Source organism: Pseudoalteromonas luteoviolacea (genome assembly GCF_021654285.1).
GTDB lineage: Bacteria > Pseudomonadota > Gammaproteobacteria > Enterobacterales > Alteromonadaceae > Pseudoalteromonas > Pseudoalteromonas luteoviolacea_J.
This window is the reverse complement of the sequence record NZ_JAKFZS010000019.1, coordinates 1-115,343: the sequence shown is the minus strand read 5'-3', so window position 1 is coordinate 115,343 and position 115,343 is coordinate 1. Positions and strand designations below refer to the sequence as shown.

The following is a 115,343-nucleotide window of genomic DNA, read 5'->3' as shown; positions in this document are numbered from 1 at the left end:
AAGTGAACAAACTCAAACATGAAAAATAACCAGTGAATTAAGTTATTTACTACTCTCCTTTTTCACTCGCTTTATTTGCATATGATTGTGCACGATAAAGTATCCCGAGATAGTAGCTACCCTCTAGCTATTTGCTTTCCACCGCGATCTTAAATTATTGCAGTAGGCACAACTTAAAGTATTAGCATCACTGAAAATGCACATATTTCATACACACATTCAACAGGTGTTTATTTTGTTATTATGAATAATCTCATTTCTTAATAAAAATCGTGCAATTTTTCCTATTTTAGATGACAAACCCTAATGGATCTGAGAGAATCCGCCACCTAAACAGTAAAATAAGTCAGTATTCACTTACTGCAAAACAATCTATAAACATAAGTATATTAAAAATGCGCAACGCCCTACTATCATTCTTTTTGCTGTTTACATTTCTACCTCTAGTCTCAGAGGAAATCAGGGCTAGTAATGCTTACTATAAAGCAACATATCACTATAACATTGGTGATGTATTCACAATTAATGAAAATGGTACTTGGCGCACAGCTAAAATTTTAGATATTGATACCAATGAACAATCTTCTACAATCCATGCTCTGCTATACAGCAATACAAAACAAAAGCCGACGTTAACAAGCTTAGATGAATTATCAATATTGGCTTATCATTCGACTATTGCACATGCGCGGTTAGAGCAGAAGTGGCAATTTATTGGTAATGATACCCCTCTAAAGCACGAGCTGAAGGGCTACATAAACTACCTAAAGCATCATGACTTTAATAAGTACGCAGAAGCCACAAACCAAAAGGTAGATGATCTGATTTTTAGAGCCAATACCCTCTATACAAAAGGCTATGCATTAAATCAAGCGGCTCAGTACAAACAAGCCATTGAGGCATACAAACAAGCGGTAAACATTTATCCACTGTATTTTGAAGCTATCGATAACATTGGTTTTGCTTATATGGATATGGGTGACTTTCAAACTGCGATTAGTTACTTTGAGCAGTCATTAAAGATCCACCCAAAAGGGACGACAGCACAATATTATAAAGGCATGTGCTACATAAATTTGGAAGATTATGACAGCGCTCGCCATGCATTCAAACAAGGCATGGAGAACTTTCCTCAACAAAAGCATGTCTTTGAAGAGATCTACATTCAACTAGAGCAAAATTCATTTTAAATGCCCTTCTCAGCGTTAATAAAAAATAGAACGATTTTCAGCCATTAACGATTGACTCCGCCAACACATTCACGTAGTTTATTTTTAATATAATTACTATGAATAAAAAAGGAGTTCTCTATGGAAGGCAGTGTCGTGCTGCTTAGCGGCTTAATAGCCACAATCTGGATCTCGTTAGGGGTTTATATCGCCGCTCTTTACTACCCAAACTACAATCATAAAACCCAATTTTGTAGCGAACTGGGCGCTGCTGGTAGCCCAACAGAGAAACTATCTCCACTTATCAACAATTATCCCTTAGGCTTTTTATTTTGCTTATTTGGATGGGGTATCACCACACATGCACATGAGTCATTGCTGCTAATTTGCGTTGGTTGGTTAATCATCGTTCACGGTATTGGTACGTGGGTAGCGGGCTTTTTTCCAATGGATAAAGACCCTTATACCACAACACCGAGTTTTAATTGCCAAGTGCATTCCTATGCTGGCTTTATCATGCTTCTGTCTCTGCTTATTGCACCGACGCTGATGATATTCAGTCAATTTGAGCTTTGGTTTCGGATTTTTTCCGGCTTATGCGTCGTTATTGCCTGCTATTACCTTTATAAAATGGCACTTACCTTTAAACAAAAAGCCAACTTGGTCGGTTTATATCAGCGCTTATCTTACTGGGTCAAACTCATTTGGCTGGCTGCGCTATCTATTATGTTATGGGTAGCCAATTAATACATTACCTCTGCACTGCCTGTGCAGAGCTTTGATCAACTAGTTGAAAAACTGCTTGGTCATTGTTCCAATCTTAACTTGTTCGGCTTTATCAAACTCGATCTCACGCACTTTAGACATATTTTTCCACAATAATTTATATCCTCGCGTAAAACGGGTTTTACTCACTCGCCTTTGAAAACGCGCTTTTTCACTCTCCGTCGCATCCCGTAAGTCACCTAAAGTGCCATATAACCTAACGGCAGGTCGAGTGCCAAACTCACCTTTAATTAATGACTTGACCCAATACCACATGCTGCCATTCACCGCTAAAATACACACCCGCTCATGTGTACGAGCCGACTTAGGCAACTGAGAGGTGAATTTTTCAAAATAATAGCCCTTTCCTGGCTCTGTTAGGGTCAATGAGCCGATAGGGGTAATATGTGGACAGCCATCGTCTTTTACTGTCGCAATCGCATAGTGAAATGACGATTTAAATGAACACCTAAATAACTTTTTGATTTCGAGCCAATCTGTTTTTATATCCATATTAACATCCTGATTTTTTTAGTTTTCTCTTGTCCCATTTTTGACGTTTAGCAAATTCGCAGCACAAAAAAGCGTATCCATATAAGGATCTTTGATTTCATAGTATGCGTCTATATCATTCGGAAAACGCTTCGCAAGAGACCTTTTAATTTTTTCATAAGCCATAGCAACGGCATCATTTTTACGTAAGAAATCACGAAACAGTAACGCATATGCTTGGTTGAAGCGACCAACTTCCCTTACGTGTATGTGGGTTTGTCTAGACCCTTTAGGTTCACGAAAGTATAGCTTTTGCATTTCTATATCTTGATCCTTATAACCTATCAAATTGTCATTCGTAATATCACCACGATAGATATCCGCCTTTTTGAAATGCAGCAACCAGTAAGTGAGTGTCAAGGGCCTTTACACTCACTTGGATATCAATGATGTCTTTCGCTGCAAGACCAACGACCGCTGTCGAGCCAATGTGATCAATAGCAACCGCCAAATCACCCAATAAACGCTGTAAGTCTTCTTTAATTTCATGAAATTCATCTACCCACCTTGGTTGGTAGTCTAAGATGGTAATTGGGGTCATTCTTTACGCTCCTTGGGGTGACATACAACTAATAGTATTTTAAAAATCCTATCCTGCCATTACCAGCGACAATCTTGTACCTGCTTAAACCATAGAGCTGTAAACGGTGTTGATTTGCGTGTCGGCAAAGGTGGTAGTGCAATTTTCACAATAGGGGCCAAATGCATACCAACCAATAGTTTAACTTGGTGGCTTTCTAGCTGTGAATAAGCGGTTTGCAAGTTTTGACGTACTTGTTCTGATATATGGCCCCCTTGCTTAATTAAATACGCAGCATGGATCCATGTTAAAAATGCTTTTTTAGATTGATTAGGAAATCCATCCGTCAGCGCTTTTATGGGTGAATAAAGGCGCTGATAATTGAGTATCTCGTCTTTTAGAATAAATAAAAACAGCAGGTTGGTCCCCGCGGTAATATGCCCTGAACGCTTATCAATGCGCTGATAGCCAGTCAGTGCAGCACGAAAATATACATCAGCTTCATCATAGTTAGCTAAATCGAAAGCTATCGCCCCCAAATTGTTATCAATGGTTGCCATCATGGATATATGACGCTGTTTTTCCGCCAACAGAGCCGCCTCTTTGTATAGTGAAATTGCACCTGAGTACTTACCCATATGTCTTGCAACCAATGCTCTGCTATTAATTAACGTAAGCTGCTGTGATACATTTTTTGCGTACTTTAAAGCGCATTGCAAGCTGATATCAGCTTCTTTTAAATGCCCTTTACGGCGCAGCCAAATGCCCAAAGCACTGAGAACACTAGTCAGGTTATCTTCAAAATAAGGATGTGCACTTAACGCAAACAACCCCTGTAATGATTGCTCAAGTTGCATTAGCTGATTGGTCGGCACCGATGCTCTCACACGCAGAACGTGCCAGCGGATCTGAAGTCCTAAGGGTAACGCCTCAACATCAGAGATTGAGGCGAGGATGTGCAGCGACTGAGAGGGCTTAACCGTAAGATAATCTTGCGCTTCTTGAAGCATGTCCATCTGCTGCTCTATAGAAGGGCGTGCGCTAAGTATCGATGAAAACAACAACCCTGCGGCAATACATACTACCTGACCTATCAATTCAAGTTCCTATTTATTAATCATCTATTGAATATAGAGGAACAAAGTAGAGAGGCCAAATAATTCATTTTAGGCTGAGAACACTTGATTAAGAAGCAAACCCAGCAGGCATTTTTGTTTCATGATTATTGATCGCCAACCTATCACATACCGCAGCCATTTCTGGATAACTTTGTTTAAGCGCATCATGGTCAGCCGCTTCAAAGCAGTCCCCAGTAAAGCCCGGCGCCATGGTGCAGCCAAATAATGCATACTGCCCACCAGCTGCCAGTTCGCCTGCTTGCCATACTCCGGCAGGAATTCGACACTGTATTTTCTGACCTTTTGAAAAATCAGTGCCCATTACGATTGTTTGCGATGTTCCGTCTGGATAGAGCAAATAAAGATTAAATGCATCACCTTGATAAAAGTGCCAAACCTCATCATGTGTTAAACGATGAAAGCAAGACACACTTTTTAAGACATTAGAGTACATGCCTATCATCGCTGTACCGACTGGCGTACTATCACCTAATTCATTGTCAGCGCGCCAGGTACTTTTATATAAGGTGCCCTCGACAGGCAAGCGTTCGAAGCGATAATGGGCAAGTACATCGAGGATATTTGGTGTGATCTCTTGATGGGTAAATAATTGATAATCAATAATATCAACTACGGCATCAAGATTAAGTTCACCATAAATATGTGGAAACCCAGTATGTGTATCCATGGGCTCAGAGGGCGCTTCAAAAACAAGATTAGCTTTAACAAGCCGCGGGTCAATCACCGCCACTTTGACCGAGTCTAAGTTTGCATAAAAACGCTGATATACAGACTCGACTTGCGCAGCCGTGCACGCATGGATATATCCCTCAGATTGCAATGAGGGTGGCACATAATCTTCATCAGTTAATGTGATTTCATCATTACAAAAAAGAATAAAAATCGCATTTTGTGTTGTCATAAAGTTCCTTAAATAAGCATCTATATACAGGCTAGATAGGTGTTATAAACGTACCTCGCCTCACTCATAGAAAAACAAGAATAAATATTGGGATATGTTTATCACTAACCAATTTCAAATGAGGTGACACCATATGTTTGTGAAATTGGGAGCTTAGGCTCATCGGCAGTATACATTCTCGCGGTTTCAAAAACCTTAGTCATCCCCAATGACTCTGCTAACTGTACCGCATCCTGGTTCGGCTCTGGAGTATCTAAAAAAGCGATAACAGACTCGTTAGTGCCTGGGTTCACTTTTCCAAGCAAAGCATAAATGAGCGCCTTTGCCGTATCTGTATTATCAGCATAAAGAGGGCCTATTTTATAGCCTTCTTCACACGCTCTGATCACACCATAACCAGTAATAGTACCTTGGTTTACTATGCTCAATGCATCTGCATTAGGTTGTACTCGCCACTGATGGTTAAAGCTATCTCGACATACAGGGAAAAATGGTTTTTCATAAGCTTGGATATCATGATCTGCAACATCACAAACTATTCCATCAAAGGCTTCTGCCTTGTCCGCCAATAGCTCTGCTGTAAATGCACCTTGATATCGAATATTACGATATGCAAGCTCAAACCCTGATTTTCGGTAATTATCTTGCTGTTCTACCACCCCATCTAACCCGATATTGCAACCAGATAAATAAGCCATAGCAGCTTGCCAAATACGATAGCCAAAGCCCTGCCCTCTATATTCTGGCTTAACGATATAAAACCCTATGAACCCAAAACTGTTATCATATTTGATAGCCGAGATCACAGCAATTGGCTCATCATTGAGTAAGCCAATGAGAAAACCTTGCGGATCTGCTATGGCGTAGCTTTTTGCATCACATTTTCCTGGATTCCAGCCCTCTTGTGCAGCCCATGCAATGGCAATGTCTATTTCGTCATATCGCATTGCCCGGATCACAAACTCATCCTTTCCCATTTATCCACCTCAGCTAAATCATTTATTACAGTCAAATATTTCTACAGCTTAATCAAGGAAATGTGAAATTCAACCGCGGCTAATTCTGATTGATAAATATTCGCATAGAAATTGGCGACGCGTTGCCTTTTTTGAAACATTCAGTGTATGATAATTGGGTATTATGAGGAGAATAATTATATGGATATGGCCAACAAGCCGTCACAATCAGACGCAAGCACACCATCATTGGTGCGCTTTACTGGTAATGGAAAAGACTTTTTCGGTATTTGGATTGTTAACTTATTGCTGAGTATTGTGACACTGGGTGTCTATTCAGCCTGGGCAACCGTCAGGACAAAACAGTATTTTTTTAGCAATACCCATATCGATAACAACCGTTTCGAATACCTCGCGACACCAATGCAAATCTTAAAAGGTCGGATTATTGCGTCCATACTATTGGTGATATACCTGTTTTTTACACATTACTTTCCATTAGTTGGCGCGATATTAGCGCTCATGCTCACACTTTTGGCACCTTGGCTTATCAACCAAAGCTTTAGGTTTAATATGCGTATGACGCGCTTTAGAAATGTTCGCTTTAATTTTAAAGGCAGCTATGGCGGTGCGTTTAAGCTATTTTTACTCATGCCCCTGCTCTGCGTGTTTACCATGTATTTGCTGCTGCCATGGACATTGAAAAAAATGGATGAATACTTGCTCACTAATATTCAGTTTGGTGACAAACAATTCTCTGCAAAGCTGTCAACAAGTAAATATCTAAGTGCCTTATTAATTACATTATTAAGCTCTTTTGTGGCAATTCCCATTATTATTGCAGGGCTTTATGTTGCTGGCACCAGCTTTGAAGACTCCAGCCATGTACTGATGACCTTAATACCAGCCTATATCGCTTGCATGTATCTTTTAAAAGCAATTTATCAAGCGATTATTAGAAACCATGTCTTTAATAATGCCGAGATTAAGGATGTCGCACAGTTGCACTCAGATTTATCAGTATCGCGTTTTGCATTCGTTGAGGTGACCAATATCCTCGCTATTGGTATAACCTTAGGCTTGGCATACCCATGGGCGAAAATTCGTAAAACTAAGGTACTTGCAGATGCGACTGCGGTCACCATGATGCCCGCAGCTGACAGCATCATTGATACCTTGGATAACACTGAGTCATCTTTGGGTGATGAGGCATCAAACCTGTTTGATGTAGACGTATCACTGACTTAACTATGCGTGTTTGCGGCCAACTCTACCCATTTTCGAGCAGTGCATCCTACGAAGTAGAGGCCCTGATCGACAATGGGCAAATACATATTTCTTACGATCTAAATCGTGCGGTACGCTGCTCACTTGATAGCCTATCCTTATCGACGCCAATTCCCGGCGTCGCTACACAAGCATCATTTCCTTCCGGTGAGCGCTTTGTCCCCCACAGTTCAGACTTTGTGTGGCCAGCGCATAAAAAGCACAAGGGCATTGCAAAGTTAGAGCGTCATTACGTCATGATCTTCTCTGCACTGCTGCTGACACCTTTATTAATTTATGCTCTACTTTTTAAAGTTGTTCCTAGCACAGCCGTTTGGTTAGTAGATTACGTCCCTGAGTCTGTGGTCGATACCATGGGGCAGCAGTCTATGTATTTAATTGAAGAAAACTTCCTCTCGGAGAGTGAGCTACCACCAGAGACCCAAAGTCAAATCCACCTCATTTGGGATGAAGCCTTAGCCGCCGTTGCACTGTCAAAAGAACGATATCAATTAGATATCTATGCATCAGAGCACTTTGGCGCCAATGCCTTTGCACTACCCCATGGGCAAATAGTGATAACCGATGACTTAATAGAGGCCTTGGCGGATAATCCTAATGCCATTCGAGCTGTATTTTTACATGAAATTGGCCATGTTGAAGGCAAACATAGTATTCGATTAGCTGCACAAGCATTTGCCGGCACCATTGCTATGAGCTTTATATTTGGAGATATGGAAGGCATACTCGAACTTATTATCGGCTCAGGCAACCTCATCATGGGCGCCCAATTTTCCCAAAAAATGGAATGGGAAGCGGATGAATTTGCATTGCAGCGCCTAACCCATATTGGCCATTCCAGTGCTGATTTTGCCGACGCCTTAAAGCGCTTAAAAGCACTCTCGGAAGCGCAGGACAGCACAAGCGAAGAAGACGGAACTTGGCTTGAGTACCTCTCTACCCACCCAAGCTTAGATGAACGCATCAAACACGCGCAAACATATCAAACGAAATAAGGCGGAAGACACTTAGCCGCCCTACTCTATCAAAAAGATCCACTATCACTCACACAGTGCAGCAGGGTAATCGTCCACCTTTGTTTGTATATGTTGAAAGTAATTGTTAACCTCAATTGGTGTTGTACCATAATGACCCGCATCACGGCCAATGGTAAAGCTATTACTCGCGCCTAACCCAGCACGTATAAACGCTTCAGCATCTGTTTTTGCATTACCATAAGCACGAACAATATCTAACCCCTGCGCTTGTAATCGATTTATCTCCGCTATTTTATATTCAGCAGTGCGAAATAAGCTCGTTTCATTACTTAGCGATGTTCTCAAAAAACCTTGCGGTAGCCCCATCCAATTCAGCCAATCTCGTGTCCCTTTTGCATACCAGTAAACCCGTGCAGTGAGGTAAACAGGCTGATAGCCCAGCTCCAAATATCGACGCACCAACGAATATGCGCCCTCTTTTTCATCCGCTCGATCAATCCCCGTATAGTCCCCTATTTGCTCAGCATCCGACTCAGTCAACGTGCCGTCAATATCGAAAAGCACGGCTTGTGTACCAGCTTGAACCACTGTCACATAACCTTCAGCGCCAGAATTATCGGCAGGAACCCCTGCATAAATTCGGTATTGCCCCGCCTGTAAAGCTGGCAAGGAAATGCTGGCTTTGCCATCGCGGTTAGTCACTGCGTCTGCCAAGAAACGCCATTGAGTGTCTTGCTCGGAGCGAATATAAAACTTGACGGTTTCGTACTCTAAATCTTTATGTGCCACGGCCCCATAGTCAAACTTGGCCGTGACGGTGACAGCGTGTCCTTCTGCAGAGATTTCATCGTGTACCATATGAAACGCAGGTAACCAAGTGATCAACTTATTTAATCGGTTTCGATATTCTGTGGTCGGCATGTCAGGTTTGGTAAACTTGGCCTCAAGCCATGCTAAATTTGGACAAGTAGGAAGCGCATTTGCTGCGCAAGAAAAACCAGCAATCAATGCCATATAACCCAATTTTTTCATTTTCGTTTCCATCATATTTTTGTCACACGAAGAGTAAATACTCCATATTACAAAATTATTAACAAAAATTTTTCTTTTTCCAGTTATAGACGCAGAATTTCTTGTAAGGAAATAAACGAAGCATATAAGAGTATGAATAAATTGAAAATTTATTCATTGTTTAGTGGGGAAAAGCAGGCGTAAGAAAAATGTTTCGCAGAAAACAGCGGCTAAAAGTTACTTTTTAGCAATGACATCAACTGGCTGTGCAAACTCATCTGGATATTTAAGATACTGCTTTTTACCTTCATATTGCGCAGCAATCCAACCATATTGAGCATGCGATCGGAACAAGTATTCACCATTGGTAGTCTGCAAACTCCCCTCAACTGAACGCCCATCTAACTTCAGTTTTAGGACAATATGTTGCGTTTTATCCTCTGTAAAATACCCAGATGCAACAAAACCACCCAGCTTAGACTGCTCAATACTGTGTACAGTGATCATGTAACTGCGCGCTTGTTGAGGAACATAAAATGCAATTAAGTCAGACTCTTGCAAATTTTTAATGCGTCTAATGTCAAACTCTACATAGGCTTGGCTGATATATTCATGATTATCAAATAGTGCTTTTCTTGCATTCATTGATGCTTTGTTAATGACAAAATGCTCTTCGTCTTCATGAGATATGTCATGATCTAGATTGAACTTCACATGACCACTTGCAGTACTTAAAGCATGAGGCTTTATTCCATTTGCACATACATTGCTCAGACTTCCCCAAAGAAGACACGCAATAAACAGTGCGACTGCACAGGCTATTCCCTTATACATATCACTATATTAACAATTATAAGCTATTTAGGTACATTAAATGGTGCAAGTGAGTTAATCAAGCAATAAAAGCCTTTTATCAATCACAAAATTTTCACATTGATAAAAAGTCATACGCTTGACATATTAATTTCAATAACTTGCAAGCATTTATTTCTTTACACTCATTTACAATGAATACTTATTTGGCGTTTAAAGGCTGAAAAAAATTACCGTACAGGTTGCGTAAAATAATGCGTTTCATGGGGTTCATCAATTAATGTAAAGTGCCACCACTCTTCTGTAAGCCCTTTGAATCCAGCCGTTTGCATTACCTTCGACAACAACATACGATTAGCTCTTTGCTCAGCGCTGATACCTTGATAACTGGGCCAAGATACTTTTGAGAAAAAGTCCCAACCAGAGCCCATATCTAACTCTCGACCAGTTTTTAAGTCAACGACAGTCAAATCGATGGTACTACCACGAGAGTGCCCTGAACGCACTGCAATATAGCCACGCTCGAAAAGCTTATTTTTTGGCACTTCAGGATAATAGCGTGCCTTGTTTTTAGTATCATCCAGATCCTTTGCCCAGCGAACAAAATGATCAACGGCCATCTGTGGTCGATAGCAATCATATACTTTCAAACCTAGGCCAAACGCATTTAGATCGCGCTGTGCTTTGGCAACCCCAGCTGCGGCGTCTGTGCTTAGCAAACATTTTGGGGCTAAGTAACCATCGATTTTTTCACCGACAAAGTTGTCTTTCGTGAAATAACGGATCTCTGTATGGATATTTGGCACTTTAGTGGTGATGTCAACAAACTCTGCCGCGGATAGCTCTGTGGCGGAGAGTTTTGTAGCAGACAAAGCGAGCAAAATCAGCCCATAAACTGATGTTTTCATTTGGAACCTCTAAGTACCTTTACTAAAAACAAGTAACACAGTGTGGATTGAAATTATGGAAGAAGTATGGACTAAAGACTTGTAATTTCAACAGTTCAGTAAATTACGTTTCAGTGAACACAGTGACATGATGAAACATCCCAAGCTTAAAGTAGGTGCTTACTTACACTTTTTTACTTATTCATACACTCTATAACGGCATTCCAAACGTAATGTAATAAGCTATAAGTAAGCTACTTTTGGGATGGACAAATGCTATATGCATTATTTTTCAAGGACGATGACTTTTTCACGACGGTAGCCCATCGCTTACTGCGCCCCTTGACCAGTTGGCTTAACAAATTGCGAAAACAAATCACTCACATCAACTCTAGCGCGCAATCTCGCTGCGATTAAGTACAGCCCAGCTAATTTTCGATGTATAAAGAGTGCGTCAACGGGTGGTGTATGCCATTGCCTTTCTCGTGTACTAAGATCCATTCCTTTATCGCGGATCCGAGCTGCAATATCACTTGCAGAAAAGTCGAAAGGTTGTTTTGCTCTGAGCGGCTCTGTTGCCATAAAAAATAATTCCAACACAATGTCTCGATAGGCATCGTCGATATCATCGCTAAAATAACCAATTTCATAAATTGCGTCAGTCATGGCGTCTTTATCGTAAGTTTGGCCAGCACGCAATAATGACCAATAGCCTTGAGCAAGGCTCATATTGATTGTACGAGAAGCACCAAAGTCCAATAGTACGACCTGTTGCATCTTATCGTCATATAGGTAATTAGCTAGATTAGGATCACTTTGAATTGCGCCGAGCTCAAACATCTCAATAAAAAACAGTCGGATCAAGTCTGTGGCAATTTTATCTCTTTGTGTTTGAGATGCACTGTCATAGCACGTCAACTCTTTTCCAACCACATATTCCATGGCTAATATACTGCCTGTGGAGTACTGCGGGTAAAAATTTGGCACACGATACGCTGGGTAATTTTTTAACCCTTCCTTGAATTCTTGTAAGCGCTGGCCCTCTGCAAAGTAGTCTGTCTCAACCAAAAGCTGTTGCTTTGCTTCCTCAATAAGCGGGTCAATCACCACTTGCTTCGGGATCAATCCTGACATTTTTATAAGCATTGCCACATTGTCGACATCGCTATCTATACTATTTGCAACGCCTGGATATTGAATTTTTAAAGCAAGCTTTTCACCTGACTCTGTGGTGGCCTCATGCACTTGGCCAATCGACGCCCTTGCGAAGCTTCTTAATTCTAGATGGCTAAATTTATCTAACCAATCTGGGCCCCAATTCTGTTTAAGCAACTGTACTAGCTGTTTATGCGGCATTGGCTGAGCATCAGCACGTAGTTTTTCTAACAGTACAGCTAGCTCTTTGGGTAGCAGATCGCCTGCATCCATTGACACCAACTGACCAAGCTTCATCGCAGCCCCTCTCAGATGGGCTAGTTTATCTGCCACTGCATGCACATTTTTAGGTTGTAAAAGGAGCTCTTTTTTACTTACACTTTGCCCTGAGAGCACTTGTTTTGCGCCAGAAAGCACAACATTAGAGGCAACTTTAGAAGCCAATCCGCCCAAGTGGGCTAACCGAGAGATACGTGAAGATGGAACCCGCTTACTTTTATCTGTCATTTTGAAACCAATCAAGCCTATGTTGTGCGTGCGCAATAAAGGTACTTTGCTTTTTGCTATTTGGATCAATAATGTGACCGCAGTGATACAAAAAGCATAGAGAGATCACACCGAGTATATCAAAATCAATACGTTACCCCCAACGCCCATATACATCCTTTTATTAAATAGGCTCTGCGCTATACTTTGGGTAGTTTTATAAAGCACACTGTCGCCAATGAAGTATTTGATTGCAGCTTTTTTTTTACTATTCACCCAGCCTCTATATGGCCAAATCTACCATTTTGTTTCGATCAATTATCTCATTGAACAAGAAGTAGGGCGAATTGTATTAACTGAAGTCTATAAGCAATTAAATATTCAAATTACCATTACGCCATTACCCGGGAAGCGGGCACAATTTGAGGCTCAAACAGGGCTTAAACATGGTGAAATTATGCGTATTTTTAGTTACGGCGATGAAACACCTACAACAATTAGGGTACCTACACCATATTATTCCCTTGAAACAGCAGCATTTGTTCGAACAGGCAGTAACGTCAATATCAAAACAGCAGCTGATCTACATAAATATCATATCGTTAAAGTAAGAGGGGTTAAGCACACTAACAACATCACCCAAGGCATGAAACACGTTGAAGATATGGATACGACAGAACAAATACTAAAACTTGTTTCAAAAGGACTCGCAGATGTGGCACTCACCAATAAAATGGATGGCGTTATGTATTTAAAGAAGCTAGGAATAAACAATGTCGTGCACGGCCCAAGCTTGGCCGAGCTTGATTTATATCACTATATACACGAATCACAAAAACACCTTGTACCTTTAATAAACGGCAAACTCAGTGAAATGGAAAAGTCCGGAGAGCTAGAACAACTCATTAAAATGGCTGAAAAACAAGTGATGACAGCACAATAAGCATGATGCTTGTACAACATTAAACATTCTTAAAATAAGAACAAACACTTCTCTTTTTATCAATTTTATTCGACTAGTTTGAGAGCTATATTACACTTATTGGCACACATAAGTGAGACAGCTATGAAAGTTTTAAGGCTTACTAAAGCACAAGCAACGCAAGACGGGGCAAGTGTAAAAATACAGCGTATCGCAGGGTTTGATGGAAAAAGCATAGACCCATTTTTAATGATCGATGAACTCAAATCCGACAACACACAAGACTTTATTGGTGGCTTTCCAGCACACCCTCATCGCGGTATTGAAACATTTACCTACATTCGTAAGGGTGGTTTCGAGCATCAAGATCAAATGGGAAATAAAAAAGCCATCCGTGCAGGACAAGTACAATGGATGAGTACAGGTAAGGGCGTGATCCATTCTGAAATGCCATTAGCAGATGCAAAGCAGGGGATGCATGGCTTTCAAATATGGCTAAATATGCCAGCAAAAGACAAAATGAACCCTCCGAAATACCAAGACTCTAGTGCTCGTCCATTGCCGACGATCACCACTGATAGCAAAGCGACTTTAACCGCACTGGCCGGTGAGTGGCAAACAGCTGGAGAAACAGTTACCTCCGATTTGAATCAATTAGCAGGCGATGGCGCGATCAGTGATGTCTCTCTGCCAGTTAATAGTACCTTAAGTTTAGATTTATCTCATTTTGGTAAAGTCGTTGCCTATATCCACTCTGGCAAATTAAAAGACCCAGCTCATCAAGCTGGATATCTCCTTACCTTAGATCCAAATACCCCCATAGTTTTGGAAACAGCAGAGTACGAAGCAGGACTTTTGCTACTCGCAGGCCAACCGATTAACGAGCGCATTGCCCATATGGGACCATTTGTGATGAATACCCAAGCCGAGATTCAGCAAGCCGTTCGGGATTATCATGCTGGCTTATTTGGTAATATTTAGCAAATACTGTCAACCCCATTTACAGATGATAAGCTGAGACTTTTCAGATATTTACTATTAATTGAGTGCAGCCTATAATCGCTGCGCTTAAATCAACAAGGAAATTAAATCAGTGAAAAAGTCAGTCCTCGCGCTTATAACGATAATAACAACCTATGCCAATGCAAGTGGCAGCGAGATCAATGTATTGCACGACGAAGCTCGAAAAAGATCTATTCCCATTGAAATTAAACAACCAACCAATGCAGCTTTTTGTACAAAAGACAATCAGTGCCCAGTTGCTTTTATCAGCGCTGGCTATGGTGAGTCTCATCAAAATTATCAATTTCTCAGTGATACATTGGCGCATCAAGGCTACCTTTCGGTGTCTATTCGCCATGAACTAAAAACAGATCCCCCTCTATCTGTGACTGGCAATTTATACCAGACCCGACAAGAAAATTGGCAACGAGGGGCAAAAACATTGGACTTTGTGCGCTCAACTCTGGCAACAGACTATCCACAATATGACTTTGATAACCTCTTGCTCGTTGGTCACTCCAACGGCGGAGATATATCCGCACTATTAATCAACCAAGGCAAAACATATGTCTCTGGGCTGGTCACATTTGATCATCGACGTGTACCACTGCCACGCAATAAAACGGTCTCTGTGCTCTCCATTCGCGGCAGTGACTTTCCAGCAGACAAGGGCGTTTTGTACACGGAAAAAGAATTGCAAACTTACCCCGGGTGTGTGATTAAAATTCCCAACTCAAAGCACAATGATATGACAGATGAAGGGCCAATGTGGCTCAAAAAATCAATGTCAGCATTATTCAAAGGACATTTAAATGGCCAATCTTGTCAGCGGTTGCAGAGCAAAATAACAGAAAAATAGAAGGGCAGTATAGCTCCAATTGCCATAGGTTGCGATTCGCCGCACCCTATGGCAAATAATGCTATAAAAGCAAAGAAGATTCTATCGGGGTAAACTGAGTGGCGGCATTCATCAAACTCGCGGCGGTCAAGGAAGGTACACCATACACATGCGCCTCTGATTGATATTTATCACGTACCGTATTAAGTAAAATATCAAAGTCTCCATCTCCTGATGCCAAAATAATTAAGTCAGAATCCTTAGCTGACTCAAGCACATCAATGGTGATCCCAACATCCCAATCCCCTTTTGCAGTGCCATCCGAGCGCTGGATAAATGGCTTTAGTTTGACCTCAAACCCAATGGCCCTAAGAATATTTTGAAATTGGCGCTGCTTTTCATCGCCTCTGTCTATCGCATAGGCATATGCGTTGACTACTTGTCGGTTGTGCGTCACTTCAGCCCAAAAACGGTTGTAGTCAAAATTACGCTGATAAGCGCTCCGAGTGGTGTAATAAATATTTTGTACGTCCACAAAAATGCTCACAGTTTGCATTAAGCTCTCTCGACAATTCGCTGATGAATAAAAATCCTAGTCTAACATCAATGCAACGAATGGCCATGCACAAAGCAGCTATAGTGTATAAGGATAAACAAATGGCAAAGGAATAACGTATGAACAAAGAATTGCAAGGTAAGGTAGCATTAATCACTGGCGGCGCTAAAAACATGGGACAGGCATTCGCTATCGATTTAGCATCAAAAGGATGCGACATCGTCATACACTATCACAGTGACAATGCACTGCGTGAGGCAGAAAAAACAGCAGCACACATTCAAACGCTTGGACAAAAAGCGCTGATAGTCCAAGGCGACATTACCAAAACCTCCCATGTTACAAATCTCTTTTTACAAACATTAGAAGCATTTGGTCGCATTGATATCGTTATTAATAATGCCGGTAGTGTGCTCAAAAAAGCATTTGTTGACTATTGTGAACGCGATTTTGACAACTTATTTAACATCAACTGCAAAGGTGCTTTTTTTGTTATGCAAGAAGCAGCCAAAACCCTTGAAGACAATGGCAGGATCATCAACATTGGTACATCATTGTTAGGAGCATTTACTGGCGATTACTCGCTCTATGCAGGCTCTAAGGCACCACTTGAACAATTTACCAGAGCGCTTGCCAAAGAAATCGGCAATAGGGGGATCACAGTCAATTTAGTTTGCCCAGGTCCCATTGATACTGATTTTTTCCACCAACAAGAAACACCTGAATCTGTGGCTTATTTAAGTGCCGCCAGTGTTTCTCAGCGACTTGGCGCCATCGATGACATTGTACCAAGCGTCGCGTTTCTCGCTTCTCCTCAGTCTCAATGGACAACAGGCCAAACGCTGTTTGTAAATGGCGGCTTTATCACGCGATAAACACAAAGGGCTTTTCATCATGAAGAGCCCACAGAAGCCAGTACTTTCTCAATAAAGGGCCACTTTTGTTGTGTATAGGTCTCTCGGTTATGACGATGAGTTTGCGCTAGTGTTTGCTTTAAATGTGCGTACTGCCCGGCCACCTTATCGTTCGTGCGTAGAATATCTCTAAAATTAATGCGCTCAAACCAAAGCGGGCTTTGGTAGGGGATCAAATGCACATGATGCGTTCTAAACTCTGGCGAGGGGCGACAAAACCAATGCATTTGCTCAGGTTTGTATGGGTAATAACAATATCCATTGTTACTCAGCACGTCAATCGCGCCACGTGCACCTTTTAAGTTATTTACCCCGACCATAATATCAATAATGGGTTTTGCAATCATGCCAGGGACAGATGTGCTGCCAACATGTTCAATGTCACCTTCCATCCAAGGTGCAATCAATGCATGGAGTCTATCGCGCTCCTTTGCAAATTGACTGGGCCAAGTTTCATCATAGTTGACGAGCACTATATTCATCTTTTCTCCTAATTACTCTCACGTTAAGACGCTAAGCTCATCTTTATGTTTAGTACGCTCACACCCTCCAGCTAATTTAAAATCAAAATAGACCAGCAATCCAAGTTTTGTCACTTTTGTTTCGTAATGTGTTTATCTAAAGGTAATCATACTTTGCAAGACAATGCTTTCTTAGCACAGAGGTGAATATGAATATCATACTTCAGGTCGCCACAGAGTCAGACAAAGACTTTCTGCTGTCTTTACGCATGCAAACAATGACAGAACATTTAGAACGGCAAGGGATCTTCTTATCTCAAGAAGCTCATCTAAGTCGCCTAGAAGAGCACTACCAATATGCCAATATCGTTTACGTAAACAATGAAAAGATAGGCTGTCTTAGATACAAGGCCACTGTGCTCAGCCTTGAGGTTATGCAGATACACGTGTTACCGCAATTTCAAAATAAAGGTTTTGGCTGTGCCATACTCAAACAGCTTTTAAGTCAGTATCCACATCTTCCAACACACTTGAGTGTGCTTAAAAACAGCCCGGCTACACGCTTTTATCGCAAGCTCGGTTTTGTAGTACATGCTGAAGATGAGTTTGAGTACCACATGAGGTTATTACCGAAGTTTAACGGCTAGATAGAGACTGTCAGCCCCCTTTACACCAAGGGGGACTTTTCAATTTGATAATGAGATTGCACTAATTGTCCTATCAACACGGACGTCGCAAGCAAGCTTATTTTTCCCTTCAAGGGTTCATTTGGCAACCACCTTAGACCTTGTCCCAAAACCACAGGTACAGTGATCACAATTAACTCGTCGATCAGACCTTTGGTTAGAAAGCTTTGTACTAATTTTCCACCATCTATATAAAGCCGGTAATGGCCTAACTGATGCAGTTGAGATACGACTTCTTGCTCACTGGCACATACTAAATAAGCTTTGCCTTTACTTTGCTCTGGCAATTTTTCAAGAGACTGACTCAGCACAAATACAGGTTTGTCATAAGGCCACTGGCCATAGCGCATTACTTGCTCAAAGGTATTTCTGCCCATTACAATTGCATCTATATCTGCCATGAAGTTACCAAACCCCAAGTCGCTATGCTCGGGGTTGTCAATTTTCGAGAGCCAATCAATATTACCATGCTGATCTGCAATATAACCATCTAAGCTTTGTGCTAAATATACTGTGTTTTTTGTCTTCATTACCTTAACCGCTTGCCTTAGCCAATGATTATGTATCGGCTAAAAGTCTAGATTAATTAGCGGCTTTGATACAGTTTTTAGTAAAAAAGCGCTTAAGCAATTATAGTTCAGACCACAAATAATCCATTTGGTGAGCCGTTTTCCTCGCTACATCAAAACCGAACCTTTTTTTCACCATATCCAGGCTCATATCGATACCAGAAGCAACGCCCGCTGAGCTAGTAAAATTTTGATCTGTAATGAATCGCTTGTCATTGATCACAGATAGGTGAGGGTACTTTTGACTTAACTCTTCAATGCGTTGCCAGTGGGTTGTGACAGTTTTTCCCTCAATTAAACCTGCTTTTGCAAACAAAAAGACACCACTACATATTGAAGCACAGTGCCGTGTGTGCGTTGCAGTTTCAGCTAACCAATCTAATACGGCTTGATTGTCTATCACTCGGTCAAGCTTGCCGCCAGCGACAATCAATAAATCAAACCTTGGATGGCCATGTATGCAAAAGTGAGGATTAATCGACAAGTCGCCTCGTGCTCTGATCGGCAAGTTGCTCGGCGCAATTAAGCTGACATTAATGGGACGTTTTGAAATGCGAGAGGCAGTTGTAAATACTTCGAGCGGACCGCAAAAGTCCAAAGACTCCACGCCATTGTAAATAAAGATACCAATTTCCATGATGTCATCACGGGTTTGTAGTATGTGTCATTAAAGTGGATCAAATTTAACCAACAATCAAGGGAAAGTTTTATGAAAGCAATTAAAATTCATTAAAATAAATATTTAAAAATAAAAAATTTCATTAAATTTTCGATAAACAGTGTCTAATGAGCGATAGAATAACCACTTTATACCCCAAAACATTTTGCAATACTTTTACCTTTGATCAAATTTGCACTTTGCCGTTATTGCAGTAGTATGTCCCCGAAATAGCAAGCTTGTATCTCCAAGACATAAGATATAGCGACCAATAATTGGTCAAGGTTGCAACGGATAGACTCACAATTATCAATCGAACAAACTGAGAACACTATGAAATTAAAAATGTCATTTTTAAGCGCTGCGGTATGTTTAGCGCTAGCTGGGTGTGGCACGACCCCTAGCTCACAAGACTCAGCACCAGTTGAACAAGTAAAAAAACAATACTCAAACCCATTATTAAAAGAGTATACCGGGCCTTACCAAGGGGTTCCTCAGTTTGGCGAGATGAAACTAGAAGATTTAGTACCTGCGGCTGAAATTGCGCTTGCCGAGCAACTGGCTGAGCTTGATGCTATCGTCAACAACTCTGACGCACCTACATTTGAAAATACCATTGCTGCACTTGAGCGCTCGGGAAGCGCTGTAGACAACATGTACCCATATTTCGTTACCTATATTACGAACCTGTCTTCACCAGAAGTGCGCAAACAGCAAGCCATTGTGATGGCAAAGATGTCAGAGTTCGAATCAAAACGTAACCAAAACAAAGCGCTATTCCAGCGTGTAAAAGCGGTTTATGAAGGGGCTGAATTTAAAACATTGACGCCAGAGCAACAACGCGTCACTTGGAGTCAATACAATAGTTTTGCTCGTCATGGCGCAACCTTAGAAGGCGAAAATGCCGAGCGTTATGCTGAGATCAACCTGCAACTATCAAAACTGTACACTCAATTTGGTAATAACGTACTTGCTGATGAAGAAGGTTACACCACTTTCTTGACCAAAGATCAGCTATCTGGCTTGCCACAAGCATTTATTGATTCAGCAGCAAGTGCAGCAGAGAAAAAAGGCCAACCAGGTAAATATGCGATCACCAATACACGTTCATCCATGGATCCGTTTTTAACCTACTCAACTGAACGTGAACTGCGTAAAGCGGTTTGGCAAAACTATTACAGCCGCGGAAACAATGCAGGAGAGCACAACAACAAAGCGGTGATCTCAGAGATCCTAAAACTGCGTCGCGAGCGTGTTGAACTGCTTGGCTACGAAGACTATGCACAGTGGCGCTTAGAAGACCGCATGGCGAAAAACCCAGAAAATGCCATCGCTTTAATGGATAAAGTATGGCCTGCAGCCATTGCCCGCGTTAAAGAAGAAGTTGCAGATATGCAGGCTATCGCGGATAAAGACGGTGCAAATATTACAATTGAGCCTTGGGATTATCGTTTTTATGCAGAAAAAGTACGTAAAGCGAAATATGACCTAGACTCAAACGAAATCAAACAGTACTTGCAATTAGACAAGCTCACAGATGCCATGTTCTATGTTGCAGGCCGCCTGTTTAGCTATGAGTTTTCACCTATCCTAGATGGCTCTGTGCCAGTTTATCATGAAGATGTAAAGGTATGGGAAGTCACAGATAAAACAACTGGCAAGCATATTGGTTTATGGTATTTAGACCCGTTTGCTCGTCAAGGTAAGCGCTCTGGTGCATGGGCGGTATCATTCCGTAGTCATACTTCTATGGATGGCAAAACCAATGTACTTAGTACCAACAACTCTAACTTCGTTAAAGGCCCAGAAGGTAAAGCAACGCTTGTATCATGGAGCGATGCCGAAACTTACTTCCATGAGTTTGGTCACTCACTGCACGCGCTATCTTCAAACGTGAAATACCCAAGCTCAAACGCAGGTGTACGTGACTATACTGAGTTTCAGTCACAACTGCTTGAGCGCTGGTTGTCTACTGAAGAAGTTATCAATAAATTCTTAGTTCATCATGAGACTGGCAAGCCAATGCCACAATCTTTAGTCAAGAAGATCAAAGAGTCTGCAACTTTCAACCAAGGCTTTGCAACCACTGAATACTTGGCATCTGCCATTATGGATATGAAGTTCCATACAACTGATCCAGATAAAATTGGCGACCCTGTGGCGTTTGAGAAAGCACAACTTGAAGCGATTGGCATGCCAAGCGAAGTCGTTATGCGCCATAGAACAACACACTTTGGCCATGTTTTCTCAGGCGAAGGCTATGCTACTGCTTACTACGGTTACCTATGGGCTGAAGTACTGACTTCAGATGCTGCTGAAGCGTTTGCCAATGCACCAGGTGGTTTTTACGATAAAGACGTTGCTAAACGTCTGGTAGATTACTTATTTGCCGTTAGAAATGCGATGGACCCAGCTGAAGCTTATCGCAAGTTCCGTGGTCGTGACGCAGATGTCAGTGCATTAATGCGCGACAGAGGTTTCCCAGAGACCAAGTAATATTGGCTTTTAGACCAAAAAGGGCATATTCAATATGCCCTTTTTCTGCTTAGTTCACACCCAGACTACTAACTGCATAGTTGACCGTGCTCATCCAAGACATTAATGCGTTTGAGTTGCTGAATTAAGGTTGCCATATTAAATGGCTTCACCACAAATCCATCTACTTTTTTTAATAAAATTGCCTGCACCCGTTCTTTACTGCTTTCACACGTCACCATTAAGACAGGTACTTTTGACAGTTGTGGTGTCTCTCTAATTTTACTTAATAAAGTGAGTCCGTCGACATGTGGCATATTTAAATCTGAGATAACCAGATGATATTTACGCTTGCCTAAGAGCATTAATGCCTGCTTGCCATCTGTGGCCTCGTCAATATTATCAAAGCCCAGATTTCTCAACATATTAATCATGACATGGCGCATTGATGTCATATCATCTACCACTAAAATTCTCATTTTATGTCCTTATTACGTGCATAGAATAAGTGTCGAACTACAAAGCTAGTCAATTTTTATTTGCTTGTCTAACCCCTTTACAGCCACAAAAACAGCTTTCCTAAAAGGCCTTCAGCTATGGTATGGTTAAATTAAGAAGGTAAAAGCGTGAACTGGTAATGAAGTGTGAGCAAAGCGACTTAATTGAAATTGCATGTATGAAGTACTTCATACTGAGAGTTGAGACAGAAACTGAAGCCTTTGAGGGTAGGGCAAAAGACATTGTATACGACGAAAAGAGAATACAATGCCTAGTAATCGAACAGGGTTCAGAAGAAGTCATGATTGAGTTAGATGCCATAAAAGAGCTGACAGCTGTAACTCAAAATCCTTTTTTTGAAACCATTCGATTTTAGCTAAACAGCTTACTCAGATTTAAGAGATAAAGACATAAACACACTCAAAGGGTTATCTCGATATAGACCAAATCGCTCGCAGCGGTCAAAGCCTAAAGACTCATACAGTTTAATTGACTCTTCTTGCTTCACACCTGTCTCTAAACGGATCAGCGGTATTTGAGCATCACCCGCGTAATGCAATAAAATTTGCATGATACGCTTCGACAGCCCTTTACCACGATAACTTGGCTTAACATAAAGACGTTTAATTTCACCATACAAGGTTTTATCAAACTGCTTAACAATGGCACCACATGCCACAATCTCAGACTCATCCTTTAAACCAACCGCTCTCACATTTGGCTGATTCAATTCCTCTAAAGCAAGCGATTGATCACTGGCAATAGGGTAAAGGGTATTCATTAATCGATCTATTTCCGAGAATAAATCTTGTACATTAGGATCGTCAGGCTTTAGCTCTACTAGCTGCATAGGGTCCCTTTAACATTGTTATTTTATCGCTCGCACACTGCGAAAATACACCGACATCGGTTGTAGACGTACTCGCTTACAACAAGCCAAAAGTTAGCTTCCAAGTGCAAACATGCACATATAAACGCTAGAAGTTACTCAGGTAAACGATTCAGTGTAATCTAAATTGACGCAAGTATAACGGAAAATAGTTAAAATGTTATTAAAATGCGATTTCTAGCGTCAAATGGGTACAAAACACCCCACAAAGTGCATAAATCATTCAATTAAATTTAGCGCAAGTTAATAACGCTTAAGGCACGTGCATATTTCAGCCCTGCACGGTCAAAATGCACTCGATCAGACTCACTATGGTAATGGTATACACATAAACGACTCAACAAAGCGCTTGGGTACTCCCTGAACAAGTCATCTATTCCGCTGTGACTAAGGTTACCTGCCACCGCACAATCATGAAATATGATTTCGCTTTTAGCAGACACATGAGACAGCAGCTCGGGAATAGGGCGGGTATCTCCTGTATAAAACATCACACCGGGTAAGTGCAATGCAAATGCAGAATTAGGCGCATGGTGACGTACTGGGTATGTATAAACTTTCAAGTCTTGATGCCAAAAATACTCGCTAACAGGATGCAGTATGAATGTCTGCCATACATCTGTTTTTTCCTCAGCAAGCTTGGTATACCTGAGCATAGCGCACAACTGCGAGACCAAAGAAACGGGCACATATAATCTCACCGACTTGCCAGCGAGTGCCGCCTTAAAATACAATTGCTCAAGTCCACCAATGTGGTCGTAGTGCAAATGAGTGATAAAAATATGCTCAGGCAATCGATTTGAAAACACCTCAGCAAAGCGCCTTAACGTATCATGACCACAGTCAATTAACAGCCATGGTAGATTATTACGTATCAATAAACAGGCGGAGTTACCTAACTCCACAGAGCTTGCATCTCCCACTCCCAGAAATAGTGCAGAGTCTGGTGCTGCTGTGCATGGCGCTTCATACTGTTGTGCGAGTGCATCTGCAATTATCACATCTTGCAATACCTTCACCTTAGATCACTGAGAACTCTTAAAATAACTTACATGATTAAGTTGACTGCATCGTGACACTGAATTGACGATTTTATTACTTATAACACTATATTTTGGTCAAAAAAATCATACACCAACAGACAGAGTGGAAATAAAAACGTTAAATATCATTACCTTATTGTTTTATTCGAATGTGGCCTTATCTTTGCTGTAATATCAGAAACAAACTCGAATAAGACTAAAAAGATGAAAAGAATAATTACACCTATAATCGCCGGTTTACTACTAAGTGGCTGCGTAGTACACGTCAACGGACATGCTCAAGATGAACTAATAGAACAAACTAAAACGCTCTCTCTATCCACAGCAGATCTAACCGAACTAAAGATAGACAACAGTGCTGGCAATATTGTTGTCAAAGGCATAGAAGACGCCACATCTATCTCACTCACAGCACACATCACCACAGCGCCCGACAGAAGCTATACACTCACATTAGATAAGCAGGGCGACACAGCAAAACTCATTGCCAAACATGATGCATACATAGGTGTGGCTTGGTATTCAGGCAAAAGCCCGCAAATTAGTGTTGAGGTACAAATGCCACAACATATGCTACTTGAAATAGATGATGGCTCTGGAGATATTTCAGTCTCTAATGTCAAAGGCATTACCATAGACGATAACTCAGGTTACATCGAACTGGCCGATATCGATGGCGAAATCAATATTGAAGATGGCTCAGGTCATATTACTGTTACCAATGCAGCAAAAGATATCCGTATTCAAGATGGTTCGGGGCAGATCACGCTCACCAATGCTAAACAAGGCATTCATATTCAAGATGGGTCTGGAGATATAAATATCAACGCCGGCCAATCTGTCTTCATCGAAGATGACTCTGGTAATATCAAACTGCGAAATATTACTGGTAAGATCACCCTTGAAGATGGTTCTGGTGAGATTGATATTATTGGAGGCCAATCGGTCGCGCTCAAAGATGAGTCAGGTGATATAAAAATTTCGAACATAGAAAGTAATGTCACGATTGATGACGGCTCTGGTGACATCTGGGTAACGCAAGCAAAAGGCCAAGTATCTATTGAGGATGACTCCGGCGATATTGCGGTCAGTGATAGTCATAAGCTGGAAATTACAGAAGATGGTTCAGGTGACGTTAAAATCTCAAATGTTTCCCATGTCTCAAACCTCAATATAGATAGATAATCAAGCACTAAACCTAACCCCATATAAATCGCTGTGCACCTAAAATTAGGGCACAGCCTTAAAAAGTGATGGCTCTACAAGAAGAGGTCTCTACCCATTACGACATTTGCTTATACTCAAGCTGTCACTTATTTGAAAAAAATGCATAGCAATCTGGTATTGTTAATAATAATTACCTATATCCCATCCTGCTCAGTTCTCATAATATAGTTCTCTTGCTTGCTAAACCTATGGGAATTCTGTGTTTAAGGTCTTTATCTCGACGTGTTTATTGTCACTTGCGGCATACAGTCATCATGCGCACTCCTTGGAAGAGTTCGAACAGTACAAAGCACAGTCAGAAGCAAAAGGTAACAAAGACAGAATTGCCTTGTTAGAAGATGCACACGCTTTACTCGCAGATCCGGCTTTAACTGATGAGCAGCGCACCTATGTTTTACATCGAAGTGCATTGCATTTAGTGAGAACTAATCAATTCAGTAAAGCTGAAGATCGACTCGCAAAACTTGCAGCTCATTTAACACAATTTCCAAATGCTAACTTTTTGGGTAAATATCATTGGGTGGCAGGGGACTTAGCAACCTTACTTGGTAATAACACCGATTCAAAACACCACTTTGAGCACGCCGTTGCTCAGTTTGCCCAATCAAACGATATTAGAATGCAAAGCCACGCCCATCGCATGCTAGCTAATGTGCTATCGGAACAAAAAGATTACTTTCAAGCGCTCTCTCATGTGTTTCAAGCCAAAGATACGGCAAACAAAATTAATAATGCGCATTTATTCAGTGCCGCATTAAGTACGGAAGCCAAAATATATAGAGATTTCCACCAACTTGATAAAGCGCTCGATGTTTTAAATCAGCAATTAGAGTTTCAGCTCGGAGAGCCTGATATAAGTCTTGCCCATATTTCTTCAACTTACTTCAGCTTGGCACGCATTTATGAAAAACTTTCAGACCACCAAGCTGCAATTGACGCATTAAATAAATCTTACGAGATAGATACCAAACTAGACGATAAAAACTACATGGGAGTGACACAGCTTCATATTGCACAGCAGTATATTGAGCTTAAAGATCTCACAGCTGCGCATACTGCAATTGACAAGGCGAGTAACCTATTCACGATTGTTAAAAACGAGAAAAACTTAGCCAGAGCACAAGCTGTGCAAGGAAAAATAGCCTTGGCTAACGCTGAATACTCTAAAGCTATCAAGCTCATTACGCAGAGTCTAACACAGTTCAGCCCGCTGGATAATGAATCGCTGTTTAATGAATTTAGCGTCAATCTTGGTGAAGCACTGGCCCATGAAAAGCCCACTGAGGCCATTGCGCATCTCTCCAGCCTACTAGATAAAGTTAGTAAAGAAGATAACCTCATCGTATTGCAAAGCCTTGCTGTGGCGTTTAAAAACCTAGCAGACTTCGAACAAGCCTTACATTATCAAGAACGCGCCTTCGCCGCTAAAGAAGCAATTAACCAACAAGCCGTTACCACCCGCCTAGAAGCGAAAAAACTTAATAGTGAAATAGGCCTAAAGCGACTTGAGGTTAATGAGTTACAAGCAGGCCTTGCGAAATCTCAACAAGATACTAAAACACGCACAGTTATTCTAGCTGCAGCCATCATCGTGCTGACGAACTTTCTCTTGCTGTTTTATCTTTACCATTTAAAACGCCGCCGCGTGATGGAAAAAGAGACTGAGCTACTCAATCAAAGCTTAAGCCTGAAACAACAACTGCTTGCCGATGTATCTCATGAGTTACGTACGCCTTTAACCGTGCTCAAGCTGAATATTGAAGCCCTTGAATACAATTTAACAGAAGACCCAAAAACAACGTATAAAGTGCTGCAAAGAAGGCTAGATATGCTTAATACCCTGATTGCAGATATTTATGAGTTAGCCCAAGCGGATACAGACAACCTACGTCTTGAATTTGAACGGTGCCAAGCAAAAGCCTTGTTTGATGATCTTACAATCGCCATCGCGCCCATTATTGATACATCGGACTTAGAAGTTATCTACATCAACCAATTATCAGAACTTTTAGAAATTGAGTGTGATATCAGCCGACTCAATCAGGTATTTAATAACTTGGCAAGAAACAGCGTACATTACACAGACAAGCCGGGCCAAATCAAAATCACCGTTTTGCAGCAACAACGAGATATCATCTGTACTTTTGAAGACAGTGCCCCAGGTGTGAGCAACGAGGCATTAGGCCGACTCTTCGAGCGACTTTATCGCTGTGACAAATCCCGCAGTCGAGATTTGGGTGGCTCCGGACTCGGTTTATCAATCTGTGAGAAAATCATTGAGTTACATCAGGGCCATATTGAAGCAAAACACAGTGACTTAGGCGGAGTAGTGATCCAATTTACCTTACCAATCAAGTCCTAATACCATTTCAACACCATTCACTTATTCTCTGTTGCGGTCTTAATTCAGTGGCCGCTTTTCGTTTCTCCATATTAAAGGCGTACCTTAGTTGATACGCCCCTAATCAATTTGTCATTTAACGTCTATATTTTGATAAGAGCAAAATCAATCAATCAATTTTTTTGATTGGTTCGATTAATTCAATCAAATATACAAATTATCGTTCCGGCGACATAATAGCTCCATCAACTTTCGAGGAGAATATAAAATGCTAAACAATATTGAAGGCCAAAACGTACCATCAGTTACTTTCCCAGTTCGCGTAGGTGAAGAATTCCAACACATCACATCTGACGAATTATTCAAAGGCAAAACTGTTATCGTGTTTTCACTACCAGGTGCGTTTACACCAACATGCTCTTCAACACACTTACCTCGTTACAACGAGCTGGCAAATGTGTTCAAGCAAAATGGCGTAGATGACATTATTTGTATGTCTGTCAACGATACTTTTGTCATGAACGCTTGGGCAAAAGACCAAGAAGCAGAAAATGTAACGCTTATCCCAGATGGCAATGGCGAGTTCACAGATGGCATGGGCATGCTGGTAGACAAGAGTGACCTTGGCTTCGGCAAGCGCAGCTGGAGATACGCAATGTTAGTTAAAGATGGCGTTATCGAGAAAATGTTCATCGAACCAGATTTACCGGGCGACCCGTTTGAAGTATCAGATGCAGATACCATGCTTGAATACATCAACCCAAATCAGAAAAAGCCAGAACCGGTTTCAATTATTACTAAACCTGGCTGTCCTTTCTGTGCCAAAGCAAAAGCGCTACTTAGTGAAAAAGGCCTAGCTTATGAAGAGTTGGTACTGGGCCAGCAAGCAAGCTTAACCAGCTTAAAAGCACTATCCGGACGTGAAACTGTACCACAGGTATTCATTGGCGGCGCGCACATTGGCGGCTCAGATGATTTAACAACTTACTTTGAAAACAACTAAATAACAGCACTGTAAAGGGGCATGACAGCCCCTCTAAACCACATTTCCAATCTTTAGTGAGGTAATAATGAAACAGCTTGAAACAGATGTCGTTGTGATTGGTGCAGGTACTGCTGGCCTAAGTGCTTATCGTAATGCAAAACAATATACCCCCAACGTGCTTATGATTGAGTCCGGTAAATATGGTACAACTTGCGCACGTGTAGGCTGTATGCCAAGTAAACTGTTAATCGCCGCTGCAGAGGCAGCACATCATGTTGAACAAGCTCCTCAGTTTGGCGTCATGTCAGAACCTGCAAAGATTGATGGTAAAGCGGTGATGGCCCGTGTACGCAGTGAAAGAGATCGCTTTGTCGGATTTGTTGTTGAAGCTGTAGAAGAGTTGCCTGCTGAAGACCGTATCATTGGTCACGCTAAGTTTCTTGATGACCACCGCGTGCAAATTGATGATCACACCATTATTGCAGCTAAGCGCTTTGTTGTGGCAACCGGTTCTAGACCAAATATTCCCCCCCCATTTTTGGCATTTGGTGACAAGCTTATCATCAATGATGATGTTTTTGATTGGCAAGATTTACCTGAGTCTGTTGCTGTATTTGGCCCAGGTGTAATTGGCCTAGAGCTTGGTCAAGCACTGCATAGACTCGGTGTAAACGTTAAATTATTCGGTGTAGGTGGTAATATTGGGCCACTCACAGATCCTGTGATTAGAGACTATGCCAATACTGCTTTTGCTGAAGAGTTTTATGTCGATACGGATGCAAAAGTATCTGATATGAAGGTGGTAGACGGTAAAGCACAATTAACCTATGTAGACAAGCAAGGTCAGTCTCAAACTGAGCAGTTTGATTACGTGCTTGCTGCAACAGGTAGGGTACCGAATGTGGACCAACTTGGTCTGGAAAATACCTCTTTAGAACTGGAAGATCATGGCGTGCCGATTGCTGATCCACATACTATGCAATGCGGAAATAGCCACATATTTGTCGCCGGTGATGCCAGCGACCAAATTCCATTGCTGCATGAAGCCGCTGATCAAGGCACGATTGCTGGTGTGAATGCGGGACGCTTTCCTGATATCAGAAATGGTTTACGCCGCACACCTATCGCTGCTGTATTTAGCGATCCACAAATAGGCATGGTTGGCGATAATTATGCACAATTGACCGCTAACTACGGCGAGTGTGGTTGTTATGAAATCGGCGAAGTTAGCTTCGAAAACCAAGGTCGTAGCCGCGTGATGTTAAAAAACAAAGGCCACATGCGCGTGTATGCAGAGCAGGGGACCGGTTTATTTTTAGGCGCTGAGTTTATTGGACCAGCTGCAGAGCACATTGCACATTTACTTGCTTGGGCTGTGCAAAATAAGATGACGGTACCGCAAATGCTCGATATGCCATTCTACCACCCAGTCATTGAAGAAGGGGTTAGAACAGCGCTTCGTAACGTCAATGCAAAATTAAAGTTCGGCCCAGACATTATCAAACATTGCTTAGAGTGTGGTCCTGGCGCATAAGTCACAAACAATTTCGAGTGAGCACACAGCTCACTCAGTTTGGCTGTAAAAGTATTCTGGATCAAAAATTTCAGGCTGACGGCCTCTGATCACTTTCAACGCGTCATTCATTTTATCGATAATGCGCTTATCTATCGCTTTATTACACGCAAATCCCAAATAAGATGAGCGTAGCGGCATTACAATGCGATAGTGCTTAGGATTTATCCCTGCTCGTTTAAACTGATAACGCGCAATAACGTCACCATACGCGATAAGATCGATGCGTTTTAACTTTAACATTTGTACCAACTCAAAGCCAGATGCCAAAAATACCAAGCTCTCTTTATCAACTCCCAACTGACGTAACAACTGATGACCAATGTCATTTTTTACTACCCCAATTTTTAAGTCGCCAATGCTTCTTAGGTTCGGTAAATGATAATCTGTTTCTTTATGGCCAATGATGGCAACATGGTTATCCATCGTAGGACCAATAAATTGAAACAGCCTTGCGCGCTCTTCAGTGTAAGTCATTGAGAATATACAAGCGTTGTTATTGGATAATGTCATTTGATAAGCTCGAGGCCAAGGCAATAACATCACCTCGTTGTCATCGAATTTCCATCCTAAATCACGATAAACGAGCTTTAATGCTTGGATCGCAATACCTTCAACTTGGCCATTCACATGATAATTAAAAGGCGGGTAATCTTCTGTGAACCAAACAAGGTTAGGCCCTTTAGCAACAGCACACTGCGCTAACAACACCATCATTATGTAAAACGCGAACTTAGGCATCATATGTTTCCTCGCTTCACCTTAAAGTGTAGATGCTCACACGAGGTTTGTAAGGCCTATCTCCGCAAATTATCAATCAACTATGCAGCAATTTAATTAAATCATTGCACTGAGTGCAAGCTGTAAAAGATCATCCCTCACAGCTTAAATCAACGAGATTAAAGTGGCTGGTAAGTTATCTTGGTACACTTAATTCATCAGCAGATTCGCCTAAATAACAAACTAATTATTACCTCATATGGCCTTACAAGGCAGACTCGTTTTTACTGTGGAGTTGGTTTTAATGAGGATGTTTTCCAGCTAAGAAAAATTCGACTTTTGCACAGCGCTTGCAAGCAAACATATCAAGGTGCTCTTTATTGACAAAGAACTCGGCCAGATTACCTAACACGCCCCAACGCATCCCTTCATGGAACTCTTTGGTACCAATAAATGTGAGTGGAATATCACACCTTAAACAACATAAAGCGGCAGTGCTAGCTCTCACAGGCTTCTCCCCCCTGACACAACTGCAATTCCAACAGACCTCAAATGCATCATCATCAATGTGAGTATGGCAATTTTCGCAAGTTCAAGTCATTTCTAGGCCACTAGTTTAAAAATTATAAAATGCCAACATACCATCACATAATATGATTCTAAACAACAAAATATACTTATTGGGACAAGCGATCGTGCTTAACCGCAAACTAAAAGGGCAGCTTACGCTGCCCTTTGATTACTTTGCATGTGACTATGCTTTTTTAATCGCTTTTTTTAACTTTTTGATCTTTGCTTCGTGCTTTGCGATTTTTTTGATACGTTGCTTAACTTCTTTTTTAAGTTGTTTCACTTCTACTTTTTTCGCCATTTTGATCTCCTTTTAGCGCCTTTTGCTTCAGCTTGTGCTTATTTACAAACCGCTTGATAAACTTTCTGATCTCTTTGGATGAGCTGGTATCTAGCTCATTACATAAAGCAACAAACTCATCTCTTTGGGCCTTATTGATCCGCACAATAAGTTGCGCGTCTTTATTCTTTGCCATTTACAACCCCTATTTGTATATACAAACGTATATACATTAATCATCTATGTCAACGATTAATCTGCACAATATACACCCAACTATAGTGTGTCTTATTTTGTCCTATGATTGTCATGAATAGGTATCTACGCGCATTGCCTCACTCTTTAAACTGGTCACAACAACGTAACCGTAATAGGACAAACTCTATGAACAAAGCGCTTATCATTATTGATACACAAGATTCTTTTTTTGAAACTGATTATTGGCAGGAAAAATATTTCCTCGACTTCAAAAAAAACCTAGGGAGCCTAGTTGAACACTTTAACAGTGCTAACTTACCGATTATCAAAGTACTGCATAGCCGGGAAGATATGCCTGACAGTCCGTTTAACCCTGCTTCAGGCTTGGTTAAAGCGATGGACTTTTTACCAAGCTCATTTACAAAAGTGTTTTATAAATCAGTACATAATGCTTTTACAGATACCGGGTTAGCAACATGGCTGAAGCGCCACAATATCGATACAGTCGTGATCACAGGTATACGAACTGAACAATGCTGTGAAACCACAGCAAGGGTCGCTTCCGATCTCGGTTTTAATGTTGAGTTTGTCACCAAGGCTACATTGACCTTTGACATGAAATGTCCGATCACTAATAAACTCTACCCAGCGGAGGAGCTTAAAGCCAAAACCAATTTAGTGCTTGCTAAGCGCTTTGCTTCCATTCAAGATCCCAGTGATTACTAATACTGTGAAATAGTATACTTTTTAAAATTCATACGAATCATATTGCCTGATGAAAAACTATCTATGCATTTTCATCAGGCAAGTTATAGGTAGCACTCAATCGTGATCATATACTTTGTATTACTCGCAGATACACTGCCTTTGGATTTTGCAGGGCCATTGCAAGTATTTTTAGAAACCAAACGCTTAGGCATACAATTCGAAATAAAATACATCAGTGCGACGACACAGCTTAACTGTGATGGCGGACTGCAACTGCATAACCTAGCACCTTTGCCCACTGAACTAGCTTGCGATGATATCATTGTGCTTCCGGGCTGCCATGATGCATTTTCTGCATATACGACACAAGATGCTGATCAAACCATTCATTGGCTGAAAACTACTGTCACTAAACAGACAGTTTTAACAATTTGTTCAGGCTCTATACTGGCCGCAAAAGCAGGTTTATTAGCCACCAAATCGTGCACAACGCATTACCAACTCATCAATAAAATGCGTATCGCTTTTCCTAACTGCCAAGTACTAGACAATAGAATTTTTGTTGAAGATGGCAATATCATAAGCAGCGCAGGGATTAGCTCGGGGATCGACATGGCAATCTATTTTGTTAGTACTCGGTTTACAGAGCATATCGGTGCTCAAGTAGCGCAAGAAATGTTAGTCTATTTCCGTCGAACTGGCCAAGACCCTCAGCTCAGCAGCTGGCTTCAGTATCGTAATCATATGCACCGTGGCATTCATAAAGTACAAGATATGGTGTGCAGCAACGTCGACAAACACTACTCCTTGGCGCAACTTGCCCACACAGCATGTTTATCACAGCGACAATTGAGCCGCTTATTTTCCATTCATTTAGGAATAACCCCAAGAGAGTATCTTCAACACATCAAAGTGGGCCATGCTCAGCAACTGTTGAAACGCAGCAATCATAGTATTGAACTCGTCGCACAGCACTGCGGATATTCCAGCAGTCGTCAATTTAGGCGAGTCTTTACCCAAACGACGCATATGAGCCCTCAGCAATTTCGTCAGCTACACTGTGATGCTTAAACCGCTTTATGCGTCATATCAATACCTTTATCTGATAATAAATTTATATTATCTTTAGGAATGTCTAAACTCAAAGAAATCAATACTGCTGGAGTGTTTATGAGTGACCTATTACTCTATATACAATTGCGATTAGAACCAGGCTGCATGGGGCCGCAGGGTAAAGATCATATCGAAGCATTTTGCAAAAAAGAAAACGCTTCTCCTTGGCAGAACCAGTTCGCCACAGTGAGCGTTGTGCCCAGATATGATAAGACCCTACCAGAGTGGGAATATAGAGTAAAAAACAAACTGCTTAGCACCGAACAAGCTGATAAGTTTATTTCAATGCATGATATGACAAAGCCTGATTTAGAAGACGATATTGAATCACATATGGCAGAAGAAATTGACGCCTACATGCAGGGTAAACTCTAGTCTACTGACATCCCCATGCATATGCGTAAAAAACCGTGATATGAACCTGTCACCTTTTTATGTATTTTTCATACATATTAAACACCTCAGCGTTTATACGGCGACCAAATATCTCAAAAAATGAGATCTTCTTGATTGCGCTGATATAAACGCAAACCAATACTAACAACACAGTTATCAATTGATTTTGCCAAGCATTTAATTCCCATTGCCCAGACCAAATCAAAATAAAATCAGTGGAAAAAGGATATAGGTATTGAATAGGCCATTGAAAACCGTCAGGGCCTTTTGAACCGAGCACATCACATATAATATGTAAATGAAAACAAATAAATGACAGGCACCACATATTTACCTTATGCGACTTTGCTAAAAAAGCACATATCGATGCTATCAACAATGCAGCTAATAAATTATGTCCTAATACATGATGATATTTACCATACAGGTTAGTTTTGGCAAAGATGAGATCGACAACAACCCCGATTCCATCTAAATCAGGCGCTACCCCAGAGAGACTAGCGAGTACACGATTTCTCCGATTTTGTAAAACTGTGGCGGACAGTGCCCAGCTCAATAAAAAATGCGTTCCTGGCGCCATTTTATAATCCTAATCAAACGTAACACAGTCAGTGAGTGGAGCAAGAATATAAAGGGAACAGGATAAATTTACGCTGAATGTACGCGCAATATACGTGTTGAAAGTTTTCGTTGGTAAGACTTGTAGATAGTATAAAGTGTGCAGGCTAAATGCACACTTTATGAAACGATAAACGGCTTAGTTATGGGTGTAAAGCCCCTGTACAGCCTTTGCTAACTTCTGTGTTTTGCATGAAAATTGTCACCTCAGCCATCACCAAACCAAACTTTTTAATGTAGGAGCGATTCATCAAGGTACACTTATCAAAAGCCCACACCCAATCGTCAAACACAACTCGGTAAGTGGTATCATCGACAGGTAAATCCATCTCATATTGCCATCTCAAAGCGTTACCATATACAGTGCCAATAGCAGTCGTTGCAATATCCGGTGCGTTACCTGTAAACCCATTATTATCATTTTTGATTGTCCAGATACGCTGCTTAACACCATCACCATAGCCATAAGTGAAGGCTTCATCCAAGACCAGTTCACCAACATCATTAACTGAGCCATCAATACGCACTTTAAAACGCTGTACCAACTCACCACTGCGATTTTGCACAATACCCCATGCATTTACCTGCCCATCAAAAAAATCATACACATCGATGTTTGGCGTCATATTTTGATATTCATCGCTTTGTACTGAGCTACGACAAGCCGATAGCAATACTAAGGCGCAAAGTAATACAACCAGTTTCATTATTTTTCTCCTAGCAACTTCAAGCGCATTTTTGGCTCTGTGGTTTTTTCACTCAACCATATATCGAAAAACCACTTAGTAAAATTTTGATCTGAAATTTCCCCAAGTAACTTTTCAGAGTCATAAAAACGTGTTACACCGTTTTCATCTCGTACACCATAAAGTGAGTAGTTTTCTGTTACATCAGGAAAAATTTGTTTCATCTGCAAAAGCCATTTTGCACCAAGCGCTTCATCATCGAACCCTTGCTTCTGCATCTCTTCTAATGATCGCTTTGCTATCTCTTCACCATCTAAATCTCTTAAATAGGTGAGTTGAAGCACAAAAGGAGCGAGACTATTATAACTACCAGAAGGGGAATAGAGGCTAATATCGTACACATCCCAGAATAAATACGTCATACGGGCCGTTTGGCCTACTTGTGTCATGCCTTTTGTTAAGTCTAGTCCGTTATTATCTTGACTCACGGCCATTCCACTCACTAAAAGCAGCATTGCCAGCAGGCTATTTTTAAACTGTTTCATTTTTAATCCATCATTTATGTTCAACAGCTTATACGCAACGGCGGTCAGGATTGTTCACTTCACCTTAGACAATTTACCACCATTTCATTTTTACAAAATATACAAACGCATTTGCGACTAATTAGACCCTGTCTGCAACTCAAAAAATTGGCAAAACTGCGCTATAAACCAACATAACTTAGGATCTTTTTGACGCGTTTTATGCCAGTATAGCTTCACTCGATAATTCGGCACGTTAACAGGCGGCTGGTGAACTGATAAATGATGCATGTTGGCGGCGTGTTCAGCATATTTAGCTGGCAATGTCAGTAGCCAGTCTGTGCCGGATAAAAGTGCGGGCGTAGCGAGCATATGAGGCGTCGCCAATACAAGCTTGCGGGACTTTTTAGATTGCGCCAACGTTTGGTCAACAATGCCTCGCGTTTCGTTCCAAGGGGCAATCAGTACGTGGGGCTTAGATAAAAACAAGTGCAGCGGCAGCTGCTGGGGCAAGGCTTGACTTTTACAGCTTAGCGTAACATAAGAGCCTTCAAACCAATTAAGTTGCGCTAGGCTTTCAAGTGTCTCTTGTTGATGCTCAAAACCACACACCAGATCCAACTTACACTCTTTTAATGCCTGAACTGGGATCCGCTCTTCTAATTGAATAATCTGAACTGACAGGTTGCGATATCGGCTTAACAAATCACTTAAAAATGGTTTTAAACACCACGCGGTGTAGTCAGTTGCAGCAAGCGTTAAGCGCTCCACCTGCGAGGGGTCAAACGGCTTTGATTCTTGTAATCCAGATATAATAGCTTCAAATGCAGGTAACACGTCCGCCGCCAACTTATTCGCAAAGTCAGTGGCCAACATTTGATTTTTCTCTCTGACAAACAGTTCATCATTAAGACTTGTGCGAAGACGAGTCAATGCATGACTACATGCAGATTGACTCATATGTAAAATACTAGCCGTTTGTGTTACTGAGCCTGTTTGATACAAAACAGCAAATAGTTTGAGTAGATTTAAATCTATATTTGGTATGTTTTCCATGTAAATCATGCATGCAGTAAGTGCAAATTATGCACTTTATTCATGTGTAACTTAACAGTACACTGATGAGCAACTAAGTCAAACAGGGATTAACAACCATGAGTATTTCTATCCGTCCTGCAGAGATCCAAGATGCAGGCACTATTTTGCACTTCATCAATGAATTAGCGATTTATGAAAAAGAGCCTGACGCAGTTAAAAACACTGTGCAAGATATCGAACAGAAACTTTTTGGTGATGACGTAAGAGCACACGCGCTTATTTGCGAGCAAGATGGAGAAGCTATTGGATTCGCCGTCTACTTCTTCAACTATTCAACATGGTTAGGTAAATACGGCCTATATCTCGAAGATTTGTACGTTACACAAGATAAACGTGGCGCAGGTGCCGGCAAAGCCATCATGAAACACCTAGCTCAAACCGCGATACAAAAAGACTGTGGACGCTTTGAGTGGGTAGTTTTAGATTGGAACAAATCTGCCATCGATTTTTACCAAAGTATAGGCGCAGAACCGCAAGATGAGTGGATCATTTATCGATTAACAGGCCAAGCTCTTAAAGACTTTGCAGAGCAACCTTAAACATCCACATATTTATTTTGCATTGCTTTAAGCTCCGGCGGCAAAGCAATGCCTTCGCGCTCAGCGATAGTAAACATAGCTCGCTGAATAAATCCACCATAGATATTGCCATCACTGTCAGTGATCTGCCAATCCTCTATATCTTGTAGCTGGCATACATAGTTGTGCGCCATTTTACCTTCATGTGTAATAGGCGGAGTAACTAAGAAAACACTCACTTCATTTCCTTTGATCGCCTCTACATGTGCACCTAAATGCTCAACCACACCACCATCACTCTCAAAGCCAAGCTTAACGAAAGCATCATTTGGATACCTTAGAAACAGCGCTAAAAATTCATCCAATGTCGCTTTAGCAAGCTCTACCGCTTCTAGCACTAATGGATCATTTGGGTCAGTCTCAAGTGGCGGAAAATCTTGAGACTCGGAGCTATAGCGGTTGTGTAACCACAAACCAGCCAGAACGACCACAACGATTAACCCCCAATACATATTTCCCCCTAAGTCTCATATTCCAGATCAGCAAGACTCTATCAACATAAATGATAGCCTTACAATCCCAGTTTAGGACAAGTTTGATCTAAGGTAATGTTTGTGACACATAGACTGAGTAGACAGAATCAATGCAGGACCGTTTTGTAGTATCACTGCATCAATTGTCAAAAAAGTGCACATAAAAATTACAATTCAATGTAAACAAATGCAAAAAATAAAATTTTCACATCCCTTTACAATAAAAATATTAATGTCTGAACACAGCTTTAAGCCGTTCGTTTATGTGGTCTCTTAGACTCTTTTCTACGTATTGAATTGCCCAATAAGTCTTCTCTGCTCACTAAAAATCCACATATGGTGCTCACAACAATGTATATTCCATACATCGATCCAATATAGACCCAATCATTTTCACTGGTAAGTAAGGAGATATTCGTTCCATCATTGACAAATAACACATTCACGATGGATAACGAGAATACAGCGCGATAATAAAGCGAGTGGCCTAGGTGACTTGCAAATGCAGACACTAAGAGTGCAAATAAACACAAATAAAATCCAATGACGGAATGTGCACCCGGCTGGTAACTAGGGTAGATGGCAAAAATCGAAATCAATACCGAGATCCATCCCGATAGATGATAAATCATTATCAGTTCCTTTGAATTAAAATGTTATTTTTTGTAAACCAAAGTACTTGGCGATTATGGTAGATGTATAGCAAATTCGCAACTCCTTTGAGATGACTTACACTAGGTTTAACTCATTAAAATGTCTGAGACACGATTTTTTAATGCAGGAATTGCATTGATCTCAAACCATGGATTTCGTTTCAGCCAATGATGGTTTCGTGGGCTTGGATGCGGCAATGGGATCTGGGTTGGCATATAGCTTTGCCATTGCTGCACAGTATCAGTCACATTGGTAAAACTATCTAAATGATATGCCTGTGCATACTGGCCTATTAAGACCGTCAGTTGGATATGATTAAACTCACACAATACTTTTTCCCGCCATGTTTTAGCACAGAGCTTGGGTGGCGCCTTATCTCCACTTTTTCCCTTCCCGGGGTAACAAAATGCCATAGGCACAATGGCAAATAGCGCTGGATCATAAAACTGCAGTTCAGTCACACCTAACCAAGACCTTAACTTTTTTCCACTTGCATCGTTAAATGGTTTACCAGTTTTATGTACTGTCAAACTGGGAGCTTGACCCGCAATTAATATCTTCGCATTTTTGCTACCTTGAATAACCGGTGAAGGTGTATGGTCAAAGTGTGCTTGGCACAAACGACAAGCGGCAATGTCATCAAGTAATGTCATAATTCAACTTTCATGAACCAAAAAGGCTGACTAGTGATTGCTTTAATAGACCGGTTAAATCAGAAAGTAATTCAATCAGCTACACATTTTTTCAATTAAATTAAAAATACTCACCATTTTCAAGAATAAAATAATCCATTAAAAAAGAATAAACATTACCAATAAATTAATTTTTTCTCTTTCTTGTAGCTAAAGCTTTAACGCTTTTCTTTAAACCTGAATCATTGTGCATTTAGCGCATTTAATAATGATAATTACTGTTATTTACAAAACTATTCGTAGATAATCACTGATCTGATAAAAAAATTTAGGAACGTTATGTCACAAGCCGATAATGCTTTGACTTTTCAATACAGGTTGAGCGTTGCGTCCCGATTTTGTGCGGCAATTTTGGGCGGTTACTTCTTTACAGCCTACTGTATTTCGCTGTTAAGCCTCCTGCTTCCAACCAGTAAAGTAGATGCCGTTTTATACAGTGTTTGTCTTAGCATCTTAATTTATAGCTGTGTATTTATCGCTGCTTTTGCCGCTCGCTCCTTGATAAAGGTCTGGGTCGCTTTAATCATTAGCACCGGCGTCATTGCGCTAATCACCAATTTTGTTCAGGGAAGTATATGAAAGACACTTTTTTTCGCTCAATGACTTGGCTTCATACTTGGGTTGGTCTTTTGCTATGTTGGCTATTATTTTTAATTTTCTTTGCTGGCACGATTAGTTTTTTTCGACACGAAATTAGCTTATGGAATCAGCCTGCGGTACACAAAATTGAGCAACCCAAAGTTGAACAAGCCACGTTAATTAATACCGGTTTGGATTACTTACAAAACAAAGCACCTGATGCAAATAGGTGGTGGATAGGGCTTCCTTCACCAAGGCAGCCTGAAGTACATGTATCTCATCGACATAGCCAACCCGATGGACAAAGAGACAAGTGGATAGATGAGCAGCTAGATCCAAACACACTCAATCCAATTGAAGGGATGGTAGAGACTCGAGGCGGTAACTTTTTCTATCGATTACATTTCGATTTACACTATATGGACCGCAAACTCGCTCGCTGGTTAGTCTGTTTTGCATCGCTATTTATGCTCATCGCACTCATCTCCGGCATTGTGATCCATAAACGTATCTTCAAAGACTTATTCCAATTTAGACCACAAAAAGGCGTAAGAGCATGGCTTGATGCACACAACTTGTCATCAGTACTGGCGTTACCTTTTCACCTTATGATCACCTATACAGGATTGGTCACTTTGATATTTATGCTATTCCCAGATCCAGCAAATACACTATACGAAGATGGCGTAAAAGGGTTCAGAGCGGACTTTTATCCCGAACGTCAGCGTATAGAAAAGTCTGAGCAAGCACTTAACTCACCCGCTTTCGATGCCGCTTTTGCACACTTTCATCAAAACTGGCCGGATCAAAAAATAAAGCGCGTGATCGTTGACCACCCAAGTAGTATCAGTGCGACAATCAAAATTTATGGTGACAATGGCACTTTAATTCGTGATGAATATCCGTATTGGCAATACTCTGCGGCCTCAGGAGAACTGATAAAAACAGCGCGTCTTGATCCAAGCGGCGGTGAAGTACTATATGGAGGCATGATTGCAGTGCATAGCGGTAGGCTCGCTCACCCAGGCTTACGTTGGTTGTATTTTATTTGTGGTATTGCGGGCTGCATAATGATTGCCACGGGCTGTATTATGTGGGCTAAACGCATAAGAGAGCGCTTAAAACCAAATCAATCACCTAGCTTTGGGCTTAAATTAGTGGAGGCTTTAAACTTAGGCACGATAATGGGCTTGCCACTGGCAACTGCTGGTTTTTTCTACGCAAATAGGCTTTTACCAGCGGATATCGCGGGCCGAGCAGATAAAGAAATACTCGCTTTCTTTTTAATTTGGCTCGTTAGTGCAGTAGTAGCAGGGCTTTGGCGCGCTAAACGCGCATGGCAAGGTTTCGCTTATTTGAATGCGATAGTCTGGCTATTACTACCAATTTGCAATGCCCTTACAACAAATGGCAATCTAGTCACCTATTTGATGGATAGCAAATGGATTTTAGCAAGCTTTGACCTTGTATTTTTAGCGACTGCAGCGGTTTTTTTCTTCCAAGGAAACAAGCTCGGGCTTAAAGCAAATCAGGTCAAATCAACTAATCGCCAAAAACGTCCCGCAGGTAAGGAGCAAAAAGCATGATCTACAGCTTAGCCACCCTTCTGTGTTTCAGTGCGTTTTATGGATTTGCAATGGCTAAAACGGCTCACTATAAAAGTGTGTTTGGTGTTCGCCCAAATCAAACCATAACCCAGCGTTTTAGCTATGGTGCCTGGATCATTATTTTACTAAGCTTTATCGTGAACCTTTCACAAGCAATTGGATATGGTAGCTTAATATTTTGTGGGCAAATGGCGTTGTCTGTTTTAGTGATTTCACTGCTGATGACATATAAAACACACTGGTTAAGATCATTATTTTACTTACTTCCCGCGCTAACAAGCCTTCTAACCATACTGACTATCATTAGTTAGTACTATTTGGCGGCTGATATATCAATTATCAGCCGCTCAGATCATCATTTTACTAGCTTTGTTTGGACAACCTCGCCTTCGTTACCTATTTCGGCCTATTCACATCCGATTTAGTTAGTAAAAATATGATCTATGATTCAATGAAAGCATCACCAGCTAGTAAAAAACTGATCCCAACCATCAATCGCACATAAAAAGTTAGTAAAAATCTGATCTAAGAAAAGTTGACTTGATAAAAATGTGATCTCTAATTTCTAGAACGGCAGGTAAGTTAGTAAATTTGTGATCTATGAGACTATAAAGAGGGCAACAGTATACTGAAAACTGTTGGTTTTCTTCTACTTAATAGATAAATGAATAGATTAACTAGGATGAGTTAGTAAAAATCTGATCTCATTTATAATAAGTCAGATTTTTACCAAGTTACCTGCGGCTAAGTTAGTAAAAATATGATCTTTTCGACTTTACCTTAGTAAAATTGTGATCTCTAGGTACTAAAATCCCATAATTAAAGAAAATACACCTTGAAAAGTAAGTAAGAGAGCTCATTATTATGTATTCAACCCCAGCTTAACCATTCAGTAAGTAAAATCATGATCTCATGGTGAAATCGCCACTTGATACATCAAAGAAACGTCACTGATCCAAGTTCATATGACGCTCTTTGATAGCTTCAATCTAAAAGCCATTAATTTTTAGACCAATCTAGCTGCATATCCCATTTAAATTGCTTGTCTTGTTGCAGTGGAGCCTGTGAATCATCTACGTTTTCCAATACATTTTTCGCTTTTACTAGCGTTGCATCACGACCAAACAGATAACTTTGCTCTCTCACAATGGTTAAATACGCTTTATTTAAAGCCAGTGCACGTTCTTTTGAAGGCGTTATCAGCTCGTAAAGGCTAACTGCCTTTTGTACTTTTTGCATATCAACCTTGCCGCCGGTAAACCACTTTTTAAGCATCTCTTGGTTTTGACGAAACTCATCACCGCCGCCAACTCGGGACATATACGTCAAAAACTCACCGTGTTCTTCACCTACATTTGGCACATCTTTTTGCGTTTTTAGATTGATGTACCCCCAACCAGCGGCACCCTCAACCTTACGAGCAAACGAAAATGTTTGGTCATACGTTGCCCCCACAGTCTTGTGACAACCATTACAAAATGCCAATTCTTGAGCATGTTGAGGGCGCAGCTCGCCACGACTGTCCTCTATGTAACCATTAACCGTCCAGCCAAATGTATTATTTACGCCTTTATCACCCACATAAAGTGTCACAGGGAGCTTTTCAAATTCCTTTTCTTTTGCTTCTCGGTAATAAGAGCCTGCGATTTCTCTTTTTGATTTAAAGTTATGCTTTCTCATATAACGTAACTCTTTGAGCCGAGGTGCATTATAAATTTTACCGTGTTCATCAACGCCCACATAACGTACCGTATGCAAAAACTCAGTGCCTTCTGGGTAAAGCATATGCGCTAATTCCGTTTCTGCATCTCCGATATAATGTACTTGCTTCACTATGTGAGTAATATCACTGAGCTTGCCATCTCCATTCAAATCTTGACCAATAGCATGCTCTGAAATTCGCGGTACAGAAATGGCCTCCAAACCTTTCACAGCCAATTCGGTCAGACTCAAATTCGCTAGATAGATACCCCGATTGTAAAGGCCATCTTTGGTTTGAAATCCGCGTGGGAGCCTAATCATCACGTCCCCTGTTGAACCATTTGTTGGCCAAAATGTACTTGGAAAAGGCTTATAGTTAAATGCAACCCAACCGCTGCCGTCACGGGCAAATCCCAGCTCGTCAAACGCTTTTTCTGGAAACGCTAAATTCTTAAGTGGTGTTACTTCGCCACGCCAATCACTGCGCTTGCTCATTTTAGCTATAAAAGGTGTATAGTTGTCCTGTTCGATCCAGTTAGTAATTTCTTGATCTGAGATCCCTTTAATCAAATCCGTACGGTCGATAAACAGATTCTTCCAATGGTTTTTTAAGCCGAGATCTGAAAACGCATAATCACCTTGTAAATCACCGTCGTTCATCACATTAGGACGCGTTTTTTCATCATGATACGACTGGTGACAGGCATAACATGGGTTATTCACACCATCCGTCTTGGTATAGCACTGTGGTGGAATCACAGACTCGGGGTTGTACACTTCTTGATGTTCGATATACGCCATTGCAGGGATATCGTCACCTGGTTGATATGGCGTATGGTGACTAACTTGCTCAGTGTCGGTTGGTAAAATTTTGCTCTGTTCAAGTGTATCAGTACATCCGCTCAAAGCAATGACCAAAGCCAATGTCGAAATAAGTAATGGGTATTGCATTTGTATGACTTCCATTTTTAATGCCAAAAAAGCGATGCAATGCACCGCCTCAGTAATTAATTGTTATTTTGATTTAGGGTCATACATCCACAATGTGTTGTTGTATTTCCAATCCGTACTGTGATCTTCTCCGATAAGAATACGACCGTCACGCATAACAACTACATTGTCAGGCTGTGCTAACTGGCTTGCATCACAACGCTCTTTATCATTCAACGATGAACGATAAGTCGAGCCCATCACAACAGGTTCAATACGAGTTAAGCTATAGTTGCTATCAATGTGCGCGCGATAAACGCCACCACAATCTTTTACACGAGCAGATAGCTGAATGTCGCCTTGGCCATCAATCATGGTGTTGTCGATATCTGCAATACCTATATATAAGTAAGCTTTTTCTACGACTTCGCCTGCGATCACATCTTGGCCAGACACAGCTTCCAGCACACGGTCATGATTGATTGCTAAGCCTTCAAGCTTACGCCATTCAGCGGTTGCCCCTTTAAGGCGTGCCGCTTGGCGTGATTCTAAAAATGCCGCACGGTCATCCATAGGTTTGCCAGCAGTGACTGGTGAGCCGCCCTGTGCCTCAGTCGGATAGGTTGCGTCACCATTCGCCCAAGCCTGCACATCTTTTATGGAAATATAATTAGTTTTACCGTCTACATAGTTGTCAGGCGTAATACCATCATACTCAACTATCCAGTCTAAAATAGCCGCGTTGGTGCCCGTTGCAATCTCTTTCCACTCGATATCAAACCCAGTGACTGCAGGGTCTGATAAGCCTTTATCTTGAATAAGCTTTGCGCCGTATAACGTGCCCGAGCTAAGATCTTCAGCTGTATCGGCAACAAACTTGAACAGCACACCACCAGTGTCATCTTGCGAGGAGTAAACCGTGCGTCTATCTGGCATGACAACGGCGTTTTCATGCTCATATCGCCCAATCGTATAATGTTTTTCAACGACAGGCTTATCTGCCATCGGAGACTTTACTTCTGCAATGTAACCATAACGATATGGGTTTGGTGATTCAGGTGCTAAAAACTCTCTCAGTTGAGCCAAACGTGTACTAACAACTGGCGCATTCCACTCTGGATAAGTAGTTGAATTAACATCTGAATTTACAATCCACTCTTCTGAAGTCAATGGAGTTCCCCAAGGAGATACAGATCCAAAACAGTTTGCCGCCGTGCCCTTTACTAAATCAAAGTCTAACATCATGGCCTGCTCAATACTCCATTGGCCATTTTCGCTCTTGCTCATTTTTAAGCGGCTCATACCGCCAGGGTAATCTTCCCAGTTAGTGAACAAATAACCAGTATTTTCTGACTCATAGATAAAACCATTAAAATCTGGCATGTCATTTTTGATGATTTCGTTACCAGAAGTCATACCATAGATTACACCAAGCCCACCCGCTAAACCGTTTGTGCCAAGGTCATTAAATGTGTCTCCGGTTTGACCTAAGATTTGATACTGACCTATTGCAGTGACAATTGTTTGCGCTTCAAATTCGGTTGCATGAAGCGGGGCATCAACCAAATTACGAGGCAATTTATTGAAGTTGACACCAGTCAGTACACCAACTGTTCCTGTATCAAATGGGCGCTTGTTAAAATTATCTTCGGCTGTGTTTGCATCACTAGGGTGTTGTGCATTAAAAAAGAGGTCACCTTTCTCAGTTAAGAAAATCCCCGTTACTTCCGAGCCTCTTGGTACAGTCGCGATCCGAACTAAACCTGTACCGCCATTGATTCCGTCAGTGCCATTAACTCCGTCAATTCCATCTGCGCCATCTGCACCTTTATCTCCATCTGCACCTTTATCTCCATCTGCACCTTTATCTCCATCTGCACCTTTATCTCCATCTGCACCTTTATCTCCATCTGCACCTTTATCTCCATCTGACCCATCAGCACCATCTGACCCATTAGCACCATTTACGCCATTAATACCATCCTTACCATCTGCACCATTAGCTCCATTGATCCCGTCTGACCCATTTTCACCTGCAGGTCCAGCAGTCCCTTGCTCACCTTGAACACCTTGTTGGCCCTGAGTTCCAGGTGCACCATCATCTCCGCTACACGCAGTGAGTGCCAAAGTGACGGCAGAGGCAATTAACGAATAGGCTATGCGCTTCATTTTTTATTACTCCGATTTATTTGTTGCTACATTGGGTTTATAAGCGCAACTAGCCTGAACGGAAGTAATGACAAATAAGTTTATGAAATATTAATCTTTTTGGTCAAAAGAAAGACTTTATTAGTATGTCTGTAAAGGGGGCTTACAGTGAACTAATACTTTGATGTTCCATGTAAATTAGCGCACCGACGTCATAACCAAGCTTCGTTGCTGTTTCTTGAAAATCCTTCAAAACAGCATTTGACACTTGTGGAGTGCGAGACAATAGCCACAAATAGTCTTTGTCATAACTTGTCACATAAGCATATTGATAATCTGCTTCGTCTAATTTAAAAACAACATAACTGCCATAAAACGGACCGAAAAATGACACTTTTAAATGACCTATATCTTGCTCAGATACGAACTTGGCAACACCATCCGCCTGCTTCCATGTTTGCTCGGCAGTAACATAACCTCTGTTAACCACCCCAACACTGCCATCTTGATTTAAAGTATATGTTGCAGTCACATTTTGCATGCCACGCTCAAAACGGTGATCAAGGCGTGCAATTTCATACCAAGTGCCTTGATAACGCTGCAGGTCAAAGTTTTTTACTGGTGTGATCCCTTCTGGCAAACCGGTACATGCTGTTAAAGACAAAAAAGCCTCCAACACACATGCTTTTACAAAGTAATGTATTTTCAAAGCGAAACTCTCCTATCTTGGTAAGTAGACTGATACAATTGAATATTGTGGTCTATACGGCCACTGAGTGCCAAACGATCTATCTGCTGGCAGAATATTAAGTTGTTGAAACTACTTGGCAGTTCATGAAAATACTAACTCATGGTTTTGGCGCGCCAGCGGGCATTTTAGCTGTATACGTCGAAAATAAACCTAACCTCATAGAATACAAAAACCTTAATGAAGTCATACCATTACGTCATGGTGAGATCGATTATATTAATCAAGAATGCGGTAATGGATGGCGAAAGCTGTTTAATGTATACAGTAAATTTCTCTCTGAGTTAAGTCACCCAGATCATGATTTTACTAAGGAAGAAACAAACACGCTTACATGGCAAGCGTATAGAGATAAAAGCTTACTTCAAGCAGGCTCACAAGAAGCTCTGCTGTTTTCTCCACCAGATCTGGGCCAAAACAACTACCAGTGGCACATTATTGCAGGGCGAACATATGCTAAAAAGCTCATCAGAGATCACGATTTTACCCACTCAATGGTCTGGTTAGATGAAGAATTTGCCATTGATACGGTAAACAGGATCATCGTATGCCCGTATTTTGATTATCGCCAGCTCAGCAATATCAAGATCACCAAGCTGGTCGAATTAATTAGGGCACATACGCCTTAATCACTGTCCTTTTGCAATGGCATGGGCACTAAAACCAAGTGCCTTAAAATAAAGGGTAGGGGAGCAAAACCCAGTAAGACTTGTCAGTTCATGCAGTCTTGCACCACTGACAGGATAAAAGGCTTCTTGAAAATGATGACGCATCGTTTGCGCCCCCACGTCTGTCAGCCCGAGCTCCTTCTGGCAATAATGTAGCTGCGCCGCGCGTTCAAAGTCGGTATCAGGCTGCATCAAATCAGCTAAAAACAATTGCCCACCGGCGCGCAAATTCAGGCCAATTTGCTTTAATAGCTCAGCTTTATCGCCATTATCCTTTACAAAATGAAGTACTAGTAAGCATAAAGCCGCATCTGCTTGATAGGTTGCTTCTTTAATTGGACCAAGGTGAATAGTGACTCTGTCACTCAAACCCAAGTTAGTAAAATTTTGATCTGCGATAGTGAGCATATCCGCAGAAATATCTTGAGCAATAAACTGCCAGCCAGCATTATGCTTTGCCAACTCAATAATGTCCTTGCCTGTGCCTGCACCAATAACCAGTATGGTTGCGTCTTGATCTAACGTCACACTCAGCTGTGCAGTAGTCGTATGATGTAGCAGCTCATAGCCTGGTACCAACTTGCCAATGCGTTTATCGTAACTGAGTGCTTCATCACCTGTGAATGTAGGCATATCTTTCCTCTTTAACTTTCCTTTGTCGTCACGGTAGAGTATCCACCAGACTGCTTTTTAATCCTAATTTGTGTCGCAACACGTTCTGTCATTTGAGCCACATGAGAGATAACTCCTACCTTGCGACCCTGTGACTGTAAGGCATCTAGTGCATCCAATGCCACACTCAATGTCTCCGGGTCAAGCGTGCCAAACCCTTCATCGATAAATAAAGAATTAATTTTCACTTGATTTGATGACAGTGATGCTAGCCCTAGCGCCAACGCCAAAGACACCAAGAATGATTCTCCACCAGATAGGGTATTCACGCTACGTTGCTCATCGGCCATATCACGATCGACAATGGCAATTTCCAGAGATTGACCGATTACAGTCAGGCGATAACGCCGCGACAAGCTCATTAAATGATGATTGGCATAATGCAGTAGGATTTTTAGCGTTTGTGTTTGCGCTAAATTACGCATCGTTTTGCCGGTTGCATCGCCTAGTAAACGATTGAGTAAGTGCCAATGCTCATAGTCAGCTTGCATTTGTACTAGCTCACCTTGTTGAGACTGCAGCTTTTGTATATTGTTTTGATGAGTTTGCAGCGCAACTGAAACCGTTACCATTTCAGTTTGCAACTGATTATGCTGCGTATTGAGTGCGTCTAAAGCTGTGGCTATTTCCGGCTGTGCATGTTCAGGTTTGCCACTCTCTGTATGCTCCGCCAAATTCTGCTTTACATGCGCTAACTGTGACTTTGCGTTATCGCGCTGTTGTTCTAATAATTTTGCCTGTTCGATTAATGGCATCCATAACTCAGGCTGCCAAGCGAGTAACTCATCGACTAATGCTTCTGTCAGAGTAGGGTATTGACGTTGAGTTTGCGCCAACCAACCTGTAAAGCGAGTGTGGTTGTCAGCTAAGTTTGCCTCATATTCTTTTAACTGCTGGATAAGATGCGCTTGAGTTAAAGCCTGCTCATCACGCACCTTATTTAAACGAGTAAGCTCATCTTTATGCGTTTGGAGTTGTTGCTGCGCCAAAGAAACACCTTGGTGTAGTTGCTGACTCCATTGCTCAGGCGTTGTTTCAAGTGCCAACAATACACCGCGCTGAGTTTGCGCCTGATCGCGTAGCTGCTGATATTGACTAAGCTGTGCGTTAAAGTTGCCTAATTGCTGTAAAGCCTTATCAAGCAGTGCTTGAGTGGTGCTCTGCTGAGGTAAACATTGCTCGATATCTTTGACTATTTGCGCACGCTTATCTTGCAGCGCCATCACTGCGTTCACTTGCTCACACAAGTGCTGCACTGCGATATCAGCAGAGTGAGTCAGCTGAGATAACCACACCTCATTGTCATAGACTGCGGCAATTCGTAGCATCAACTTCTCACAAGTCTGCGCTAATTCATTGCTTCTTTGTGTTAATGTGGCTTGTGATTGCTCAATTGACTGAAGTTGCTGCTGATACTGTTGCAAAGCACTTCGCAGCTGCTGAAGCTGCTGCTGATTCTGCTGTAGTAATTGCCATTTATGCTGTTGAGATTTACTCAGTTCGCTGTAAAGGGCGAGGTTGCTATCAATCTGTACAAGCTGCTGCGCGTGTTGCTTAGCATCGCAAAGTGACTCAGGTAGTTCATCAAGCAAGGTTTGATTTACTTGCTGCTTGTTCAATATCTGCGCTTTTTGTTGCAGCGCGGCTTGCAGCTGCCCGTTTACTTGCTCTAGGTTAGACACCACCTCATGATAACGCGCTTGCGTTTGCTGACGCGCCTTTTCTGCACTGTGATACTGGCCTTCAAAGTCTCGGATCAATTGCTGCCAATGACTGTCGATATGATCTACACGATAAGGGTGCTCGGTCGCACCACACACCATACATTCTTTGCCATGCTCTAACTGTCCGCGCAACGCGCTTATATTGTCACTTGCACGCAATTTAACCTGATGTAAGTTTTCTTGAGTTAAATTCAATTGCTGACGAGTAAGCTCATCTTGATGTTCAGCATCTTTTCTTTGAGCCTCTGCACTGTGCTGTTGATGCCTCAAACCATCAAGGTGTGCCTGTAACTGCAATAGTTCATCACTCAATACTCTTTGCTGCTCTAATGCTTGCTGTGCCTTATTGAGTTGTGACTTCTGAAATTGCAATTTTTCGTAGTCTAATTCACTCAAACTGTACTGCAATTGATTCACTTCAGCCTGCATTGAATTAACATGTTGCTCAACCTGACTGCATTGTGGCTGCGCTTCCATAACGGCTTGTTTCGCAGCCTGATATTGCGAGCCCAATGCGGATTGCTCAGCCTGTAATTCATTTCTGTCATGGTGCGCACGTAAATACTGTTGCAGTACTTCGTAAGTTTGAGGCCACGATGCACACAGTGATACCAACTGTGGCGATTCTGACAATTGCTTATCCACCAGCGTTTTCTCAGCATCAAACGCTGTGAGTTGTGATTTCAGTGTTTGAAGTGTATGAGCATACTGTTGCTCCAACCGTTTTTGCTGAGCGACCTGTTCTTCAAATTGCTCACAAAGTGTCGCATTTTCATTGCGTACTTTATCAAGCTCTCTCACCTTAGCAATATCAGGCTCATGTTGTTTCAATGCAGCCTGTGCAAGAGATAATTGCTCATTGCTGGCTTTTAGGGCAGATTCTTGAACCGTGATCTCGCTGTGGAAATCCTGCGCAGCCAAAACACTCAGATCAGATTGGGCACGCACTATATTAGCCTGAAATTGCTTAGCCTGAGTACGGTTATCAGCGATATGCTGAGTCAGTTGTGCCAGCTGTGCACGTTTGAACTCATCACTGCGGCTAGCCAGTGCCGCGTCTTGTTCTTCGACACTACTCGACAAAGTAATCAATTGCTGCTCTAGCTTGGCTTTTGCCGTGTACCAACCTAGATGCTGTTCTAGGTTTTTTACTTGTGATTGTAACTGACTCTGCTGTTGCTGCAGGTCTGCTAAATATTGCTGCTTTTGGGCAAGCTCCTCTTCACTGAGTAGCTCAATATCACCAAGCTTTTGCTTAAACGAAGCAAGCGCTTCAGACTTTTGCTTGTGAAACTCAAAAATGGTTTTGCCAACTCGGCTAAACTGCTCTGTCGCGGTCAGACACTCCAGCAACTGAGCGCGCTCATCCGCATTTGCCTTTAAAAAAGCAGCAAAGTCGTGCTGAGCTAATAACACCGCTCGGGTAAACTGCTCAAAGTTCAACCCAATTAATTGTAATAGCTTTTGCTTTGCGTTGGATTTTTGCGCCAATACCTGCTCAGCAGAGGCATCCAGTAATACCAATTCAGCTTCTTTAATTCGCCCATCCACTTTATTGCGGGCTCGAGCCACTTGCCAACGCGCTGTATATTGCTCACCATCTTGGGCGACAAACCCAACTTGCGCATAACCTGAGACTGTCCCTCTTCGCAATAAATGCCTCGGGTCACTCAGCTTGATTTCATCGCCATTAAAAGCGACTTTGTTTTTTGAGTCTGATTTTAATCTCGCCGTTTTACCGTAAAACGCCAGACAGATGGCATCTAACAGGGTACTTTTACCAGCTCCGGTTTCACCTGTGATGGCAAACAAACCAGTATTTTTCAAAGGAGGGGCGTTAAAGTCGATACGCGCTTCTGGCAAAGAGGCTAAGTTTTTAACCTCAATAGTAAGGATCCTCATAGTTCTCCTTGCTCATTTAATGCAACTAATACCGTCTCTAAACATGCTTGTAACTCTTGTGGCAATGCAGATTCCTTATCTATTTGTTCTTTATATGCCAACTCTAATAAAGTAAGCGGTGCGAGGTTATTCACTTTGCTTAAGTCCTCAAACAGTGGCGTATTCTCATTACCTGTCGCCTGCGAGACACGCTCTATACCGCAAAAGTGGACGCATTTATCAGCCAATGCTTGCTCTATTTTATGACGGAATTGACTGTCAGTTTCGTTGGCGTTCAAACGCAGCCTTAAATAAGGTTTAGGTGCGGCTCCCTCTGCTGGTAACTCCAAGTCTTTAATAGCTTGGCATAGCGCTTCCAAAGTCGCGCCGCCTTTTTCTGGTAATAAAATGACTTCTTTGTGCCTTGGCACATATCTTGGAGTTATCTCAGTGATTTGCTTACCAGAAAATTCAACCAGCAATATCTGATGCTTATAGTTACGCTCAGAAAACGACATCGGAAAAGGTGTACCGCTGTAGCGTATCGCCTCATTGTTTGCGACTTTTTGCGCTTTGTGCAGGTGACCAAGGGCCACATAGTCAGGCGTATCTCCAAACACATCAGCATGAATGGAATCAAAACCACCAATGGTAATATTGCGCTCAGAGTCCGTTGAAATATCCCCCCCTTTGGCATGTAGGTGACCCAAAGTGATCACTGGAAGTGACTGGTCGCTTATCTGCTCATACGCAGACTGGTAAGCCTGCTGCACAGCTTGTGCGTAACCGGAATCGTCGACGTCAACTTGAGTCATATCGGCACTGCGCAAAAAAGGCATCGCGATAACTTGAACAGCACCGCAACGCGTGTTGATCAGTTTAACCACTTCTTCTGGCGCATGTTTGTCATATTTACCAACTACATGTGTATCAAACTGCTGTAGCAATGGCTTCGCTGTTTCAATGCGATTGGCAGAATCATGATTGCCCGCAATGATGACGATATGCAAATGAGGGGAGGCCGCTTTAACAAGCTTGATGAACGCATATAACTGTTGTTCAGCTGTCGCTGGAGGAGTTGCTGTATGATAAATATCGCCACTGACAACCAACAAGTCAGCATCAACTTCAACTAACTCTTCAATGAGCCAGTTTAAAAAAGCCTGATGTTCATCATAGCGATTGTGTTCATAAAATTGCTGACCGAGATGCCAGTCTGATGTGTGTACAACTTTCATACAGCGTTCCTTTCCTAATTAGGAACGCTAATATAACATTGCTTGGGACTATTTATTAATAGCTCAACCGCCACCATGCGAAAATTAATAGCGGTAACACCAAAAGCAGTAACATGGGTGCTCTATATAGCTTGCTTTGCTTAGCCTCTAAACGCTTAATTGCAGCACGTTCATTACAGGCAGCCACTTTATCAACGTAACAATAACCATCTTCTATGTACGCTTTACAATTTTGTTCATCAGCAGGTATCGCTACGAGCTTCTCTTGTTTTTTTAGTATGTAAAAGTCCATACTGCTCACCACATTTCTTTCTATAAACGGGTATTAATCAATGAGCAAAACTAACGCCAGTTTTACCCAAAATAAGGAAGAGCGCGATTTTAATGATAAACAATGCCAAATATCAACAGTAAACTTGGGGTTTTTAAATTTTTTTTCAAAATAGAGACAATAAATATGGAAAATGCATACTTGGCATACAATTAAAATTGTCATTTTTTCATCATTTTTGGCCCTACAACTAGCCTAAATGATCGAGCTGAACAATTTCTGAACCACCTATCTATTCGTACAATTTATTACATTTAAGATTAATATCTTGATATACATGAGGTAAAAGAACTCGACTTAGAGATAGATATGTTATATCAATACACCTTAAAAGGTCAAAAAACCGACATTTAGCTTGCAAGATATTAGAAAAAAACACAATAATCCTCTTAAAAGTATCAAGAATCTTGTAGACTGTATGTAAGTGAGTAAACACTATCATTTATCATTGAAGGAGTTAGATATATGAGAACTTGGCTTATCGCCGGGCTCAGCTTAATTTGGTTTTCACCAGTACAAGCACACAAATTAAAGGCATCACTGGCAACGGCAAAAGTGTTGCCACACAATGGACATATAAAACTAGAGTATAGATTTCATATGCACGACCTTGAGCATGCTGTAGTTCATCTATTCAATGATTCAAAAAATATCTATCAAGATACCAAAGTGCAGCAGCAATTTTCTGACTACGTCTATACACAAACATCACTAAGGCGCTTAAACGGTCAAGCACTAGCCTTATCAAAACCCACTTATGAAATAGACCGCAAGTACTTTAGGGTTTATCAAGAAGCGCTTTACGAGAAAGAAGTACCATTAAAAGGTCTACAAATGCGCAATGGCACATTGAGAGATATCTGGCCTGAACAAATCAATTTAGTCAACTTCAGAGGCATGGGGCCAGTAAAAACCATGTATTTTGATAAAGATGACAATTGGCTAAGTGTACAATTTGATGAAGCAATCAAACCAAATGTCCAAAGCCAAGCCAACGTTAAACAAAATTAAGCTGCCACTCAAAAAGCGGCGTAGATAAGGTTACATACCACGCCACATAGAGATAAACTGCTTCATAAAAACTGATTTACTGACATACCTGTTCGTTTCGAACGGCAAACTGCGAGTCGCAACGTAAAAACGCTTCGCCTTGCTCATCAAAAAATCGTCCATACCATCCAGAATAACGGTCTAGTTCGAGCTCCAAAAAGCCAAATTTTGCTTGCTCATTACCATTGGCTTGAAGCCCATCCACAACGGCATCAAAGCTAGTGTAAGGTAACTCTTCACTGAGACTCACACCACTATTGCCAACCACTATTTGGGGCGGACGCTTATATTGCTTATCAAAACTCAATGACTGATAAATATGCATATGGCCTGATAATGCCAAAGCTACTTGCTCAGGCAGATGTCCAAGCGGTGTATCCGCTAATGCCCGCTGCAACATGATATTTAATGTATTGTCAGTAGCCACATTATTCACCCCCCACAACGGCCGATGCGTCACCGTCCAAATTGGCTTATCAGGGTATTTGCTCGCAAATTTCTGTAAAGACTCATATTGGCTCTGATACTTCGCTGTTAGTGCATTTGAAAACCGATCATCACATGCATTGGCCGAATCCTGCACCCAAATATTGAGCTTTTCAAGCTTCAACATATATGGTTCTATCATCGCGATGGCAGAGGCCGCTGAATTCAGAGGTTGAGAAAAATTGCCTTGTGCTGGGCACGTGCGCTGGGCTATGCCTTGCTCCAAACTTGACCCTGGACCAAAAAAGTAAAACCAGCCAAGTCCGGCGCGGCTACACAATTCATGATTTCCCCTCGCAAAGACCCAAGGCGCCTTCGTTAGAATAGAATCCGCAGCGCTGAAAAAGTCCGCTCGCCAAGCGCGCCACGTATCCGGTTTTGGACTGCCTTGTGCATTTTGACTATAGTAGGTTTCCTCTAACCCACAGGTTTTTCCGCCATAGCCACCATCGCCTGCATCATAGGCATAGACACCTTTACTAATACTGCCACTGGTACCTCTGTAATTGTAGTCCCCCATATGTAGGATCAGGTCAACATCGCGCTTAGACCCTTGAGAGATCAACGTTTTGAACGGCTCCGCAGGCCCATTGCCATCACATACATGTGATTTACAGCCAGAATCACCATAGACTTGAATACGCTTAGGGTTGAGTGTCATTGCATCAAACTGCAGCTCGGTGCCGCCAACCTGATATGTAATACCGGCCTGCACGGCAGATTCACACACGGTAATTGGAAAGTTTTTACCGGGGTGGAAAGCACGGATTTTCATCTGACTGCGCTCTCCACTTTCGCTTTCAAGTAAAGGACACACTTGATCTTTACTATGAACACCCGGAATGATGGCACGCATATAAATCATAGTCTCACCTGATTTACTGGGGGCCAGCATTGAATAAGCCGCGATCACTTCGGCTTTTTTTATTGGCTTTGGACTACTGCAACTGGCCAATACCAACAGCCCACACAATATACTCACAACTCGCATTGTCGTTTTCCTTCTAGTTTGCGTCACTAATTCCTTGTTTAGTGTAGTAAAAACTCTGTAAAGAGCTATTACAGACAATTACCTACACGGGCAACGCATTATTTGCAGGCTGCAATATCTCGCCACTTAATGCCAAACTTTGCTAGGTACTTTTGCAATCGACTGGAATCGTTAATAGTGGCTTTTTGCGTTCTACTGACATCAAACAATACGCGCCCCGCAGCTGCCATACTAGGGCTTTGCAAACAAACGGTGACGACATACTCTAATTGTTGGCGATCAAATGCATCTAAATGTGCAATTTGCTCGTCGCTCAAAATAGAAATTAAGCAAGAACTGTGCTTGCTAGGTTGATGTACTTGCCAATCACTTTTTAATCTTGCGATTTCTTCAGTCACATCAGTTGTGCTGATCCTTGAAGTGTCTGCAAGTGTTGCAAGGCGGATCATTGACGATCCCAAATCTCTAAAGTTACCCTGCCATGTTGCCTGCTCACTATGGGCAAATTTTAAATATGCTACACGCGCTTCTTTATTGAAGCGAACACGGCGCCCATGTTCTTGGCTGTATTTATCCAACTCAAAGTCTATATTTGCATCGATATCTTCCCGCCGCTCTCTCAGAGCAGGCAGGTGATAAGTCCATAAGTTGATACGGGCCAATAGATCCTCTCTAAACGAACCATCAGCAACACACGCATTCAAATCACGATTAGTACCAGCAATTAATTGAAAATGACTGTGGCTCTGTTGATCACTGCCAACGGGATAGAACTTTTTATTTTCAATTGCATGCAACAACATTGCTTGCTCCTCTAACCCCAGCTCGCCAACCTCGTCAAGAAACAGCAACCCCTTATTGGCCGCTTTTAAAAACCCTTCACGTGCTTGCAACGCCCCCGTAAACGCCCCCTTGGTATGACCGAATAACGCAGCCATGGCATTTTCACCTTTTAAAGTCGCACAGTTCACCACAACGAGGTCGCCTTGGAGCGTGTTACGCTGCTTCTTCAATTGATAAATCCGGTCTGCCAATTGGCTTTTTCCAGCCCCAGTTGGGCCCATCAGTAAAATTGGCGCACTTGAGCGTATAGCCACTTTTTCTACTTGAGAAATTAAACGGTTAAACGCTAAATTTTTTGTTTCTATGCCGCCTTTAAGAAAACTCTCACCCTGTTGACGTGCAATATCAAACCGCTGCGCTAACTGATCATACTTAGACAGATCTAAGTCTATAGTATGCAATTGACCCACAGATTTATTGTCATTGCTTGGATCAGGAGATGTTTGTACTAATCTACCTGGAAATTGGCGACTCTCTGTGAGCAGATAACTACAGATCTGCGCCACATGCGTCCCGGTTGTGATATGAAACAAATACTCCTGATTATCCAAATCAAACTCAATCGTTTGGCAAAAGTCATACAATTTGGCATACACCTCACCAAAATCCCATGGATCATCAAAGTTAACCTCAACCAATTGCACCGATGTTTCAGGCGATACCGTTTCAATGTCTACCGCGACATTATGAGCAAGCCGCAGACTGCGCGAACCATGTAATAAATACAGCTTATTAATAATGAGGTTTTCTTGGCTCACCAAGGATACATTTGGCCGCCAACGGTGCCAACGGTCAACCCGCTTACCCACAAAATCTAACTGAGTGCCTAACAAACTTACTGCTACAACTCCCTTCACAAACCATATCCAAATAGATACAACAATATATTTATGGAAACATTTTAGAGAAAAAAGAACAAGTGAAAATTAAAGAAAAAACAACCAAAATAAATTTTTAATATTTACAAAACAACAGGTTAAAAAATAAATCTTACATTTATTTTCAGCTTGGCACGTACCTTGGAATAGTAACCTCGTAGCATGATGTCGTGTTTCGAGATAACACAGCGGTGCGACTTACTCTGTAGGCACGTATTCCGATATTAGCTACCTCAGTAAAGAGACTGATTTGGATAGCACGCAAGTGCGGGGTTCAACTCCCCTTATTTGATAGATAGCTCAACGGTAGAGCAGCGACTTAGGTTCGTGGGTTGCGGGTTCAAATCCCGCTCTAATCACCAAAAATTAAATTCATCTCATGATGATATAAAAAATATTTGAGCTAAATAGCTCATCACTTTGCAAGTAACCGCCGCTAACACTAAGGCAGTTTTTGCTAAGTAAACCCCGAGGTTGGCAAGCAGGATGCTCCCCAGCCACGCACTTACTTAGCCAAATTGTCGATAGCTAGTTGGCCGTTACGATGCTGTATAAGGAAAAAAAATGAAATTTAGAAAACAACACATTGTTTCACACACACAGCGCGTATTCGTATATAAAAATAAGCAATTTGAGCGCGTACTCGGCCCTGGTAAGCACAGCTTTTGGGACTTTAATAATCAACTTGAGTTTGTCACTTACAGCATAGACTCATTATATTTTGCTGCGCCTGATGCGGTTCGCATGTATCACACGCACTCAAACCTTCATGCACATATCAGTCATTTTAAATTGACCGAGCAAGAAGTCGGATTGTTGTATTTTAATGACACCTTGAAAGGGGTTGTTGCGCCGGGTGAGAGCTTATACCTTTGGAAAGATGCAGGTGAGATCCGTCTAGAACGAATAGACATCAGCGAGCAGTTTTACGTCGAAGAAAATACCTTAAAGCTCATCGAAAAAGCGGGGCTTAATCTCGCCTCAAAACTGATCAAAAGCCCGAAAACCATGGCATGTAAGCCGATTTATGAAATCACCATTGAACGTGAACACATTGGCTTTTTATTTGCTGATAACGAACTTGTTCGTGAGTTGCCAGCAGGTCGCTATGGCGTTTGGCAATTCAATCGTGACTTTGAATTACAAACGTTTGACTGTCGCACAATTTCGGCACAAGCAGGCGCACATATCTATGATAAACATAAAGAAGTCACAAGTATTTCTCATCAAGTACTGGGGCCTGAAGAGGTGGGGCTGTTGTATGTCAATCAAGTCTTAAAAGGCATTGTGCCACCAGGGGAGCACCTATACCTTTGGAAAGAGGCTGGCGATATCCATATGGAGAAGGTCGATATCAGTAACAACCTGTATGTAGACGACAGCCTTATGACAAGTATAAATCAATCTGGTCTCAACAACGCCAGTCTACTGTTTAAAGCACCCACAACACAAGCGAGTGCGCCAATTATAGATATGTCGGTTGAAAGTGACCATATCGGACTTTTATATGTCAATAACACGCTGGTACGTGAGTTACCACCGGGACAGTATGGATTATGGCAATTTAACCACAATATTGAATTGAAAATATTTGATTGTAGAACACAAATGCTAGAGGTATCTGGTCAAGAGATCTTAAGTAAAGACAGAGTGAGTCTGCGTATTAATTTAAGTGCGAGTATCAAAGTTATCGACACCAAACTCGCCGCGCAAAGCGTTGAAGACATCGAATCATTTGCTTATAACGCTTTACAATTAGCACTCAGAGAGGCTGTAGGCACTCAAGATTTAGATGACTTACTGCTTGATAAACTCTATATCAACGAAACCGTTAAAGAACTCGTTGATGAGCGATTAAATGCAGTGGGAATTGAGCTAAATCACGTGGGAATGAAAGACATTATCTTACCGGGAGAGATGAAAACGATTTTAAATCAGGTTGTTGAAGCACAAAAAGCGGCAGAAGCAAACGTGATAAAACGCAGAGAAGAAACAGCAGCCACACGTAGCTTGCACAACACCGCAAAAGTGATGGAAAACAACCCCACTTTAATGCGACTAAAAGAGCTAGAGGCACTAGAAAAGATTGCTGACAAAATAGAGAGCTTGACCGTCTACGGCGGGTTAGATGGGTTAATGAATAACGTGGTAAACCTTGGGAGGAGAGAAGCGCATGTGTAAGTCTCACTACGAAGTATTACAAACAGGCAATAAACATCCCATTAAGGCTTGGACAAAAGGGGTGCCATTTGAAAATGCGGCAAAGCAACAACTAGAAAATATTGCGGCGATGGACATAGTGCATAGCCATATTGCTGTGATGCCAGATGTCCACCTAGGCAAGGGGGCAACCATAGGAAGTGTGATCCCCTCTGTTGACGCTGTTATTCCTGCTGCTGTGGGCGTCGATATTGGCTGTGGTATGGTCGCAACCCGCACCACGCTAAAAGCAGCCGATTTACCCGACAACCTAAAATCGATCCGCAGTGCTTTTGAAGCAGCAGTGCCGCATGGACGCACTGCTAATCGCAGAAAACGCGACATAGGTGCTTGGAGTAATATCCCCAAATTAGTCGAGCAGCAATGGCTAAAATTGGAAGCGCGGTTTAATCAAATCTGTGCTAAGCATCCGGCGATTGCAAAAAGCAATCACATAAACCACCTAGGTACCATGGGCACAGGTAATCACTTTTTGGAGCTATGTATCGATGAAACTGAGCACGTTTGGATAATGCTGCACTCAGGCAGTAGAGGGGTTGGTAATCGTATCGGCACTTATTTTATAGAGCTCGCTAAAAAAGAAATGCAGCGCCACCAACAGCACTTACCAGATATGGATCTCGCTTATTTAAAAGAGGGAAGTACTTATTTTGATGATTACGTTGAGGCGGTAGAATGGGCGCAAGATTTCGCTGCAAAAAATCGTGACATTATGATGTTTAATGCATTGAAAGCACTGCGCTCTGAGATCCCTATTCAATTTGATACCATGGATGTTGCGGTTAATTGCCACCATAACTATATCTCTCGTGAAACCCATTTTGGCAAGCAATGTTATGTCACTCGTAAAGGGGCTTTACGTGCCGAGCGAGGAGAAATGGGGATCATTCCGGGTAACATGGGGGCGCGCTCTTATATTGTTCGAGGTTTAGGAAACCCAGATAGCTTCAATAGTTGTAGCCATGGTGCCGGGCGTGTCATGTCACGCACCAAAGCAAAAAAAGTGTTTAACATTGCAGATCAAGTCGCAGCGACCAAAGGCGTTGAGTGCCGTAAAGATGAAGCCGTGATTGATGAGATCCCACATGCTTATAAAGACATAGATAAGGTGATGGCGGCGCAACAAGACTTAGTCGAAGTTGTACACACATTAAAACAAGTAGTTTGTGTAAAAGGTTAAGAATGAACAAAAAAACAATTATAATTGATGGCTCTAAAGGCGAGGGCGGCGGACAAATTTTAAGAACCGCATTAAGCTTATCTATGCTATTAAATCAGCCCATAGAAATTCAAAAAATTCGCGCAGGTAGGAAGAAGCCGGGGCTGATGCGACAGCACTTAACGTGTGTACTCGCAGCACAGCAAATCTGTGATGCGATTGTTGAAGGCGCAGAGTTAGGCTCACAGCACATTAAATTTACGCCTGCTACTACCAAGCCCGGGGAATATGAATTTAAAATAGGCACTGCCGGTAGCACAGTACTGGTTTGCCAAACTGTTTTATTGCCTCTTGCGCTCGCAGGGAAAGCATCTACAGTCATCCTGCACGGTGGAACGCACAATGGTATGTCGCCATCATTAACCTTTTTTGAGCAGTCATTTTTACCTGCGCTCAAATCTATGGGGCTAGACTGCAAAATTAGCACTCACAAGTTAGGCTTTTTCCCTGCCGGAGGAGGGAGCTGGCAAATTGACATCACTCCAATCGAAGGCTTATCTGCGTGTATGTTCGAAAAGCCGGGCGCAGAACTTGAACAACAACAAAGCCTGTGCCGTGCTTTATCCATCATTGCAGGGGTTAAGCATTCGGTGGCAAAGCGAGAGATAGAAGAAGCAAAACAACTATTAGGATGGCATGCGCCAAATACAGAGGTACTTGAGACAAAAGCATTTGGACAGGGTAATAGTTTTCATCTGAGTGTCGGGAATAAACACCAAATAGCCATGTTCGAGCAAATGGGTGAGCTTGGCCTTCGCGCAGAGCAAGTCGCTAGGCGAACAGTGAAGTCACTCAAACACTATCTAAGATCGGGAGCTGCGATAGAAGAACATTTGGCTGATCAACTTTTGTTACCCATGGCATTGGCAGGCAGAGGCAGTTTTACCACCAATGAGCTCAGTAGCCATACAGTTACCAACATCGATGTGATTTCACAGCTCAGCGGAGTTTGTATCAAGACCCAGCAGCTCAGTGACACACTTTGGAAGGTGTATTTGGATTAGTCATGACTGAAAAAACAAATAAAATTGCACCAGAAATCCATGATGAAATTATGGCTCGGATCAAAAACGCAGAGCGCGAGTACAATGTAAAGGTCCTTTACGCCATTGAATCGGGCAGTCGTGCATGGGGGTTTGAGTCCCCAAATAGCGACTTTGATGTACGCTTTATCTATGTTCACAAGCAAGACTGGTACTTGTCGGTGATGCTAGAAAATAAAAGAGATGTTATTGAATACCCCATAGTTGATGACATCGACATCAATGGCTGGGAGCTACGCAAAGCACTTAAACTGCTGCACGCATCAAACCCTGCGATCGGAGAGTGGCTGCAGTCCTCTATAGTGTATGTCAATTGCGATAATTTTAAGCATCAAGCCATGTCTCTCTTTAAAGCGCACTATAGAGTTGACCGTGGTATTTACCACTATTTTAATATGGCAAAAAACAACCATCGTGAACATTTAAGGGCCGACTTAGTATCGCATAAGAAGTATCTCTACGTGTTGCGTGCACTATGCGCGGTAAAATGGATAGAGCGCTTTAATTGTCCACCACCTATCGAGTTTGAAGCTTTGGCAAAAGAGGTGATTGAAGACACCATATTACTCGATAAGATTTGCTCACTCGTCGCTGAGAAAAAGCGCGCAACAGAAAAAACACTGGGCCCAAAGATCCCCGAACTGGACGCATTTATTGAAACGCAGCTGAGTCAATTTAAAGGCAGTAAAAAAGCGCCGCCGTTAGAACAAAATAGAGTCGTTGAGCTCGACAGCTTCTTCCAAAAAATGCTGCGCAGTATATAAACGTAAGGGAAATGGTGGCGCTTCTATACATCACCCATTTGCGCTGCTCCCCAAACACCCTTTAATCTCATTAATCAGAACACTGATACGTTGTGGCTGCGCTGTATTTCGATGTGTACCTAGATAAACGGTCTCATAAACAGGATGTGTTAAAGGGTGCGCCGCAATAAGCTCAGGCTGTGCAAAGGCAGCGACAGCATGAGCAGGCAGTACCGTAAACCCAAAACCTCGTGCGACAGGCTCTAAAATTAACCCAATTTGATTTGAAAACCCTTTATTCATTAGTAAGTCAATATGTTGGAACTCAGGAAAATTAGTGCCAAGTAATAACTCTGCATGATGACTGCCATCAGGATGGTTGATATAGCCCAAAGTACTCAGCGACTGCCAATCAAGTGAGCCCAAGTTTTTTGGCGTCACAAGTAATAGTTGCTCCTGAGCAATGGCTTCACAGTGCACGTTGGCATCACTGGACTTTTTACTCATCAAACCAATATCGGTGTGTTTACTAGCAATGGCCTGCTCGATTTCACGATTAGGAGCAAAACGATAATCAATCGTGAGGTCGCGATAGCGCTGCTGTAAATTCAGAAGGCTCGGATACAGCTTTAACCCCACACTACCTGGTGACATTACTCGCACGTTGCCTTTGTAAGCAGGGTCTTCCCCAATAAGCTTTTCCAACGAAGCTACCCCATGAAGAATATCTTGCCCATGCACATATAACTTTTCACCAGCTTCTGAAAGTGAAAATTGCTTTCCTTCACGCAACAGCAGTGTTTTGCCCAACTGTTGCTCTAGCTTGTTAATATGTTGGCTCACACCTGATTGTGTCATGTGAAGCTGTTGTGCGGTGCGTGTGAAATGGCCAACGTCAACCAAGGTGCAAAAAGTGCGCAGCCAGATCAAATTAATCATTACACTTTGTACTCAAAATTATAATTATTGATAATTTTACTTGATGAAAATTGATTTGTAACCTGCTCACATCACAGTGAGGAGCATATTTTATGAACAAGGTTTATCCCAGAAATTTTTCCCATATTGGTATTTCAGTACCAGATCTTGAAAAGGCAGTTGAGTTTTATACCCAAGTATTGGGTTGGTATTTAATCATGAAACCCACAGAGGTCACTGAAGACAACAGCGCCATTGGCCAAATGTGTACCGATGTATTTGGTGCAAATTGGGACAGCTTTAGAATTGCGCATTTATCAACGGGTGACAGAATTGGCGTAGAGTTATTTCAATTCAAAAACCAAACTAACCCAGATGACAACTTTGAGTATTGGAAAACCGGTATCTTTCATTTTTGTGTACAAGACCCGAATGTTGAAGAGCTTGCCGAGCGCATTGTCGCAGCTGGTGGCAAAAAGCGCATGGCAGCACCTCGATACTACTATCCCGGTGAAAAGCCATATCGCATGATTTATATGGAAGACCCATTTGGCAATATCCTAGAAATTTATAGCCACAGTTATGAGTTGATCTACAGTGACGGAGCCTATTAAGCTCACGTATATTACCTCTCAGTCACATTCATCAAATTGCATGACTTGGGTGTAATAGGGGTGTAAAGCCCCTTTGCATTTCGATACCAGTGAAAAAATAGAGCCTTTCAAAAGTATGCTACGCCAAATTCAACATCAAGCACCTATGATTGATATAAACAGAATTAGCTTAAAACCTTCGATAGTATTTAGTGGCAAATTTAGGTAATGTGGTTTGAACAGAAGACGTACAGCTATTTATTGTAGCCTTATCGTATTATTGACTGCCAAAATAACAAAATAAAAAATGGAACTTCTTACATTACTCATCATTGTTGTGACATTTATAGGTGTTTTTACCCTTGAAGTCATTGCACCCGCATCTAAAAATAGCTGCGATCATCGCTGGCTGATCCTTGCATCTAGCATTAGCTTCTTTCAATCCATGAGTGCAATCGGCGCAGGGCTGATATTCACCGATCTATTTAATCACATATCGTTATTGAATTTAGGGTCAACAAATATACTCACCCAAGGTGTGCTCGGGTTTATGTTAACCAGCTTTGTTGCGTATTGGTGGCATAGGGCGATGCATAAATTTGATTTTTTATGGCGTACTTTTCATCAGTTGCATCATAGTCCTCGCCGTATAGAATCACTCTCTGCCTTTTACTTACACCCCTTTGACAGTGTTGCTGCTACCTTGCTCAACGCCATGTGTTGTTATCTAATACTAGGGCTAAATGCATACGGCACTGGCGTCAGCCTAATCATCGCCGCTGTTTATAATATTTATATCCATGCAGATTTAAAAACGCCTTTCTGGGTGGGCTTTATTATTCAACGACCCGAAATGCATAGAGTCCATCACAAACACATGCATCACAAACAAAATTACGGACTTGCCCTGTGGGATTTGCTATTTGGCACATTTTCAAACCCCAAAGATTACGTGCGAGAGGTCGGCTTTGATGAAGTCAGAGAGAAACGCATATATGACATGCTGAAAACCAAGGATGTATATAAATCCTAGTAACTTTCAAACCTGACATAATTGGTCTGGCCTTACTATTTTCGATAAATCGCCAAAAACACTAAATTTATCGACTTGTCATACGACTTATATTGATAGAGCAATAAGTAGGAAAGCGCGAATTCATGACAGATACACACACTTGGCCAGCTGATGCCGATGGAGAAGTACTCAAAGTACTAGACGAAAGAGGCTTTGATTTTGGCTCCACACACACGATTGAGTTTTATCTGGAATTTAAGACTTGGCCGCTGAGCGAACACCAACAAAATGAAATATCTGAAAAATTACACGGCGCAGATTTTATAGAGTCAGATCCAGAAGACATTGAACAGGGTGATGCACCGGGTTATGTCTTATTTACAACACAAAATAAAGTCACCCATGAGTTTGTCGGCCAAGAGCAGGCCAGACTAAGTGAATTAGTTGCCCATTTAGATGGTACTTGTAACTCATGGGCCGTGTGTAGCCCATGTGGCGGATAACTTCTTATACAGCCAACTCACTAGCATAACCAAATATAATGTTAGTGAGTGGCATGATAATTTGCCGCTCTAAACTCTTTTCCAAAAGTCTAAATACTTATCCTGCACTTGGCTTACATCAAAAAATCGTGCACTCTACTGATTAAAATAAAAACAATATAGGCATCAAAGATCATGCAATACAAAAAAGACGATTATCTAATTAGTGATGTACGGGAAGAGATTCAACTCGATCAGGTTAAGTCATTACTGAGAAGCTCCTACTGGGCGAGCAAACGCGACTTAGAGACCATCAAAACCTCGATAATAAACAGTGAATGCTTTTCACTCTTTTATCAAGATCACCAAATAGGCTTTGCAAGAGTCGTCACTGATTTTGCAACGGTTGCCTACATCGCCGATCTGATCATTCACCCAGATCATAGATCTCAAGGACTCGGAATATGGCTTACTGATACGATCGTCAATGATCCACGTTGGTGCGCTAAATTTAAATTCCTCGTCACTGATGATGCGCACAGCCTATACGAAAAGTTTGGGTTTTCTGGCAGCCCGAAACTACTAAGCACTCAGGTGTAAATTTTACTAACTCAACCATTAAATCGATACAATTATCAGTTTAAGCACCGACCTTAAATTGATAGATGAATAATCATCAAAAGCACAGCACAACGACCCTGCAATACCACATATTACCTTGCAAACGCTTTATAGGTCTTAGTAATAAACAAATCTTTTTGTTTGATATTAACTAGGTGCTTGCAGGCTGAGGTGAATAATGGCGTTTGTATGCTTTTACCGACTTACCTTGGCGCTTTCGCACAATACTTTTAGCCAAGTATTTACCTTGCTCTACAGCCAAATAACCCAGTTTAGCCTCACCCACATCGGCAATATCACCCAAGGCATAAAAGTTATCTTGGCCCACAACTTGAAGCCTATCATTTACCACGATCAAACCTTTATAATTAAGTATATGTGAGAAGTTTTCTTGCAAGAATGCGTTGTTCGGTTTGGTACCCGTCGCACATAACACCATGTCTGGTTTTAACACATCTTCAGAGCCCTTATCTTGGTAACCCAGAGTTTTTGTACATGGCTGATAATCACTATTTAACTTGACTTGTACACCTAGCTCTTCCAGCTGTTGATGCGCTTTTCGCTGTGCTTTTTGACTAAAGCCATAAAGTAGTGCTTTATCATTGTGGGCTAAGGTAACCACTTTATCTTTAAAGGTATAAGCAATTTCACCAGCCAGCTCTACGCCAACGACACCGCCGCCTATGATTAATATCTCAGTTGCGTCTTTGAGCTGCACATAATGCTGTCTAAGCTCAGACTCTCTGTCATTTAAGCTATGTGCATCCATGCTCTTGGCCAATGGCAAAGTCGGATATCTAGACCCACTAGCAATTACAACCTGTTCAAACTCAATACGCTCGTCATTTTCTAGCAACACAGTATTATCTTGAAGGGTTTTCACACCACTTTGAACAAACTGACAGGCCAAAATATCTCGATAATATCGCCGTGATTTCCCCTTAAATTGGCCCTGTGCTGTAGACTCTCTGAGCACAGCATAAGTCACCTCAAAGTAATCTTTCTTGTCTACAAGTATGGTCTGCACACCACTTTTATGTAGTTTCTGCGCAGTCGCGACGCCACCAAAACCACCATCAATGATCAGTACTTGCGTTTTCATCTCTCTTACCTCAATTCACTTATTGAGACGTAGCATATACCGTTGCAAATTTGTTTTTAATGCGTATTTAAAATACCCTTATGTGCATATATGCAACAGAGACAGATCATGGACAAATGGACAGAGTTTAAAACCGCCTACCGACTGGCCAAACTGGGGACACTTAGCGCCACGGCAACCGATCTGGGCATACACCGCTCAACAGTCATGCGGCAAATAGATAGCTTAGAAGCGCACTTAGGCATCAAGCTCTTTCAGCGCAATGACAAAGGGTATATTCCAACAGAGGCAGGGCTGGAAGTAATGCGGTTGGGGGAGATCACAGACATACGATTTAATCAGTTTGTCGACAAAACAACAAACCCAGATGCTATGATGAATGGTGTGCTTAAAATCACCTGTGTCAATGAGCTAGCCGAGTTATTGTTTCCTGTGATAAATCAATTCCAAGCGCAATACCCAAACGTCAGATTCGAAATATTGGGTGATATACGAAAGTATGCATTAGAGTATGGAGAAGCAGACTTAGCCATTCGGATGGGTGAGAAGCCGCACACACTTGATAACATCGTGATCCCATTCCAGTGCATCGAAGTGGTCATGTGTGTGCATCAAAAATATGTAGAACAACATGGCCTGCCAACAAAAGACAATTGGTCACAACATAAATTTATCGCCAATTCCGAACGTATTGCACATTTGCCTTGGAATGAATGGATCCACACTCAGGTAGAAAAAAGTCAAATTGTCACCACCAGCAATGCTCACCAAGTACTCGACTATGCGCTGCATGCTGGGTGTGGGATCTCTGTTAGTACAAAAGAAGCTGCACAAAACAACCCAATGCTACACATATTACCCATAGGCGACATGTGGCAGGTGAACACTTGGATATTGGTACATCGTGACATCATACATATTCCAAAGGTACGTAAATTTATCGACCAGCTAAAACTTGCACGATAAAAAAGCGAACTTATACATTATCAGCCGCTTCAATTTCTTGTATAAATCCACTTAGCACGGCTCGATTTTTTGCTAAACGCGCGGCTTTTTCATCGACCTCTCTTAGCTGGCTGTGTAATAGCACTCTTAACTCATCACAAGGTTCAAAAATGGGCCGCTCGCCTCTAATACAAGGTAAAAAGTGCAATATGGTACTTAGCGTCATACCCGCTGAACTAAGCAATTTAATGCGCTCTAACGTCAATACCTCACGCTGATCATAGTCGCGATACCCTGCGACGGTACGACGTGGCGTTAACAGCCCTTGCTCTTCGTAATACCGAAGCATGCGCACACTCACACCGGTTTGCTCAGATAGTTCACCAATTCTCATCTTTACTCCTTGACCCTAACAGCACTGTCAGGGTTTATCGTATTGGCTTCTAAATATGGACTCAATGGAAGTAACACAATGACTAATAATGAATTCTCAGAAAATACATTTATCAATGGTGAGTATCAAACCAACTCGGCACTTAACCCTTTAGCATTTTCTGGCTTTGCGCACTTCAGTGCGATGCAAGTCAGGGAAGGTAAAGTCAGAGGTATGGACATACACTTAACGCGTCTGCGTAAAGCGTCGCAAAAGTTATTTAATAACGCGCTCTCAGACCAGCAGATACGCACTTACATCAGAGAAGCTATTAGAGAAAGCCCATTAGATTGCTCACTGACTATCACTCTGTACTCTTCTCACGGTGAATTTACTGCTCATAGTATGAACACGCTTCCGCAAGTGCTCGTACGTACCTGTGCGCCTTCAAATGGTCCTGATGGACCGTTACACCTCACCGCAATTAAACACCAGCGACCTATGCCTGACATAAAGCATGTAGGAGAAATTGGCAAAACTTTTTATTTACATAGAGCCATTGAAAAAGGGTTTGATGACGCGATATTTTTTGACGAGCAAACAAGGATAAGTGAGGGGACAATTTGGAATCTCGTCTTTTGGGACGGACACACCATTATTTGGCCAAAAGCTCCTATGCTACAAGGGACCATGATGAGCATATTGCAACGACAACTCACCAGACTTCAGATACCACAGCGCACCATGCAGCTTAAACTGACCGACCTTAACATGCTCCGCGGTGCGGCGGTAATGAACTCATGGACGTCAGGGATAACTGTAAAGGGCATTGACAGTACTGTTTTTAAAGACTCAGATACACTGAACGCGCTGTTGCATAAAGCATATCAATACGAGCCATTAGAGGAAGTTTAGCGCCTTAACGACAGGGAGCATCAATAGACCAATTGCCTTTTAGGCCAATACTGTTGATTGAACCATAGAGTCATGCAAAAACGGCACTCAGCTATATTAAAGTTTAAGGGCGTAAACACACATTTTTCTGGTTGTATCTGAAATATCCAACGTGGTTGGCGCAGTACTTTGCAATATCGCGCCTACTTTTTCAGCGTTTCGAATACTGGCTATGTTGTCTTCTAAGCAATGAAACTCAAGTGTTTTTGCACCTTGAGATTTTATCCAGGGAATGAGTTCATTTAAAACTCGTGGAATGACCTGCTGTCCTCGAGCCTTCTCACATAGCCAGTACCCAACCTCACACAGGCTTGTTACCGAGTCTATATACTTCACACCAAAGACACCACTGAAGCAACCGTTCACTGAGATGGCTATCCACCTTGAACTTGGCTCAGCACTGTTAACTCGCTCATCAATATATCGCTGTGCACTATCAACACAAGTCACCTGCTTCACCCAAGGCAAATTGCGCTCTAAGCTCATCCTGTTGTGCTCTACTGCATCATACAGTTCGGCACTATGATGTAACCCCAGTGACGTTAATTTAATATCAGGTAAAGTCATAGATCTACACCCTTCCTTGCAGCATTATTATTCGTAAGTCTATTCTTTGTTTCTTAAATAAGAACATCACTGTACGAACAAAAAACCATGAAGTCAAAGCGACTATGTTCAGGTTAGGGCAAGTTTTGTAGTCATAAAAGCTGTATTTGAAAAGAAAGTTACAAAGCGTAACACGCACTCACAAGGGTTTGCACACTGCATCGAGATTGCAACACAGGTTTTAGATAGACTTTACCTCGTTGAGTAAACACATATACACCTACAGTTTGTAGATACGTTTATTGTAGTTATTTAACATGTTGATTTCCCTGTCTTAAAAGACTTTTGGCGCACCTTTGGTGCGCTTTTTTTCTTTGTCTACGTTTCACAGCCCAATGTAAATGACGCATATAAGCTCCAAAACAACCGCAAAGCTTATCAATCAGCTTGCGAGTGGCACGCAGATAAATTTCTACTATATTTCTGACTAATAACAACATTCATTAATTAGGTGCCCTATGATATTTTCATCAAGGACAGATCGTCAGAAATTACACTCCCTCGAAGCCAAACTTAACGTCTTTTTTGAAAATCAGTCCATCATAGAACTCAATGACGATGGAATAATCACACATGCCAGTACACATTTCTTAACACAAATTGGCGCGCAGCACAGTGACATCATTAATCAACATTATAGTCGCATCATAAAAACTCGACTCAGCCTAGATGAGCAAAACGGCCAAGAAGTTCAATTACGGTGCTCAGAGGGCTTGGAACTTTGGTTTCAAGTACATATTCACTCTACTTATGACCAAACCACACGCTCTCAGAGTAGATTATTATTACTCAACAATATCACCAAATATAAAAACAGCAGTATTGACCAACTTGGGCAAATAGAAGCAATCGGCAAATCCCAAGCGGTTATCGAATTTAATATGGATGGCACGATTATCCACGCCAATGATAACTTTTTAAAAGTAATGGGCTACACACTTGATGAAGTTGTTGGCAGGCATCACTGTCTATTTGCAGAGCCTGAATACGCGCAAAGTGAAGATTACACACTATTCTGGCAACAACTAAATCAAGGACAATTTAGTACCGGCGAATTTAAACGACTGGCAAAAGGCGGCAAGGAAGTTTGGATCCATGCTTCATATAATCCTATTTTTGATGCCAATGGCAATCCTTATAAAGTCGTAAAATATGCTTCAGATATTACCCAAACTAAATTACAGGCAGCCGACTATCAAGGGCAGCTTGAAGCCATCAGCAAATCTCAAGCAGTGATTGCGTTTAATATGGATGGCACCATCCTAGATGCCAATGACAATTTTTTATCGACTATGGGTTACACCTTAGATGAAATTAAAGGTCAACATCACAGCATGTTTGCCAGCCCAGAGTATGCAGCAAGTGCTGAATATGCTGCATTTTGGGCTGATTTAAACGCGGGACGCTACTTTACGGGAGAATACTTGCGTCAGGGCAAGCACAGTAAGGAAGTTTGGATCCAAGCCTCTTATAACCCAATACTAGACCTTAGTGGTAAGCCATTCAAAGTCGTTAAGTATGCTGCAGATATTACAGAGCAGAAAGGTCAAGCGGCCAATTATGAAGGTCAACTCCAAGCGATAAGTAAGTCCCAAGCCGTGATTGAATTTAATATGGATGGCACCATCATAGATGCTAATGAAAACTTTTTAAAAACAACCGGCTACACACTGGATGAAATCAAAGGTCAGCACCATAGTATGTTTGCCGAACCTGATTACGCTCAAAGCCAAGCATATGGCGACTTTTGGCAACAACTCAATCAGGGTAAGTTTGATTCTGGAGAGTATCAGCGTATAGGTAAGCACGGTAAAAAGATTTGGATCCAAGCAACCTATAACCCGATATTTGACGCCAATGGTAAGCCTTTCAAAGTCGTTAAATTTGCCACAGATATTACCGCACAAAAAATACAAAGTGCTGATTTTGCAGGGCAGCTTGCCGCCATTCACAAGTCTCAAGCGGTGATTGAATTTAACCTAGATGGCACCATCATCGATGCCAATGAAAACTTCTTAGCAACAACTGGCTATACACTTGCACAGATCAAAGGGAAACATCATAAAATGTTTGCTGAAACAGATTATGCAAACAGTGAAGAGTACCAAGCGTTTTGGCAGCGTTTACGCCTCGGTCAGTTCGATAGCGGTGAATACAAGCGCATTGCAAAAAATGGCAAGCCAATTTGGATACAAGCTTCTTATAATCCCATTTTTGACGCTGAAGGGAATCCGTTTAAGGTCGTTAAATACGCCACGGATATCACAGCAAGAAAACATGCTGTCTCCAGTATCAAGCAGGCGATTATGGCACTTTCACAAGGGGAGCTCACACATACCATTGAGGAGGATTTAGGCGTTGAATTTAATGTTTTGAGAGACGCCATGAACAGCTTAATGGATAACTTAAGTAGCATGGTACAAGAAATCACAGAAGCCTCAAACAATGTATATCAAGGCGCTCAAAGCATCGCCGTTGGCAACCAAGAGCTGAACAAACGGACAGAAAACCAAGGTGCGAGCATTGAGGAAACAGCTTCTACCATGGAAGAGTTAACAGTCACCGTGCAGCAAAATGCAAAAAGCGCAAAAGATGTATCAGATCACGCAGATGAAGTAATGAAGAAGGCACAACAAGGGGGGGAAACGGTCTCCAATGCGGTTGCAGCCATGAATGAAATCGAAACCTGTAGTAATAGTATTTCGGATATTATTGGAGTCATTGATGAAATTGCCTTTCAGACCAATTTACTGGCACTCAACGCCTCTGTCGAAGCGGCAAGAGCAGGGGAGGCTGGCAGGGGGTTTGCCGTTGTGGCAAGTGAAGTACGTAATTTAGCGCAGCGCAGTGCATCTGCCGCCAAAGAGATTAAAGGGCTCATTCAAGACAGCTCTCAAGCCGTGTCCAAAGGGAGTCAGCTTGTCTCTGCATCAGGTGACACCTTTAACCAGCTCATCCAAGTCGTTAAAGAAGTGAATGTGATGATCACAGAAATTACGTCCGCAAGCCAAGAACAATCAGAAGGCGTGGCCGCAGTTTCCTCAACCATAGCGCAAATGGACAATGAGACCCAAAACAACATGCATTTGGTTGAGCAATCAACGCATGCAAGTCAGGTCATGAGACAACAGGCACAGCACTTGCTGCAGCAAGTCGCTAACTTCAAAACTCAACCACAGACGAAACAGGAATTGTTACCCGCACCAGAGACGAGGGGAATGTTGAGGCTTAATGCAGGATAAGCTTCATCTGCGTATCAGTTGAATAAGTCACAGCTTAGCTGTTATGTAGGCTGTGACTAACCCATTCACTTCAAAACACTTGGGTAACATAAAAATACCCGAGGGCACCCTTTTGCGTTGTGACTTTAAGGATTTGACCAACTTTAAAGTGCTCTCGATGCTCAGGTAGATAATAGAGCGTGCTTGCCTCATTCCAAAGTGTGTAGTACTCAATAAAACTGTAACGCATTTTAAACTCATCGACATGCTTAACTGTGTAAGTATCGATCCGATAATCCTCTATCTTGATACTATTGTTGATCAATATAGCGAATATCATCCCAAACAAAATATAACCACATGTCGTGATTACATAGTTTGATTTACGCTGAAACCATGGCATCTTTTCTTGCTCAATGAGCCATTGCATACTTTTTTTCGCTTTATTGTATTTGAATGAGTAGTAAATAAAGGCAGCAACAATACCTGTAAAGCCACCCCAAGCAACTAACTTTTGGCCATTCACAACACTTTCTGTGAGCAAAAAATTAGCTTGGAGAATAAAGCTCAATAATGCAATTGGAATAACAAAGCGTGATAATAACTGCAAAATGTAAATAACTCCTTTTATCTTCATAGCAACAAATTTAGTAATGATGAGGAATCAAACACATATATCAGTTTAATGACTAATATATGTGTTCAAATCAACTTATTATTAATTGGTTTTGCTTGCTAACTTTGACAGATAACGTAAGCCAGCCTTTAGCGCAAGATCTTCGTTCTCAATATTGCCGACATGATCGATAAGGATATCAGGTAAAAATGCTTCTCTGGGCGTGCCATTGATATGAAATAGCTTTTCAACGGGGATCACCACATTTAGCTGAGAGTGCGTCAGTGTATGCCCGGAAATAGCACCTAGCAACTGCGCCATAGGCGTACCAATGACAGTCGCACGTTGCATACCGTGTAACCCTATGGTCATTCCCTCTCCCATACTCCCTGTCCAACGATTGCTGAGCACCACCAACGGCTTAGTAAATGTCTTATCGCCTCTAGGGTACACAAACTCTTGCCAGCGTCTTTTCACACCAAACTCGTGTTCTACAGCCACCAGCTCATGCTCTTGATAGGGAAAACGCTCAGAGATAAAGCGGCTCATTATGCCACGTGCCACATCGCTGTTACCGCCACTTGGCGTATTGCGTAAGTCTAAGATCAAAGCTGATGCTTCTTTATACTTTGCCAGCGCTTCATCAAAGGCGGGGATCAACGCATTGTTACCAAGACTGTTTTCGGGTCGAATATAAGCAATATCTCCTATCCATTCACTGGTCAATATGGGTTTTTCTTTGATGATTTCATCAACAACTTGCTGAGTATCTATGGTGAGGGTTTGTAACTGCCCTTGCCACTTTACAGTCACTGTCATAGTTTGGTTTCGAGTACCAGTTAGCAAACGGTTAAGCACCCAAGTCTGAGCATTTTGCTGCCCAGATACATTCGCTGCCTTAATGGCATCAAAAACGGCTTTACCATCGATTTTTTCAATCGTCATGCCAGCTCTAAAACCAACTCTAAAAGCATAACCATTGTGCGGTATCGAAGTGATCACCGCCGTCTCACTTTTCACTTCAGCCCACATAGTTAAAGCGGTCGGCATAGGCAAGTAGTAATCTCGAGGACGCGGTCTTATTTCACTGTGTTGGTCGTAAAAAAATTCAAAGCAATGATTCAAGTGTCCTGATAGCGCATTCACCGTTTTGATTTGAGAGACTTGCTTTTGCAAACAAGCATCAAATGATGCTTGGTGTACATTTTTTTTATCGAGATAAGCATACCTTTGCTTTAAAAGCTCAGTAAACTCTCTAATATCTTCATTGACTTGCTGAGTAGACAAAGTTGGCGTACTACCTTGTGCAAAGCTACAGCCAGACACCATCATCGCACTGCAAAAAAGCGTATTTGCTATATGAACTTTCGCATTACGTGGCATTTTAAATATCAATTTAACTTCCTTCTTCTTCAAGTTGAGCCTCTCGCTCTCGCAAAGTTGCTTCCAGTTCATTTAGTGAAATCTCTCCTTGTTGATAGCGCTGCTCTTGTTCTAAAACATACAGCACAAAGTTTAAATTCGACAAAAAGAGTTCGGGTCTGTGCGTATTTGCGCGCTTCATTAAAATGAGTGATTCACTTAATTCTTTCAGTGACTCTTGAGATAAGTTTTTAATAAACAATTGCTGAGACATTAATGCATCGAGATACTCGGGATAGGGTAGGGGGTTATCTTCAAAAAATTGTGCTTTCGTATGTTTCGTCTCAGAACCCGCCTCATTTTTTTGGTAAAACGCCATCACCGCTTGACTATAGTCAAGGCTTTCTGTCGCTACTGCTTTTGCAGCATGGAGCAACTTTATTAAATCACGGCGTTCTTTTTCATCTTCATGGTAGTTGCTAATGGCTATTGCCAATAATACACCAATAAGTGTTGCGACCATGGTAAGTGCGAAGTTACATGCCAGTTCATTGGCTTTTGTAAACTGTCTAAAAGAGGGTATAAAAAATACGGTACAGCAGGCAATGAGAATGACAGTAGTAATTAAATAAGCCAAAGTGGACACCCTAGTTATAGTTATTGTGTGGTGTTTTTTATTACTTTAACAGTCAATGATATGAATTTTAATATAAATTTAAAAGAACAGCTTATTTACGCAGTCACGTTACACACATGCACTCGATGCATTTAAGCGAGTTGAATTAGTCGATACGCGCTTTTCTTTTATCGCTAGTGAGCATCATAAATTGCGCAATTTTTATGACGCTCAGGTAAGTCCTGTGACATCTGTTGATTATTTTTTACTGTGATCTTTGCAACCTTATATGACGTACTCTATGGTTAAAGGCAGGCAGAGTGTCTTGCTACGGAATACGAGGTAAGAAGCACATGATTAAAGGAATTATTTTTGACTTGGATGGGACCTTGGTGACATCCAATTTAGATTTCGCAATGATGAAAGCCCAGCTAGGCTGCCCAAGAGATGAAGATCTGCTCGGGTTTATTGAGGCACTGCCGTCTCCCTACATGCGTGAAGAAGCCATGTCACTCATTCACCAGCATGAGATGCAAGATGCCCATCAAGCAGAGTTTTTACCTGGTGTTAAGCAATCTATTGATGCGCTTCATAGCAAAGGCTTTCCTATGGCCATCGTCACACGTAATTTTGCAAAAGCAGCAAAAATAAAGCTTGCACGATGCAAGATGCCTATTGATATTATTTTGACACGTGATGATGCACCCGCTAAGCCCAACCCAGCGGCACTCAACCTTGTTGCGCAGCAGTGGGGATTAAAAAATAGTGCGTGCATGTATGTCGGAGACTACTTGTACGACATAGAGGCTGCAAACAATGCCAGCATGATATCTTGTTTATACACACCAGAAGTAACACCTGATTACGCGCAGCAAGCAGACATGGTTTTTCGCCACTGGGAAGCTTTTTTACCCTTGATAGAGCAAAACAACGTCAATTTTCAACACCTGTTAGCCTGACATACTCGTTTTATCGTAATAATCCTGTCTTATCACCAAGCTCATGCCCGATAGGGTATAGCCCAACGCGTCGAGTCTTGTTAGAATCTTGTGCAATTGAATTTCAAATAACGAGAATTAAGATGGGTAGAGCATTTGAAGTCCGCAAAAACGCCATGGCAAAAACGGCAGCGGCAAAAACTAAAGTTAACTCAAAATATGGTAAAGAGATCTATGTAGTTGCTAAAAATGGCGGCGCAGACCCTGAAACAAATCTATCCCTTCGTCGTTTGATCGAAAAAGCTAAAAAAGATCAGGTTCCAGCACACGTTATTGATAAAGCCATCGAAAAAGCAGCTGGTGGCGCTGGCGAAGACTACTCACCAGCACGTTATGAAGGTTATGGCCCAGGTAACTGTATGGTTATCGTTGACTGCTTAACTGACAACCCAAATCGTACAATCAAAGATGTACGCCTACCGTTTACTAAAACTGACTCAAAAATTGGTAGCCCGGGCTGTGTAGCACACATGTTTGATCATTTTGCTATTTTAGGTTTTGCTGGCGACGATGATGAAGCAGTGCTAGAAGCATTAATGATGGCTGACGTTGACGTAACTGATGTCGAAGTTGAAGACGGTAAAGTATCTGTATTTGCACCTAATACAGAGTACTTCAAAGCAAAGACTGCATTAACTGAAGCATTTGAAGGCATTACATTCGAAGTAGACGAAATCACATGGATCCCGCAAACTCATGTAGAAATCGAAAACGAAGATGATATTGCTAACTTCGAGAAGTTCATGGGCATGCTTGAAGACTGTGACGACGTACAAAACGTGTATCACAATGCTATCGTTAAAAAGTAATCGATAAAATTACTTAAAAAAGCCGGAGTAGATCCGGCTTTTTTATAATTAAACGTTAAAAATCAAAGGTTCGAGACACTGAAAACGCAATGCGCTCGTCCGATGTATCCGAATCAATTGAAGTATCTTCAGCAGCAATGGCTAAATCAAAGCCCGCTAAGCTGGTGGAGTATGCTATTTCATAGTGATGATAAGAACTGTCCGTGCCATCCCACGTTTCATCTCCGCCGACATAATTAGACACCGTATAACTCACAGAAATATCGTGATTTTCAGCCACTTCAAATGTATGAGATAAGGTTGTGATGGTATGTTTTTCATCTAAGCCAGCATAATCCCAGCTATACCAGAAATTAAATTCAGTAGTACCGAGTGCATTATCAAAACCAAACTTTGTGTATGCTTCTGGATAATTGCTATCACTAGAGTCATCGCCACCATGGTAACTATAATAAGCAATCCCAGTATCTAGGCTAAGCGACTCAGTAAGCGTCCACGTTCTGCCAAAATAGACGTCGGCTTCAACATCTGTCCCATTGTCAAAGTCAACATTTGAAGCCCAAGAGCCAGCATACCAGTTAGTTTCAGAGTTGCTATAATCGAGACTGGCTTGCAGTGCAAAGTCATTTTCCGTTTGGCTAATACCGTTGAATGTATAGTCAGAAGCACCTGTAATAGTCGAGGACCAATCACTTGCAATAACCGTATTAGCTACCAGTAAAGCAGACAGTGTAGACAAAGTGAGTCGCAGATTTTTTTTCATAATATTTATCTCAAACGTACGGTGTTCCCGAACCTATTTAGTTTAAAAGTCATAATTGCGCCGTCTATAAACTTCATTAGCATCAAGTTTAGTGTAACTAACCAGTTAAACAATACGTTTCCTATCGCTAAAAAACACTCTATACATATTCCAACCGGTTAAAATTTCAATAAACGCAACACACAGCACATAGACAGGCTCTATAAAGACGCAAGACTTTATCAGAAATTAACTAAAAAAAATCACAAAAAATTATATAACTCATTATTTTTAATAACTTAATATTAAATAATCGACCATTTAAAAAGCGTCTCATGACATAAAGCTTAAAATTTACTCGATACAGATACTATGCCTATATTTTCATTTATAAATTTAAAAAATCTCAAGATTTACGATAAACAAATAAAAAATTAACAACAAATGGATTAAATAGACAAAAAACACCAAAATTAGAGTAATTACTTATGAATATTTCCCGTCGCCAGTTTATTAAAAGCAGCATGATCATCTCGAGCTTACCATTGAGCCTATCGCTATCAGGCTGTACCTTTTCAGAGAATCCTTTTGGCCATGGTGTTGCAAGCGGCGACCCTTTATCGGATAGCGTGATATTGTGATATTATGGACTAGGGTCACGATACCTAAAGAAGTAAAAGCACGGCTAGATATCAACACATTAACGGTCAAGGTAATTTGGCAAATAGCAACTGATAGCAGTTTTTCTAATATCGTTTCCAGTGGTCATGTCCTCACAAGCCAAGCGCAAGACTTTACTGTAAAAGTAGATGCCAAAGGCCTACAAGAAAACACACGATATGTATATCGATTTATTATCGATGAGCTCGATGAGCCAATCATCTCACCAACTGGAAAAACCAAAACCCTGCCAGAATATGATGTCAGCACAATCAAATTAGCGATGGCATCATGCTCTCACTTCAGTTACGGCTACTTTAATGTGTATGCACGTATCGCAGAGATTGCAGACTTAGACGCTGTACTGCATCTGGGTGATTATTTATATGAGTATGGCAATAAAGACATCTACAGAAATCCTTTTTTATGGAATCGTAAAGTCACACCAAATCACGAAATGGTGACATTATCCAACTACCGCCAAAGACATGCTTGCTATAAAACGGATACTGATCTACAAAAACTGCATCAAACCCACCCGATGATCTGTATTTGGGATGACCATGAGTTTACTAATGACACATGGCGAGAAGGTGCAAAAAATCATAATGATGGAGAGGGCACATGGCAAGCGCGTAGCCGTGCCGCCATTCAAGCCTACTATGAATGGATGCCAATAAGAGAGCCTCAACACACTAACAGAGAAAAAGCATACCGCCGTTTTCGATTTGGTAACCTGGCTGAACTTAATATGATAGACACCCGCTTTATTGGTAGAGATCAACAAGTCGATGTGAAAGACCCTGCACGCCTAGACGAACAGCGCACATTACTCGGCTATGAGCAAGAACAGTGGCTACAAGACAACTTGTTAGATGGCAAACGCAATGGCGTAACATGGCAGTTAATTGGCCAGCAAGTACAAATGATGCAAATTCAGATGCTTGGTAAGCCTATTTATACAGACTCTTGGGATGGATATCCAGCAGCCAGAAACCGACTATTAGATTTTATTGAACACAATCACATCAATAACGCCGTTTTATTGACCGGAGATGTGCACTCGTCTTGGGCTGCTAACATCTGCAAAGACCCTTACGACTGACGAAAATACAACCGTTTTACCCATGATGGTGCCGTCGCTGTGGAAATCGTGACTTCATCAGTGACCTCACCTTCTATCCCTGTGCCGGGACTACAGCAGCTAGTCGGAGACGTTGGCAAAATCTTAATGCCTGAGAACCCACATATTCGCTATATTGATCTCGCAAACCGAGGGTTCGTGACATTGGAAATCAACGAAGAACGACTACAAGCCAATTGGCATCACGTGCCTTTTGTTGGCTTCAAAAATGACCAAGTACATATTGGAAAGCGCTTTACTGTATATTCAGGCGAATCCAAACTATGCTAAAACTCTCCGGAAAAGCCCGATAAATTGGCTTTTTAAAATTTATTTTAATTTTTTACTTGAAAACTATTTGCCCCGTCCATAGATAGTATTGTGAGGACGCCGACAGGGTCCCAACCAAAACAAATGTTATTTTTTTAGTTTGTTTATCAGTTCAAAAGAAGGGTAAACAAACATTATCGCTTATTAAGAGGATATTATTATGCGCAACGTAGATCTAACTCCACTATACCGTTCATTCATTGGCTTCGATCATTTAGCGTCACTTATGGACCGCGCTGCTCACAATGGCAAGCAGGCAAGTTATCCACCATACAACATTGAAGCTCTAGACCAAGACAAGTATCAAATCACCATGGCCGTGGCCGGGTTCAGCGAAGATGAACTTCACATAGAATCAGAGAACAATACGCTCAGAATCAAAGGCCAGAAAGACAATAAAGATGACAGTGCAGAGCGTAAATTTATTCACCAAGGCATTGCTGAACGTAATTTTGAACAAAGCTTCCAATTAGGAGATCATGTTCGAGTCATTGGTGCAGAATTAGAAAATGGTTTACTGGTCGTCAAATTAGAAAGAGAAGTGCCAGAAGCATTAAAGCCAAGAAAAATTGAAATTGGCCAAGGAAAATTGCTCGAAAACGAGCGCTAATCTCAGCGAGCAACCTATTTGATTACCCCCTGGATAAAGTCGCTATATGCGGCTTTTTCTGTTGCCGTAAACCCCCTTTACAAACTGTCACTCATCGCTTTCTTTCAATTCCACACAGTTCACTATCTGAACATGACTTTGCAGATTCCTCAGTGCCTTTTGCACCTTGCTCCGAGTGTGTTCTGTCACCGCATTGTTCTTTATACTCAATTGAATCCTGTATATTGTCATATATATAAGCAACTGATGAAAATGCAGCAGATGTTGCGGCCACCAATGCAGGAATATAAATATCATTTGGATAGTAAGGCGTCACATTAGACGCTTCATCAGCAAAGACGATGACATCAATATCCGTTTTTTCTCGCACAATATCACAGTGCTCATCTAAATAGGCGGTTTTTTTCGGTGCAAAAACACAACCACTCAAGCCAACTGCAACCGCTAACACTACACTTTGTTTATAGTTTTTCAAAACAATCTCACACATTCTAACTGAAAATTGAATATAGCAGACTAGATAAACGAAATTTGTAACAATGTGTAGACTATTTAACCAACTACTTAATGGCTGAATATTTAAAAAGGGTTTAAGTTGAGCTGGGTGAGTTAAACAATTGAAAGAAAAAACAAGCAACACCTAAAGTTGCGATTTAACGCTCGGCACACTAGGTATGCACCGAGCCTCACAATCAACTTTACAGTACGTCTTTGCTACATAAATCCATGTTTGCTTTATCTTTAAGCTTTAAGCAATACATAGAGGTTTCGTTCACTTCAATACCATTAACCATAAAGGTTGAGAACCAGCCAAAAACTAACGCCAAAGCCACGATTGCATACTTTTTATATGGAGGTAATGTTGTCATGTTTAATACCTTACTACTTTCTTGTCGGCCTTCTATTGTGGCCAAATAAATCTTGAAATTAGGTGCCAACGGCTTGTATCCAGCTTGGTAGGCACCTTGTAAAAATTAGCGATATACGCGAACGTTTCTTACTTCACCTTTGAACGGATAAGTGTTCTTTGGTGTAGAGCCAACGCTAAGTGGCACGTCATTTTGCTTTGGTAGCACAATGCTCTTACTACCCATTGACTGACCATCAATGCTCAGAGATAAAACATTACCCTCTAGCTGCATTTCAAGTTTGTGCCATTGACCATCAGCAAAATTACCTGCATTAACGCCTTTGCCATTGATACGTGCACTGATCACGCCTTCTTTATTTACTTGGATGTAATATGCGTTTTGTGTACCGTAATTACCTTTCGATAACATAAAACCCGTTTTAGCCGTGCTGAAATTATCGTATTTAAACTCAAGCTCGATTTTGCTAAATTGGTCGATGTCACCAAGCTCAATACGCTGATCAACGCCGTTAAATGTACCTTGGTATTCACCATACACTTTGCCGTCTTGCCCTTGACCTGACAGGTCACACACATTGCCTTTTAATGACCAAGCACCAATTAAATTGTCACCAGTCACTTTTTTTGCACAGCGGCGTTGCTGTAACTGTTGCGCGTATAAACTTTCGATATCAGTGTGACTTTGCACATGTGCTTGTGGCTTATCAGCCAAACTTGTGTCATATCTTTGCTGACTCTCAAAGCCATTAAAACCAGCACCTTTTAAGCCAACTACATATGGCATGATCACACGACCATACTTGCTGTCGTGGCGCATAAACGCCCACTTATCAATAGACTCGTTTTGTGCTGTATTGGTGATGTTCCAAAATACTAAATGCTTAAGGTGGTTAGGCTGTGCACCGACAGAGCCGCCCATAAAGCCATAATTCCAACCGCCAGTGCTGTTTTCAATTAAATTGCTGTAAGGCATATTGGCATGCAAGTTATGGAAACGATCAGGAGAGTGCGTTGATCCAGAAATTACGTTACCCGCAGCTTTATGAGAAAAGCCCGCTGCATGCCAGTGCTCAGCTTGATCATCAATGTTTTGTGCCAAAACATGGGTCGATGCATTAATGTCTAAGCTGATATGGCCTGGGTTACCCGTAAACGCTAAGTCTTTTAGGGTCATCGCAGCACTGTTTACCACAGAAACGCCTTGGTTTAAGTCGATAAACTCCACGTTTTTAAGCCATGCATGCGCAACGCGAGAGAAACGAATAGCGCTCCACCCACCATCATGCACACCACTTTTATGATGTTTAAATGATTCCTGCCAATTACCTTGAATTGTTAGGTTTTCAACACCGATATTTTGCACCAGGCGTGCTTGTTTCAAACCCCAGTACCCATCGTTTTCAACATCATGATGAATAACCGCGGCGAATGTCACTTCATTACCTTCAATGGCAGTAATTTGATGAAATTCTTGTGAGCGAACCCCTTTTTTGATCATGCCCCACTTACCATCTAACTTATAAGGTGATAATGCTTTGGCAATCGTCTCTGGGCGAGGATCAAAACGAGACAGCTGCACCCACTGACCTACTTTAAGTAGAGATGTATCACGAACTTGCACAGAACGTGTAGATTGTCTTGGGTGGCTAGAAGTAATATCAGTAATAAAACGCTCTTTGCTAGGAGAGGTTACTGACTCACGCACACTTTTCACTTTAGGATCGCGGTTAGCGTAGTTATAACCAATCTCAAATAGATAAGGACTTGTCCACATTTTGTTTGGATAAACCAAATCTAAATGCTGGTCCATTTTTAAAATACTCAGCTGGCTCTCACCACGCAATATCACGTTACCACGTGATATCTTAATAGTTGCGCTTTCACGACTCTTACGACCTTCGACAGTATCGGACTTATCTATATCTGCAACATCAGACAAAGTGTTCAAGTCATACGTACCGTTAGGGAAATAAATAACTGCGCCTTTACCACCCTCATCGATGTGCTTTTCAGCTGCTGCAATGGCATCACGTACCGCCTGCTTGTCCGAACGACCAGGGGCAATATCTGCACCATAGCCAGTTACATCAAAAATACGGTAGCCAAGTTCATTGACACTCGGGATCGCTTGGTTTGAGAACTGGTATCCCGCGTATGAAAAGTTAGAGATGATCTGATCATCTGCTATTTGCGTGTTAGGATCTCTCAGATCTGATTGTGATGATCTAGACTCTAGGTAGCTATGCCAGAAATCGTTTGCATAGCCTTGCATTGGAAGCCAACCTGTCGCAGCGCATAGTGCTACTAGCATTGGTTTATTAGAAAATATTTTCATATCTATCCTCAAATAACTACGTTCAGTAGTGGTATTGAGTAGATCTGGCAGTCACATCCATCTTGAATATTCACAGTATCCCTAACTATGAAGCAACCCCGCTATCGTGTGCATTGCATGAATATACAGCGCATTTAGACCGGAAGCTTTGCGTCCTAGGCTTTCACCTAGTTTGCCAGTAACTACAGTTTGTGTAAATTTCAGGAGGAATGTATAGGAAGGTTCCAAATTGGTCAAACACAAATTAGAGCTAAAATCCTAATCCGTTGTACAAACAGGAATTATAAATTATTAAACTTATGTGACAGATAAAATATTCCCTTTTAAAGGTACCGATATCAGCGTATTAGGCACTGTTTTGTGTACAAAGTACGCGGATTTTTAGATCTATGAAAGCTCAAATGCAGATTATTGCAATGAAGTCGTTAGCATAATTATTCACCAATATAAGCGTCTTTTATAAGGCTGGGAACTTCACGGTTATGCAGGCACCTCCTAGTTCAGCGCAAACACCCGCAAAGATTTCCCCTCGATAGCGCGCAATAATTTTGGCACTGAATGCTAAACCAATCCCAAATCCAGTGCAGTGCTGGCGATTAAGCCTGACAAACGGTTTAAATACTTCAGCTGCTTTGCTCGCATCAATGCCGTTTCCATCATCACTGATTGCAACCACATACTCACTTTTCTCTTGCTTTACCGTCACCACACAACGGCTATGTCCATACTTCAGCGCATTATCAATGATATTAGAGATAGCCATAGTAAAATAACGTTGATCAACATGAATGAACGCTTGTTGCAATGTGATATTCAGCTCAACGGCATCATCAAAAGAGAGGTCAACCAAGTTAGGGAGTGCCGTAACCAGATCAAGCGGCTGAGGAGTAGCCTCATCTAAACTATGCTGTAATCTAGCAAAATCCAACATATGAATAAGCAAGCCTTCCATATCATCTAATTGCTGGTTTACGCGCGCTTCGTATTTGCTCCTAAGCGCTTCATCTTGTGTTTCGACAATGGTATCTAGGCCCATGCGTATTCGGGCCAATGGCGTCCTTAACTCATGGGATAACCCACCAGCAAGTAATTTAATATCATCCATGAGCAGGTTAATCTTGTTTGCCATCTGATTAAATGACAGCTCAATATCTCGAATATACCAAAGCGTGCCCACCTTTAACCTAACATCTAATTGGCCATCACCAAATTTGGCGGCTGTATCGCTTAAATGCATTAGCCTACGAACAAAAGGGGTTAAGAAAAGCACTAAAATGATGACAAGAAGAAAGTAAAAAATAAGCGTTAAAGAAAGGCGGTAATCATCTTGTTCAGCCAGCTTATTATACTGATAAACCAAAATAGTCTGATCACTGGTCAACAGATGAACTTTCACGTGATCCTGCGTCTCAAGGTAGATAGGCTCTTGTCTTTGAAGCTGCTGTTGTAATTGAATCGGCAAAGGGTACTCATCCATAGAGTGAAGGCGCACAAATGCATTGCGATCACCTAGAATTCTCTGCTGAAGTTGTTTATCGAAAACGAAATGACTTTCTTGAGATGCCATCATCTTTAATAATGGCAATGCCAAAGCAAGTTGCTCTGATACATCGGATTGTGCAGACTCCTCCGAGGAATAGAGGACATCAAATACCTGACCCAGGGCTATGCTTGCGATGATCAGCACACTTACAAGCGCAATGACAAACCTCCACATTTAAATAGACTGCCTTCTAGATAATTCCATTACCAAGTATCCTTAGACAGCTGATAGCCCTTGCCCCACACAGTGGCTATTTTGTAAGGCGCTTCTTTATCGCCGAGTTTTTTCCGTAACCGAGATACGCGCAAATCTATGGTGCGATCAAAGCCGTCATACTCAAAACCTCGTAGCTCTTGCACTAAATCCTGGCGTGTTACGACGCTCCCTGCGTGCTTAGCTAGCACCCATAAGACATCAAACTCATTGCTTGATACTTGAATATTTTGACCACCGAGTAGCACTTGTCGATTACCCATATCAACTTCAAGGGCACCTATCACTAATTTTTCATCATTAACTTCTTTAGTCACTGTGGCACGTCTTAGCAAGGTCCGCATTCGGGCTTCCAATAAACGGCCTCTCACCGGTTTTGTTAAATAGTCGTCAGCGCCCATTTCTAACCCTAAGATTTCGTCAATTTCTTCATCTCTGGCCGTCAACATTAAAATCGGCGTTTGCATTAATTGCCTCAGCGCTTTGCACACATCTAAGCCGTCCATACTGGGTAGCATGCCATCTAAAATAATGAGATCGGGTTTGGTCTTTTGGATCGCTTCAAAGCCAACTAACCCATCATGATAAACATCAACATGGTACTGTTTTGCTCTGAGATAATCCGCTATCCACTGGGCCAACTCGATATCATCTTCTACTAAAGCAACCTTGCACTGGCTCATCTGCACATCCTTAAAACATTCTCCATCGTACCGCTTTGCTTTTTCTTTTTTTATAAATCCAAGCGTATTCTATTGTTTTGGTAAAGATAATTTTTTCACTGTCGCTTTTTAGGCTAACGGCTAAATTATCCGTCATCATAATTTCGCTTTGCCATTTTCCATGTGCAACGTTTTGCCAGCAATGCAACTGCTGCTCGTTGGCAAATAAGCAATAGTTACCGACACTGTTCGTTTGCCAGCTCACAGAAACATCGACATAGCATTTTTGTCCCTGCTCCAATGCAACGCATTGCTCAGGCTTAATGTTCAACTGTGGCTCGTTAGAGGCTGCGCATGCTAGGACTGGCGTAAGGAAAAAAACAGCAATATATTTTTTCATTTCGCCTCCTAAAACACGTAGCTCATGGTAACGCTAATATGGCGACCAAGTCTGCTTCGATTGGAGATGGTGTTAAGTGCATCTAACGAATACGGACTATCGTCTATACTGGTGGCATAATCAGTCAGACCAATAGCGCCATCAACCACCCAGCGCTTGCCAACTGGCGTCGTAAAGCCCAGCTTTAATTTGGTGTTCACCCCACCAGAGGCTTGATAAGGATCTACTCTTGCTGATTTGTAAGGCACACCATAGTAATAATTAAGCATAGCGCTGTTACGATATTGAAAGCCGACCGAACTATAAAAGTGCCAATTTTTATGTTGCCATGATTTCGCAACCCAAAAAGAGGCGTAAGTTCCCCCATCATATTCACTATTGTCCGCTTTAGGTGCAAGGATGGTTTGAATTTGATAGCTGCCTATAGCGCCAGTGACACGAAGCCCTACATACCCAGTCAAATCCCTCTCATCATATGCATTTGATACATATCCATAGTAAGAAATGTGTGCATGCGCAGCCGAGAAAATAACATCAAACTCCCACTCGCTAGAATTATAAAGGTTGTAGCCCATCGCCCATTGCGGCTCAAATTTACTGTCACTCCCAGGCACTTCAACAAACAGTCCATTTTCAAAGTAATAATTACCGTTGATATTTAAAATTGGCCGAGTGGCAATATTTGTAAGTAATCCCCCACCATAAGAAGCACCTAAACCTAATGACAGGAACCCGCCTGCTTCGCGCTTATTTGAAAACCCTTCCCAGAAGCTAGTCTCTTCTTCTGCATAAACGGCTGGAAAATGAAAAATTGAAGTAGCCAAACATATCGGCATCCACTTTCTTTTAGAGTACATAGCAGTTTCTTATCTTTATTATTAGCTAACTAATGTATTGAATTTATGGAAAAATAGCGTGTGGAATTATAACAAACTGTATCAATTTGTATCTAACAACAAATCATCAAAATAAGATAGGTAATTGGAAAGGGGGTTTACAAAAGTGCTCTGGCTAAAGTAATTCAGAGCACTTAACAGAAGAAAGATTAATGAGTCTGTTTTTTCAGTCTGCGATAATAATGTAACAGGGGTTCCGTATAGCCATTAGGTTGTTGCTTTCCTTCAAGTACAAGCGAAACGGCAGCTTGGTATGCGAGACTATTTGAATTTGGGTGACCATCTGTACACATGGGGACGTAATTGGGATCATGGCTATTTTGACTGTCGACCACACTCGCCATTTTCACAAATGTCGCCAGCACCTGATCTTGAGTACATATTTGATGTTCCAACCAATTGGCAATGTGTTGGCTCGAAATTCTTAATGTCGCTCTATCTTCCATTAATCCAACATGAAAAATATCAGGTACTTTTGAACACCCTATTCCTTGATCAATCCAGCGTACCACATACCCCAATATACCTTGAATATTATTGTCCAGTTCTGCTTGTATCTCAGAGGGAGAGAGAGGCATATTGTCTTGCAGTAAAGGAGGCGTGAGTAACGCATCTAAACAATGACTTTGATGATTGAGCAAGGTGTTTTGCAATGCCTGAACATCTGTCTCATGGTAATGAATAGCATGAAGTGTTGCAGCGGTTGGGGAGGGTACCCAAGCTGTGCTTGCACCAGCTTCCAATTGCGCCCCTTTTGCATTCATCATGTTTGCCATTTCATCAGGTTTGGGCCACATACCTTTACCAATTTGAGCGCGACCTTTAAATCCGCAGGCTAATCCGGCTTCGACATTCTGTCTCTCATATGCAGAGATCCAAGGTTGGGTTTTGATGTCTTCCTTAGGTTTCACAGCACCTGCAAGCATTGAAGTATGAATCTCATCACCTGTTCGATCTAAAAATCCGGTATTAATAAATACAACACGCGCCTTAGTCGCTTCAATACACGCTTTTAAATTCACCGATGTGCGACGCTCCTCATCCATGATCCCCATTTTTATGGTATTTTCAGGTAATCCGAGCATGTTCTCTACTTCGTCAAATAATTCAGCAGTAAAAGTAACTTCTTCCGGCCCATGCATTTTAGGCTTCACTATATTAATGCTGGCAGTTTTACTATTTTTATACGGGCTATTTCCCTGTAAATCATGAAGCGCAGCAGCTGAAGTTACAACAGCATCCAAAATACCTTCATACACTTCATTGCCATCCGCATCAAAAACCGCAGGCGTTGTCATTAAGTGTCCAACATTTCGAACAAACATCATGGCTCGCCCGCTTAAGGTTAATGATGATCCATCAATGGCATGATAGTCCCTATCTTCACTTAAACTTCGAGTTATTTGCTCGCCATTTTTTTCAAAGTGAAGAGTAAGACTCCCCTTATTCAAACCTAACCAGTTTCGGTATACCAAAACCTTATCTTCAGCATCAACCGCTGCCACTGAGTCTTCACAATCCATAATCGTGGTCAATGCAGACTCCAAGATAACGTCTTTGATCCCCGCTTTATCCACTTTGCCGATCGGATCATCGTGATCAACACAGATCTCAATATGCAACCCATGATGTTTCACTAAGATCACAGCTGGATTTTGCAACTGCCCCTGAAAACCTATCAATTGAGATGGGCTTGCAAGCTGCACTTGGCGACTATCATTTAAAGTGACGATTAATGCTCCATCAACTATGCCATAATGGGTACTTTCTATGTGAGAGCCTGCGCTCAGAGGCAGTACTTTATCGAGTAACTGCCTTGCATAGGCCATTACTTTAAAGCCACGTACAGGGTTATATTTACTGCCCTTTTCAGCACCATCCTCTTCGCTAATTAAATCAGTCCCATAAAGTGCATCATACAAAGATCCCCACCTTGCATTGGCGGCATTTAATGCAAAACGCGCGTTGTTCACTGGTACCACGAGTTGCGGTGCCGCAACGTGGGCAATTTCCGGCTCAGATACTTCAGTCGTTATTTGAAAGTCTTGAGGCTGAGGTAAAAGGTAGCCTATTGATTCCAAAAATGTCCGATACTTTTTAGCACCCCAAACTGGGTTTTGAACATGGTAATTATCTATCTGGGCTTGCAGTTTATCGCGCTTGTCGAGCAAAGCATGGTTTTTTGGTGAGAGCTTGGTCACAATACTTGCTAAACCTTGCCAAAAAGCATCAGAGCTTATTAATAAACCATCAAGTAACTCCTGCTCCACAAAGTCATAAAAGTCAGCATCAATGGTCAGCCCTGCCTGTTTCACAGTTGCATTCATAGCTATGTTCCTAGTGCAATTTTTTTGAACGGGTTATTCAAAAATAAAGCAATTTATCCAAAAACAAACCCCTTGATCCATTCATAATAAATATACTGACAATAACAACTATAAATTTAAAAAATTTTAAAAGCCGTTCTAGTGTTTAATTAAGCCGCAGCAACTCTCACACAAACGCTTTGGCACAACCAATTTAATTTAGTGTACAACTCGTTCGAAGGATATTTATCATGAGCAATTATCAGTCTCAAATTGACCGCTTTACTACCCTATGTACAACCAAAGATCATAACTGGCAATCTATTAACCCTGAATATGCCAGCAGAATGCACTTACAAAATCGCTTCAAAACAGGGCTAGATATTGCCAAATACACCGCCAAAATCATGCGTGAAGATATGGCACGCTATGATGCTGATCCAGCACAATATACGCAATCTCTTGGCTGTTGGCATGGCTTTACTGCGCAGCAGATGATGATGGCAATAAAAAGACACCAAAAAACAACAAAGGGTGCTTATGTCTATCTCAGTGGCTGGATGGTCGCTGCGCTGCGTTCTGAATTTGGCCCGTTACCTGACCAAAGCATGCACGAAAAAACCGCGGTGCCTAAATTAATTGAAGAGATTTATACATTTTTAAAGCAAGCTGATGCAAGAGAACTCGACCATTTGTACAAGGCGCTCGATGACGCAAAAGCCAAAGATCAAGATACGAGTCAATTACAGTCTCAGATAGATAACTTTGAAACGCATATTGTGCCAATTATTGCTGATATCGATGCAGGATTTGGGAATGAAGAAGCGACCTACTTATTGGCAAAGCAGATGATAGAAGCGGGCGCTTGTGCAATCCAAATTGAAAACCAAGTCTCAGATGCCAAACAATGTGGCCACCAGGCTGGCAAAGTGACCGTGCCACACGAAGACTTTTTGTCAAAAATCAATGCTGTGCGATATGCATTTTTAGAGCTCGGCGTTGAAGATGGCATTATTGTCGCAAGAACAGACTCTCTGGGTGCTAGCTTAACGCAAAAAATCCCTGTCTCTAAAGAAGTGGGTGACATCGCAAGTCAATATACTGCATTTTTGGATACACAAGTCATTCATGACGTAGACCAATTACAAGATGGGGATATGGCAATAAAATTAAATGGCCAACTACAAAAACCAGTACGTCTAGACAATGGCCTATACCAGTTTAAAGAAGGCACTGAAAAAGACAGAGTTGTACTTGATTGTGTTACTAGTTTGCAAGCGGGTGCTGATCTACTTTGGATTGAAACTGAAAAGCCTAACGTTGAGCAAATTGCTGAGCTCGTAAATCGTATTAGAGAGCAAGTACCTAATGCCAAGTTAGTGTATAACAACTCTCCGTCGTTTAATTGGACTTTGAAATTCCGTGAACAAGCTTACGAGACACTCAAGGCACAAGGCAAAGATCTATCATCTTACCCAGACCCATCACTTGACCCGAAAGCACTCATGGCACCCGAGCTAGATTCAACTGAGCTAGCAAAAATAGCCGATGAAAAAGTAAAAAGTTTCCAGCTAGATGGCGCGACTCATGCAGGTATATTCCATCATCTAATTACTTTACCAACCTACCATACTGTGGCACTTAGCACTGATATTCTCGCCGAGGGATATTTTGGTGACTTAGGTATGCTGGCATATGTCAGAGATGTTCAAAGACAGGAGATACGCCGAGAGCAAGCTTCAGTCAAACACCAAGACTTGGCGGGTTCTAATATTGGTGATACGCACAAAGAGTACTTTAGCGGAGACAATGCGCTCAAAGCGGGTGGTGAAGCCAATACGATGAATCAATTTTAAATAGTTTAATCCCAACTTGGGCCTACTGGGCCCTTTTCTACATCTCATCTTTATTAAATCAAACGGCAGCATTTAAGATCACACTTTTACTTACTAGCCCAAATACAGATCAGAAATATACTAGCGTGCATGCTCAATACAGATCTAAAGTATAAATTTGAGTAACATGTCAATTTTTAACCCAAAATAAGTCATTAAAGCGCTCAATTGCTCAGTGAATAACAACAATGACCTTATCACTACCATTATAAAGCAAATTTTTACCAACTATGCCAACCCATTGAGATCTACTTTTTACTAACTATTTTCTGTGCTAAATCATAATTTTACTAACGCATTAAAGCTCAGAGCATAATTTTACTTACTCCCACTCTGTAAACCCCCTTTACATGATCCATATTTGTCACACATTTGTTGCATAGGATGCAACCGTCTTGATTTAGCTTGAAAAAATATGAAAAAAATATTCGTGCCTTTGCTTTTAACTTGCATATTATCTACCAATACAGCCTTAGCGAGTATAGATATCGATGAATTAAAGCAGCTTGAGAAGCAAGGGAAATATCAAATTGCTTTGGACTTGATTGAACCTTGGCGATTAGAAAACTTATCTCAAGACAAGGCATTGGAAGTGTTATTAATTCAAGCCGAAATATATCGAAAACAAGGGCTGTTTGAAAAAGCCATATCGACCCTTAACCACATTGAGCAGAATCATTATTTAGATACTCAGTTAATCCGCACGATTAATAATGAAAAAGGCATTAACTATCGTCGCATGTCTCGGCTTGAAGAAGCGGAAGAGCATTACTATAAGGCCTTAAAAGCCGCGCAAGAGCTGAATGACAAAACACTTATAGGTCTGGCATACAGTAATTTAGGTACATTGTCTGATCATAGAAGTGAATTAGCGCAAGCAATGCAGTTTCAGTTAAAGGCTCAAAGTTACTTAAAAGATAGTAATAATCACAGTATCAAAGCGAGTAACTTTTATAATTTAGGTGATATTTCGGTCAGGCTTGATGATTATGATCAGGCAGAAATATTTTTCCGTTGGGCGTTAGGTGAAGACAAAAAAGATGGAAATATTGTGGCTATAGCAGACAGCGCATTACGTCTATCCCAAGTATCTTTTAAAAAAAATAACCATAAAGTGGCTATTGATAATATATATGATGCACTGAAATACTTGAAACAAACCAACGCAAATGAAAGCTTGTCACGTGCCTATCACATGCTTGCTAGCAGCTATATAAAATTAGAACAAGGAGATGCTGCACTTATCAATGCACACCTGAGTCTAGATTTTGCAAAAAAAGCACAAAGCCAAATACAGATGATCTATGCGCATATAAGCGTATCCCAAGCCTATTTGTATCTAAAACAACCTCATATCGCTAACAGCTATATTCAAGAGTTGCAAAAGCTTATTAACTCAGAGCACCATAGTCCATTGTCAATTTATTTTCACGAGGTCTCCGCCGATCTCGCTCACCAAAATGGTGATTTGGAACTAGCATACAAACACATTTCTCAAGCATTTAATTTCAACAAAGCAATTGGAGAAGAGTTCAATAATCAAAAGGCAGAAGCCTATCGCAATAGCATAAGCAGCCTAGTACAACGACAACAGCTCGAAGTTTCAGAAAAAGAGAAAGCCCTAGCGCAAAGTGAGCTAAAACATACCAAGCTTATGCAAAAGTCATGGTTAATAGCGGGACTATCAGCGTTGTTTATATGCTCACTTTTAACCTATATCTACTTTATTAAGCACCGAAGTGCGAACCTAGCCGCAAAGCTTTACCAGCAAAACTTAAAGCAAAAAGAAAAAATGCTTGCTGATATCTCTCATGAACTCAGAACACCACTGAGTGTCTTAAAGCTACATATCGAAGCTCTCGAGCATGGCTTGTTTGAAGACAACAAAAAGGCTTACAGCAAAATCAACGAAAAAATATCTCAGCTAAATTCCTTGATAACCGATGTATATCAACTGTCTCAAGCGGAGAACAATGCAATTGCTTTAAACCAGCAAATCCAATGCGTCCAAACCTTATCGCAAAATTATAGCTATGACATTAAACGCATGACTGAAAACCACGCCCTAACATTTAGCAGCGAAATCAGCATTCCTGAAGGTTCGACCATCAATATAGATAAACCTAAACTAGATAGAGTTGTCGATAACTTATGTAAGAACACCTGTTTATACACAGACAGTCCAGGAAAAGTGGTATTTAAAATGTATCAAGATAAGCATCATCTCAACATACAAATTGAAGACTCGTCACCAACAGTAACAGACGAAGAGCTCCCCAAACTATTTGAGCGATTATATCGTGTTGAGAGCTCTCGAAGCAGGGCAACCGGAGGGTCTGGATTAGGTCTTTCGATTTGCAAAAGCTTAGTAGAGCTCATGTCGGGAACCATTGATATCAAGCGCAGTAATCTTGGCGGATTGGATATCTCAATCGCTTTACCGCTCAAATAAAGCATAACCGATAAAAAGCCACTTATTTAAAAGAGTGGCTTTTTTAATCTTGTAAACAAAAATAAAATCAACCTTAAAGTACTAGTTTTATAAATTTGTCAGACCAACTGATCCGAGCACTATAACTTCCATTTTGATCCATTTTTTATCCACATTGCCCTGTTTTAATAAGCAACATGAACGGGAGGAATTTACTTATGACACAGCGTACAATGAAACACAATGATTGGGTCAAAATTGCCGAGAGAAAAAGGCATAGGAATAAAGTACGACCTAAAAAAAATGTATTACCTTTTTGGTCTTTGCTACTAGCTGGATTTATCATTTTGGCTTCAGCATGGAACTACTGGGTAGACAATAAATCACATTCTGTTGTACACGCTGAAATAAGTCACGATGCCCAAACTCGTATTGACCGCTATTTTTCTAAGCAATACATGATGGGCAGCTGGAAGCTAAGTCGTATCAATTTCAACGACGGTGAATTGAATGTTTTTGTTCAAATACCAACGCCATTAGCTATGACCAGCACCGAAATTAAAAGCTATATAAAGCAATCTCTTTGTCCACATCCAAAGAGTACTGTTTGGAATGACGTGAAAAATAATTCACTCTTTATCTACCTTTACTCTGATAAGCCAAGAAATGGCGATTATGCGCTGTGTACAAGGTAAATTAAGCAATAAGTAAAAAGGGCGAAAGCCCTTTTTTTGTGCCTCTTACTTTAATTCTAGCTTCGCCTTTTCAAGCATTTCTTCTGGTAACTCTTTGGTGACCGAAACACCTAACTCTTTAAACTCTGAAGCTTGCTTAATTAAATTCCCTTTTCCAGTATATAATTGTCCAACTGCCTTATCGTACGTCTCTTGTGCTTTATCGAGCTGCTTGCCAACACCTTCAAGGCTATGTAAAAAACTATTAAGCTTGTTATAAAATTTTTCTGCTCTGAGTGCCAGTTCTTTGCTGTGTTTGCTTTGTTCTTCGAAGCGCCAAAGCTGTTTAACGATATTCAAGCTCGTTAGCAGGGTAGTAGGGGTGGCTACGAGTACTTTATTTTCTAAAGCATACTGATAAATATCAGGCTCGTATTTAATTGCTTCTACAAAAGCAGATTCAACAGGGATAAACATAATCACAACTTCCGGCGAATTCAGTCCAGGCAAACGTTCATAAGACTTGTTGCCTAACTCTTTCACCCTCGCTTTAACCGCACTTACATGCTCTTTTATTGCTTGCTGTGCCGATACCTCGTCCTGCGCATTGACATATCTTGTATACGCATTCAAAGATGTTTTCGCATCCACAACCAAATGACGGCTTTGTGGTAGATAAACGATGACATCAGGGCGGTATTTTCCCTCTGATGTGGTGAAGCTGACTTCACGCTTATAATCATATCCGGGCCTTAAACCTGCGCTATCCAGCACATTTTCCAGCATTAACTCACCCCAGTTACCTTGGGTTTTAGTTTGTCCCTGCAATGCCGTCGTCAGTTTACTCGCTTGATCCGTCATAGCTTGGTTGTTAGCTTGTAAGTGAAGTAGCTCTGTCTTTAAGGCCGCTCTTTGCTTTAACTCTTCACTGTGGATCGCTTCCATTTTGTCTCGAAAACCTTTAATTTCCCCCTGAACAGGACTCAGAATTGTTTGAATTTTTTCCTGACTGTGGCGGGAAAATTGCTGACTCTTCTCTTCAAATAGCTTACTTGCAACATTCTCAAACTCTTGTTTAAGCGTATTTTTAGCCTGCTCTAGCTGTGCTATTTGCGCGTCAAATGCCAGTTGCTTTTCGGTAAGTTTGGCTTCCATATCTGTTAGCTGGAGTGCCAGTTGATGCGCTTCCTCTTGGGATTGTTGTGCTTTATTTTGAGCTTGCTGCCATAAACCGTAATACTCTTTAACTTGTGCATGTTTTTCAGCAAGCCTTGCCTGATATTGCTGAGCCTCTCCATGGGTTTTTAACTGAAGTTGCTGCGCCGTATTTAGGCTGTCTTTAAGTTCATCATGCACCTGCTGAAGTGTATCGATTTTTGCCTGAGACATTTCATGCAGCGCGCGTGCTTTTTGTTTCGACAGGTGGGTAATAATAAAAAAGCCAAAACCGGATATCGTAGTACCTAAACCTAAAAGTACCAATATGGTTTGCCAACTCAGGGCAGAAAAACCACTTAAAAGCATAGTGTGACTCTAACAATTAATTCTTGTTAAATCATACCTTAGAGTCGGATTTTAAGCACTGATAACTAAGAGATATATAGCACTAAATAAGGTGCTAAAAGATGATAGCACCCGGAGGAAGGGGGGTTAGCTATTAATATGCTGCTCGTTAAATCGATAACCAGCACCATAGACTGATTCAACAATTTTGGGTGATATTTCGATGTTTTTAATCTTTTTACGTATATTTTTAATATGGCTATCGATGACGCGATCAGAGATATCAAAATTATCTGGTTGTATATGGTCAAGAATTTGCTGACGTGAAAAGACACGATTTGGCGCATTATAAAGCATCGCGAAAACATCAAACTCAACTTTAGTTAAACTTAAGGATTGCCCTTTTAATGAAACCAGTAATTGCGACTCATTCACCTCAATATCTGGTGCTTCTGAAGTCTGTGAAGCACTGCAACGGCGTAATATCGCTTTAATACGCATGACCAACTCAGCCGCGCTAAAAGGCTTACAAACATAGTCATCTGCGCCAAACTCAAGGCCTTTAAGTCGATCAGCCTCAGATACTTTAGCAGTGAGCATAACTATGGGCACCATAGAGAATTCGCGGATTTGTTTCATACACTCGACGCCATCTTGATTGGGCAACATAATATCCATCAAAATAGCATCTGGGCTGTTTTCTCGCACCCAGTCAACCACGTCTGCACCGTCGGCAATGTGTGTTATCTCAAAGCCTGACGCCTTGAAAAACAGCATAACTTGTTCTGCAATATCAAAGTCATCTTCGACGATCAAAATGTGGTTTTTTTCTTCCATTAGTTTCTCTTATTCGCTTTTAATACTCGCAGTTGCTTTTTAACCTGCTTTTTTAGCTCTACTGAGAGCGTTTCATCAAAAAGCAACGTCGTTAAAATGCTCGTCAAATCTTCAGAGCTTGCAACTTCATTAATAAGATCATAGTCGCACAGCGATTGTGGTTCAATAAAGTTTAACTGCGAAATCGTATTTTCATAGCACAACATAATAACCCACCTTTAGTCCAATTCATTTGGTTTTCGTTTTCCTATGAGTGTATTAAAGTGAAAGAATGTGGATCAAATGTGGAACAAAGCAATAAATGAAGGCAAATGCCATTACACTGTATTACACCAAGTATGTTTTATTACAAAGCCATATAAAAAGAAAAACCAGCTCAATTGAGCTGGTTATTACAAATACGTATATGTAATTAATAAGGGGGAAATCAACATGTGCTCATTGCTGAATGTAAGCTCACAATGTGCAATTAAATAGACACGCCTTATTTGAGTTAGTTCAAAAAAAATTTAATTTTTTATCAATTCGAGCATTTGTGCTTCATTAAACTCGTTCAAATTGACACCTGTATCAGCGAACAAAGCATCCACTAAGGCCTGCTTATCTTTTTGCATCTGATAAACCTTCTGCTCAATCGAGTTCGCAACAATCAACTTGTATACAAATACAGGTTTATCTTGGCCAATACGATAAGCTCTGTCAGTTGCTTGATTTTCAACAGCAGGGTTCCACCATGGGTCAAAGTGGATCACCGTATCTGCTTGCGTTAAGTTCAAGCCAGTGCCACCCGCCTTGAGCGAGATTAAAAAGACATCCACTTCACCTTCAGTAAAACGTGAAATTGCCTTATCCCTTTGCCTAGTTTGTCCAGTTAGCATGGTGAAAGGGGTTTCAATCTCATTACAAAGCGAAGAGATCATATCCAGTACAGTGGTAAACTGACTAAAAATAATAATCTTGCGACCTTCTTTTAACAAGATAGGTAAGTGCTCTTTTAACCACTTAAATTTAGCACTTTGTTGATGTGCGCCGGCTTTATCAACAAGCTCAGGATGACAACAAATTTGCCTCAGTTTAAGCAGCGCATCTAAAAATGCCAGTTTACTGCTTTCAACGCCTTGCTCTTTAAATAAGTCAATTAAACTGCTCTCTATCTGGCCTTGCACGTGCTGATATAAGGACGCTTGTTCAGGCATGAACTCGAGCTTTTTAATTAGCTCTGTTTTCGCAGGTAGTTCACGAACAACCTCTGACTTGGTTCGACGTAAAATAAATGGGGCAATTAGAGATTGAAGCTCTTTGGCACGCTTACTATCTCGATCTTTTTCAATGGGTAGTTGAAAATTTTGCTTGAATTGCTGCTTAGTGCCAAGTACATCTGGCATAACAAAATCAAGTAACGATTTAAGCTCCATCAAATTATTTTCAACGGGTGTACCACTCATACACAGTTTGAACTCAGCTGATAACTGTTTTACACATTTTGAAATTTGAGCCGTCTCGTTCTTTATGTACTGCGCTTCATCAAGTACGATTGAGTCAAACTGTAACTCAGAATAATGTGCTAAATCTCGTTTTAATAGTGGGTATGTTGTAATGATAAACCGTGCTTTAGCAACTTGGTTGAGCTGCTTATCTCGATTACTGCCATGAACCGTTAACACAGGCAGATGTGATGCAAACTTCTTAAATTCGTTTTGCCAATTTCCAACTAGTGAAGTTGGGCAAACAATCAAAGAAGGTTTGGTCACTAGGGTATTATGTTGCGAGATGAAATACGCGATAACTTGTAGAGTCTTACCTAGCCCCATGTCATCGGCCAATATACCGCCCAATTGATGGCGATTAAGAAACTTCAACCAACTCACGCCTTGTAGCTGATAGTCTCTTAACGTAAACCGCTCTTGGCTGTCACCTAATAATGACTCATTGGCGTTAATTGGTTTGTTTAGCTCATCAAGATAATCCAAGAGACGAACATCATCAGAGACACTCTCAACGGCATCTAGCTCAAACAAACGTTTGGCATAAGACAAAGGAAATTTGAATTGGGAACTAGATAAATAATAGCTAAAACGTGATTTTAGCAGCAATAACTCTTCATAAACGTCTTTAGAGAGAGCATAGTACTGCTGTGCAATTTGAACGTACTGGAAGACATTAGCAATTGAGTTGACCTCATGGCAAGGCGCTTTATCCCAGTCGAGGAGAATCTGCCTGTCATCAAACATCACCTTACCAATAACGTGGTGTTTTTTATCACGTTTGAGTTGAAGAGTAACCTTAGGTACTAACACTTTTTTGGTTTGATGAATTTCCTCTACCTGCCACATTTTTCTTTGCAAATACGGGCGAACTTCACAGTTATACCAATGATGAGAAACTTCATCTTCTACTGGCAATTTAAAACCGTCACTTTGTGCTTCGAAGCCAAGGCCTAAAAGCATTTTTTCACAGCGATTAAGCTGCTTTTCTGTAGAGTACTTTTGGGCAGAATTAAACAACGTCAATTGTAAGTGCGTATACTCGCCATCGTTAACAGACAATTTGGCAACCAACTTGTCTTTATCAATTAGCTGCTCATAGCCTTGCGGTGGCGGAATAACATTGTCCGCGAAGATATCTTGAAAGCGTTTAATGACCGCTTCGATTTTATCTTTCTGGATACTTGGCATAGTATGCAAATGGGCGATTTCCTGCGCACTTAATTCCGACTCAATTCGCCCTAGCAGCATGTTTTCAGTATCTAGGTAAACCGGCGGATCAGACTTAATAAGCAACCATTGCTCTACATCAGACAAATGACTAACAAGCTTAAAACTATCGTTTTCATTCTGCCATGAAAAATCCAAGTGCTGCATATGGCCAAATTGTAGAGGTTTGCGGCTATTACCAAAAAAGCATCGTTTAGTAGCAGTCAGCTGCTGTAATGCTGCGAATCCCCACTTACCAGACAACTCAAAATGACCAGGAGTATTTTGTGACCTCACCCAGCTGAATAAGCGATAATCACTTTCTAAAATATCTTTAGGCGGAACATGCGCGTTGAGTTGCTTTTCAGTCAGCACTCGACCAAGAGGATAATGTCCATCAGGTTTGTGTGGTGACATCTTAGGGTTTAATAAAACCTCGTTACCTCTATGTTCCAAGACAAATAACAGCACATTTGAAGCATTCAAATCAGAGGATTGTTGTAAAGAAGATAGTTCATTGAACCAATCGTTAACTAAGAAAGACTCACCGAAACCACCTGAGTGATCTACTTTCAACTTTAACAACACCGCAGCTATGTGTCGGCATTTGGGATTATTAGAACAAGAACATTGCGCCTCGACAGAAGGTGCTCCCTTAACAAGCTCAATTTTAATGTGCTGTGTAAAGGTATTACCAAAATTACCTAAAACTTGAGCATCTATTTTTGAGAAGTCTTCACTGTGTTCTAAAAACGATATTTGATCATCATTTAGATACTCTTTAGCTTTCGCTAACATGGCAGAATTAAAATACTGCTTCAAAAAGCGATCAGACAAAGGAAACTGAGAAGACTGTTCCTGTTTAATTTCTTCAAATAAAGCTAATAGTTGCTCTTTAGATAACTGCGAGGACATTATTCTAACAAGTAATAAAACGTAAAGGACCAGTATATGAAATTACTGATTTGAGCTAAAGAGCCAATTGGGACTAAATTATGAAAAATTGACTGGTTGGATGACAAAAGGTATAAAAAAGGCCTAGAAGATCTAGGCCGCAACATACTAATTAAAACTATTTAACAGTTTCTGAAGTTGTTCTAAACGTTTATCTGTTAAAACCTTATCATCAATCTTAACTGTCACCGCCCCGGAATTTAAGCTGCGTTGAATTTTAACATATTCATTTTCAAGCAATGATTCTGAACGATTAGTGGTTGGGATCTCAAATGTGGTTAAGAACTTCGTTATCTCAATAGCACGTTTCTCATCACTCATTTGCTCTGAAAACAATGATTGGTTAGATATCGTTTTTACCTTATTGATGAACTGTTCTGGGTTATCTATACAAGCGTTGATGAGCTTTTTTGCAACTTCACGGCCAAGATGATTGGGGGTTGGGTACAATAAAACGATTTCTTTATCGATTTGTTGAAATGCTTTAATAGCATCAGCGACTGCCGTATGAGATACACCTTCGATCGCAGCAATCTCACGATAAGATCCTTTGTTACCTGTTTCAATCAACTTTTGACGAGTTTGATCGTAAGCCTTACCCAACTCCCAAAGACTAGGAGCAATATATTGATCTGAAGAAACTGCGAGTGCTTTTGCATCTTCATTAGTAAAGTCTTTCGAAGTTAACACGACATAATCAGCGCCAGCTAGTAAGCAAGCTTTACGCCTTCTAGAACCGGATAAGACTTGTAGTTCATTGCCTTTAGACCAACAAAGTGCTGGATGCATATTTTTGCCGTCAGCTTTAATAGCAGGCAAAATATCAGCGACAGACTTTTCGCTCAGTAGTGATTGTTCTCGTCGGTTCTGACCAAATACAGTTGTCTTTACATCGATTTTGGAATGAGGGATCACTTCACATTTTAAATTGATCATTCTTTGTGGATCGCTTGGAGAGGGCATAGTGATCACATCACCTACGTTTGCTTTACCGAGCAAATCATCCAAACTACTGTTTTCGACAGGGGTTGCAAAAGGATCTAATCGAGTATCGTTTTTACGTTTTCTAGCCATTATTTAAACCCTGTTATTTTAATCTAAGTTTGACTGTGTAGATGACCAATTTGAGCGTATTAACATTTCTAATTCGTCAACAACATCTTTGATATTTTCTTGTGCACGAAGCAATGACTCTCTACTTGCAAGGGAGTCAGAAGTTTTCTGATCAAAAATGGTATTAAAAGAAGACGAGCTTGCTGTAATCGCTGAACTATGGTTAATCGGATAGCTCATTACTTGTCTACCAAAAGCAGTTCTGACATCTTTTACAATGTCACGCTGAGAGTGATTGCCTTTTACATAATTCGTTACTAGAAATTGCATGAAATCCCAACCATCATGCCCAAGTGCAGCAACAGTGTGATAAATTTCTCCTAAACGTTTTAAGTATTTGTTATTTGCATCAAAATCTACTGCTTCTGGATGAACTGGTATAAGCATGGCTGTAGAAGCCATCAGAGCGTTGTAGAACATGAAATTAAGAGAAGGTGCTGTATCTATCAAGATAATGTCAAATTCGTCTTCTACTGGCTGTATGACACGTTCCTTTAGCTTGTGATAATGCCTTGTTTCTTCATAACTACTAGATTCTTTTAGTTCTGTTGCAGTTTCGTGCTCAAAATAAAAATCATCCATCCCAGAAGGTAAGATTCTGATATTGGGAATATGTGTCTTTTGAAAAGAATCAGCAACCAACTGACTCCAAGTTTCTCCCTCATCTAATTCTATACAATCTCTCATAAGATCACCTACAGTGATCGGATCATGTTCATTAGACGGAAAGAAACTAGAAGATGATCCTTGCGGATCTAAATCGATGATGCCAATTCTATATCTCTTTATATTAGTAGTTGCTAAAGCAGCAGCAAGGTTTACCAAAGAGGTGGTTTTACCACAGCCACCTTTTAAACTATTTATGACAAGTACCTGAAGTTTATCACTTGGATCCCTATGATCTGCTTTGATCCCAAGTATTTCTGCCATAGCAAAAATATTGCTTAATGTGTAAGCATAATGTCCATTTGCACCTTTTTGAATAGACAGATGATCAAAATCGCCTTGATCATGTCGACGCTTTAGAGTTCTATTATTTACGCCTAGTAAATCTGCAGCGGCTTTTTGTGTATATGTTCGTAGCTCTTTATCTTCAGATTTGAGGTGAGCTCTATAATGTTGTATTCGACCTTCTAAAGATTGTTCTGCAACTTCAGCTGTTGCTTTTAATAATTTATAAGTGGAAAGTGCATTACTATTGATAGACATACGTATATTCCTTAAATTTATGTCTAATATTATAATGTCCATCAATTGAAAGGTAAACATCAAAAATCATAGACATTGAAAAAAATATCTGTTGAATATTAAATTAAGAATAAATAAAGAGGTTAAGTATGTTTAAATATATAGGTATATAAGGTTAAGCAGACAAAATAAAAGCTTAAGCTCATGTTTTATATAGCTTTATTTTTATTTCTTAGATCAACAAAATACGTAGTAAAGATCAGATCTTTATATACTTATAGATCAAAAAAATACTAACTCTTAAAATGTTTTTGATAATACATACAGCTTATCCACAGATTAATTAACAGTCTTACTGGTTTAGATCAGTATTATACTAAGAAAAAATCCCAACTTATCAACAGGCAGGGCTAAATGCTCGCAAATCACTAGTTATAGATCTGATCTATACTACGAACAGATCAGATCTTTACTAAATGAAACTGATGTTATGCACAAGCATTAGAGAAAAAGGCTTTTGTGTTAAGACTTTTCAGTTAAAATCGTCAAAAAAAGCTAAAAAAGAACACTTAGTTAGTAAAAAAATGATCTGAAAAATATCATTAGTAGATAAAATATTGATCCGAGAAAAAACTTGAGTTCAGATCAAGTTTTTACTAACTTTAATTATTAACTTTTTCCTTTGAATGTGTTGTTATTAGCTGTCGAAAGAATCAGGAAGTAAAAATCATGAGCCGCAAGGTAAACATCTCTGTTGATAATCTACCAGACTCGTTGCGAGGTCAAATTCATGGTGTTGAAAGTGCTATAGATAACGAAAGTTTAGCCCTTTTCACAGACAACAAAGATGTTCGTATTTCAATTGAAAATACAAACCATGGCTTAAGAGCATATTCAAATACGTTTAACCATTACGATCTATGGGGTCGTTTTGTGCGCTCTGGTTACAAAAAGCTACCTTTGGAAGAAGCGCCCAAAAAAACCATTATAACGAGAAGAATATCTGAAAAAGTTGATGGAATTTTATACGATGGTGAAATAAAAATTACGCCAGCTGTTGTTAGTAGTAAAAAAGATGGTGAAGAAACTGAGTTTCTAGTTTGGCCTTCTGATAGAGAAGAAAAAGTTGAAAGAGCACTCATCCGTCTGGCTTCAAAAGGAAAAATTGTAAAAATCAATTTTAAGTCCGGTATTCAATATGCTGTGATTTTTTCTATGAATGAATTGGCTCAAGAGTTGAAAGCTGTAGGCCAGTCAATGCCTTATCCTCAAATAAAAGAATCGTTAGAAGCTTTGCAAGGTTCTAAGTTATCGTTTAAATATCGTGCTACGGATACAAAAAATAATGATGTTGATGATTCATTTTACGAATCAAATATGAACTTTTTGTCATCACTACACTTTAGTGGCAAAAAAGGCCAAGGTGGCAACATAAAATGTGTTGCTTGCTTGAATGCATTTGTACATAACATGATCGATAACCTTGAATATAAAGGCTATTATTTTAATAGTGCACAAGAGTTAAAACGTGGACTGTCAAGATGGATGATGCTGCGTCTCTATCACCTGTGGCGTTATGCTGCCCCTGGAAAAACATATCATTTTAGGCTTTTATCTATCATGGAAAAGTATGGTTCGATTTATTCAACGGATGAAATTACAGACAATAAACTAAAAGCATTGCGACGAGATATGACAACTACGATGAAAGACTTGATCGAAAAAGGGGCTATCTCGGAATACAACATTTCGAATGTTAAAGATGAATCTACTGGGCGTATCATAGATTATGTGTATGAAATGCATCCATCTACACAATTTTGTGAAGAGATATTAGCACTGAATAAACATAATAAACGGATTGAAATTCAAGGCGGAAAAAGACTTGTTGAAACTGCTGAAATTATAGACGAAGATATTTTAGAAGAAATTGTGAAAAAGTGATTATGAAAAAGGTCAATTATGTTAAATTGACCTTGAGATTATTTTTTCTTAATCCTTCGGCAGGTTTTCTAAATAAATACGCTCTACAAGATATGAGTAATCTTTCTTTCGAACATCTATATTTTTTGCCGAATAATCGGGCAAAATTCCAATTTTTGTTTCTTTTTGTGGGTTTAGCAAGATAAAAGGCAAAGCGGCACTTACATGGTATCTATTTTTAGCCGAGAATCGTATATTTACCTCAGGCGTAACTCTTGTTGGACGTTTTATTCTTAGTTTAGAGTCTTCATTTAAGCTTGATACTCTAATTTTTTCAGACTCTACTATTTGCAACCAATTTTGTTGATCTATCACTCTTGGATTAGAGTATCCTGAAGATTTACTTAACATTTCGAGTGCTAGTTTCTTTGAAAGTGTTCGAGTTGAATGCTTTTTCATCCAGGTGAACCTGACAGAGTAGGGAATTTGATCTTCACAATGTATTTTTCGATATGCTGCTAGTGTTATTAAATTTGGAATTGCATTATGTACAGCATCAAATCGTGCATCATTATTATTAATTTTTAAAATTAAGTTTTTGAAATCTTCTTTTGATTTGTTGACTTCTCTGATTCGTGCTTTTAATTTTCCTTGAGAGTCATTGACAGATATCAAACCTGGATGCCTAGTTAATATTTTGCTACTTTTTTTTTCTCCGACAAATAAGTCTAAATAGCTGCCGAGACATTTATTAAATGCTTCTTTACCAGATAGTTTAGTTACTTGAATATATTCTGGTGCTTTTTTTTCGTCTTCAGCAGTTATTGCTGGAAGCTCATAATAAAAACTATTTACTATCTCATGTGTTCTAAGCTCTTCACACAAAAGGTTTATTTGGTCTAATAGATAGTCAAATTGACTTCTTATTTCAAATTTAGTTGACATGTAAATGTATAAGTAAGATGTGTTCCTTATATTATAGCAAATATTATTGATTTTTGTATGTTTTAAATCGTTTCTCATTAGAGATAAATATAAGAACACATCCTACCTATTTCTCTGATTATTAGTTTTCGAATTCTAATATTTACTAAAACTAAATTACTATATAGAATTATGTATGATGTGTTCTTTTAATTATATATAACAAATCAAAAATCTTCAACCTTAATCATCTATCTATATGCCAGATACACGTGAGTTGTTATGTTATACATAAAAATTAATAACATCAGGTAAAAGGGAGTTTCTATAAGTTCGTTAACACAAGTATTTTAAACTTCCAGAGTTTCATATGCTTGTGCATCATATATACAAGTAAGGCAGAAACAAGCTACTGATCAGTGTCTGCTAATATGAATGTGCGTCTATTTAGATTTGTGGAGATAAAAGCAACTTGATAGTTTGATTGTTCACTTAATCGATATCACACCTATATCATGAATGAAGTAAAGGTATTTACTTCTATGAATTTACAGGCGGCATTAGATCAAACGAAAAATATTCCTGTAAGTACAGCAATTTATAATAATTTTGTTCATTAATTTAATGAGATATGAATACGATTGATGCTACAACTAAAAGTCATACAAATAACAAGGGACAAGGAATTAGCTATGAAACTATTTATCAATGGGTTATTAAAGACTATCAAGTAGATAGAGGATGAAATTTAGTGATTAAGTATCGAGATAAAAATTGGGCTAGCGCTCTGGGCAAACCTGATTTTGTACATAAGAGGATCTATGTTGTTGGATGATAAAGGGAGATTGTTGAATGAAAAGGCGGACTGTTTATTTAGCTACTGAAATTAAAAGATTGACGGAAATACTTTATGGGTAAAAAAATAAACCTCACAACGCTGACCATGAATACTTGTGGTTACGAATGAAAGTGAAAAAACAAATACTCTCATACGTGGGAGTCTTTTGAAAAAACTGAGTTTTAAATACAACAAATACGATATGTACTATTAATAAGGGTGGATAAATTATGTTTACCAATTTCTTTGTAGATAATTTAATTTTCTCGATAGTGCAAACAGAAGTTTCATGTTTAGTATTTAGCTACTCGAAGAGTTATAGTTAAGAGATTTTTTCTTCTGGTTACTTTTATAAAAAACATAAATTATTCATTATTTTTCTTAAATAAATATAGTATGATGTGTTCCTTTATTATAGATATATATATCATTCTCTTCAAGTAATAATGTGCTTTAAAGCCTTTAGCTTGTGGCCTTTTAATTTATAAAACTGATTTGGTTGGTTCTAATGAGTTTTCTTTGTTTGAAATTGTTATTGTGGTATTCCACAAATAAATTTATTTTTTGATTACTTTTCTAAATTTAAATAAATTGCTAATTGAGATTTTTATAAAAAAGTACGATGTGTTCCTTTATATTATTGATAAGTTTTTTTACATTTGCAAGCTGAATGTTATTCATCAAGACTGATTTCAGAAAAGGGCAATCTTGATGATCAAAAGTTTGTACTTTTACAAATTCTTGAAATATTAAACTAAACATTAAGCGTAGACTGTTGTTACAACTAAAAATGAAAGAGGTACCTCTCTAGTTTACTTTTAACTCGAGAGGTAGCTAATTCTGATTGACGAAACAATATATAACAAACCTAAAGTCTAAAAAGTAACTTGAATAGAGATTTTTGTAATCGAATAAATAACAAATATAGAAATGACAGCTCTAATCCAGACTTAAAATCAAAAAAGCTTTGGTGATTTCTTATCTAAATAATTTAAGAAAGACTATGGATAAGTAATTTTTTCAAAAGTAATGAATATCGCAAGTACCCTTTTTAACAATGTATTCTTAAAATTATAATTCCTTCAAACAAAAATCCTTTAAAACTTACTTTACAAATAAGTAAGAGTTTTATTCACTAATGGGAACTTCAAGCGATATCTTCGGAACAACAAGAGCTTACAGTCAATGAGTGACTTGATTAAGCTTATTTAAAATATGAGAACTGACTTAGAGCAGGGGAGCTCACAAAAATTTTGTAATTTGTACGGATGGTCGAAGTATTAATTTTAGAATGCGTCACTAGAAAGAAGTTGTTATAAAATATTAACGAAAGGCACTTTTTTTGAATGCTCTTAATTCAGTAAATTATAGATTGATAGATTTATTTGGAGTTCAATAACTATCTGGTATCTGTTTCAACTTCAATGAAACTTCATGCTTGCAAGGTGTTTAAGATAAACTAAATTCTATAGCTAGATTTGTAATAATTATACGCTGAGTTAAAGAAAACCCACTATTTAACATAACTCAGCTAAGGTGATTCCGATATGCCGCGAACATGATTCTTCGAATTCCTAGGTAATTTAACCTCAGGACATGTGATAAAAAATGATAAATTAGTCTGCTCGTAATTTTTTACATCGGACACTATTGAGTTTCGATATTTCACTACTCATTTAAATGAGCACGATTTATAAAGCTCTATATTTAAGCGAAAAAATTCAATATCGCAATCGCAGGGAAGTAAACAACGTAAATGAACACGTGAGGTTTGTTAAATAGGTTATCACTATATTTCAAGAATAAAGCTATTGATTCTGAATGCTTTTGGTAGTTTTTTACCACACAAAACTATAGGTATAAATGAGATTTTAGAAATAACTAGCGTGTTCTGGACTTCAAAAGGAAACGTTCCATTTGTTGGGAAAAACAAATAGCAAAATTCCATTGATTCAACAATTTGGGACAAAGAATAATTGAAAAGTCTGCTTATTAAAGACGTTCGTTGTATAAAACGCATGTTTATAGATATCATACGAGAAGTTAAAAAGCCTTAACTAAGATATAGAAGCGAAGGTTAAAGGGTTAATTTATCTAAAAATCAAGAAAATTAATGATAATAAAGGCCTACCTTAGAACTGAGAGATTTTAAAACAATCTATTCAAGTAATTAATGAAATCTTTTTAATCTTTATTGCCTTGTAGACTTTATAAAAAACCGCGAATTTCTAACTATAACTTTAACATCATTATGTATGATGTGTTCTTATGTTTTTTTGTATATATTATTTAATTTGAAATTTAACTAATTTATGCTTGAAGCATACCGTCCTATACGATAACGTGCATTGTGAGGTAACTAATGAGGAATGAGAAATGAAACCTTGGAATCCAGACAGCTGGAGAGATTTTCCAATTGTCCAACAACCAGAATATCCTGACAAAAAAGTACTGGCTAATGTAGAGTCAGAATTAAATGCAGCACCACCACTGGTGTTTGCTGAAGAAACAAGAAGCTTGTATAAAAGCCTTGGTGATGTTTGTAACGGAAAGGCCTTTTTGTTGCAGGGCGGTGACTGTGCTGAATCTTTCGCTGATTTTAGTGCTACAAATATAAGAGATACTTTTAAAACACTGCTTCAGATGGCTGTTGTACTAACTTACGGTGGAAAATGCCCAGTTGTTAAAATAGCGAGGATGGCAGGGCAGTATGCTAAGCCAAGATCGTCTGATTACGAGACCATTAATGGTGTATCATTACCGTCTTATCGCGGCGATATCATAAACAATTTTGAGTTTACAGAAGATGCAAGGATCCCTGATCCAAATCGATTGATGAAAGCGTATCATCATAGTGCGTCAACACTTAATCTTTTAAGAGCGTTTGCTCAAGGTGGTTTAGCAGATTTACACCAGGTGAGTCGTTGGAATATGAGCTTTGTAGCTGCAAACCCTTTACGTGATAAGTTTCAGCAAATGGCAAATCGTATTCAAGACGCACTTGAGTTTATGGAAGTATGTGGAATTGATGCATCGATTGCACCTAGTTTGAAAGAAACTCACTTATATACATCACACGAAGCACTTTTACTTGGCTACGAGCAAGCATTAACCAGAAGAGACCACCTCTCAGGCGACTGGTACGACTGCTCAGCTCATTTTGTGTGGATAGGTGAAAGAACAAGGCAATTGGACCACGCACATATTGAATTCTTCCGCGGGATCAAAAACCCTATTGGCGTTAAAGTTGGGCCTGGTATGGACCCAGATGAATTGATCCGTTTGATTGATGCACTTAACCCAGAAAATATTCCAGGTCGCTTGACTTTAATCACGCGAATGGGAGCAGATGTTTTACCAGAAAAACTACCGAACCTTGTTCGTAAGGTAAAAACAGAAGGTCGAAATGTTGTTTGGTCATCTGATCCTATGCATGGCAACACTGAAAAGGCCAGCACAGGTTATAAAACTAGAAGTTTTAATAATATTTTACGTGAAATTAGCCAGTTCTTTGCAGTACACAAATCTGAGGGCACATATCCTGGAGGTGTACATCTCGAAATGACAGGTCAACACGTCACTGAATGTATTGGTGGTGCATATGGTTTATCAGATGAAGACTTGGCTCAAAGATATAGAACACAATGTGATCCAAGATTAAATGCTGACCAAGTATTAGAGCTCGGGTTCTTAGTCGCAGACTTACTAAAGGATGCAAGAGACAGAGTTTAAAAAAAGGCCGCTTACGCGGCCTTTTTTAATACTTGTTTCGTGATAGACCTGCTTCGGCGATGATTTTTGCCGATATTTCTTCTACGGAAAATTTCGTCGAATTCAAAAATGGAGTTCTATGGCGTTTGAATAACATTTCAACTTCTCGAACCTCGATACGACATTGTCTAAGTGAAGCATACTTAGAATTGGCCATTCTCTCTTGACGAATTGAAGCCAGCCTATCTGGGTCGATAGTAAGCCCAAATAACTTATTTTTATGCTCAAGTAAGAATTTAGGGAAATTACCTTTTTCTAAATCATCTTCTGTTATCGGATAATTTGCTGCTTTAATACCGTATTGTAAAGCAAGATACAAACTTGCCGGTGTTTTTCCACTTCGACTAACACCAACTAAGATGATGTCAGCTTCGTCATAATCCTTTATATTGGCGCCATCATCATTGGCCAACGCATAATTAACAGCAGAAATACGAAAGTCATATGTCTTTTCATGGATACTATGTGTTCTGTGAACTTTAGGGACAGGTTTTACTTTCAATTCACGTTTAACGATTTCACTGGCGTAAGACAAAAAGTCATAACACACACCTTTTGAAGACAAAATGATATCGGACAATTCAGGATTCACGAAAGTAAAAAAGACAAGTGGAGGTTCGCCGCTGGACTCAGCAACCCGATCAATTGTGGATTTTACAGCCAAAGCCTTATCTACTGACTCAATGAAGGGTAACGTCTTATGTTCGAATTCCACAGGAAACATAGATAAAGTTGCATGCCCAAAAACTTCTGCTGTAATGGCTGTGCCATCAGATATATAAAATGCTGTTCTCATTTTAACCTTTTCATTACTTTTTTAGTATTTTTTCAAGTCTTGGTTTACGAGGCTATACTTACCGTTGTAGAATGCCTTCGACCTAAAGGAAGGTCAATTAATCTCTCACATTTATTACAATTTGTTTTTGGAGACAGTTCCGTGCAAGACTACGTTCTCTGGTATCAAGAATTGGGTATGCAAGACGTACCTCGAGTTGGTGGTAAAAACGCTTCTCTAGGTGAAATGATATCTAACCTTGCTAACGCTGGTGTACAAGTGCCTGGTGGTTACGCAACCACAGCAGAAGCTTTTAATGAGTTTTTAGAGCAATCTGGACTCAATGAAAAAATCCACACCATTTTAGACACCCTTGACGTTGAAGACGTTAATGAATTGGCCAAAGTAGGAAGCCAAATCAGACAATGGGTTATCGACACTCCTTTCCAACCAGAATTAGACAAAGCAATTCGCGAAGCCTACGCCACTTTACATGGCGATGATCAAAATGATGTCTCCTTTGCGGTAAGATCATCTGCTACAGCAGAAGACATGCCTGATGCATCGTTCGCCGGTCAACAAGAAACTTTTCTAAATGTACGTGGTATTGATGCCGTAATGGTCGCAATCAAACACGTTTTTGCCTCTCTTTTCAATGACCGTGCAATCTCTTATCGTGTACACCAAGGCTATGATCACAGAGGCGTTGCATTATCTGCTGGTATACAAAGAATGGTTCGTTCTGATAAAGCATCATCAGGTGTAATGTTCTCTATCGACACTGAATCTGGTTTTGAAGATGTAGTTTTCGTGACATCAAGCTACGGCCTTGGTGAAATGGTTGTTCAAGGTGCAGTAAACCCTGATGAATTCTATGTTCACAAACCGACTCTAGCGAAAGGGAAGCCCGCTGTTGTAAGAAGAAACATTGGTTCTAAAGCAATTCAAATGATTTACTCAGCTGATGAGTCTCATGGTAAACAAGTTGAAATTGTGGACATGGACCCACAATTATCGAACAAGTTTTCAATCACTGATGAAGAAGTTCAAGAACTAGCTAAACAAGCAGTCATAATCGAGAAGCACTACGGTAGACCAATGGATATCGAGTGGGCAAAAGATGGTAATGACGGCAAGCTTTATATTGTTCAAGCTCGTCCAGAAACTGTTCGCTCCAATGAAGATTCAAACGTCATGGAACGTTTCCAACTTCAAGAGAAGTCTGAAATCGTTTGCGAAGGCCGAGCCATTGGCCACAAAATTGGAACTGGTGTTGTAAGAGTTCTTACATCAATTGATGAAATGGACAAAGTACAGCAAGGTGATGTACTTGTAACTGATATGACCGATCCTGATTGGGAACCAATCATGAAGCGTGCATCCGCTATCGTTACTAATCGTGGTGGTAGAACGTGTCACGCTGCAATTATTGCACGAGAATTAGGCATTCCAGCAGTTGTTGGTTGTGGAAATGCAACAGCGACTATAAAACATGGCGATGCTGTTACTGTTTCTTGTGCAGAAGGTGATACTGGTTATATTTACTCAGGCGAACTAAAGTACGAAGTCATTTCATCTCGTATTGATTCAATGCCAGACTTACCATTGAAGATCATGATGAATGTGGGTAACCCTGATAGAGCTTTTGACTTTGCAAAGTTACCACATGCGGGTATCGGTTTAGCTCGTTTGGAATTCATCATAAACAGAATGATTGGTGTACATCCGAAAGCGCTTATTAACTTTGATAGCCAATCAGATGAATTAAAAGCAGAAATCAATGAGATAATTGCTGGCTACGATTCTCCTGTAGAATTTTATATTGAAAAATTAGTCGAAGGTATCTCAACTCTTGGTTCGGCGTTTGCGCCAGAGAAAGTCATTGTTCGTATGTCAGACTTTAAGTCAAACGAATATGCAAACTTGATTGGCGGACAACAATACGAACCAGAAGAAGAAAACCCAATGATTGGTTTCCGTGGTGCGTCTCGATATATCTCGGAAGATTTTAGAGAATGTTTTGCTTTAGAGTGTGAAGCTATTAAACGCGTTCGTAATGGAATGGATTTGACGAATGTTGAAATCATGATCCCATTCGTAAGAACACTTGAAGAAGCAGCTAAAGTAATCGAACTTCTTGAAGAGCATGGCTTAAAGCGCGGTGAAAACGGACTGCGAGTTATCATGATGTGCGAGCTACCATCAAATGCATTACTTGCTGATGAATTTTTAGAATATTTTGACGGCTTCTCAATTGGCTCAAATGATTTGACGCAACTTACTCTTGGTCTCGATAGAGATTCAGGTCTTATTGCACATTTATTTGATGAAAGAAACCCAGCTATCAAAAAGCTACTTTCAATGGCCATACAAACGGCTAAAGAGAAAGGCAAGTATGTTGGTATTTGTGGACAAGGCCCATCTGACCATGAAGACTTTGCGGCTTGGCTTGTAGAGCAGGGCATAGATACAGTATCACTTAATCCTGATACCGTATTAGAAACTTGGTTATATTTGGCTGAAAAGTTCAATAAGTAACAAAACTGAGAGAGCACCTAAACTTGGTGCTCTTTTATCAATCTAGTAAAACCATCTAGTAAAACCATCTAGTAAAACCATCTAGTAAAACCATCTAGTAA

Annotated in this window: 106 protein-coding genes, 1 tRNA gene, 1 pseudogene and 1 riboswitch (1 of these 109 running past the window's edge); of the genes and pseudogenes, 48 read left to right on the top strand and 60 right to left on the bottom strand. The window is 40.7% G+C overall.

What is annotated here, in order from left to right; all coding sequences use genetic code 11:
• The 3 genes from L1077_RS17925 to L1077_RS17915 form a co-directional block, all read left to right on the top strand.
• Positions 1 to 29: the end of a helix-turn-helix transcriptional regulator gene (locus L1077_RS17925; RefSeq protein ID WP_237138329.1), read on the top strand. Its footprint begins 271 nt before the window's first position; only the last 29 of its 300 coding nucleotides appear in the window; its start codon lies off the left edge, out of view; its stop codon occupies positions 27 to 29.
• Positions 30 to 395: 366 nt separating this feature from the next.
• Positions 396 to 1,190: a tetratricopeptide repeat protein gene (locus L1077_RS17920; protein ID WP_237138328.1), complete on the top strand. Its 795-nt coding sequence runs from the start codon at positions 396 to 398 to the stop codon at positions 1,188 to 1,190.
• Between the two features lie 120 nt (positions 1,191 to 1,310).
• Positions 1,311 to 1,916 (top strand): DUF998 domain-containing protein, encoded by a 606-nt coding sequence (locus L1077_RS17915; protein WP_237138327.1) that lies wholly within the window; start codon positions 1,311 to 1,313, stop codon positions 1,914 to 1,916.
• A 39-nt stretch (positions 1,917 to 1,955) separates the two neighbouring features.
• Here the strand turns inward: L1077_RS17915 and L1077_RS17910 are convergent, their stop codons facing one another.
• The 6 genes from L1077_RS17910 to L1077_RS17890 form a co-directional block, all read right to left on the bottom strand.
• Positions 1,956 to 2,447, bottom strand: coding sequence for a hypothetical protein (locus L1077_RS17910; RefSeq protein WP_237138326.1), 492 nt, complete (start codon positions 2,445 to 2,447; stop codon positions 1,956 to 1,958).
• Positions 2,448 to 2,465: 18 nt separating this feature from the next.
• The gene (locus L1077_RS27510) at positions 2,466 to 2,774 is read right to left on the bottom strand and encodes a GrpB family protein (RefSeq protein ID WP_275424237.1); all 309 of its coding nucleotides are present in this window, start codon (positions 2,772 to 2,774) and stop codon (positions 2,466 to 2,468) included.
• A gap of 16 nt (positions 2,775 to 2,790) precedes the next feature.
• Entirely contained in the window at positions 2,791 to 3,027 is a 237-nt protein-coding gene (locus tag L1077_RS27505; protein ID WP_275424236.1) for a GrpB family protein, read from the bottom strand.
• A 59-nt stretch (positions 3,028 to 3,086) separates the two neighbouring features.
• A complete protein-coding gene (locus L1077_RS17900) occupies positions 3,087 to 4,103 on the bottom strand; it encodes a tetratricopeptide repeat protein (protein ID WP_237138325.1) in 1,017 nt (338 codons plus the stop codon).
• Positions 4,104 to 4,191: 88 nt separating this feature from the next.
• Complete coding sequence (locus L1077_RS17895; protein WP_237138324.1) at positions 4,192 to 5,046, bottom strand: cupin domain-containing protein; 855 nt, start codon at positions 5,044 to 5,046, stop codon at positions 4,192 to 4,194.
• 104 nt (positions 5,047 to 5,150) lie between these two features.
• Positions 5,151 to 6,023, bottom strand: a complete 873-nt coding sequence (locus tag L1077_RS17890) for a GNAT family N-acetyltransferase (RefSeq protein ID WP_237138323.1) — start codon at positions 6,021 to 6,023, stop codon at positions 5,151 to 5,153.
• A 180-nt stretch (positions 6,024 to 6,203) separates the two neighbouring features.
• Here L1077_RS17890 and L1077_RS17885 point away from each other — a divergent pair, with 180 nt between their 5' ends.
• Together L1077_RS17885 and L1077_RS17880 are read left to right on the top strand one after the other, a co-directional pair.
• Positions 6,204 to 7,250, top strand: coding sequence for a YjgN family protein (locus L1077_RS17885; protein ID WP_237138322.1), 1,047 nt, complete (start codon positions 6,204 to 6,206; stop codon positions 7,248 to 7,250).
• 2 nt (positions 7,251 to 7,252) lie between these two features.
• Complete coding sequence (locus L1077_RS17880; RefSeq protein WP_237138321.1) at positions 7,253 to 8,284, top strand: M48 family metallopeptidase; 1,032 nt, start codon at positions 7,253 to 7,255, stop codon at positions 8,282 to 8,284.
• A 45-nt stretch (positions 8,285 to 8,329) separates the two neighbouring features.
• Here L1077_RS17880 and L1077_RS17875 read toward each other — a convergent pair whose 3' ends face one another.
• The 4 genes from L1077_RS17875 to L1077_RS17860 form a co-directional block, all read right to left on the bottom strand.
• Positions 8,330 to 9,298 carry an LNS2 domain-containing protein gene (locus tag L1077_RS17875; protein WP_237138320.1) on the bottom strand — a complete coding sequence of 323 codons (969 nt, stop codon included), beginning with the start codon at positions 9,296 to 9,298 and terminating at the stop codon, positions 8,330 to 8,332.
• Between the two features lie 216 nt (positions 9,299 to 9,514).
• On the bottom strand, positions 9,515 to 10,111 hold the full coding sequence (locus L1077_RS17870) for a hypothetical protein (RefSeq protein ID WP_237138319.1): 597 nt from the start codon (positions 10,109 to 10,111) through the stop codon (positions 9,515 to 9,517).
• A 209-nt stretch (positions 10,112 to 10,320) separates the two neighbouring features.
• Complete coding sequence (locus L1077_RS17865; protein WP_237138318.1) at positions 10,321 to 10,998, bottom strand: M15 family metallopeptidase; 678 nt, start codon at positions 10,996 to 10,998, stop codon at positions 10,321 to 10,323.
• Between the two features lie 309 nt (positions 10,999 to 11,307).
• On the bottom strand, positions 11,308 to 12,639 hold the full coding sequence (locus tag L1077_RS17860; protein ID WP_237138317.1) for an ABC1 kinase family protein: 1,332 nt from the start codon (positions 12,637 to 12,639) through the stop codon (positions 11,308 to 11,310).
• A 217-nt stretch (positions 12,640 to 12,856) separates the two neighbouring features.
• Between L1077_RS17860 and L1077_RS17855 the strand changes: the two genes are divergently transcribed.
• From L1077_RS17855 to L1077_RS17845, 3 genes are all read left to right on the top strand, one after another.
• Positions 12,857 to 13,561, top strand: a complete 705-nt coding sequence (locus tag L1077_RS17855; protein WP_237138316.1) for a substrate-binding periplasmic protein — start codon at positions 12,857 to 12,859, stop codon at positions 13,559 to 13,561.
• A gap of 123 nt (positions 13,562 to 13,684) precedes the next feature.
• Positions 13,685 to 14,521, top strand: coding sequence for a pirin family protein (locus tag L1077_RS17850; RefSeq protein WP_237138315.1), 837 nt, complete (start codon positions 13,685 to 13,687; stop codon positions 14,519 to 14,521).
• Between the two features lie 112 nt (positions 14,522 to 14,633).
• On the top strand, positions 14,634 to 15,401 hold the full coding sequence (locus L1077_RS17845; RefSeq protein ID WP_237138314.1) for an alpha/beta hydrolase: 768 nt from the start codon (positions 14,634 to 14,636) through the stop codon (positions 15,399 to 15,401).
• Between the two features lie 61 nt (positions 15,402 to 15,462).
• On the opposite strand, the gene L1077_RS17840 is transcribed toward L1077_RS17845, so the two are convergent.
• Positions 15,463 to 15,936 (bottom strand): LabA-like NYN domain-containing protein, encoded by a 474-nt coding sequence (locus L1077_RS17840; protein ID WP_237138313.1) that lies wholly within the window; start codon positions 15,934 to 15,936, stop codon positions 15,463 to 15,465.
• Between the two features lie 119 nt (positions 15,937 to 16,055).
• Here L1077_RS17840 and L1077_RS17835 point away from each other — a divergent pair, with 119 nt between their 5' ends.
• Positions 16,056 to 16,811, top strand: coding sequence for an SDR family oxidoreductase (locus tag L1077_RS17835; protein ID WP_237138312.1), 756 nt, complete (start codon positions 16,056 to 16,058; stop codon positions 16,809 to 16,811).
• Between the two features lie 17 nt (positions 16,812 to 16,828).
• On the opposite strand, the gene L1077_RS17830 is transcribed toward L1077_RS17835, so the two are convergent.
• Complete coding sequence (locus L1077_RS17830; protein WP_237138311.1) at positions 16,829 to 17,332, bottom strand: GrpB family protein; 504 nt, start codon at positions 17,330 to 17,332, stop codon at positions 16,829 to 16,831.
• 188 nt (positions 17,333 to 17,520) lie between these two features.
• Here L1077_RS17830 and L1077_RS17825 point away from each other — a divergent pair, with 188 nt between their 5' ends.
• Entirely contained in the window at positions 17,521 to 17,958 is a 438-nt protein-coding gene (locus tag L1077_RS17825) for a GNAT family N-acetyltransferase (RefSeq protein ID WP_237138310.1), read from the top strand.
• Between the two features lie 20 nt (positions 17,959 to 17,978).
• Here L1077_RS17825 and L1077_RS17820 read toward each other — a convergent pair whose 3' ends face one another.
• Positions 17,979 to 18,527, bottom strand: coding sequence for a dihydrofolate reductase family protein (locus L1077_RS17820; RefSeq protein WP_237138309.1), 549 nt, complete (start codon positions 18,525 to 18,527; stop codon positions 17,979 to 17,981).
• 100 nt (positions 18,528 to 18,627) lie between these two features.
• Positions 18,628 to 19,203: a DJ-1/PfpI family protein gene (locus L1077_RS17815; RefSeq protein WP_237138308.1), complete on the bottom strand. Its 576-nt coding sequence runs from the start codon at positions 19,201 to 19,203 to the stop codon at positions 18,628 to 18,630.
• A gap of 354 nt (positions 19,204 to 19,557) precedes the next feature.
• Here L1077_RS17815 and L1077_RS17810 point away from each other — a divergent pair, with 354 nt between their 5' ends.
• Positions 19,558 to 21,720, top strand: a complete 2,163-nt coding sequence (locus L1077_RS17810) for a M3 family metallopeptidase (protein WP_237138307.1) — start codon at positions 19,558 to 19,560, stop codon at positions 21,718 to 21,720.
• Positions 21,721 to 21,788: 68 nt separating this feature from the next.
• On the opposite strand, the gene L1077_RS17805 is transcribed toward L1077_RS17810, so the two are convergent.
• A complete protein-coding gene (locus tag L1077_RS17805) occupies positions 21,789 to 22,178 on the bottom strand; it encodes a response regulator (protein ID WP_063364171.1) in 390 nt (129 codons plus the stop codon).
• A gap of 158 nt (positions 22,179 to 22,336) precedes the next feature.
• Here L1077_RS17805 and L1077_RS17800 point away from each other — a divergent pair, with 158 nt between their 5' ends.
• Complete coding sequence (locus tag L1077_RS17800) at positions 22,337 to 22,573, top strand: Rho-binding antiterminator (RefSeq protein WP_237138306.1); 237 nt, start codon at positions 22,337 to 22,339, stop codon at positions 22,571 to 22,573.
• A 9-nt stretch (positions 22,574 to 22,582) separates the two neighbouring features.
• On the opposite strand, the gene L1077_RS17795 is transcribed toward L1077_RS17800, so the two are convergent.
• Together L1077_RS17795 and L1077_RS17790 are read right to left on the bottom strand one after the other, a co-directional pair.
• Positions 22,583 to 23,047: a GNAT family N-acetyltransferase gene (locus L1077_RS17795; protein WP_063364173.1), complete on the bottom strand. Its 465-nt coding sequence runs from the start codon at positions 23,045 to 23,047 to the stop codon at positions 22,583 to 22,585.
• A 272-nt stretch (positions 23,048 to 23,319) separates the two neighbouring features.
• Positions 23,320 to 24,087: an MBL fold metallo-hydrolase gene (locus tag L1077_RS17790; protein WP_237138337.1), complete on the bottom strand. Its 768-nt coding sequence runs from the start codon at positions 24,085 to 24,087 to the stop codon at positions 23,320 to 23,322.
• Between the two features lie 246 nt (positions 24,088 to 24,333).
• On the opposite strand from L1077_RS17790, the gene L1077_RS17785 reads away from it, so the two are divergent.
• The 4 genes from L1077_RS17785 (at position 24,334) to L1077_RS17770 (ending at position 30,216) form a co-directional block, all read left to right on the top strand.
• Positions 24,334 to 25,314, top strand: coding sequence for a DUF4097 domain-containing protein (locus L1077_RS17785; RefSeq protein WP_237138305.1), 981 nt, complete (start codon positions 24,334 to 24,336; stop codon positions 25,312 to 25,314).
• A gap of 241 nt (positions 25,315 to 25,555) precedes the next feature.
• Complete coding sequence (locus L1077_RS27500) at positions 25,556 to 27,718, top strand: ATP-binding protein (RefSeq protein ID WP_237138304.1); 2,163 nt, start codon at positions 25,556 to 25,558, stop codon at positions 27,716 to 27,718.
• A 247-nt stretch (positions 27,719 to 27,965) separates the two neighbouring features.
• Positions 27,966 to 28,700 carry a glutathione peroxidase gene (locus L1077_RS17775; protein ID WP_237138303.1) on the top strand — a complete coding sequence of 245 codons (735 nt, stop codon included), beginning with the start codon at positions 27,966 to 27,968 and terminating at the stop codon, positions 28,698 to 28,700.
• A gap of 67 nt (positions 28,701 to 28,767) precedes the next feature.
• Positions 28,768 to 30,216 carry a dihydrolipoyl dehydrogenase gene (locus tag L1077_RS17770; protein WP_237138302.1) on the top strand — a complete coding sequence of 483 codons (1,449 nt, stop codon included), beginning with the start codon at positions 28,768 to 28,770 and terminating at the stop codon, positions 30,214 to 30,216.
• Positions 30,217 to 30,246: 30 nt separating this feature from the next.
• Here the strand turns inward: L1077_RS17770 and L1077_RS17765 are convergent, their stop codons facing one another.
• From L1077_RS17765 to L1077_RS17755, 3 genes are all read right to left on the bottom strand, one after another.
• Entirely contained in the window at positions 30,247 to 30,999 is a 753-nt protein-coding gene (locus tag L1077_RS17765) for a substrate-binding periplasmic protein (protein ID WP_237138301.1), read from the bottom strand.
• 277 nt (positions 31,000 to 31,276) lie between these two features.
• The gene (locus L1077_RS17760; RefSeq protein ID WP_237138300.1) at positions 31,277 to 31,483 is read right to left on the bottom strand and encodes a hypothetical protein; all 207 of its coding nucleotides are present in this window, start codon (positions 31,481 to 31,483) and stop codon (positions 31,277 to 31,279) included.
• A gap of 331 nt (positions 31,484 to 31,814) precedes the next feature.
• Complete coding sequence (locus L1077_RS17755) at positions 31,815 to 32,021, bottom strand: hypothetical protein (RefSeq protein WP_237138299.1); 207 nt, start codon at positions 32,019 to 32,021, stop codon at positions 31,815 to 31,817.
• A 188-nt stretch (positions 32,022 to 32,209) separates the two neighbouring features.
• Here L1077_RS17755 and L1077_RS17750 point away from each other — a divergent pair, with 188 nt between their 5' ends.
• The 3 genes from L1077_RS17750 to L1077_RS17740 all read left to right on the top strand — a co-directional run bounded on the left by L1077_RS17750 (position 32,210) and on the right by L1077_RS17740 (position 34,219).
• Entirely contained in the window at positions 32,210 to 32,749 is a 540-nt protein-coding gene (locus tag L1077_RS17750; protein ID WP_237138298.1) for an isochorismatase family protein, read from the top strand.
• 102 nt (positions 32,750 to 32,851) lie between these two features.
• Positions 32,852 to 33,802 carry a GlxA family transcriptional regulator gene (locus L1077_RS27635; protein WP_237138297.1) on the top strand — a complete coding sequence of 317 codons (951 nt, stop codon included), beginning with the start codon at positions 32,852 to 32,854 and terminating at the stop codon, positions 33,800 to 33,802.
• Positions 33,803 to 33,901: 99 nt separating this feature from the next.
• Complete coding sequence (locus L1077_RS17740; protein WP_237138296.1) at positions 33,902 to 34,219, top strand: hypothetical protein; 318 nt, start codon at positions 33,902 to 33,904, stop codon at positions 34,217 to 34,219.
• Between the two features lie 49 nt (positions 34,220 to 34,268).
• On the opposite strand, the gene L1077_RS17735 is transcribed toward L1077_RS17740, so the two are convergent.
• The 4 genes from L1077_RS17735 to L1077_RS17720 all read right to left on the bottom strand — a co-directional run bounded on the left by L1077_RS17735 (position 34,269) and on the right by L1077_RS17720 (position 37,124).
• Complete coding sequence (locus L1077_RS17735; RefSeq protein ID WP_237138295.1) at positions 34,269 to 34,820, bottom strand: metal-dependent hydrolase; 552 nt, start codon at positions 34,818 to 34,820, stop codon at positions 34,269 to 34,271.
• Positions 34,821 to 35,001: 181 nt separating this feature from the next.
• Positions 35,002 to 35,565, bottom strand: a complete 564-nt coding sequence (locus L1077_RS17730; RefSeq protein WP_237138294.1) for a DUF3833 family protein — start codon at positions 35,563 to 35,565, stop codon at positions 35,002 to 35,004.
• Positions 35,565 to 36,089 (bottom strand): chalcone isomerase family protein, encoded by a 525-nt coding sequence (locus L1077_RS17725; protein WP_237138293.1) that lies wholly within the window; start codon positions 36,087 to 36,089, stop codon positions 35,565 to 35,567. The genes L1077_RS17730 and L1077_RS17725 overlap by 1 nt, the downstream gene beginning before the upstream one ends.
• Before the next feature lie 117 nt (positions 36,090 to 36,206).
• Complete coding sequence (locus L1077_RS17720) at positions 36,207 to 37,124, bottom strand: LysR family transcriptional regulator (RefSeq protein ID WP_237138292.1); 918 nt, start codon at positions 37,122 to 37,124, stop codon at positions 36,207 to 36,209.
• 98 nt (positions 37,125 to 37,222) lie between these two features.
• On the opposite strand from L1077_RS17720, the gene L1077_RS17715 reads away from it, so the two are divergent.
• A complete protein-coding gene (locus L1077_RS17715; RefSeq protein WP_237138291.1) occupies positions 37,223 to 37,705 on the top strand; it encodes a GNAT family N-acetyltransferase in 483 nt (160 codons plus the stop codon).
• Here the strand turns inward: L1077_RS17715 and L1077_RS17710 are convergent.
• From L1077_RS17710 to L1077_RS17700, 3 genes are all read right to left on the bottom strand, one after another.
• The gene (locus L1077_RS17710) at positions 37,702 to 38,196 is read right to left on the bottom strand and encodes a DUF2314 domain-containing protein (RefSeq protein WP_237138290.1); all 495 of its coding nucleotides are present in this window, start codon (positions 38,194 to 38,196) and stop codon (positions 37,702 to 37,704) included. The two genes, L1077_RS17715 and L1077_RS17710, sit on opposite strands and share 4 nt — an antisense overlap.
• Positions 38,197 to 38,465: 269 nt before the next feature.
• Entirely contained in the window at positions 38,466 to 38,849 is a 384-nt protein-coding gene (locus L1077_RS17705; protein ID WP_237138289.1) for a hypothetical protein, read from the bottom strand.
• Between the two features lie 108 nt (positions 38,850 to 38,957).
• Positions 38,958 to 39,524, bottom strand: coding sequence for a uracil-DNA glycosylase family protein (locus L1077_RS17700; protein ID WP_237138288.1), 567 nt, complete (start codon positions 39,522 to 39,524; stop codon positions 38,958 to 38,960).
• Positions 39,525 to 39,842: 318 nt separating this feature from the next.
• Between L1077_RS17700 and L1077_RS17695 the strand changes: the two genes are divergently transcribed.
• Genes L1077_RS17695 through L1077_RS17685 form a run of 3 tightly spaced genes read left to right on the top strand, consistent with a single transcriptional unit; the run spans position 39,843 to position 42,060 of the window.
• Positions 39,843 to 40,142, top strand: a complete 300-nt coding sequence (locus L1077_RS17695) for a hypothetical protein (RefSeq protein ID WP_237138287.1) — start codon at positions 39,843 to 39,845, stop codon at positions 40,140 to 40,142.
• Positions 40,139 to 41,728: a PepSY-associated TM helix domain-containing protein gene (locus tag L1077_RS17690; protein ID WP_237138286.1), complete on the top strand. Its 1,590-nt coding sequence runs from the start codon at positions 40,139 to 40,141 to the stop codon at positions 41,726 to 41,728. The genes L1077_RS17695 and L1077_RS17690 overlap by 4 nt, the downstream gene beginning before the upstream one ends.
• Positions 41,725 to 42,060, top strand: a complete 336-nt coding sequence (locus L1077_RS17685) for a DUF3325 domain-containing protein (protein WP_237138285.1) — start codon at positions 41,725 to 41,727, stop codon at positions 42,058 to 42,060. The genes L1077_RS17690 and L1077_RS17685 overlap by 4 nt, the downstream gene beginning before the upstream one ends.
• Before the next feature lie 688 nt (positions 42,061 to 42,748).
• On the opposite strand, the gene L1077_RS17680 is transcribed toward L1077_RS17685, so the two are convergent.
• The 3 genes from L1077_RS17680 to L1077_RS17670 form a co-directional block, all read right to left on the bottom strand.
• The gene (locus L1077_RS17680; RefSeq protein ID WP_440589550.1) at positions 42,749 to 44,401 is read right to left on the bottom strand and encodes a hypothetical protein; all 1,653 of its coding nucleotides are present in this window, start codon (positions 44,399 to 44,401) and stop codon (positions 42,749 to 42,751) included.
• 63 nt (positions 44,402 to 44,464) lie between these two features.
• Positions 44,465 to 46,549, bottom strand: a complete 2,085-nt coding sequence (locus L1077_RS17675; protein WP_237138283.1) for an alkaline phosphatase PhoX — start codon at positions 46,547 to 46,549, stop codon at positions 44,465 to 44,467.
• Positions 46,550 to 46,691: 142 nt separating this feature from the next.
• On the bottom strand, positions 46,692 to 47,192 hold the full coding sequence (locus tag L1077_RS17670; RefSeq protein WP_275424235.1) for a lipocalin family protein: 501 nt from the start codon (positions 47,190 to 47,192) through the stop codon (positions 46,692 to 46,694).
• A 170-nt stretch (positions 47,193 to 47,362) separates the two neighbouring features.
• On the opposite strand from L1077_RS17670, the gene L1077_RS17665 reads away from it, so the two are divergent.
• Positions 47,363 to 47,905, top strand: a complete 543-nt coding sequence (locus L1077_RS17665; RefSeq protein ID WP_237138282.1) for a DUF6942 family protein — start codon at positions 47,363 to 47,365, stop codon at positions 47,903 to 47,905.
• Here the strand turns inward: L1077_RS17665 and L1077_RS17660 are convergent, their stop codons facing one another.
• Genes L1077_RS17660 through L1077_RS17645 form a run of 4 tightly spaced genes read right to left on the bottom strand, consistent with a single transcriptional unit; the run spans position 47,906 to position 53,751 of the window.
• Positions 47,906 to 48,577, bottom strand: a complete 672-nt coding sequence (locus L1077_RS17660; protein WP_237138281.1) for a class I SAM-dependent methyltransferase — start codon at positions 48,575 to 48,577, stop codon at positions 47,906 to 47,908.
• A gap of 11 nt (positions 48,578 to 48,588) precedes the next feature.
• A complete protein-coding gene (locus L1077_RS17655; protein ID WP_237138280.1) occupies positions 48,589 to 52,242 on the bottom strand; it encodes an AAA family ATPase in 3,654 nt (1,217 codons plus the stop codon).
• The gene (locus L1077_RS17650) at positions 52,239 to 53,459 is read right to left on the bottom strand and encodes an exonuclease SbcCD subunit D (RefSeq protein WP_237138279.1); all 1,221 of its coding nucleotides are present in this window, start codon (positions 53,457 to 53,459) and stop codon (positions 52,239 to 52,241) included. The genes L1077_RS17655 and L1077_RS17650 overlap by 4 nt, the downstream gene beginning before the upstream one ends.
• Before the next feature lie 55 nt (positions 53,460 to 53,514).
• Entirely contained in the window at positions 53,515 to 53,751 is a 237-nt protein-coding gene (locus L1077_RS17645; RefSeq protein ID WP_237138278.1) for a hypothetical protein, read from the bottom strand.
• A gap of 504 nt (positions 53,752 to 54,255) precedes the next feature.
• Here L1077_RS17645 and L1077_RS17640 point away from each other — a divergent pair.
• The gene (locus L1077_RS17640; protein ID WP_237138277.1) at positions 54,256 to 54,801 is read left to right on the top strand and encodes a DUF6702 family protein; all 546 of its coding nucleotides are present in this window, start codon (positions 54,256 to 54,258) and stop codon (positions 54,799 to 54,801) included.
• Positions 54,802 to 54,877: 76 nt separating this feature from the next.
• Here L1077_RS17640 and L1077_RS17635 read toward each other — a convergent pair whose 3' ends face one another.
• Both L1077_RS17635 and rtcR read right to left on the bottom strand, forming a co-directional pair.
• Positions 54,878 to 56,317, bottom strand: coding sequence for a metallophosphoesterase (locus L1077_RS17635; protein WP_237138276.1), 1,440 nt, complete (start codon positions 56,315 to 56,317; stop codon positions 54,878 to 54,880).
• A 98-nt stretch (positions 56,318 to 56,415) separates the two neighbouring features.
• Positions 56,416 to 58,017, bottom strand: coding sequence for an RNA repair transcriptional activator RtcR (rtcR, locus tag L1077_RS17630; protein ID WP_237138275.1), 1,602 nt, complete (start codon positions 58,015 to 58,017; stop codon positions 56,416 to 56,418).
• 311 nt (positions 58,018 to 58,328) lie between these two features.
• Here rtcR and L1077_RS17625 point away from each other — a divergent pair.
• The 5 genes from L1077_RS17625 (at position 58,329) to L1077_RS17605 (ending at position 63,284) form a co-directional block, all read left to right on the top strand.
• Positions 58,329 to 58,400 (top strand) — tRNA-Leu (locus tag L1077_RS17625).
• A gap of 202 nt (positions 58,401 to 58,602) precedes the next feature.
• Positions 58,603 to 60,219, top strand: coding sequence for a slipin family protein (locus tag L1077_RS17620; RefSeq protein WP_237138274.1), 1,617 nt, complete (start codon positions 58,603 to 58,605; stop codon positions 60,217 to 60,219).
• Complete coding sequence (locus tag L1077_RS17615) at positions 60,212 to 61,438, top strand: RtcB family protein (protein WP_237138273.1); 1,227 nt, start codon at positions 60,212 to 60,214, stop codon at positions 61,436 to 61,438. Before L1077_RS17620 ends, L1077_RS17615 begins: the two co-directional genes overlap by 8 nt.
• Positions 61,439 to 61,440: 2 nt before the next feature.
• A complete protein-coding gene (gene rtcA, locus L1077_RS17610; protein ID WP_237138272.1) occupies positions 61,441 to 62,481 on the top strand; it encodes an RNA 3'-terminal phosphate cyclase in 1,041 nt (346 codons plus the stop codon).
• A 2-nt stretch (positions 62,482 to 62,483) separates the two neighbouring features.
• Positions 62,484 to 63,284 carry a nucleotidyltransferase domain-containing protein gene (locus L1077_RS17605; protein WP_237138271.1) on the top strand — a complete coding sequence of 267 codons (801 nt, stop codon included), beginning with the start codon at positions 62,484 to 62,486 and terminating at the stop codon, positions 63,282 to 63,284.
• Between the two features lie 30 nt (positions 63,285 to 63,314).
• On the opposite strand, the gene L1077_RS17600 is transcribed toward L1077_RS17605, so the two are convergent.
• Entirely contained in the window at positions 63,315 to 64,202 is an 888-nt protein-coding gene (locus tag L1077_RS17600) for a LysR family transcriptional regulator (RefSeq protein ID WP_237138270.1), read from the bottom strand.
• Between the two features lie 92 nt (positions 64,203 to 64,294).
• On the opposite strand from L1077_RS17600, the gene L1077_RS17595 reads away from it, so the two are divergent.
• From L1077_RS17595 to L1077_RS17580, 4 genes are all read left to right on the top strand, one after another.
• A complete protein-coding gene (locus tag L1077_RS17595) occupies positions 64,295 to 64,795 on the top strand; it encodes a lactoylglutathione lyase family protein (protein WP_237138269.1) in 501 nt (166 codons plus the stop codon).
• A 286-nt stretch (positions 64,796 to 65,081) separates the two neighbouring features.
• Positions 65,082 to 65,807: a sterol desaturase family protein gene (locus tag L1077_RS17590; protein ID WP_237138268.1), complete on the top strand. Its 726-nt coding sequence runs from the start codon at positions 65,082 to 65,084 to the stop codon at positions 65,805 to 65,807.
• A gap of 125 nt (positions 65,808 to 65,932) precedes the next feature.
• Positions 65,933 to 66,292 carry a ribonuclease E inhibitor RraB gene (locus tag L1077_RS17585; RefSeq protein WP_237138267.1) on the top strand — a complete coding sequence of 120 codons (360 nt, stop codon included), beginning with the start codon at positions 65,933 to 65,935 and terminating at the stop codon, positions 66,290 to 66,292.
• Positions 66,293 to 66,466: 174 nt separating this feature from the next.
• The gene (locus L1077_RS17580) at positions 66,467 to 66,871 is read left to right on the top strand and encodes a GNAT family N-acetyltransferase (RefSeq protein ID WP_237138266.1); all 405 of its coding nucleotides are present in this window, start codon (positions 66,467 to 66,469) and stop codon (positions 66,869 to 66,871) included.
• Positions 66,872 to 67,043: 172 nt separating this feature from the next.
• On the opposite strand, the gene L1077_RS17575 is transcribed toward L1077_RS17580, so the two are convergent.
• Positions 67,044 to 67,994 carry an NAD(P)/FAD-dependent oxidoreductase gene (locus L1077_RS17575; RefSeq protein WP_237138265.1) on the bottom strand — a complete coding sequence of 317 codons (951 nt, stop codon included), beginning with the start codon at positions 67,992 to 67,994 and terminating at the stop codon, positions 67,044 to 67,046.
• Positions 67,995 to 68,102: 108 nt separating this feature from the next.
• Here L1077_RS17575 and L1077_RS17570 point away from each other — a divergent pair, with 108 nt between their 5' ends.
• Positions 68,103 to 68,960, top strand: coding sequence for a LysR family transcriptional regulator (locus L1077_RS17570; protein ID WP_237138264.1), 858 nt, complete (start codon positions 68,103 to 68,105; stop codon positions 68,958 to 68,960).
• A 10-nt stretch (positions 68,961 to 68,970) separates the two neighbouring features.
• Here the strand turns inward: L1077_RS17570 and L1077_RS17565 are convergent, their stop codons facing one another.
• On the bottom strand, positions 68,971 to 69,333 hold the full coding sequence (locus L1077_RS17565; protein WP_237138263.1) for a MerR family transcriptional regulator: 363 nt from the start codon (positions 69,331 to 69,333) through the stop codon (positions 68,971 to 68,973).
• A gap of 78 nt (positions 69,334 to 69,411) precedes the next feature.
• On the opposite strand from L1077_RS17565, the gene L1077_RS17560 reads away from it, so the two are divergent.
• Complete coding sequence (locus L1077_RS17560; RefSeq protein WP_237138262.1) at positions 69,412 to 70,227, top strand: aminotransferase class IV family protein; 816 nt, start codon at positions 69,412 to 69,414, stop codon at positions 70,225 to 70,227.
• Positions 70,228 to 70,323: 96 nt separating this feature from the next.
• Here the strand turns inward: L1077_RS17560 and L1077_RS17555 are convergent, their stop codons facing one another.
• Positions 70,324 to 70,833, bottom strand: coding sequence for a GNAT family N-acetyltransferase (locus L1077_RS17555; RefSeq protein WP_237138261.1), 510 nt, complete (start codon positions 70,831 to 70,833; stop codon positions 70,324 to 70,326).
• A gap of 497 nt (positions 70,834 to 71,330) precedes the next feature.
• On the opposite strand from L1077_RS17555, the gene L1077_RS17550 reads away from it, so the two are divergent.
• Entirely contained in the window at positions 71,331 to 74,114 is a 2,784-nt protein-coding gene (locus L1077_RS17550; protein WP_237138260.1) for a methyl-accepting chemotaxis protein, read from the top strand.
• A 70-nt stretch (positions 74,115 to 74,184) separates the two neighbouring features.
• Here the strand turns inward: L1077_RS17550 and L1077_RS17545 are convergent, their stop codons facing one another.
• From L1077_RS17545 to L1077_RS17535, 3 genes are all read right to left on the bottom strand, one after another.
• Complete coding sequence (locus tag L1077_RS17545) at positions 74,185 to 74,703, bottom strand: hypothetical protein (protein ID WP_237138259.1); 519 nt, start codon at positions 74,701 to 74,703, stop codon at positions 74,185 to 74,187.
• Between the two features lie 108 nt (positions 74,704 to 74,811).
• Entirely contained in the window at positions 74,812 to 76,104 is a 1,293-nt protein-coding gene (locus L1077_RS17540) for a S41 family peptidase (protein ID WP_237138258.1), read from the bottom strand.
• 1 nt (position 76,105) lies between these two features.
• Positions 76,106 to 76,708 (bottom strand): hypothetical protein, encoded by a 603-nt coding sequence (locus L1077_RS17535; protein WP_237138257.1) that lies wholly within the window; start codon positions 76,706 to 76,708, stop codon positions 76,106 to 76,108.
• 332 nt (positions 76,709 to 77,040) lie between these two features.
• Here L1077_RS17535 and L1077_RS17530 point away from each other — a divergent pair, with 332 nt between their 5' ends.
• A complete protein-coding gene (locus tag L1077_RS17530) occupies positions 77,041 to 77,646 on the top strand; it encodes an HAD family hydrolase (protein ID WP_063364218.1) in 606 nt (201 codons plus the stop codon).
• Positions 77,647 to 77,768: 122 nt separating this feature from the next.
• Positions 77,769 to 78,494 carry a YebC/PmpR family DNA-binding transcriptional regulator gene (locus L1077_RS17525; RefSeq protein WP_039610508.1) on the top strand — a complete coding sequence of 242 codons (726 nt, stop codon included), beginning with the start codon at positions 77,769 to 77,771 and terminating at the stop codon, positions 78,492 to 78,494.
• 55 nt (positions 78,495 to 78,549) lie between these two features.
• Here L1077_RS17525 and L1077_RS17520 read toward each other — a convergent pair whose 3' ends face one another.
• Complete coding sequence (locus tag L1077_RS17520) at positions 78,550 to 79,257, bottom strand: TorF family putative porin (RefSeq protein WP_237138256.1); 708 nt, start codon at positions 79,255 to 79,257, stop codon at positions 78,550 to 78,552.
• Positions 79,258 to 79,724: 467 nt separating this feature from the next.
• Here L1077_RS17520 and L1077_RS17515 point away from each other — a divergent pair, with 467 nt between their 5' ends.
• The 3 genes and pseudogenes from L1077_RS17515 (at position 79,725) to L1077_RS17505 (ending at position 81,959) form a co-directional block, all read left to right on the top strand.
• Positions 79,725 to 79,877: a hypothetical protein gene (locus L1077_RS17515; RefSeq protein ID WP_237138255.1), complete on the top strand. Its 153-nt coding sequence runs from the start codon at positions 79,725 to 79,727 to the stop codon at positions 79,875 to 79,877.
• Positions 79,874 to 81,310, top strand: a pseudogene (locus L1077_RS17510) (alkaline phosphatase D family protein). The gene L1077_RS17515 and the pseudogene L1077_RS17510 overlap by 4 nt, the downstream one beginning before the upstream one ends.
• Before the next feature lie 199 nt (positions 81,311 to 81,509).
• A complete protein-coding gene (locus L1077_RS17505) occupies positions 81,510 to 81,959 on the top strand; it encodes an Hsp20 family protein (RefSeq protein ID WP_237138254.1) in 450 nt (149 codons plus the stop codon).
• A gap of 91 nt (positions 81,960 to 82,050) precedes the next feature.
• On the opposite strand, the gene L1077_RS17500 is transcribed toward L1077_RS17505, so the two are convergent.
• The 8 genes from L1077_RS17500 to L1077_RS17465 all read right to left on the bottom strand — a co-directional run bounded on the left by L1077_RS17500 (position 82,051) and on the right by L1077_RS17465 (position 91,206).
• The gene (locus tag L1077_RS17500; RefSeq protein ID WP_237138253.1) at positions 82,051 to 82,434 is read right to left on the bottom strand and encodes a hypothetical protein; all 384 of its coding nucleotides are present in this window, start codon (positions 82,432 to 82,434) and stop codon (positions 82,051 to 82,053) included.
• Between the two features lie 223 nt (positions 82,435 to 82,657).
• Complete coding sequence (locus tag L1077_RS17495; RefSeq protein WP_155735584.1) at positions 82,658 to 82,828, bottom strand: hypothetical protein; 171 nt, start codon at positions 82,826 to 82,828, stop codon at positions 82,658 to 82,660.
• Positions 82,829 to 82,933: 105 nt separating this feature from the next.
• A complete protein-coding gene (locus tag L1077_RS17490; RefSeq protein ID WP_237138252.1) occupies positions 82,934 to 85,165 on the bottom strand; it encodes a DUF4955 domain-containing protein in 2,232 nt (743 codons plus the stop codon).
• An 88-nt stretch (positions 85,166 to 85,253) separates the two neighbouring features.
• A riboswitch (cyclic di-GMP riboswitch) is annotated at positions 85,254 to 85,352 on the bottom strand.
• A gap of 270 nt (positions 85,353 to 85,622) precedes the next feature.
• A complete protein-coding gene (locus L1077_RS17485) occupies positions 85,623 to 86,882 on the bottom strand; it encodes an ATP-binding protein (RefSeq protein ID WP_237138251.1) in 1,260 nt (419 codons plus the stop codon).
• A 29-nt stretch (positions 86,883 to 86,911) separates the two neighbouring features.
• The gene (locus L1077_RS17480) at positions 86,912 to 87,604 is read right to left on the bottom strand and encodes a response regulator transcription factor (RefSeq protein WP_237138250.1); all 693 of its coding nucleotides are present in this window, start codon (positions 87,602 to 87,604) and stop codon (positions 86,912 to 86,914) included.
• A gap of 10 nt (positions 87,605 to 87,614) precedes the next feature.
• A complete protein-coding gene (locus L1077_RS17475; protein WP_237138249.1) occupies positions 87,615 to 87,983 on the bottom strand; it encodes a DUF3019 domain-containing protein in 369 nt (122 codons plus the stop codon).
• Between the two features lie 8 nt (positions 87,984 to 87,991).
• Positions 87,992 to 88,840 (bottom strand): MipA/OmpV family protein, encoded by an 849-nt coding sequence (locus L1077_RS17470; RefSeq protein WP_237138248.1) that lies wholly within the window; start codon positions 88,838 to 88,840, stop codon positions 87,992 to 87,994.
• Between the two features lie 188 nt (positions 88,841 to 89,028).
• Positions 89,029 to 91,206: a malate synthase G gene (locus L1077_RS17465; protein WP_237138247.1), complete on the bottom strand. Its 2,178-nt coding sequence runs from the start codon at positions 91,204 to 91,206 to the stop codon at positions 89,029 to 89,031.
• A gap of 230 nt (positions 91,207 to 91,436) precedes the next feature.
• Here L1077_RS17465 and L1077_RS17460 point away from each other — a divergent pair, with 230 nt between their 5' ends.
• The 3 genes from L1077_RS17460 (at position 91,437) to L1077_RS17450 (ending at position 96,206) form a co-directional block, all read left to right on the top strand.
• Complete coding sequence (locus L1077_RS17460) at positions 91,437 to 93,041, top strand: isocitrate lyase (protein WP_237138246.1); 1,605 nt, start codon at positions 91,437 to 91,439, stop codon at positions 93,039 to 93,041.
• Between the two features lie 454 nt (positions 93,042 to 93,495).
• The gene (locus L1077_RS17455; RefSeq protein ID WP_237138245.1) at positions 93,496 to 95,532 is read left to right on the top strand and encodes an ATP-binding protein; all 2,037 of its coding nucleotides are present in this window, start codon (positions 93,496 to 93,498) and stop codon (positions 95,530 to 95,532) included.
• Positions 95,533 to 95,729: 197 nt separating this feature from the next.
• The gene (locus L1077_RS17450; RefSeq protein ID WP_237138244.1) at positions 95,730 to 96,206 is read left to right on the top strand and encodes a hypothetical protein; all 477 of its coding nucleotides are present in this window, start codon (positions 95,730 to 95,732) and stop codon (positions 96,204 to 96,206) included.
• A gap of 45 nt (positions 96,207 to 96,251) precedes the next feature.
• Here L1077_RS17450 and rmuC read toward each other — a convergent pair whose 3' ends face one another.
• The 6 genes from rmuC to L1077_RS17420 all read right to left on the bottom strand — a co-directional run bounded on the left by rmuC (position 96,252) and on the right by L1077_RS17420 (position 104,494).
• Positions 96,252 to 97,709: a DNA recombination protein RmuC gene (gene rmuC / locus L1077_RS17445; protein ID WP_440589549.1), complete on the bottom strand. Its 1,458-nt coding sequence runs from the start codon at positions 97,707 to 97,709 to the stop codon at positions 96,252 to 96,254.
• Positions 97,710 to 97,835: 126 nt separating this feature from the next.
• Entirely contained in the window at positions 97,836 to 98,525 is a 690-nt protein-coding gene (locus tag L1077_RS17440; protein WP_237138243.1) for a response regulator, read from the bottom strand.
• Positions 98,525 to 98,731, bottom strand: coding sequence for a hypothetical protein (locus tag L1077_RS17435; RefSeq protein WP_237138242.1), 207 nt, complete (start codon positions 98,729 to 98,731; stop codon positions 98,525 to 98,527). Before L1077_RS17435 ends, L1077_RS17440 begins: the two co-directional genes overlap by 1 nt.
• 303 nt (positions 98,732 to 99,034) lie before the next feature.
• Positions 99,035 to 102,133, bottom strand: a complete 3,099-nt coding sequence (locus L1077_RS17430) for a DEAD/DEAH box helicase (protein ID WP_237138241.1) — start codon at positions 102,131 to 102,133, stop codon at positions 99,035 to 99,037.
• Between the two features lie 147 nt (positions 102,134 to 102,280).
• Complete coding sequence (locus L1077_RS17425) at positions 102,281 to 103,246, bottom strand: ParB N-terminal domain-containing protein (protein ID WP_237138240.1); 966 nt, start codon at positions 103,244 to 103,246, stop codon at positions 102,281 to 102,283.
• Between the two features lie 18 nt (positions 103,247 to 103,264).
• Entirely contained in the window at positions 103,265 to 104,494 is a 1,230-nt protein-coding gene (locus L1077_RS17420) for an AAA family ATPase (protein WP_237138239.1), read from the bottom strand.
• A 708-nt stretch (positions 104,495 to 105,202) separates the two neighbouring features.
• Between L1077_RS17420 and L1077_RS17415 the strand changes: the two genes are divergently transcribed.
• On the top strand, positions 105,203 to 106,417 hold the full coding sequence (locus tag L1077_RS17415) for a hypothetical protein (protein ID WP_063364237.1): 1,215 nt from the start codon (positions 105,203 to 105,205) through the stop codon (positions 106,415 to 106,417).
• A 48-nt stretch (positions 106,418 to 106,465) separates the two neighbouring features.
• Here the strand turns inward: L1077_RS17415 and L1077_RS17410 are convergent, their stop codons facing one another.
• Positions 106,466 to 107,341, bottom strand: a complete 876-nt coding sequence (locus L1077_RS17410; protein WP_237138238.1) for a DNA replication terminus site-binding protein — start codon at positions 107,339 to 107,341, stop codon at positions 106,466 to 106,468.
• Between the two features lie 3,193 nt (positions 107,342 to 110,534).
• Here L1077_RS17410 and L1077_RS17405 point away from each other — a divergent pair.
• A complete protein-coding gene (locus L1077_RS17405) occupies positions 110,535 to 111,890 on the top strand; it encodes a class II 3-deoxy-7-phosphoheptulonate synthase (protein ID WP_237138237.1) in 1,356 nt (451 codons plus the stop codon).
• A 25-nt stretch (positions 111,891 to 111,915) separates the two neighbouring features.
• Here the strand turns inward: L1077_RS17405 and ppsR are convergent, their stop codons facing one another.
• Complete coding sequence (gene ppsR, locus L1077_RS17400; RefSeq protein WP_237138236.1) at positions 111,916 to 112,725, bottom strand: posphoenolpyruvate synthetase regulatory kinase/phosphorylase PpsR; 810 nt, start codon at positions 112,723 to 112,725, stop codon at positions 111,916 to 111,918.
• Positions 112,726 to 112,866: 141 nt separating this feature from the next.
• Between ppsR and ppsA the strand changes: the two genes are divergently transcribed.
• Entirely contained in the window at positions 112,867 to 115,242 is a 2,376-nt protein-coding gene (ppsA, locus tag L1077_RS17395) for a phosphoenolpyruvate synthase (protein WP_237138235.1), read from the top strand.
• Positions 115,243 to 115,343: the final 101 nt, after the last annotated feature.

Coding starts and splice junctions, on each gene's coding strand:
- L1077_RS17440 (WP_237138243.1), bottom strand. CDS start 98,525: ATGGAAGAAAAAAACCACATTTTGATCGTCGAAGATGACTTTGATATT.
- L1077_RS17580 (WP_237138266.1), top strand. CDS start 66,467: ATGCAATACAAAAAAGACGATTATCTAATTAGTGATGTACGGGAAGAG.
- L1077_RS17570 (WP_237138264.1), top strand. CDS start 68,103: ATGGACAAATGGACAGAGTTTAAAACCGCCTACCGACTGGCCAAACTG.
- L1077_RS17840 (WP_237138313.1), bottom strand. CDS start 15,936: ATGCAAACTGTGAGCATTTTTGTGGACGTACAAAATATTTATTACACC.
- L1077_RS17815 (WP_237138308.1), bottom strand. CDS start 19,203: ATGGAAATTGGTATCTTTATTTACAATGGCGTGGAGTCTTTGGACTTT.
- L1077_RS17515 (WP_237138255.1), top strand. CDS start 79,725: ATGAATATTTCCCGTCGCCAGTTTATTAAAAGCAGCATGATCATCTCG.
- L1077_RS17635 (WP_237138276.1), bottom strand. CDS start 56,317: ATGCGAGTTGTGAGTATATTGTGTGGGCTGTTGGTATTGGCCAGTTGC.
- L1077_RS27505 (WP_275424236.1), bottom strand. CDS start 3,027: ATGACCCCAATTACCATCTTAGACTACCAACCAAGGTGGGTAGATGAA.
- L1077_RS17825 (WP_237138310.1), top strand. CDS start 17,521: ATGAATATCATACTTCAGGTCGCCACAGAGTCAGACAAAGACTTTCTG.
- L1077_RS17735 (WP_237138295.1), bottom strand. CDS start 34,820: ATGGCGCCAGGAACGCATTTTTTATTGAGCTGGGCACTGTCCGCCACA.
- L1077_RS17755 (WP_237138299.1), bottom strand. CDS start 32,021: ATGGCAAAGAATAAAGACGCGCAACTTATTGTGCGGATCAATAAGGCC.
- L1077_RS17725 (WP_237138293.1), bottom strand. CDS start 36,089: ATGAAACAGTTTAAAAATAGCCTGCTGGCAATGCTGCTTTTAGTGAGT.
- L1077_RS17795 (WP_063364173.1), bottom strand. CDS start 23,047: ATGCAGCTAGTAGAGCTAAAGCCTGACGATCCTAATGTACAAGATTTA.
- ppsR (WP_237138236.1), bottom strand. CDS start 112,725: ATGAGAACAGCATTTTATATATCTGATGGCACAGCCATTACAGCAGAA.
- L1077_RS17480 (WP_237138250.1), bottom strand. CDS start 87,604: ATGAGCCAGTGCAAGGTTGCTTTAGTAGAAGATGATATCGAGTTGGCC.
- rtcA (WP_237138272.1), top strand. CDS start 61,441: ATGAACAAAAAAACAATTATAATTGATGGCTCTAAAGGCGAGGGCGGC.
- L1077_RS17730 (WP_237138294.1), bottom strand. CDS start 35,565: ATGAAACTGGTTGTATTACTTTGCGCCTTAGTATTGCTATCGGCTTGT.
- L1077_RS17820 (WP_237138309.1), bottom strand. CDS start 18,527: ATGAAGACAAAAAACACAGTATATTTAGCACAAAGCTTAGATGGTTAT.
- L1077_RS17665 (WP_237138282.1), top strand. CDS start 47,363: ATGAAAATACTAACTCATGGTTTTGGCGCGCCAGCGGGCATTTTAGCT.
- L1077_RS17890 (WP_237138323.1), bottom strand. CDS start 6,023: ATGGGAAAGGATGAGTTTGTGATCCGGGCAATGCGATATGACGAAATA.
- L1077_RS17655 (WP_237138280.1), bottom strand. CDS start 52,242: ATGAGGATCCTTACTATTGAGGTTAAAAACTTAGCCTCTTTGCCAGAA.
- L1077_RS17785 (WP_237138305.1), top strand. CDS start 24,334: ATGAAAAGAATAATTACACCTATAATCGCCGGTTTACTACTAAGTGGC.
- L1077_RS17485 (WP_237138251.1), bottom strand. CDS start 86,882: ATGTGGAGGTTTGTCATTGCGCTTGTAAGTGTGCTGATCATCGCAAGC.
- L1077_RS17425 (WP_237138240.1), bottom strand. CDS start 103,246: ATGGCTAGAAAACGTAAAAACGATACTCGATTAGATCCTTTTGCAACC.
- L1077_RS17800 (WP_237138306.1), top strand. CDS start 22,337: ATGAAGTGTGAGCAAAGCGACTTAATTGAAATTGCATGTATGAAGTAC.
- L1077_RS17675 (WP_237138283.1), bottom strand. CDS start 46,549: ATGAAGCGCATAGCCTATTCGTTAATTGCCTCTGCCGTCACTTTGGCA.
- L1077_RS17585 (WP_237138267.1), top strand. CDS start 65,933: ATGACAGATACACACACTTGGCCAGCTGATGCCGATGGAGAAGTACTC.
- L1077_RS17880 (WP_237138321.1), top strand. CDS start 7,253: ATGCGTGTTTGCGGCCAACTCTACCCATTTTCGAGCAGTGCATCCTAC.
- L1077_RS17605 (WP_237138271.1), top strand. CDS start 62,484: ATGACTGAAAAAACAAATAAAATTGCACCAGAAATCCATGATGAAATT.
- L1077_RS17680 (WP_440589550.1), bottom strand. CDS start 44,401: ATGCAATACCCATTACTTATTTCGACATTGGCTTTGGTCATTGCTTTG.
- L1077_RS17870 (WP_237138319.1), bottom strand. CDS start 10,111: ATGTATAAGGGAATAGCCTGTGCAGTCGCACTGTTTATTGCGTGTCTT.
- L1077_RS17700 (WP_237138288.1), bottom strand. CDS start 39,524: ATGACATTACTTGATGACATTGCCGCTTGTCGTTTGTGCCAAGCACAC.
- L1077_RS17765 (WP_237138301.1), bottom strand. CDS start 30,999: ATGATGCCTAAGTTCGCGTTTTACATAATGATGGTGTTGTTAGCGCAG.
- L1077_RS17405 (WP_237138237.1), top strand. CDS start 110,535: ATGAAACCTTGGAATCCAGACAGCTGGAGAGATTTTCCAATTGTCCAA.
- L1077_RS17415 (WP_063364237.1), top strand. CDS start 105,203: ATGAGCCGCAAGGTAAACATCTCTGTTGATAATCTACCAGACTCGTTG.
- L1077_RS17530 (WP_063364218.1), top strand. CDS start 77,041: ATGATTAAAGGAATTATTTTTGACTTGGATGGGACCTTGGTGACATCC.
- L1077_RS17555 (WP_237138261.1), bottom strand. CDS start 70,833: ATGACTTTACCTGATATTAAATTAACGTCACTGGGGTTACATCATAGT.
- L1077_RS17620 (WP_237138274.1), top strand. CDS start 58,603: ATGAAATTTAGAAAACAACACATTGTTTCACACACACAGCGCGTATTC.
- L1077_RS17685 (WP_237138285.1), top strand. CDS start 41,725: ATGATCTACAGCTTAGCCACCCTTCTGTGTTTCAGTGCGTTTTATGGA.
- L1077_RS17465 (WP_237138247.1), bottom strand. CDS start 91,206: ATGAATGCAACTGTGAAACAGGCAGGGCTGACCATTGATGCTGACTTT.
- L1077_RS17660 (WP_237138281.1), bottom strand. CDS start 48,577: ATGCCTACATTCACAGGTGATGAAGCACTCAGTTACGATAAACGCATT.
- L1077_RS17770 (WP_237138302.1), top strand. CDS start 28,768: ATGAAACAGCTTGAAACAGATGTCGTTGTGATTGGTGCAGGTACTGCT.
- L1077_RS17600 (WP_237138270.1), bottom strand. CDS start 64,202: ATGATTAATTTGATCTGGCTGCGCACTTTTTGCACCTTGGTTGACGTT.
- L1077_RS17550 (WP_237138260.1), top strand. CDS start 71,331: ATGATATTTTCATCAAGGACAGATCGTCAGAAATTACACTCCCTCGAA.
- L1077_RS17855 (WP_237138316.1), top strand. CDS start 12,857: ATGAAGTATTTGATTGCAGCTTTTTTTTTACTATTCACCCAGCCTCTA.
- L1077_RS17775 (WP_237138303.1), top strand. CDS start 27,966: ATGCTAAACAATATTGAAGGCCAAAACGTACCATCAGTTACTTTCCCA.
- L1077_RS17475 (WP_237138249.1), bottom strand. CDS start 87,983: ATGAAAAAATATATTGCTGTTTTTTTCCTTACGCCAGTCCTAGCATGC.
- L1077_RS17885 (WP_237138322.1), top strand. CDS start 6,204: ATGGATATGGCCAACAAGCCGTCACAATCAGACGCAAGCACACCATCA.
- L1077_RS17450 (WP_237138244.1), top strand. CDS start 95,730: ATGACACAGCGTACAATGAAACACAATGATTGGGTCAAAATTGCCGAG.
- L1077_RS17710 (WP_237138290.1), bottom strand. CDS start 38,196: ATGTATTGGGGGTTAATCGTTGTGGTCGTTCTGGCTGGTTTGTGGTTA.
- L1077_RS17595 (WP_237138269.1), top strand. CDS start 64,295: ATGAACAAGGTTTATCCCAGAAATTTTTCCCATATTGGTATTTCAGTA.
- L1077_RS17915 (WP_237138327.1), top strand. CDS start 1,311: ATGGAAGGCAGTGTCGTGCTGCTTAGCGGCTTAATAGCCACAATCTGG.
- L1077_RS17575 (WP_237138265.1), bottom strand. CDS start 67,994: ATGAAAACGCAAGTACTGATCATTGATGGTGGTTTTGGTGGCGTCGCG.
- L1077_RS17860 (WP_237138317.1), bottom strand. CDS start 12,639: ATGACAGATAAAAGTAAGCGGGTTCCATCTTCACGTATCTCTCGGTTA.
- L1077_RS17810 (WP_237138307.1), top strand. CDS start 19,558: ATGAAATTAAAAATGTCATTTTTAAGCGCTGCGGTATGTTTAGCGCTA.
- L1077_RS17435 (WP_237138242.1), bottom strand. CDS start 98,731: ATGTTGTGCTATGAAAATACGATTTCGCAGTTAAACTTTATTGAACCA.
- L1077_RS17650 (WP_237138279.1), bottom strand. CDS start 53,459: ATGAAAGTTGTACACACATCAGACTGGCATCTCGGTCAGCAATTTTAT.
- L1077_RS17525 (WP_039610508.1), top strand. CDS start 77,769: ATGGGTAGAGCATTTGAAGTCCGCAAAAACGCCATGGCAAAAACGGCA.
- L1077_RS17920 (WP_237138328.1), top strand. CDS start 396: ATGCGCAACGCCCTACTATCATTCTTTTTGCTGTTTACATTTCTACCT.
- L1077_RS17830 (WP_237138311.1), bottom strand. CDS start 17,332: ATGAATATAGTGCTCGTCAACTATGATGAAACTTGGCCCAGTCAATTT.
- L1077_RS17640 (WP_237138277.1), top strand. CDS start 54,256: ATGAGAACTTGGCTTATCGCCGGGCTCAGCTTAATTTGGTTTTCACCA.
- L1077_RS17420 (WP_237138239.1), bottom strand. CDS start 104,494: ATGTCTATCAATAGTAATGCACTTTCCACTTATAAATTATTAAAAGCA.
- L1077_RS17850 (WP_237138315.1), top strand. CDS start 13,685: ATGAAAGTTTTAAGGCTTACTAAAGCACAAGCAACGCAAGACGGGGCA.
- L1077_RS17865 (WP_237138318.1), bottom strand. CDS start 10,998: ATGAAAACATCAGTTTATGGGCTGATTTTGCTCGCTTTGTCTGCTACA.
- L1077_RS17520 (WP_237138256.1), bottom strand. CDS start 79,257: ATGAAAAAAAATCTGCGACTCACTTTGTCTACACTGTCTGCTTTACTG.
- L1077_RS17695 (WP_237138287.1), top strand. CDS start 39,843: ATGTCACAAGCCGATAATGCTTTGACTTTTCAATACAGGTTGAGCGTT.
- L1077_RS17455 (WP_237138245.1), top strand. CDS start 93,496: ATGAAAAAAATATTCGTGCCTTTGCTTTTAACTTGCATATTATCTACC.
- L1077_RS17805 (WP_063364171.1), bottom strand. CDS start 22,178: ATGAGAATTTTAGTGGTAGATGATATGACATCAATGCGCCATGTCATG.
- L1077_RS17895 (WP_237138324.1), bottom strand. CDS start 5,046: ATGACAACACAAAATGCGATTTTTATTCTTTTTTGTAATGATGAAATC.
- L1077_RS17910 (WP_237138326.1), bottom strand. CDS start 2,447: ATGGATATAAAAACAGATTGGCTCGAAATCAAAAAGTTATTTAGGTGT.
- L1077_RS17645 (WP_237138278.1), bottom strand. CDS start 53,751: ATGGACTTTTACATACTAAAAAAACAAGAGAAGCTCGTAGCGATACCT.
- L1077_RS17430 (WP_237138241.1), bottom strand. CDS start 102,133: ATGTCCTCGCAGTTATCTAAAGAGCAACTATTAGCTTTATTTGAAGAA.
- L1077_RS17690 (WP_237138286.1), top strand. CDS start 40,139: ATGAAAGACACTTTTTTTCGCTCAATGACTTGGCTTCATACTTGGGTT.
- L1077_RS17460 (WP_237138246.1), top strand. CDS start 91,437: ATGAGCAATTATCAGTCTCAAATTGACCGCTTTACTACCCTATGTACA.
- L1077_RS17715 (WP_237138291.1), top strand. CDS start 37,223: ATGAGTATTTCTATCCGTCCTGCAGAGATCCAAGATGCAGGCACTATT.
- L1077_RS17490 (WP_237138252.1), bottom strand. CDS start 85,165: ATGAAAATATTTTCTAATAAACCAATGCTAGTAGCACTATGCGCTGCG.
- L1077_RS17505 (WP_237138254.1), top strand. CDS start 81,510: ATGCGCAACGTAGATCTAACTCCACTATACCGTTCATTCATTGGCTTC.
- L1077_RS17470 (WP_237138248.1), bottom strand. CDS start 88,840: ATGTACTCTAAAAGAAAGTGGATGCCGATATGTTTGGCTACTTCAATT.
- L1077_RS17720 (WP_237138292.1), bottom strand. CDS start 37,124: ATGGAAAACATACCAAATATAGATTTAAATCTACTCAAACTATTTGCT.
- L1077_RS17740 (WP_237138296.1), top strand. CDS start 33,902: ATGAGTGACCTATTACTCTATATACAATTGCGATTAGAACCAGGCTGC.
- L1077_RS17590 (WP_237138268.1), top strand. CDS start 65,082: ATGGAACTTCTTACATTACTCATCATTGTTGTGACATTTATAGGTGTT.
- L1077_RS17705 (WP_237138289.1), bottom strand. CDS start 38,849: ATGATTTATCATCTATCGGGATGGATCTCGGTATTGATTTCGATTTTT.
- L1077_RS17750 (WP_237138298.1), top strand. CDS start 32,210: ATGAACAAAGCGCTTATCATTATTGATACACAAGATTCTTTTTTTGAA.
- L1077_RS17875 (WP_237138320.1), bottom strand. CDS start 9,298: ATGAAAAAATTGGGTTATATGGCATTGATTGCTGGTTTTTCTTGCGCA.
- L1077_RS17410 (WP_237138238.1), bottom strand. CDS start 107,341: ATGTCAACTAAATTTGAAATAAGAAGTCAATTTGACTATCTATTAGAC.
- L1077_RS17615 (WP_237138273.1), top strand. CDS start 60,212: ATGTGTAAGTCTCACTACGAAGTATTACAAACAGGCAATAAACATCCC.
- L1077_RS17560 (WP_237138262.1), top strand. CDS start 69,412: ATGACTAATAATGAATTCTCAGAAAATACATTTATCAATGGTGAGTAT.
- L1077_RS17495 (WP_155735584.1), bottom strand. CDS start 82,828: ATGACAACATTACCTCCATATAAAAAGTATGCAATCGTGGCTTTGGCG.
- L1077_RS17835 (WP_237138312.1), top strand. CDS start 16,056: ATGAACAAAGAATTGCAAGGTAAGGTAGCATTAATCACTGGCGGCGCT.
- rmuC (WP_440589549.1), bottom strand. CDS start 97,709: ATGCTTTTAAGTGGTTTTTCTGCCCTGAGTTGGCAAACCATATTGGTA.
- L1077_RS17565 (WP_237138263.1), bottom strand. CDS start 69,333: ATGAGAATTGGTGAACTATCTGAGCAAACCGGTGTGAGTGTGCGCATG.